Origin of the sequence: Ningiella algicola (genome assembly GCF_028401415.2) — a bacterium.
Taxonomy (GTDB): Bacteria; Pseudomonadota; Gammaproteobacteria; order Enterobacterales; family Alteromonadaceae; genus Glaciecola.
The window spans coordinates 3,177,843-3,293,185 of record NZ_CP171821.2; the positions used below are offsets into that span (position 1 = coordinate 3,177,843).

Genomic DNA, 115,343 nt, shown 5'->3' on the forward strand with positions numbered 1-115,343 from the left:
GCTTGTTAACCGTTCCGCCAATGTGGAATCAGGTGCGTATCAGTGAATGTCGCAGTAGCGATGTACAGGCGGTTGGCTTTGATGCTAAAGGCCGCAAACAATATATCTATCACCCCGATTGGCATAAACAGCGGCAAGCAGAAAAGTTTGAGCGCTTGGCGACCTTTGCAAAATTGCTTCCGAAAATCCGAGGTCAATACGAAAGGGATATTGCCTTAGACAATTGGAGCTTGCAGCATATATGCGCAATTGCCACTTACGTTTTAGATAGCACTGGCATAAGAGTAGGCAATCAAGACTATACAAAACAAAACGAGACTTACGGATTGACCACGCTTCGTCGGCGTCATCTAAAAACGGATAATGATCAGGTGCATCTACAGTTTATTGGTAAGCACAATAAGGAGCGCTCGATTGATATTAATGATGATGCATTATCAGAGCTGATCGAACGTTGTGCTGAGCTACCGGGCTACAGCTTATTTCGATATAAGCAGCAACGTAAATGGCGCGACTTAACGAGTGATGAGTTGAACGAATATATCCAAAGCATATCGAAAAACATTTTTTCCAGTAAGTATTTCAGAACATGGAAAGGTACTCGACTGGCGGTAGAATACGCCCTTGAATGTGATGCAAGCGCAAAAGAGCATATGCGCAAAAAATTCAAGCCGACTTTGGTAAAGGCAGTAGCGTCTGATTTAGGCAATACGCCATCGGTGTGTGAGACTTACTATATTCACCCTGTGGTGCTGGAAACACTTGTCACACTGCATGAGCAAAGAAAAATGTCGAGTTTCTTTTCTGAGGCAAACAAGCAAGTGCAGCAAGCGCAAAAGCACAAAGGTATGGAGCAAACCGAATTGATTGCTATTGGCATCATTGAAGGCCGCCTCTCTGTCAGTACTGCTTCATTAAGCGAGAGCGATGCTGCATAATGCTTGTATGATAATTGCTTTAAAAATCGTGTTTGGTATTTAGCTATACATTATGACCTTAATTCTCGCTATTACGACGGCGCTAGTGTTTGCTTTCACCTTCTTACCATTGCTACCTAGTCAGCATTGGGCGGTAAGAGTATGGGAGTTTCCTCGACTTCAAATATTATTTCTATCGCTATTAAATCTGACTGCACTGTTATATGTTTACGCTGGCGCTGTTGAATTTGTTCTAGCGTCAGTTTCGCTGTTGTGTATTGCGTATCAAGCTTATTGGGTCGTTCCCTTTAGTCAACTTTTCCCTAAAGAAGTAAAAACAGCTTATCGATGTCCAGGATGTAAGAAAATTAGCGTGCTTACTTCAAATGTGCTCATGCCAAATCGCTCTTCCAACAAGTTAATTGATTTAGTACTTGAGCACAGCCCTGATATTCTGGTCACGCTCGAGAGCGATGAATGGTGGGAAAACGCGCTGGAGGAATTACATGACGATTATCCTTACCGCGTGCCGGTTCCAAAGGGTAACCTTTATGGTATGCATGTTTATAGCAAATTGGAATTGCGTGATGTGGAAGTGAGCTATCTGGTTGAAGAAGATGTTCCTTCAGTGAGTTGCAAGGCGATGTTAAATGAAGATTTTGGTGTACATTGCTATTTTGTGCATCCTGCTCCGCCAAGCCCCACAGAAAATGACACGGCTAAACCTCGTGATATAGAATTGCTCAAAATCGCCGAACAAGTAGAGCCTGATAAGTATCCGACTATCGTTACCGGCGATTTGAATGACGTTGCATGGTCACCCACTACGCGCAAATTCAAACAAGTAAGCGGTCTTAAAGACCCGCGAGTAGGCCGAGCATTTCTAAACACCTTTCACGTAAAGTATCCTATTGCCCGCTGGCCGCTCGATCATATTTTTCATTCTCATCATTTTAGCGTCAGTTACATTGGGCGTTTGCCATCCATCGACTCTGATCACTTCCCATTGCTCAGCGAGCTGATTATTGAAGCGGATGATTAAATTGCCAAACCATCGATAAAATGGGTATTGCTACGCGAAGCTAAGACCTGAAGTCCCATCTTCTAAATCACTACACTCACCGGGCAATGGTCCGAGCCAAATATTTCATTATGTATGTGTGCTTGTTGGACCGATTCTTTTAGTGCTTTTGAAGCCAAAAAGTAGTCTATCCGCCAGCCAACATTTCGCTCCCGTGCGCCTGCACGATAGCTCCACCAAGTGTACTTCACTTCCTCCGGATGAAGATGCCTGAATGTGTCTGTAAAGCCGGCGGCCACTAAATTGTCTAAGCCGTCAATTTCGGCCTGGGTATAACCTGCGCTTTTATTGTAATTAGGTTTAGGTCGCGCAAGATCGATATCTCGGTGCGCCACGTTCAAGTCACCGCATATCAACACCGGCTTTTTGCTCTCTAGTGCTTTCACATACTCTAAAAAAGCTGCGTCCCAAGCTTGTCGATAGGGCAGGCGACGCAAATCATTCTGTGAATTTGGGGTATAGACCGTCACTAAATAAAAATCATCGAATTGGGCGCACAAGACGCGGCCTTCTTGGTCGTGCTCTTCAATGCCTATGTCTTTGCTCACTTCGCTGGGTTTCACGCGAGTAATAATGCTCGTACCTGAGTAGCCTTTTTTGACTGCCGAGTTAGTAAATATTTCATAGCCTTTTAACTCGCTTAAAGCTTCAAGCACTTGGTCATCCTGCGCTTTTGTTTCTTGTAAGCACAAGACGTCGCAATCCATAGCAGCAAGCGAGCTTAAAAACTCTTTTTTCATCACCGCGCGAACGCCGTTAACGTTCCATGACACTAGTTTCATTATTATTCTATTCCTACTTATTGAGAGACCGTGATTATTTTCGCACAAATGGTATAGCAAAAGTCAAAAGACCCTAAGATTTAGATTTAAATATTGGGCGCGCTCAGCGTCAGACCTATCTTTTATGGTTTGAGAACGACTATTCTCTAATTGCTTTAACGCCCGAATTTAACGTCGAGTTAATATCGCCGTTTTCTCAGCACCACAAGATGAAACGCTTACGAGCTGCTTATCAAACACGCCCTTATTCAAAAAATGAGACACCTGCATTTTTACCTTTGCGTCGCCGCGCAAGCGATAGTGTTTAAGCGGCACTACGATGCAGTCTTGCATGTTTTCCATGTACGTGCTTTTTACTGACACAACGCCGTCATTTTCGCCGTCTATCAGCGCATTGGTAATAATATTATTGTTTGCATTGCCAGCAATAATTCCCAGCTCGTAATTGGCAGGCCCAAGTTGATTTACAAAGCTATTGGCAGCAGTGCTCAACTGCACAGTCGCCGGGCTTGGGGAGCTAAACGGCAAGTTCATGGTGCTGTCAACGATTTCACTGCCTGAGTTGGGTGGTGCAAGCATTACAACTCGGCCAAGATTTGCGACTTCATATTCTTGTAATAAATGCCTGACTAGTATGCCTCCCATAGAATGCGTAACAAAATGCAAAGCAGAGCTGGTTTGCGTAGCGCTGTGCCGGGGAAATTGTTCAAGTACCGGCGCGACGTATTCGGACACCAGGGTCGGAATGTCATATTCAGTCGATGGGTAGCTGATATTAATCGTAGTGTAGCCTTCACTTTGTAGATGCCGTTCAAGCCCGGCCATCGCTCGCCAATCCCGCCATAAGCCATGCAGCAATACAACGGTGCCTTTGGGTGTCTTTGCTGCGTCAGCAACATCATTTTTAATGTATCGATAATTCAGGTTGTGAGTATTACTTGGCTCGCTCTCGCCTTGCGCCGTGAGCATATTCGGGCTTGCAAAGGTGTCGACTTCAGCGGTCTTTTGACACGCTGATGTGAAAACGAGCAGCAACAACAGACCAAGGGCTTTTGGTAAAGGTGATAATTTCATCTTTCGTTCATACTCCAACGGTGTAAAACAGTGTGAAGTAATGTGGGACCTAAAGTTCCGATTAATAGCCCTTGTGCGGATTAAATATTTGCAACATTTTGTGTCAGCCTACTTGAGCGACTGAGTCAAAGATGAGCTTAAATCGCAGCAGCTAATTCTGCGCCCTGACGGATTGCCCGTTTAGCATCAAGCTCTGCTGCCACATCAGCTCCGCCGATCACATGCACATTCAAGCCTTTCGCCAAAACGCTATTTTCAAGCTCACGCAGTGGCTCTTGTCCGGCACAAATAATAATATGGTCAACATCAAAGGTGTGTGGTTTATCACCAATGAGCACGTGAAGGCCATTATCATCAATCTTTTGATAAGATACGTTATTGATCATTTGCACCTTGTGGTTAGCCAATGATGCGCGATGCACCCAGCCAGATGTTTTCCCCAAACCTTTGCCGACCTTGCTTGCTTTTCGCTGGAGCAAAAATACCTCGCGGGGTGGTGTTTCTAGCGCTTTAGCTTTTAACGCGCCGCCTTGCTTATACGCTTTGTCTACGCCCCAGTGATCCAGCCATTTATCGATATCTGTAGCTAGATGATTTTGCTCCACTAGGTACTCTGAAACGTCAAACCCAATACCACCTGCGCCAATCACCGCGACACGTTTGCCAACGGCCTTATGGTCACGCAGTACGTCGATATAACTGAGCACTTTGGGATGTTCAATGCCCTCGATTTGCGGCGTGCGAGGCTTGATGCCGGTGGCTAAAATGACATCATCAAAACCTTGGTTATAGAGCAAATCGGCGTCGGCTCTGGTGTTTAAATGCACTTCAACGCCAAGAACTTCCATACGGCGTTTGTAGTAACGCAGAGTTTCATAAAACTCCTCTTTGCCCGGTATTTGTTTAGCATAGTTAAACTGGCCACCAATTTCTCCCGACTGCTCAAACACGTGCACTACATGGCCACGCTCAGCAGCGTATGTGGCGAAGGCGAGTCCCGCAGGTCCTGCACCAACGACACCCAGCTTTTTAGGTGCAACAACGGATTTAAAAATAAGCTCTGTCTCGTAGCAAGCCTGCGGATTGACCAAACAGCTTGCACGTTTCTGTTCAAAGGCATGATCGAGGCAGGCTTGGTTGCAGGCTATGCAGGTATTTATTTGGTCAGATTCATTGCGCATGGCTTTAAGCACAAAATCAGGATCGGCTAAAAGCGGTCGCGCCATTGATACCATGTCTGCGTGCCCATCGGCCAACACTTGTTCGGCGATTTCTGGCGTATTGATGCGGTTGGTGGTGATCAGCGGAATTGATACTTCAGACTTCATCCGTTTAGTGATCCAAGTGAAGGCTGCGCGCGGCACCGACGTAACAATAGTAGGCACGCGCGCTTCGTGCCAACCTATACCGGTATTGATCAGGGTTGCTCCCGCTTTTTCAATTTCTTTCGCTAGGTAAACTACCTCATCCCACGGCGCACCCCCTTCGACTAAATCTAGCATAGACAAGCGATAAATGAGGATAAAGTCGTCGCCTACGCGCGCGCGCGTTTGTTTAACAATTTCAACAGCCAGACGTGCACGATTTTCTAAGCTCCCGCCAAACTCATCGTCTCTAAAATTGGTGCGCTCACAAAAAAACTGGTTTATCAGATAGCCTTCTGAACCCATGATTTCAACGCCATCGTAACCCGCCATTTTTGCGTAGTTGGCGCATTCTGCGTAGTCTTTTATGGTACTGTGAATGCCGCTTGCCGATAAAGCTCTTGGCTTAAATGGCGTAATGGGGGATTTTGCATTTGAGGCTGAAACCGCCAAAGGATGATATCCATAGCGGCCTGAATGTAGAATTTGCATGCATATTTTCCCACCCTCACGGTGCACAGCTTCAGTAATCACTTTATGTTTTTTTGCGTGGCGTTTGGAGCTCATGCGCCCGGCAAAGGGCGCTACCCAGCCCGCGATATTAGGCGCAATGCCGCCGGTTACAATCAGCCCAATACCCCCTTTTGCGCGAGCTGCGTAAAAGGCGGCGAGTTTTTCAAAACCGCCTTTTTCTTCTTCTAGCCCTAAATGCATAGAGCCCATAAGCGTTCGGTTTTTTAAAGTAGTGAAGCCTAGGTCGATAGGCTTAAGAAGGTGTGGAAAAGCGGAATCGCTCATAAACAAGACTCGTTTGTTGCGTATAAACTAGTCTATCTTTTACGCAACAAACGAACAAATGGCTTTCATTCGGGCGCTAATCCATCAACCCTAGGAGTTCTGGTAAGGCAAGCGAGATTTGTGGGATAAAGGTCACCAGCATTAACCCTACTAACATGGTGATAAAAAGCGGTAGCAGCGGTTTAATAACCGTCTGAATTTTAATTTTGGCAACCGAGCAGCCAACAAAAAGCACTGAGCCAACAGGAGGCGTGCACAGACCAATACATAAATTAAGTATCATCATAATACCAAAATGCACTGGATCCATGCCTGTCGCCACTACAACCGGTAAAAATATAGGGGTGAAAATAAGCACCGCTGGCGTCATATCCATGAAAATACCCACGCAGAGTAAAATCACATTAATAATTAACAGGATAACGATGGGATTATCGCTTATTGCAAGTAACACCGTGGTAATGGTTTGCGGAATATTTTCAAACGCCATTACCCAACTTAAGCCTATGGAGGTGGCAACTAAGAACAGCACAATACAGGTCGTTTTAATCGTATCCAGCAACAGGGGCTTAATATGACTAAAGGCAACCTCTCTGTAGGCGGCGGCTAGGCATGCCGCATAAAGCACGGCGATGGCAGACGCTTCGGTTGCGGTAAAGAGGCCATTTACAATCCCGCCAATCACTACTACCAGCATGAGTAGGCTTGGGAGTGCAGCTACCAAGGTTCTTGCAACCTCGGAAAAGCTTGCTTTATCACCGCGAGGATATCCACGCTTTTTAGCCATCACGCCGGCGGTAAGCATAAGCAATGCGCCAATCAGCAGTCCCGGTAAATAACCCGCCATGAAAAGGGCTGCAATTGAGACACCGCCGCTAGCAAGGGAGAATACAATCAGGGTGTTACTAGGCGGTATAATTAATCCCGTTGTGGCTGAACTGATATTTACCGCGGCCGAATATGATTTATCGTAACCCTCTTTTTCCATCCGAGGACCCATGGCGCCGCCAATGGCTGATGCTGAGGCAACGGCAGAGCCTGAAATTGCGCCAAACAGCATATTGGCAACAATGTTTACAAAGGCAAGGCCGCCTGGCAAAGCCCCGACCAAGGCTCTTGCAAAATCAATCAAACGCCGGGCAATGCCTCCTGAATTCATTAGTTGTCCGGCAAGAATAAAAAAGGGTATAGCAAGCAAGGTAAAACTATCTAACCCGGTTGCCATTCGCTGCGCCATGGTGGTGAAACTTGCCATTGCTGGCACGCTTACTAAAAGCGTCAGAGTGGCGGCAATGGCGATACTAAAAGCAATGGGTAAACCAATACCCAGTAAAATAACAAAGCTTAAAATCAGAACAAGGACTTCAGTGATCGCCATTTTAGTTGTCTCCTTGTGAATTATCTATCATGTGCGCTTTACGAGCTTGCTCAAGCAATTCTTTTGCTTCTATAAAAGCACATATGCAAAAGCCAAGCATGAATACACCACTAACGGGCAGTGCAATGTAGACATATCCCATCGGCACTTGCAGCACAGTGGAGCTTTGTTCTAGGGTAAGTGTAATATCGACCAGCGAAATTCCGCCCACCAGCATCACTGATAGGGCAAACAAGGCAATGAGCACCACCAACAGCCTTTGCAGCTTAACGGCTTTGTTCAAGCTAAGCTTATCCGATAAGAGATCAATCGCTAAGTGAGCGCGCTGCCCCACCACCCATGCTGCACCTAAAAGCGTTAGCCACATGAGTAAAAAGCGCGCAATTTCATCTGTTGCAGTGCTTGGCGCTTGCAATACGTAGCGACTAAAGACCTGCCACAAAACGACTAAGACCAGCACGACGATAGCAACAATCAACACAGGCTCTAAGAGTCGATTTAAAAAGCGATGAAGTTTTAAAGAATACTCATTCTTCATTAGCTTTCTCCTGAATACGCTGAATATAGCTATATACATCCGGTTCTTTTTGATATTCGTCGAGCAAATTAACGACGGCATCGGCGAAGGGTTTTTTATCTGGATAAATCACTTCTACGCCCGCTTGAATGACCGCTTCAAGCGCTTCTTTTTCCGATGTGGCCCACAGTTTCCTTTGATGTACGGCGGAGGCGTCGGCCGCTTGTTGCAGCCATTGTTGCTGTTGACTAGAGAGGCTGTTCCACAAATGCGTAGAAATCATTAATACGTCGGGCACAGATGTGTGCTCATTCAAAGAATAATATTTCGCTACCTCATAGTGACGCGAAAAGTAAAAACTAGGAGGGTTGTTTTCGGCGCCATCTACCACGCCCTGTTGCAATGCGGTATATAGCTCGCCCCAAGCGATAGGGGTTGGTGAGCCGCCCATCGCATTTACCATCGCCATGGCCGTTACGCTTGGCTGAACGCGGATTTTTAAGCCTTTTAAGTCTTCAGGCGAATGAATTTGTCTGCCGGTAGCGTAGTAGCTGCGGCTTCCTGCATCGTAAAAAGTTAACCCACGCAGCCAAAACTGCTCACTTTCTTTCAGCAAATCTCGGCCTATTTCGCTATCCATCACTCTGTGAGCATGGGCTTTGCTTTCAAAAATATAGGGCAGACTGACCACTTTCACGTTTGGCGCAAAGTTTTCCAGCACCGCCGCAGAGACCTTTGTCATGCCAACGCTGCCAATCTGCAGTAATTCAAGCGTTTGACGTTCGGTGCCTAATTGTTGATTGGGATAGATGGTGATGCTCATGTCGCCACTGGACAAGCGATTGAGTTCATCGGCCATATATTCCATACCCAAATGAACAGGATGCTGTGTGTCCAGGCCATGCCCAAGTTTGATGTTAACCTGTTGGGAAGGGCTATAAGTTGCCATGTCAGAGCAAGCGCTTAGTGTAATAAGCGTACTCAAAAAAAGCATAGACCTTATTCGTTTGATAGGTGATTTCATTAGTGCTTTACCTCACTTAAAAAGTCCGTCAACGCACTTTCGATATTGGGAGATGATGTGAATCGCTCATAGCAGTCTAGCAGCGTTGCTAAAAGTTGAGAATAAAAGGCTGGGTCTTGCTTAAATTCACTGCCGAAAACCGCTTCAAAGTTAATCATTCTTTCGATATAGCTTTGTGTATCTTCTCGATGATGCCGATGCGCTTTAGCGAGGGCTGCTAAATCATCGGCGAAGGGATCTTGAACGGTAATTTCTTGTCCATCAAAGCCAATGCCCGACACGTACTGCATCCACGCCGCGATCACTAAGCAAATACCACGAACTTCTTGCTCATTGATGAGCCGCCAATGCAAAGGGGCAAGTAAGCGCTGCGGGAGCTTTTGGCTTCCATCCATTGCGATTTGATAACAGCGATGATGTAAGTGCTCGTTGCTAAAACGAGTAAGTAATTCATGACAATAGTGTTGTGCATCTATCCCATCGGGCACCTTGACAGTAGGTAGAAGCTCCTCTTGCATAATGTAGCGTATAAAATTCGAGAGTGCAGGTACCTTCATCACATCAGCAACAAAGGTTTTACCTGCCAAGTATCCCAAATACGCAATGCTGGAATGAGCTCCATTAAGCAGCCGAAGCTTCATCGTTTCAAAGGCTTGCACATCCGCCTGAGTTTTCGCAAAGATGGCACCGGCGCTGTCCCACGCGGGGCGTCCTTGAGCAAAATTGTCTTCGATTACCCACTGGCTGAAGGCTTCGGTTGTGACGAGTCCATAATCGCGATAGCCAAGCTCTTCACTAAGCTTGTTGATAAGTGCTTTGGTGGTTGCTGGCACAATTCTGTCTACCATAGTGCAAGGAAAGCAATAGTGATTTTCAATGGTTTGCGCAAGCGCCTCATCGAGCTGTTCAGCGAATCTTATGATGCTGCCTTTTAAGCGAAGCCCATTCTCAGGCAGATTGTCACAGCTTATGATAGTTAGGGGCTTTCGCTTATTTTCGATGCGCTGTTTTAATGCACTCACAATCAAACCAATTGCGCTTTTTGGTGCCGATACATTCGCTAAATCATGCTTGATATCAGCATGTGATAAGTCTAAATGGCCGCTCGCCGGGTCAAGGCAATAGCCTTTTTCGGTGATGGTCAGGCTAACAATCTGGGTCTGGGGTGAAGCAATTTTATTGACCACCGCGCTTGGCGAATCTGGTGCAACTAAGACTTCATCAATGACAGATATAATGTGTGAATGTTTGCCATTTTTATGTTCTGGCGATTGCTCTATCACGGTGTATAGTCCGTCTTGAGGCGCAAGCTGATCGAAAACGGCAGCGCTTCGCATACTCACGCCGATTATGCGCCAGTCGCTACCGGCTAACTCATTGGCGCGCTGTGTATATACCGCTTGATGTGCGCGATGAAAAGCGCCAATGCCAAGATGAACGATATACTGGGTATTTTCGCTTCTAGCAGGTCGAGTGATTACTGATAAGTTGGGCCTTAATTTACGTTCTGAATCATGCTCTAATAAACCATGCTCTAAATATGAAAGACTGAGACGCTCATTCATAGTTTGTATGCTTTTTTGGCGAGCGAGTAGCTTAGCGCAACAGCAAGTTCGAGCGCTTCATCTTCATCCATTCTGTGTTCCACTACCAACTGTGAAAGGAAGTTACAATCCATTCGTCTTGCGACGTCGTGGCGCGCGGGTATGGATAGAAAGGCTCGCGTATCATCATTGAAGCCAACAGTATTGTAAAACCCAGCCGTTTCAGTGACTTGTTGACGGAAACGACGCATTCCCTCCGGGCTGTCGTGGAACCACCAGGCTGGTCCAAGCTTAAGCGCAGGATAATGTCCTGCAAGCGGTGCGAGCTCTCGGCTGTAGGTGGTTTCATCGAGCGTAAACAAAATGATACTCAAATCAGGGTGATTGCCATATTTTGCTAGTAAAGGACGCAAGGCTTCCACGTACTCTGTGCGCATGGGAATGTCGGCACCTTTATCACGTCCAAATTGTTTAAATAAATACGGATTGTGATTTCGGTAGGAGCCAGGATGAATCTGCATGACTAAGCCATCTTCAATACTCATCTTGGCCATTTCAGTTAGCATTTGTGCACGAAATAGTTCCGCATCTTGAACGGTATGCGAGCCGCTGCGGACTTTTTGATACAGCGTTTCACACGCTTGTGCACTTAAATCGGCAGTAGCGGGGCTTGGATGACCATGATCGCTAGATGTTACGCCAGTACTTTTGAAAAAGGCTCGCCTAGCAAACAGAGCTGACAGATAAGTTGAGAAACTATCGCAAGACTCACCGCTTAGTTCAGCGAGTTCATTAATGTTATCGTTAAAACCTTCGAAGTCAGGGTCTACGACAGGATCGGGTCGAAAGGCTGAAATGACCTTACCGTCCCAATCGGACTGTAAAATTTTTCGATGGTGTCGCAAATCATCAAGGGGGGATTCGGTGGTAGAAATGACTTCAATATTGTACTGCTCAAATAGCGCTCGGGGCTTAAATGCATCTTGGCGAAGCTGTTCATTGATATGGTCAAAGTAATGATCTGCAGTCGAACTTTCAAGGCGCTGCTCTAATTTGAATACCTTGGCAAAGACATAGTCGAGCCACATGCGCGAGGGTGTGCCGTGAAACAGATGATAGTTTGAGGCAAAGCGTTTCCAAACCTTGCGAGGGTCTTGTTCGTAAGGGCTGCCGTCAGTTGAGGGTAAGCCAAGATCTTGCATGCTTATGCCTTGGCTATAAAGCATCCGCAAAACGTAGTGATCCGGTAATAAAAGAAGAGAAGTCGCATCATTAAAGTTGTGATTATCAGCAAACCAGCTTGGGTCAGTGTGACCATGAGGGCTTATAATTGGTAAGGATTTCACTTCATTGTAGAGTCGTCGGCATAGCGCTCTACTGCTGGCATCGGCAGGAAATAATCTGTCTTCGTTAAGCACAAGTGCCTTGCCCATTATTATTTATTCCGTAATCTAAAAGGATGTTATACATGACTGAGCAGATTTGTAAAAGATGTTAAAATTGGTCATGCCGCTTGACCATAAGTGTAAACACTGTGCTAGAGTATTGTCAATCACAAAGCATGGGCGCATCATGCACCCATCAAGCCTCTTATAAGGAAAACGCTAGATGAAACTAGCTGCAATTGGCGAATGCATGCTTGAGCTTTCAGGCAAGGTTAGTGGCAATGCGACCAACACGGCTCCCATGAGTATGTCTTTTGGCGGCGATACATTAAATACATTGGTTTACGCCGCTCGCTTAGGTATTGATAGCTATTTTTTTTCTGCGCTAGGTACAGATGCCTACAGTGACTGGCTATTAGCGCGCTGGAAAGATGAAGGGGTGAATACACAATTTGTACATCGTATTGCCAACAAGCTGCCCGGCATGTATGCAATTGAACTTGATGAGCGTGGCGAGCGAAGTTTTTATTATTGGCGAAAAGACAGCGCAGCAAGTGCTTACGTGTCAGAACTGGGTGAACAGCGTTTGTTTTCTCAACTTTTGCAGATGGACGTTATTTATCTTTCGGGCATTAGTTTGGGTATTTTGGATAAGCCGCAGCGAGAGACCTTATTGCAAATCATTGCGAAGCTAAAAGCGGCGGGTAAATGCATTGCCTTTGATGGAAACTATCGGCCAAGAAATTGGTCTTCCAAGGAAGAGGCGCAGACATACATATCTAAAATGCTGAACCTTAGCGATTGGTATTTGCCTACCCTTGATGATGAACAACTGCTGTTTGACTGTGATACCAAAGACGACGTTTGTCGCTTGCATGCGCACCACAAGATATCGACGCTGGTGGTGAAAGATGGTGAAAACGGATGCTATATCTATGAACAATCGTCCAGTCAGCGCGCTGACCCAATTCACGTACCTATTCCAAACAAAGTCACTCCTGTTGATACTACCGCAGCAGGTGATAGCTTTAATGCAGGCTTTATTGCGGCTCTCATGCAACAGCAAAGCGCGCAAGAAGCCGCTTTGTCGGGACACATAGTTGCAGCGAGAGTTATTCAGCATCGTGGCGCAATAATTCCTAGATAGTTGTTCAATTAATGTGACTACTATATAGTGCAATGACCGTTTGTAATTTGCATTAATAGCAAAACTTGGAACACTAGTTCACTACCCATGGCGCTTGTCACTCGCAGTATCATGGCGCTTTTATCTAGCTTGCCTGATATTATTAAATATTGGTCTTTTCAAAATAGAGACTTACGGTCTTCTATTGGCATGGCGTTTTTAATCAGCACGCTCGTATTTACTGGTGCAAGAGCCTTCGCTTATCAAATTGTGCCTGCAAGACAGTTTACCGTCGAAGATGGTTTATCTCAGATATCGGTGCGCAGTATTGCGCAAGACCAATTAGGCTATTTATGGTTGGGTACACAAACTGGGGTTGACCGCTTCGATGGGCAGAAGTTCGTCAATTTTGCCCAGTCATATAATCCAACAAATGGCTTCTCATCGACTTTCATTTTTGACATGAAGATACATCCACAGTCGGGTGACTTGTGGATAGCAAATATGATTGGACTTGACGTGGTGGATGCTAAAAATGGTCAAGTCTCCTCCTATCAACTGAGGGCTGAGCAGCAAGGCGATATTGCCCAAAGCATTTTTTTCGATGTGAATGGTGATGTGTGGGTGGGCAGTTCAAAAGCCCTATATGTAAAACGCGGTGCAAAGGACTTTGTCGCGGTTTCGGGTACACAAGGGTTTGTTCAGGACATTGGTTCAACAGAGGATGGGCATCTAGTTATTGCTACAGATAGTGGCATTTTATTTGTTGATGCGCTCGCTGGCACCATAACTCAGCGTCTGTTGATTGACCGTAACGTCACAAGTGTATTCGTGGATAATGCCAATAAGCTGCGAGTTGGAACCTTTGCGGGCGATTTAATGACCTTTGACATGAGCAACTGGCAACAGTCTGATGAACCAAGGCTATTGGATACACAACAGGTTTCTTCCTCCAGCATCAACGATATTATTCAAACCGAAGATGACGCGATATGGTTAGGCACAAATGAAGGAATATTTATTGTTCCAAACCCTGAACAATCTAATTTGATAAAATACAATCATAATGGGCAGGGTTCTCAGCTGCCTTCTGAGAATTATGTGTATAGCTTGTATGAGACGATAAATGGTGAAATCGTTTATGGCACCTTAGACGATGGCTTTTTTGTTGTTTCTCCCAAAACGGTGCTATTTCGATCTCAGTCTTACGAAGCTGGTAAGTCTGCTAAATCTGTTCACAAAAACAACAACAACCTTTTGTTAGTAACAGATGAAGGCTTGTCTACCTTGAACATGCAACTTGAGCCTCTTCGAACCTATCATGTTCAAAAAGATGGGGTAACAATTGATACTACCAATTCCTTGTTCAATGCATTTGAATCAAAACAGTCGGGCGATGTATGGTTGGGAACCCGCTTTGGATTAGGGAAATTGATTGACGCAGATTACATCGATATTGTCGCGTTTGCCGATACACTGATTTATTCAGTCAGTGAAACCCAAGACGGCTTGATACTATTAGGCACCGCTGGAAAAGGCCTAATTCTGTGGGATCCTCAATCCTCAGAAGTGATACATACTTGGCCGTTTGAAATGGCCACTGGCTTCTACCTTGCTAACGATTATATTTTTGTGAGCACCCTCAGAGGTCTTCATTTGATTGATCCCAAAACCTTGGCGTTTCGGTCATTCTTCAATGAGGCTAACAATTCCGCGAGTTTGAGTTTTGATGTCGTGACATGGGTATCAAAACATTCAAGCAACTCATATTTTGTTGGGACACAAGGAGCAGGTCTGAGCATTTTATATTTGGATGATTGGGATAGTCAGCCACGTTTTGAGCGGCTTTTCGCAGATACGGCGTTTGGACAGGTATCTATTGGCGCAGTAGTGGAAGACGCGAAGCAAAACTACTGGGTAAGCACTGAAGACGGCATTGTGCACATTGACAACACAATGACGAAATTGGATATGTTTGATGCTTACGATGGAGCTAATATAACGGGTTATTATGTGGGCGCGGCGGCTCGTTTAGACGATGGTCGCATTGTGTTTGCTGGAGGAGAGCAACTGACCTACTTTTATCCTGAAGATGTGCAAAAACTGGCGCAGATGCCATCATTAGCCTTCTCTCAAATCGATATTATCAATCGCGAAGAAGTGATATCTAAAGGTCAGAAAGCGATGCCGCTTTCGCTTTTAGCAAGTGAACAAATCAAGCAAGTGTCGCTGGGTGCTGATGACATCATGATCAGGATAGAGCTATCAGCGCTTGAGTTTGCCAGTCCTGAAAAAATTCGTTTTAGCTTTCGTCTCATTGGGTTTGACGAGCGCTGGCAAGACCTGGAAAGAGGGGAGAATGCTCTAGTTTTTACCAACCTAGATCCCGGGAGGTATACATTGCACGTCAGGTCTACAGATCGTTATGGGCAGTGGAACGAAGAATTTAAAGCACTTCAAATCCTTGTCCAAGCGCCATGGTGGCAAACGCCGATTGCTATTTCTGTTTGGCTCGTAGCCTTGCTATTGATTGCCTACGCAAGCTATAAATGGCGAACCTACAAGCTTGTAAAAAATGCCTATCGCTTAGAGCAAACCATCGAATTACGCACCCAAGCACTTGAACAGGCAAACAAAAAGTTAGAGCGACTATCCACTCAAGACCCGCTTACGCTCACCTACAACAGACGTGGGTTCTACCAAGTTGCCGAGCGTAGCTTCGCTGAATTTCAACGCGAACAGCACCTCTTTTCTATCATCATGCTAGACATCGATTTATTTAAATCCCTCAATGATAGCTATGGACATGAAGTAGGAGATAAAGTCTTAGTGGCAATCGCTGAAGACTTGCGTCTGGCTGTGAGGACGCAGGATGTCATCGCTCGATGGGGCGGGGAAGAGTTTTTGGTATTGCTTCCACACACGGATAAAGCCGAGGCGGTGTTAGTGGCCGAGAAGCTAAGAGCAATGATTGATAGTAATTCTTACATCGTTAATAACATCACTATTAACCTCACGATCACCTGCGGTGTAGCATGTGTGGATGAGAAAAAGTCGATTGATGCGACGATCCGTCAAGCTGACACCCTACTGTACCAAGGCAAAGAAAACGGCAGAAATTGCGTGGTCTCTAAGTTAAGTAAATTGCATGACGCTTAACTTTCATTACTTGGTTTGCCAATAGTCGCTAATATCCCGCCATCTACGTATACCACTTGGCCATTCACAAAGTCAGAGCCCGCAGATGCAAGAAACACTGCTGTGCCGCGCAGCTCATCTGGATTGCCCCAGCGTCCGGCAGGCGTGCGATTGATTATAAACTCGTTGAATGGATGGCCATCTACTCTGATAGGAGCTGTGATATCGGTAGCAAAATAGCCCGGTCCAATACCGTTCACTTGAATGCCATCTCTTGCCCATTCGGTCGCCATATTGCGGGTAAGCATTTTTAAACCGCCCTTAGCGGCCGCATATGCACCAACGCCATCTCTGCCTAGTTCACTCATCATTGAACAAATATTAATAATTTTCCCGCTGCCTTGCGCTCGCATGTGTTTAACAACCGCTTGGGCAACCGCGAAGGGTGCGGTTAAATCCGTTTCCACGATGTTTTGGAAGTCACTAATTGCCATGCTTGCAAGCGGTTCGCGCTGAATGATGCCCGCATTGTTTACCAAAATATGAATGCCGTTATGCTCTTTTGCACATTCGTCAATATTTGAGGCGAGCGTTGCATAATCGGTAACATCAAAAATTTTCATGTAAGCATCAATGCCTTGTGCCCGCAATTGTTCGCACACAGGCGCAACCGATGATGCTTTGCGACCATTTAGTATCACTTTTGCACCCGCCTCACCTAAGCCGCTAGCCATAGCAAGGCCAAGACCTTTGTAACCACCCGTTACTAAGGCGGTTTTACCACTTAAATCAAATAATGCTGCTGACATTTCTATCCCTATTTAAAGTTGTCTAAATCAATTGCGTCCATATCATCAAAGGCTTGGTTTTCGCCTGCCATTGCCCAAATGAAGCCATAATTTTTAGTGCCCGCGCCGCTATGAATAGACCAGCTTGGAGATAAGACTGCCTGATGATTTTTCACTACAATATGGCGAGTTTCGTGAGGTTCACCCATAAGGTGCATGACCCTGTCTTGCTCACCTAAGTTAAAGTAAAAATAGACCTCCATTCTCCTATCATGAGTGTGTGCGGGGAATGTGTTCCAAACACTACCTGTATCAAGCAAGGTTAGACCCATAACGAGTTGACAACTGCGCACGCCATTTTCATGGATATACTGATAAATTGTGCGTTTATTGCTTGTTTCTAAGCTACCCAGATGTATCGGGTTGGCGTCGCTTTGCATACTTTTGGTGGTAAGATATTCAGTATGAGCGGGTGTAGATACTAAGTAAAAGAGCGCAGGGGCGCTGGCGTCCACGCTTGAAAACTCCGGATCGGCTTCGCCTCGCCCTACATACAGGCACTCTAGCTTGCTGAGTGCGTATTCGGTGTCACCTACTTTTACATGTCCATCACCCCCAACGTTTATGATCCCTAGTTCACGACGCTGTAAAAATGAGCTTGCTCTTAATGCATCACCTGCTGATATTTTTAGTGAACCTTTAACGGGCATCGCGCCGCCGGTAATAACACGATCGATTTGGGAATAGACCAAGTTAATCTGATCAGCCTGCATTAAGGTTTCGATGAGATATTCGTCGCGCAGGCGAGCGGTATCGTAGTGTTTTGCGTCTTTAGGATTGCTGGAATGTCGTATTTGCATGCGGTAAACCTCAATAGTGAGTTATGTCCTTTACAGACATAAGGGGTCAATGTGCTCTATCGCCATCCATTGGCGGGTATAACTATAGCGAGTCTATTGCTTCTAATGAAGCGCTTTTAAATGAGTCGTCGCATTCATATTCGCGGCCGGCACATTCACATAGACACCTTTAATATTTTGTGTTCTGAACTCGATGATACTGGGCTTGTCACCGGCAATAAACTCTATTGCCGCATAGCCGCTGCCCATTTCTATGGTGCTACTTTTGTAGGGCGTACCATAGTTTTCTAACAGCTTACCTTCATCACCAATATTAAAGAATTTGACGCGTTCTTGGTAACTGAGTACGCGATTATTGTCTTTGTCGAGCGCTTGGGCTTCAATTAAATAGCGATTACCTGCTATGAGTTTTGCGGTAAGTTGAATGTGGTGATATTTACCATGTTTGCCGACTAAGTAGGTAATATCCCGATTGTCTTGTGTCACTGCTTCATTGCCATTAAATCCAATGACCTCAACACGGTTACTGCCATTTTTGAAGGGTACTTTCCAAACTAACCCGCCAGCGGGTATCACACCAGCTTGCTTCGTCTTTTTGCCAAGTGATTCGCCGTCCAAAAATAGCTCTGCGTGCTCAGTGTTGCAATATACCGTGATATCACGCCCTTGTGCCGGACCGTTTCTATGTGTCCAAGTGTCCGATTCGATCCAGCAAAATGGGGTTTTGCTCCAGTAGCTGGCAAAGACATAATAGGCGTCTTTTTTCTTACCTTCTCTGTCTACTAAGCCTTTTTGATTCATATAAGGAAGAGGGTTTTCAGGCCTTAGGGGCGTTCCGAAATCCTTAAACGCCCACTGAGCGTTACCCGCAAAGTCCTCCAGGTTTTCTGAAACATTAAGATGCCAATCAAATAAGTCTACGATATAGCTTTCGTTCCAATCACTGTCTTTCGCAACGCTTCTGACGACTGCTTGATTTACTGCTTCTTCCACTGATACTTGCGCACCCCTGAGACCTTCTGAGCTTACAGGCGATTCGGTATGTCGACCAACATGACTTGAGCCACCGTATTCCATATGTAAAAAAGCCGGATAGTCTTTCATTGCCTTTTTCAAAGCCTCTTCGTATTGGTTATAAGAGCCGCCATACCATCCGGCCCAAATACTGGGTGAAAACGCATCTACGATGTCCCATCCAGGGTAGTATTTGCGAAGGGTGGTTAAGCGATAAGGATCCAGTGCCTTTGTCATGTCGTTTAGCTTGCTTAAATATGGGTTAATGACTTCTTCACGTCCGCCACCCTCAAAGTCTTCTTCCCAGTACATTTCATTTCCAAGTGACCAAAAAATAATGCTGGGGTGATTGTAGTTTTGATTGATCATAGCTTGCAAAGCGTGTTCAGTATTACGTTCCCATTCGTCACCACCTTTACCGCCTCGACACCAAGGAAGTTCGTCCCAAATCAGCAAGCCGAGTTCGTCAGCTGCTTTATAAACTTCTGGGTCTTGTGGATAGTGTCCCAAGCGTACAAAATTGGCCCCCATTTCTTTGATCATCTGCATGTCAATTCGATGCTGCTCGTTAGGTAGGGCTGCCCCATAACCAGCATGCTCTTCATGGCGATGAGTACCACGAATAAGCAAGCGCTCACCGTTTAAGAAAAAACCTTTGTGCGGGCGCATTTCAAACCATCGGTAGCCATAATGGGTGCTATCACGGTGGATATCATCGTCGTTAATACCTACATTAGCATGAAGATGGTAAAGCACGGGAGAATCGGGAGACCACAATTGTGGCGATGCTATCTCTGGTAGGCTTGCTTCTATCACGTTTTGGCCTGATGCCAATGAAATAGTCTGTGTACTTGTAGCGACCACATTATCATTTGTGTCTTTAAGCAAAAGCTCAATGCGAGCATTGTCTAGTTTCATATTTGATATGATGGTCAGTTGCGCGTGCGTGCTCGCTTTTTCAGCGCTGACAGAAGGGGTACTCACAGCAATTCGCTGAATATAAGTCATGGGCACATGTTCTAGCCACACATCGCGAGTGATGCCGCCAAACAGGAAGAAGTCAGATTTTTGAGAGGGGATAAGATTTGGATTGTAGCGATTTGATACGCGCACAGTCAGCACGTTGTTATCGCCGCTATTCACGTACTGCGTAATATCAAATCTGAACCCTAAATATCCGCCAATATGCTCACCTACGAAAACATCATTTACAAACACCTGCGTTTCGTAGTTTGCTCCCTCAAAATACAAGATGGTTCGCCCGTTTGCGTTGATTTCGTCAGGACGAATGCTTCGCTCGTACCAACTGGTGCTTCGACGATAGCCCGGCACGGCATCAACGGTATCCGTAGCGTTCCAGGTGTGCGGTAAATCGACAGCTTGCCATGGTGAAGCGCTCGGCATTGAGCGTAACTCTTCGATGGTGCTTATATTGTCTTCTAGATAGCGCCAAGATGCATTTATATTACGGAGCTGCGTTTTCACGCCCTCGGCACTGTGATGCTCGCCGTAGCTTGAAATGCTAAAGCAACTCAGCCCGACTAGCAGCGCTATAATATTGCACCAATGTTCAAAGCGCCTAAATGGCTTAATAAGTCTGCTCATAATTGTTTCCTGAGGCGAATGAAAGTGGGAAAGATTTTCGGTAATATGGCATTACCAATTTAACGATTTTGCGGTTTAAAGCATTAAATAGCAAGTGTTGTGCTTAACAAAATATCAACATCGTGAAAACATGGAAGCATGAAAGCGAACTCAAATGAAATTCCATCATTATGTTTTATAGAAACAAATAACAATCAAGATATTATAAATCCTTAGTATGTTTGAAAATGCGTTCTCTTATTGTGAATCTCTAATTAAATTGGCTTGACCACTTGACATTATGACCTCAAGTCAAGAAACTATGTAAAAAAGATGTAAACATTTACTTTGCACACGGTAAATGTATCCAGGCACACAAAACGTTTAATCATAAGATCTGGAGAAGATCATGCACACACACCACACACACAACTTGTTTCGCCGTTCTTCACTCGCGATTTTCATCACTAGTGCTTTGCTCGCTACCAACAGCTTTGCGCAGGACGCCGATACTTCGCCCGAGCAGGAAGAAGAAATTGAAGTCATTGAAGTATTAAGCATCGCTGACGCTTACAGAAACGCAATCGCAGAAAAGCGAAATGCAGCGACTATCGTTGATGCATTGTCTTCAGCGGACATGGGCGCACTCCCTGACCTGTCGGTGGCTGAAACCTTAGAGAGAATTACAGGAGTAACCGGAGACCGTTTCAAAGGAAATGCCAGCGAAATCTCCATTCGAGGCCTAGGTCCGTTTTTAGGTTTGTCTACTGTAAATGGTCGGGCGATATCTTCTGGCAGCGGCAACCGTTCTGTGGCATTTAGCCAGTTTCCTTCAGAGCTTGTAAATGGTGTGACCGTGTTCAAGGCGCAAAAAGCAGATTTACTCGAAGGCGGTGTATCAGGCACCATTAACTTAAAAACAATTAAACCTATTGATTATGGTAAAGAGCGATTTCAGGCGGAAATGCGACTCAATTACAATCCCTATCATTCGAAACAAGACGGCGAGGATGGAGTCGGCTATCGGCCTACTATTTCATATACTAATGCGTTCGATTTAGAAGATGGTGGCAAATTTGGTTTTGCCATTGGTTATGCTGGCGCCGATATTTCCTCGCCAGAAGAGAGCTACAACACCAGCTCAACCCTTCGTAACTGTAATTCAGATTTTGGTGCAGACGGCGGCAGCAACTGTAGTTTTAGAGACGCAAACGCCGCAGCTAATGGCGGTGAAGCGGTTGATGGTGATTATTATTTCATTCCGAACGCGTTTTTCTATCGGCAAATGAAGTCTGAAGAAGACCGCGATGCCATGATATTTGCCTTACAATATCAGCCCAATTCTGATCTTGATATCAACATTGACGGACAATGGTCAAGTCGATACTACTTTGAAGACAGACACGACTTGTTGTTTGATGACGGTCGACGTCGTATTGCCAATTGGGAAACAAATGATGAAGGCGCTTTGTTAGCCTATTCCGGCAACTCGCGCATCAGTTCATATGGCGAGTATCGTGTGAGGGATGAAGACTATCGAGGATTAGGTTTAAATGTCGACTGGTCAATAAACGACAGGTTGGGTGCAGAGTTAGATGTTTCATACTCGGGCACTGAGCGCTATCAAACGCGAACATATACGCGTTTTCGCAGCGACCGATTTTACTATGATTGGCAAAATCAGGGCAGTGACAATTTTGGCAATGTGTCGCAGGTTTATTCCGACTTTGACGACCCCAATGGTTCATCGATTGACTGGTTAAGCAACATTCAGGATCTATCATTTTTTGATGCAAACAGTGAAGCAAGAAATTATCGTTTTGATATTGAAGACTCAATTGCAGCCTATCGTGTAGACTTTGATTATTTACTCTACGGTGATCTATTTACCGAAGTGAAGTTTGGTGCCATTCGCTCACTGCGCGCTCATGACAACTTTCAAGAGGAGCGCAGAACGCTTTCGACACCCAGTGCTGAGCGAGACGATAAGCTAGCGGCAGTTGCAGCAAATTGTGGGATGGACTTTGAGCAAAGCGACTACGGGGATGATGCCAATTCACCGGTTAGTCAGTGGGCAACTTACGATACACGCTGTGCCTACGACACCCTAGTAGGAATAAACGATTTGTCGGTTGACCCGCGAGCGCCCTCTGCGGGTGACGTTCGCTTGACTGAAACCCTTACCGCATTTTACGCCATGGTGTTTTTCTCAACTGAAATAGGCGATGTCACCGTTGACGGTAATTTTGGTGTACGCCAAGTCAATACCGACATTGAATCGGTGGGTACCAGAAATTCCTACTCAATACAGACCGACCCAGAAGGCAACGTGATCTTCAACGAGAATTCTGATGCCGAAACGAACATTCTGACCAACGATTTCAGCAACACTCTACCCAGTTTAAATATCAACTTTGGATTGACTGATGACGTACAATTACGCTTTGCTGCATATTCAGCGCTCTCTAGACCAGATATGTGGTATTACGGCTCAGGTCGGCGCATCAATGGCGCTGACTCAAGCGATGAGTTTCAAAGTGTAGAAGAAGCGCTACAAGATAACGTCACCGCACTGGGTAACCCTTTTCTTGAAGCGCTAGAGTCAGACAACTTGGACTTAAGCCTCAATTATTTTATGGGGCAAGATACCTTACTATCTGCCGCCCTATATTATAAATCCTTTAATGCTCGCTTCGACATTCAAAGCGATTTTGAAGATGTCGTGGTTGATGGGCAAACGTTCAATGTTGAAGTTAACGGCCGCCCAACAATTTTAGATGATTCATCTTCCATCAAAGGTATTGAACTGACCGTTCAGCATCGCTTTAGCGAGTTACCGTCTCCGTTCGATGGCTTGGGTGTGGTACTCAACTATAACTATGCCGATTCGGATTTTGAGACTCCTGAAGCAGGCAGTGCAATTAGCGATGACGTGTTGGCAGTTATCCCACCTGCAAACATCGCGGGATTATCGGACACCACATTGAGTAGTCAGTTGTACTGGGAGAATGATGATTTCTCAGCGCGCTTATCGTATAAGTTTCGTTCAGAGTATTTAAAGCCCTTCGGGCCGAACTTGGCGCAAACCAATCGATTTGTTGACGATCAGTCCACGCTAGACTTGGACTTATCATATAACATCACGAAACGCTTAATTACGCGATTTCAGATAATCAATATTACCAATAATCCTTATGTAGAACAGCGCGTGGCTCGCGAGGCGTTTAACCGCATCGAATACTCAGGACCTCGCTTCTTTTTAGGATTAAGATATAGATTATAGCCCTTGCTGAGCGGATGCATTGATCTTATCTTGTGTCCGCTTAGTTAATATTCATAATTTTAGACAGCCTAAATGTCGTCAAGAAGGTATGCCCAGTGATAGAAACCTGGAGATGGTTTGGTCCTAGCGACTCAATAACGCTCAGAAAAATCAAGCAGGCCGGCGCGACCGGGATAGTGACTTCTCTGCACGAAGTCGCTACCGGAGCCGTGTGGGAAAAGCGAGATATTCAAGCTAGAAAAGAAATGATTGAGGCAGAAGGCTTAACCTGGGAAGTGATAGAAAGCATTCCGGTACACAACGATATCAAGACTCGTAGCGGTGACTATCTTCAGTTGATTGAAAATTATAAACTTTCCATAAAAAACGCTGCGCAGTGCGGGGTTTATACGATTTGCTACAATTTTATGCCCGTGGTGGATTGGACGCGCACCAATTTAATGTATCAACTGCCCAATCAGAGTCATGCACTTCGATTTGAAATGACCGATTTTGCGGCTTACGATATTTTTATTCTTAAACGCGATGGCGCCAGAGATTCCTACTCTCCAGCGGTTGTCGCGAAAGCAGAGCTTGCCATCTCGGATATGAGCGACGAGGCGAAGCTTGAACTTGAAAAAAATATTATCGCAGGTTTGCCTGGCGGGGAAGGTTCATACACGCGTGACACTATCCGCGAGGCTATTGAAGAATTTATTGTCCTGGGTACCGAAGGATTCAGAGAAAACTTATTTGCTTTTTTACGCGAGATAATTCCTGTTGCCCAGACGCACGGCGCGAAAATGTGTATCCATCCGGATGATCCCCCCTTTTCCTTATTTGGCTTACCCCGAGTGGTTTCCACCGCTGATGACGCCAGAAAGCTGTTAAACGCAGCACCGAGTCCTGCTAATGGTCTAACTATGTGCGCAGGCTCTTATGGTGCGAGAGGCGATAACGACTTGGTGGAAATGGTGAAAGAATTTGCCGAGCGCGTTTACTTTGTTCATTTAAGAAATGTCACACGCGAAGATGATGGCAGTTTTTATGAATCGGATCATCTGGATGGTGACAACGATATGGTGGGATTGGTGCATGCGCTGTTAAGCGAAGAGCAACGTCGCAAAGCACAAGGACAGTCTTTAAGCTTGTGCGCTATACCGATGCGCCCTGATCATGGACATCTTTTGGAGGATGAGCTTAATCAACCTAATGTAAAGCCTGGTTACGGCTACATGGGACGTCTTAAAGGCCTTGCAGAATTGAGAGGTGTAATGCACGCGGTGTCGAATTTCATGCGACGTTAATCCTATCGTTTTTTAATATTCCAGCGTCTACATTAATTCGTTGGCGCTTTGCGATATTTTCCGAAAGGTTTGTAGTTCCTGCTCCTTGCCATTAGACTTGATGAATGTATTTTTGCCTGTCCTTAGTGACCTTATTGAGTAAAGCCTCCGAATGAAGTCCTTGCAGTTAGAAGTTGTTAAAAACGATCGGCTTTATATGAAAGTCGCTGAACAATTGCGCAAACTCATTGAAAATGAGGTCATCAAGCCTGGAGAGCGTTTTCCATCTGAGCGAGAGCTTGCTGAGCAGTTAGGTGTGAGTCGACCGACGGTTAGGGAGGCGATGATTGCGCTGGAGTTAAGCGGTATTATCGAAATTCGTTCTGGTTCTGGCATTTATGCATCTAAGGCTAAGCCTAACAAAAAACTAGCGCTAGATGACAGTGGTATTGGTCCTTTTGAAATTCTAGAAATCAGACTAATTGTTGAGTCTGAAGCCTGTGCGCTTGCTGCTTCACGCATTACCAACAAAGAACTGGATTTGCTTCGCCAAGCCGTCAAGGATATGGAAGAAGAAGAAAAGCTTGCCGATGCCTCCGAAAAAGCAGATCAAGCCTTTCATGAGATCATTGCGCGCTCTTGCCAGAACAGTGCAATCGAGTCTGTTATTTCATGGTTATGGACTTTGCGCAATGAATCAGTGCTCAGCACAAGCTTCTTAGAACGGATACGAGGTGAAGGCATTCACCCCTCCATTAGCGAGCATCAAGCGATACTAACCGCGCTCGAAAAACGCGATCCAATGGCTGCACGCGAAGCGATGCGACGGCATATTGAGTCTGCAACTGAAAACGCAGCCAAACATTTTCAAAAGTAGCATCACTGGGTTGTTCTTCACTCACTAAAAAGGAAAACCATGGACTTCACCCATGCAAAAGCACCGGCCTCAAAGAAAATTGCCTTAGTGGCGCATGATCACATGAAGCCAATTTTGAGCGAGTGGTGCGAAAAACACAGCGAAAAGCTAAAACTGCAGCATCTATTTGCGACTGGCACCACTGCCTCAAAGCTTTCAAACGACACGGGTTTAGCGGTATCTCCTTTATTAAGCGGCCCCTTGGGTGGCGACCAGCAAATTGGTGCGCGCATTGCGGAGCAAACGCTCGACATGCTGATATTCTTCTGGGATCCGCTGGCGTCAATGCCTCATGATCCCGACGTAAAAGCACTGCTGCGAATTGCCGCGGTGTGGAATATTCCAGTTGCGTGTAATCCAAGCAGTGCGGATTATCTGCTTAGTTCTCCTATGTTAGATCAAGCATACGATTATCGTGTGCCCGATTATAATGCTTATCAAAAATCACGAGTTTGAGTGTTTCGATAAAAGCCGTTTGTATCGGATTTACTCGGGTTATCTAAAACGCGAGATACATTTCGCTTAATACATCACAAAAATAAATGCATTACATATGAAAGCATAATTATTTTTATCCTGTCTCTATCCTTACTATTGTTTCAAGCCAAGGCGCAAATCACGACATTTGCATCAACAAATTTAAGTAAGACAGGGGTAACACATTATGAATTTTCACCTTTTAAGCACCGACGTTTTCACTAACAGCGCAGTAAAAATGGTCACGAGTATCGTCGCAGCGCTCACGCTTTTTGCCATTATTGCCGGACAATCTGCTCACGCAGCCAGTGCCGATTTTGACCGTTCGCTATCGCTTGTTACTCACTTAGAACAAAGCTACATGGATGCCAAGGCACAAATGGACCTTATTGATGAAGGATTTCGTCAGGGCAGGTATTCTGATGAAGAGCTTTTCGTGGCGACTGTGATGTACTTTAATATAGAAACTGCCTTAGTTGAGGCACGCTCTCACTTATTACTTGTCATTGCTAAGGAGCAACAAAATAAGCAAAAGCTAGCCTTTGTAAATCGCTGAGATCCTTAGATGATGTCTTGTCGTGCATGTTGTAAGCGCAAGTTTTTGGGATAAATCGTAGCGCTGATTTGTAGCCCCTGTTGAGTGAAGTCAATGCACTGTGTTACGTCGGATTATTTTACAACCCCAGCATCTTTTTTCAGATTCAATTGCTTTTTTAAAGGAGATTCAAAGACTTAAATTGGGATATGCTTTATGCATTGTCTAATGCACGTACTCGTACACAGATAAAAAGCTGTACCTGAGTACGCTCACTCGCTTTTAGATAATGGGATTAGCACAATGAAAACTAAATTTTTTATGAGGCTTTTTTGAGGGCTGACGCTTCTGGTAAGCGGCGCATCGCAGGCAAGCATTATTCAGTTGGACTTTGAGGGTTTAGATAACCTGGAAACAATTGGAGGTTTTTATAACGGTGGCACTTCAGGAAACGGTAACTCGGGTACAAATTTTGGTATTGAGTTTAATGCCGATACACTGGCAATCATTGATTCCGATGCTGGTGGTACAGGGAACTTCGGCGGAGAACCATCGCCCGATACCGTAATGTTTTTTCTGACAGGCTCAGCATCTATCATGAACGTAGCCGCTGGCTTTGAAACGGGCTTTTCATTTTTTTACAGCGCCATCAATAATTCTGGAAACGTAAGCGTTTATGACGGACTAGATGGAACAGGCACTGAGCTTGCAACTTTGTTCATTCCAACGACACCCTCAGATGGTGGTGATCCGTCAGGTGCATTTAGCCCATTTTTTGATATTGGTGTAGCCTTTGCGGGAACGGCACGATCGGTCGTCTTTTATGGTGTTGCCGATCAAATTGCGTTTGATAACATCACTTTCGGTTCCGACACTCCTATACTTGAAACGCCCACACCCAGCACATTAGCTATCGTTTTATTAGCTGCAACAGGTTTGATAATCGGTCGACGTAAATCAGGCACGAAACTGAAGTAGCAGTGCACAATGAAAGTGCTGCGCTCGGTGTTTTTTTTCATACTGAGCGTAGCGTTTTTTACTACACAAAATGATAAAAAAGAATACTAGCCAAAGTGATTTAGTTCGATTGGCAAGATTCGACGTCTTTGCTCTTGCATACCTTTTGAATAATCTTTTAAAGGTCTTGCAAAAGCAGTCCAAAATACATCATCGCACTTTAAGCACGGCGCATTACCAGTTGAATAACGGTGATTCTCGCCCTAATTCCCATGCTTGCTTTTATTGATCCAATCGTTAACTCAACTATTGCGACTTCCTATAACGCATAGACCTTTGTCGCCACTGGCTTTGCGTATTGCGAATGCTTTCAGCCCTAGATTTCCTACAAAGACCGTAAAATTGGAACAAAATCAGGATTTGAGAGACAAAAACCTGAAAACTTACGTATGAACTAACAATTTACCTTTAAACAAAAATAAAAAAATAAAGACGTTACCATAAACATAATCCACTAATATTTCATTTGACGGACAATATATGCATACAAACATCCTCAAAGCAGGCCTGTCGCTTGCAATCATCGTGAGCCTGATGGCCTGCCAACCGAAGTCTGAGACAGACGAACAATTAGACGCAAGTGATACTACCAAAGAAGAGGCAATTGTAGTGAGCTATCCGGTTACCCCAAAAGGCGATGTGGTTGACACTTATTTTGGTCAACAAGTGTCTGACCCTTATCGTTGGCTAGAGGATGACCGTTCAGCCGAAACCGAAGCTTGGGTTAAGGCACAAAACGAAGTAACACAAGGATACTTAGCTCAAATACCTTATCGCAAAGATATCGAAGCGGTAGTCAAAAATATTATCAACTATGAGCGGGTAACGGCTCCTTTCAAAGAAGGTGATTATACGTACTTTTATAAAAACGATGGATTGCAAAATCAGTCTGTTGTGTATCGTCAAAAAGATGGAGGCGAAGTTGAAGTTTTTATTGATCCCAATACCTTTTCTGAAGACGGGACGGTATCGCTTGCAGGCTTAGAATTTTCTAAAGACGGTAGCCTGGCATCCTACCAGACTTCCACAGGCGGCAGCGACTGGCGCGAGATTTTCGTTATTGACACCAATACGATGGAGCAAATTGGAGAGCCGCTTCAAGATGTGAAATTCTCGGGTATGTCATGGTATAAAAATGAAGGTTTTTATTACGCGAGTTATGACAAACCAGACGGTTCTGAGCTAAGCGAAAAGACAGATCAACACAAGCTTTATTATCATCAAGTGGGCACACCGCAAGGTCAAGACCTGAAGGTGTTTGGTCACGTCGAAGCAGAAAAACATCGTTACGTGGGCTCACAGGTGAGTGATGACGGCCGCTACTTAATGGTATCTGCCGCAGAATCAACCTCTGGCAACAAAGCCTTCCTCAAAGACCTAAGCAAGCCTGAGAGCGAGTGGCTGACGGTAAAAGAAGATGTGGCTGGCGATGTGTATATGCTTACCGCAGAAGGCGATACCTTGTACTTGGTCACCAACTATAATGCACCTAACACGAAAGTGGTGTCGGTATCAGCCAAGGCCCCCAATGTTGAAAATTGGCAAGACGTCATTCCTGAAACGAAAAATGTACTTATAGCGAGCACAGCAGGCGGCTTTATTTTTGCGGAATACATGGTTGACGCTATCTCAAAGGTTTATCAGTACACGCTTGAGGGCGAGCGGGTGCGCAGAATAGAGCTACCTGGTTTAGGTAATGCAGGCAGTTTTGGCGGTAAAAAAGAAGACACCAAAACCTACTATACCTTCACTAACTACACGACACCGTCTACCATATTTGAGTTGGACCTGGCCGGTGGAAATTCAGAACTATTTAACCAACCTGAAATTGATTTTGACGGCAGTCAATACCTGTCTGAGCAGGTATTCTATAACTCGAAAGACGGCACGCGTGTGCCGATGATCATCACCTATCATAAGGATACGGTACTTGATGGTAATAATCCTACATTGCTTTATGCATATGGTGGCTTTAATGTCAGCCTATCGCCACGCTTTAGCTCGACGGTAGCTGCATGGTTGGAACTTGGTGGTATTTATGCGGTTCCTAATATCCGCGGTGGTGGTGAATATGGAAAGGCATGGCACGACGCCGGCACTCAAATGCAAAAGCAAAATGTGTTCGATGATTTTATCGCTGCCGCCGAATATCTCATTGAGAAGAACTACACGAGTAGCGAATACTTAGCGATTCGAGGTGGGTCAAACGGAGGTTTATTGGTGGGTGCAGTCATGACGCAACGCCCAGAATTAGCCAAAGTCGCTCTGCCTGCGGTGGGCGTGCTTGATATGTTGCGCTATCATACCTTTACGGCGGGCGCTGGCTGGGCTTACGATTATGGTACAGCCGACCAAAGCGAAGAAATGTTTCAATACCTTCTGGGTTATTCACCTGTACATAACGTTAAAGAGATGGCATATCCTGCAACAATGGTCACCACCGCTGACCATGACGATCGCGTAGTGCCTGCGCATTCCTTTAAATTTGCGGCAACCTTACAGGCTCATCAGCAGGGCGATAACCCAACCTTAATTCGTATTGAAACGGATGCCGGACATGGAGCAGGCACACCCGTAAGCAAAACCATCGAGCAATTTGCTGATATCTACGGTTTCACGCTATGGAACATGGGTATGCGTGAGCTACCCATGCATGCAAAATGACCCTAAGCAAAAATAATAATACACCTAACGACAACTTAGCTAATGGAGTTCGAATGTCATTAAGAAAGTATCTACCAAAACACTTGAAGCCCTCGTTGCTTGGCTTTGCCTTTGCCATCAGTTTTGCATCGGTGAGCTTGAGCACGGCTCACGCTGCTAGCTTTGAAATAGAACATGTGCCTAAGATTCAACACGCCGGCAATATCGCTGTGTCTCCTGATGGGAAAAACACGGTGTATACATTATCTGTTCCGCGCGATGTCCTCGCGGGTGACGAAGACGGTCGAGCTGATACTCATTTGTATCTGATTCAGGAGGGGCAAGACCCTATCAAGTTCATAAGTGCGCCTGGGGGTGTGGTGGCACCGCAATTTAGCAGTGATAGCAGTACCTTATTTTTTAAGAGCAAGCGGGATGGCGACGATAGCATGTCGCTTTATTCTATTTCCTTAAATGGGGGTGAAGCACGAAAGCACTTTGAGTTCGACACGAACATTGGTGACTATCAAGTTTCCAGCGACAACAACACCGTATATTTTGTTGCTAAGGCAAAAGACGAGTCAGAAGATTTAAAGGAAAAAGGGTTTAAAGCATATGTGTATGAAGAAGACCAACGCTTAGCTTCCTTATGGACCTTCGATTTGCAAAATCCAGACGGCGAGGCTCAAGTTTTGTTCGCTGGTGGACATGTGTCAGATTTTGCCATGTCCAACTCCAATCAAACGCTAGTGGCAGCAGTTGCACCCACTAATTTAGTAGACGATTCTTTGATGCTACGAGATTTAGTGTTTATCAATCCTGAGACGGGCGATGTTAATTCAACCATTGATATCCCGGGAAAGCTGGGCAGTTTTGAGTTTTCTGATGACGGTGATCATGTCGCATTTTTAGCTGGTACGGATATTCACGATACTTCAGCTGGCGTGCTGATGCTGGCGAAAACCAATTCTGACAGCTTTACACAGCTTACCCCCCAAGTTGAACAACATATCATGGATATCGATTGGCTTGATGATGACATTTTGGCAGTTGCTCATCGCGGTGTTGAGAGTGCATTTGTTGTTTATGACACCGATGGTGACGAAAAACGTGTCCTGAATACGCCCGAAGATATTGTTGTGAGAAGTGCCGATATTGGTGATGAGAATATTCGGTTTATTGCCGATAGCCCTAAACACCCCAGAGAGGTGTTTAGCCAACGACGCAATAAAACTGAAAAGTTATCCAATCACAATGCTTGGCTCGAAGAGTTAGACTTAGCTGAGCAGACAACCTTTAGCTATGAAGCGCGAGACGGTGCTCAAATTCAAGGCTTGCTGATTACACCAAACGAACCAGCACCAACAGGCGGTTATCCACTTATCTTAACTGTTCACGGTGGACCAGAAGCCCACTACAGCGACGGCTGGATTACACGTTACTCTGACGGCGGGCAGTTTGCCGCAGCAGACGGATACGCGGTATTTTATCCAAATTATCGTGGTTCCACAGGGCGCGGTGTGGCGTTTGCCAAAGAGCATCAAGACGATTATGCGGGTAAGGAGTTTAACGATTTGGTTGATGGCGTGGACGCGCTGGTTGAAGCCGGCATTGTCAACAAAGACCGCGTTGGAATAACGGGCGGTTCATACGGAGGCTATGCGTCGATGTGGGGCGCAACTGCCCAAAGTGAACACTTTGCAGCAGCAGTTGCCTTTGTGGGTATTTCAAACCAAATCTCGAAATTTGGTACCAGTGATATTCCAAATGAAATGCACCTTGTCCATTCATTGCGCTGGCCGTGGGAAGATAATTGGATGAATCTGCTAGAGCGCTCACCCATTTTCCATGCAGGGAAAAGCACAACGCCCACGCTCATCATGCATGGTGAAGAAGACACCCGCGTGCATCCAAGTCAGTCAATGGAACTTTATCGCTCAATGAAAGTGCGCACAGACACGCCGGTTAGGCTTGTGTTCTATCCGGGAGAAGGGCATGGGAATCGCCATGCGGCTGCCCAGTATGATTATTCATTGCGCTTCATGCGCTGGATGGATACTTATTTGGCACCCGATGCTAAGCGCAATGATCCGATGCCGCCGACTGACCTTGGCCTTGAGGAGATTCTGAATGCCTCGAGCGAAGACGAAGATACACCGAGCGATTAATTGCGGCCTGATATGAGCTGATTAGCATATAAAAGCGAGCTTCGATTTCAGTCTAAGCTCGCTTTTTCACTGTTGAGAATCAATTAGTTAACCTGAATTCAGGTTAGTTAAGCTGCTCGTCCTTCCAGAACTTTGTGCCTTTTACTGTCGCTTGCAAGGCTAATCCACTCTCGGTCATCGTATACACTGACACATCTCCATAATAAGCTTCGCCAGCAATAGCTTTTCCCTTATTACTTGCTTTAGCTGCAGCATCTGCATTGCCCCCAAAGGTCCAGCCATTTTCTATAAACTGCTGCATGGCAGATTGATTGTGAAATACCATGACTATCCGATAATCTTTTGCGCCAAGTCCAAGACCCACGCCCCCCTCTGCCATATTCATGTAGGTCTTTTTACCGCTGCTGTTATCATTCACGACCCCATATCCGGTTCCTGCAGCTAATACGAGTAAATTGACATTTGCATTTGAGAAGGTGGCATATCCGGGCGATGCATTGATTTCGGCGCGCGCAGCTGGCTTTTTCTCGTAAAGCTTGGCAAGGGCATCTTGCTGCATATCCAGAATCACTTGGCGCTTTTCAGTGACCGACCCTGAACCCATGGAGGCACAGGCAGACAAGATGACGACACTGAGCATGACAAAGGCAGATTTAATGCTGATAACTTTCATATAGACTTCCTTGAACAAAAACGAGATGCGTTGGTTTAAATGTAGCACTCAAGTGAATAGCTCGCTATACACTTAGTCCTCTAAGCATGCTGAAGGTTCGCAATAAGCTTGATTAATAGCAATTGAGCGTCTGCACCAGATAAGATCATTGGAATTCGTAACTCCATCACGAAAGAACGCCATTGGGCACAGACTATTAAAATCGGTTATGCTTTAACCAACCTGAATCTCGTTCAAGGAAATAATATGAAAATCAGCGTTTCTTCTGTGTTTGCCACCATCGTTTTACTGACGATGAGCGCCACATCATTCGCGCAACAGTTCAATGTACTGTTGTTTACTAAAACCGCCGGTTGGCATCACAGCTCTATTCACGATGGTGTAAGCGCTATGCGACAACTTGCCCAGCGTCACGACTTCTCCCTCACATGGGAAGAAAACGCAGACCGTGTGATTAATGATGAATATCTCAAGAACTATGATGCGGTTGTCTTTATTAATACCACCGCCGACATCTTTAATGACGAGCAACAAGCCGCGTTTGAACGCTTTATTCAATCAGGTAAAGGCTTTGTGGGAGTGCATGCGGCCTCAGACACCGAGTATGATTGGGAGTGGTATGGCAAACTTGTTGGGCATTATTTTCATATTCATCCGGCTAATCAAACCGCAGTACTCGTTAAGCAAGACAATAGCTTCCCCGGCATGAGCGCATTTAAAGAGCGTCATTTATGGACGGATGAGTTTTACGGTTTTACGCCCGCCAATGTTGAAGGTCTGAACTACTTATTGACCATTGACGAGAGCACCTATGACCCCAGCGCTGATTGGGGTGAGAAGAAGTCTGAGGGCATGGGCGAATTTCATCCTATGGCTTGGTATCATGAGTTTGATGGCGGTCGTTCGTTTTATACTGCATTGGGTCATCTACCAGGTGTTTACCAAGAACCCGTATTCTTAGAACACCTATACGGCGGTATTTATTGGGCTGCAACAGGAAAAGGCATCGAAAAGTAAACAGTGGCGCCGTTCATCGTAAAAGGCTTCAATTTTGAGGCCTTTATCAACACTTACTGGCAAAAGCAGCCCTGCGTGATCAAGCAGTTCATGGTGGATTTTGAAGATCCCATTGATGAGCATGAACTCGCTGGCCTTGCTCAGGAGCCCGAAATTGATTGCCGACTAGTTGCACAAAGTGACGGTCAATGGCTCGTCACGCAAGGTCCAATTGATGACTTTGAGCCCCTTTGCAAGGGAGCTTGGACGCTACTGGTTCAAGGTGTTGATAAATATATCGAGGAGGTGGATGCCTTAGTTGCGCCGGTCTCAAAAATCGGCAATTGGCGCTTAGATGACGTGATGGTAAGTTTTTCTGCGCCTGAGGCAGGCGTAGGGCCGCATATTGATCAATATGATGTCTTTATTGTTCAGGGCAAGGGTAAACGTCGTTGGCAAGTCGGGACGCCCGGTAATTTTACCGATGTCTTACCTCATCCATTGCTCAAACAAATCGAAGGCTTTGAGCCCATAATTGATGAGTGTTTGCAGCCTGGCGATGCCATCTATATTCCGCCAAAACATCCGCATAATGGCACAGCGCTTGAACCTTGTTTGAACTATTCCATTGGCTTCCGCGCGCCAACGAATTTAGAAATGCTGCATGGGATCTTGGATGAAGGAGATACCTTGATCGCTTATCAGCAAAGATATGAAGATCGAGATATTGCCAGCATTAGAGAGCCAGATTTGCCAAGTGAAAGCATTACCAAAACCGAGCTGAGTCGGCTAAAACAAAGCATCGTTGATTTGCTAGATACCGATGCTGCTGAGTATGCGCTTATGCGATATCTTTCTCGTCAATCTTTGCCAGAAACGACTGACCAGAGCAGCGAATGCATAAGCCACCAAGACGCTAGTGACAATTTGTTCGAAAAAAACGGCACACTGCATAGAAACACTGCGGTTAAGCCCATTTATAATACTACACGAGCTACAGCAGGGCTGACTGACAAGCCCTTTACCTTCTTTATTGATGGCAGGCCTTATGCGGTTGACGCCTCACTAACAACACCGGTTCAATCAATGTTGGCAAGCGCACATACAAGCCTACCGTTGGTCTGTGAGCTTGAGGTGAGCCAAAAACATTTACTGTCAAGCCTCGTGGCAGAACTGGTTAATGACGGCTTCTACTTTTTCTCACAAGACACCTTGCTCAGCTCATCTTGATAGGCGAATAAGGCGCTTGCGCCGCCAGTATGCATTAAGACAATATCTTGGTCGTCTACAAAATAATTGTTGCTGAGCAAGCTTTGCAAACCCAATGCAGCTTTTGCCGTATAGACTGGATCGAGCAATATGCCTTGTGTTTGAGCCATCAACTTCAGAGACTGATTAGCGGCCTTATCCGGCACACCATATCCTTGATTTATGAATTGATCGCATACAACAATATCTTCCAAAGAGATATTCGTTTCGCATGAAGGTAGCAGCAGCTGAATTTGGTTAAGAATGTTTTGTATTTTCTTTACCATAACATCACTTGGGTGGATTACCGATATACCCGTGATTTTTATCTGAGAGCCCAATGCGCGCAGGCCAAATATAAGTCCCGCTTGAGTACCGGCGCTGCCAGTCGTCAGGACAATGTGGCTGACATTCGCACCTTGAGCTTCAAACTGAACTAAGAGCTCACTTGCGCACTCAACATATCCCATTGCACCTATGCCATCTGATGCACCTAAAGGAATAGTATAAGCCCGTTTACCCTTCTTTATGAGAGAGCGCTCGAGCGTATTGATTGAGTCATCAAGCGTTTGTCCGCCGCTATGCGCACTATCAAAATAGTGTAATTGAGCGTCTAAAATCTGATTCAGTAAAATATTGCCGTTGCTGTGATAGCTCGTGTCTGGGCTGAAACTTTTGCTTGAAAACGGCTTGGTAAGCACAGCATGACATTCGATACCTAGCTTTGCGCATGCTGCTGCGGTTTGTCTTACATGATTAGACTGGAGCCCGCCGCAGGTGATCACAACATCAGCATTTTGCGCTAGCGCATCTGCAAGGCTGTACTCAAGCTTGCGGGTTTTATTGCCACCCATAGCAAGCCCGGTTAAATCGTCACGCTTTATCCATAGCTTGTTGGCAGCATTAATGCAGTCTGCGAATTGCAGCAAGGGCTCAAGGGGTGTAGGCAATGCTGCCAGTGATACTTTACTGGGTAGTTCGAAATTGCCTATAAAAGAAGTCTTCACACCGGGCTAGTTTTCATTTTCGCCAATTGTGGGTAACGGTGCCTCAAAACTCACATATAAGCTCTCGATTAAAGCCTGCTCCAGCTGTTTTTTAAGTGATGTGAAAAATACCTCTGCGGGCACGTCACGCGGTGCTTCTTTATACACTTTTTCCTCTTCAAATAAGGCCAATCGAGCTTCGAATTCGGGTATTTGTTCGTTTAGGGCTTCGTTTTCCTGTGCGGCGTCCTTAAGCAGAGCAAGCGCTTCACGCTGTGTATTAATGGCTTGCTCAAAGTTTTGATTGGCAGCGAATGTTGCAGCAAGCGTATCGACATAAACATAGCTGTCGGCATAGTCCTCGTCCGCTACAACGCTCTGAGCGAGTTCCAGCGCTGCCGGATAGTCATTAAGACTCGGGTAATCAGTTGTGGCAAGCAGCCAGGCAACATTGTTTGCGTTAATGGGAAAGTCTTCTTGCGTTGAATTTAGCAATAGTTTTTTCGCCGTGTTTGGCTCAGGCTCCCCCAAATAGCCGTTCAAAAATATATGTGCAATTTGTTCTGGTGTCACCCAGTAAGTACTTTGGGAGTAGGCTCTTTCGATTAGCCAACGAACGCTAGAGCGTTGTTCTAACTTGTTCAAACCTAGATAGTAAAGCGAGGCAAGATAGGCACTTGCAGCAGGCTCGTTTATCACTGCCATGTGCGCAATGCCACGCTCGCCAGAGTGTTTTAAATCCTCGTTATCACCTATTTCAAATAGTACAATGTAGCTCAATAATTCAGCATAGCTATCATGATCACTTAGCCAAACTAGCCATTCATAAGCGTTTTGCCAACTTTGAAATTCACCGTCGCGGCTATAGGCCCACGCTATACGAAGCGCCGCATCAATCCAGCCATCCTCTGCTAAGGCCAAGCAGGTTTCAAAATCTTCAGTGGGTTCGGCATTATTTACTTGGTTACACGCAAGTAGATTGTCATCCCATGGGATTTCGACGCTGGCGTTTTGGCGTTCTCTTGCCGCATCGTTTGAGCGCATGATAATAACTATGAGCACCGCGATAACAATCAACCAAATACTGCCAATTATCCATGACTTTTTGTTACTTGCTTTGATAAATAGACCTTCGAAGTGAGTGTTAGCGAATTTCCTTAAAGTATCGTATAGCCGTGCCAGAAGTGCAATAGACCATCTGTGACTAACATTAATATTGTGCATCGCATGGTATGATTTTTCTTTACAGGGGTTTGATTGGCTGTCCGCGATTCCATAACTGCTGTATAGAACATGTTTTATCTATGCTGATGAAGGTGGCGGGTGCGCCGCTTTGTAAGCCTATTTCGTTGTTCGGTAAGCCTAATAAAATAGAGGGTGTGTGACTTGCCATGTACACACTATCGTGTAATGAGACACCACAAAGCTCATGCATATTTTTTACCGCATCAATCATGGTTAAACATGAGCCTGCTAGCGTACCATCTGGTGTGCTGAGCTTGTTTCCAGATCGTATAATATGTGTGTCAAAAAAATCCATTCGCATCTTTTCAGATGCTGCCAACGCCATGGCGTCAGTTACAAGCATCAACTTTTCTCTTGTTTTCGCCAAAAAAGCTGCCTTGCAACAGCTTGGGTCAACGTGATGGCCGTCAACAATGATGCCTGCAAATGAGGCATCACTTGCAAGCGCAGCGCCTACCATCCCAGGCGCTCTAGACTGCATCTGAGACATGGCGTTAAATAAATGGGTAAATCCTATCGCGCCAGCATCAAGCGCTTCGTTGACCTGTTCCAAGGTAGCATTTGAATGCCCCAGAAACACAAGAATACCCAATTCTCTCATTTGCGTAATAAGACTTGCAGGCACCGTTTCTGGCGCAAGCGTCACCATGACTTTCCCTATATCATTGCGCTCAAGTAGCGCGATTTCTCTATCACTTGGCGGACGAATAAATCGCGCCTCATGAACGCCCTTTCTTGCTGCGCTTAACCAAGGCCCTTCGAAGTGAATGCCGAGCACGCCAGCATGTTCCGTGTTTATTGCTTTAGCTACCGCATCGGCTGCTCGTGCCATTTTGTTAAAGTCATCCGTAATTAAGGTTGGTAGCATGCCGACGGTGCCGTATTGTTGGTGAGCAGCAAATATCTGTGTCAGGCATTCAATATCAGGTTTGTCATTAAATAAGGCGTTCCCACCGCCATTGACTTGGATGTCGATAAAACCCGGGATAATAATGTCGTGCGTTTCATCACATTTAGCGTAATCAATCTCTTGAGCATCGGATATGCTTAGTATGTGCTGATCTTGAACACAGATAACTTGGTTTGTTAACCACTGTTCTGGGTGAAAAAGTGTTTTCGCAAAAATTTTCATTGTAACTGCTTTATTTGGCTGTTGTGCTGATGGGTATAATGCAAGTTCTAACTCTGTAGTATGTTGACTTGTTGCTATACTAAGCGCAACATTATTTATCTGAGCTGTTTTGTGCGAGCGTCTGCCTGTAAAGTTCGAGCAAAAGGCATAGCTAAAATATCCCAACAGGTCTCGAATTTGAAGTTTTCTGATTTTACCCGTGTTTGTAGTTTCCTTTTTTTTGCCGTGCTTGGCAGTGCATGTTCGAATGCGCTGGCTTTTACGTCTGGGGCATCCTCAGAGCTAAGCCCGACAAAGTTCAGCAATAGTCAAGACTGTCAGAGCTGTCATCAGGCACAATTCTCTGCTTGGGAAGAATCTCACCACGCAGATGCTATGCGTGTACCCAGTGCCGACACGGTACTAGCGGATTTTGCGCAAAGCAGTGCTACGCATTTCTCACAGGAGGCTATTTTTTATATCGACAATGGTGAGTACTTTGCGACGGTCAAAGACAGCAATAGCGAAAGAACATATAAAGTCGCTTACACCTTTGGCGTGTATCCACTTCAACAATATCTGGTTGCTACTGAAAACGGCAAGTATCAAGTGTTGCCGTTTGCCTGGGATACGCGAGTGAAAGAAGAAGGCGGACAGCGCTGGATGCACTTATACCCGAAAGAGGACATTGCGTTTAACGACCGTCTGCATTGGCAACAACCCCTTCAAAATTGGAATGGCATGTGCGCAGATTGTCACTCCGATGGCTTGGTGCGCGGTTTTGACGATGAAACTAACGTGTTCAATACGCGCTTTGATGAGGTCAACGTCGGCTGCTTGGCTTGTCATGACGATAAACGTGAAATCCACAGTACAGCAAAAAACAAAAACCCAACAGAGACGACCTTGAACAATCAAGGATTCTGGCTTAGAAAACCCGAACAAGCCGTCGCTTCATGGCAGGGTGGGGCGCGTGATACCACTTATGAACAAACTTGCTATGCCTGCCACTCCTTGCGCGCTCCACTTACCGATGGTTTTGATAGCACAAGCGCCTACCTTGACCAATTCACGCCTAATCTCATTACACCCCCTTTATACTATGCTGATGGGCAAATTTTGGAAGAGGTGTATGTGATGGGCTCATTCATGCAGAGCAAAATGGCGCAAAAAGGCGTGACCTGCGTGGACTGTCATGACCCACATAGCTATAAAATAAAGACCCAGGGCAATGGCATGTGTTTACAGTGCCATTCACCTCAAGTGTTTGAAACACCTAAACATCATGGGCATTCAATTAAAACTGCTCAGACTGATCAAGATTTACGAGGCAGTGGAACCCAGTGTGTCGATTGCCATATGCCAAAAACGACCTATATGAATGTAGATGCCAGAGGCGATCATAGTTTTAAAATTCCGCGCCCTGAATTTACCATTTCAGCGGGCGTGCCCAATGCATGCAACCAATGCCATCAAGATGAGTCGCCTCAATGGGCGCTGGCTCAAATAGAATCGTGGCATCCAGATAGAGCAGGCCCAGCAATATCAGAACAAATGTTCTTGAATCTTTTCAACGGCTTGGATTACCAAAATATATTACGCCTTGCCAGCAATCAGGCCTTGCCGCCCATCAAACGAGCAACAGCGATTAGCGTATTGCAATATGTGCAAGCCCTGCCCGCACGAGATATTCTCAGTTTCTTAAACTCAGACGACGCACTCATTAGGATGGCTGCTGCCCAAGTTGCCGAGAGATTGACCGGCGCTGAGCGACAGCACTACCTAGCGCCATTGCTCAGTGACGATATCCGTGCAGTGCGTATTGCCGCGGCGTACGCTTTGTTAGGTGTTGAAGTGCAGGCACAGTGGCAGCAAGCCTTTGAAAATGCGTTTAAAGAATTAACCCTGAGTCACACTTTGTCTGCATGGCGCGGAGAAGGACGCATGCAGCAAGGCATGACGGCGCTTCGCACAGGGCAACGAGACAAAGCTGAGGAGGCTTACAGAGTCGCCTTATTTATTGACCCTTATTTCCCGCCTGCATACATCAATTTGATAGAGCTGTATCGACAAACCGGCCAAACAAAAAAAGCCGAAGAGATCTACCTTAAAGGGCTTAAAAACATTCCCGAGTCGGGCGTGTTGCGCTATTCATATGCTTTGAAGTTTGTGCGCGATAAAGCGCTCGAGAGTGCTTTAGAGCAAATAAATGCGGCGCTTGATGCCGAGCCGCGAAACGCTCAGTTTGCATACTTATACTATTTAATATTGGATAGTATGGGGAAACGTGATCAAGCGAAAGAGGAGTTACGCAACAAATTAGAAAGCTACGATAATAACCAACAGCTTCGTGCTCTAATCAATAATTGGGGAGCGTAGCATCGCAGACTAGGTCGTAGCCGATTGGGCTATGCGATAAAGACATAAAAAAGTGTAAGATTATTCAAGAAACACTTCATTTGCCTTAATCGTTAGTGGATGATAGCCAAGCCTTGCTTGCGCAAAAGCGCGCCTTGCGAAGGCTTTACCTTCTTCAGTCTTCGCTAATTCTCTATACAGCGGTTTCACTAACTTATTGCGACCAATTGACACCAGATAATCGTATAAACGCTCATAAGCTGCTTCGTATTGGTTTCGAACTGCGATCATAAGCCAGCTATGCGCGATTTCGTTATTTTTACTTTGCGTAAGTGCAAAGGTCTCATCCAATGCATTCAGTTGAGAAAGGCTCAGTTCTAGCGGCAAATTATTCAAAAAATAGAGCCATTCGTGAACGGTCCAATTGCTCGTTTCTATGCTGCTAGTCTGTACGTCGTCATTTAGCCATGCACGTCGCGCCTCATCGATAATGGCAAATGCGTCAGAGTCAGGTACTGGCGCCGAGCGCGGTATTCCCGGAGCAAAAATCCATTCTTCAAAACGCGCTCTAGTGAGTAAGTCTGAATAATCCGCAAGGAGTGTTTTGTCGGCATATTCGAGAAAATCGTCAGTGGTGATGCTTTGAAAGGCGAAATCTTGAAAGTATTGAAGCAAAAAGTCATCAAAATTGTCGCGTCCAATCTTATGCTCAATTTCGCGTAAAAACAGAGCACCTTTTTCGTATGGAATATTTGAAAATACATCGTCAGGGTTCCGACCGCGCAAATCAATGGCCATTATTTGGTCTTGTTCATCAAGTGATTCTATATCGGCCTGCAAGTCTTGGTATCCCAAAACAGCTTCCATTTTGTAGCGGTCCGTACCGTAGATCATCTCCATGATGCGATAGGTTAAATAGGTGGTAAATCCCTCGTTTAACCATAAATCCCGCCATGTGGCGTTGCTAATCGTATTTCCTGACCAACTGTGTGCTAGTTCATGCGCAATCAACGATACCAAACTTTTATCGCCCGCAATGACCGTGGGTGTAATAAATGACAAGCGAGGGTTTTCCATGCCGCCAAAGGGAAATGAAGGGGGCAGGATAAGCAAATCGTAACGGTCCCAGCTATATGGCCCGTATTTTTCTTCGGTGGCGATGAGCATACTTTCGGTATCCTCAAATTCTTTAGCGGCCGCTTGCAAAAGCTCAGGCTCTGCGTACACGCCTGTGCGCTCTCCCATAGGCTCAAAAGCCAAGTCGCCAATCGCCAGAGCAATTAAGTAGGATGGAATAGCTTGTGGCATCGTAAATTCATACACACCATCTCGCTCAGTGTCTGGGTTGTTGGCCGCACTCATAACGGCTAATAACTCTTTCGGTGTGCGAATTGTGGCATCAAAAGTAACTCTAACCTGAGGTGAATCTTGCAAGGGAATGAAACTTCGAGCATGCACGGCTTGCGCTTGGGTGAACAAAAATGGATGCCGCTTACCAGCGGTTTGCGCAGGACTTAACCACTGAACGCCAGAGGCTTGAGGCGAAGTTTGATAGCGGATGCTCACATGATTTGCATCAGCGGGCAAGTTTACTATTAGCGGCGTGCCTAACTCGGGATCAGTAACGCCAAGCGAGAATGTGAGTGCCTTTATGTCATCCGCTTCAGATGAACTCGCGTAAGTGACAGAATCAATGTTCAAATCGCGAGTGTCTAAAACTAACTGTGTCGCTGAGGGATTTTTGCGATGAAAGCTCAGCGTTGCCCTTCCAATCAGTTGCTTTCGATCAAAGTTCGCCTCTAGATCCAGCGAAATATGCCTCACCAGCACTTCTTCTGGATTGGAGAATGAGTGATAGTCTTTGCTTAAATCTATGGCGTTCGCTTGCATACCTGCAATATCACTAGTTCCACTAACGGCTGCAGCGCTTTGCGAGTTTATCGTTTCTTTTTGTAATGTTTCGGGCTCCTTTGAGCATCCGCTTAGGGTGAGTAAAGCGATTAAAAAGATGACTGAAAATAAGCGCTTTAAGACTGTCTGATGATAAACGCGCATGCGTGTTCCTTTAATTGTTCTTTGCTTTAGCTCATGTTCATTGTCAACACGAAAGCCTGCATTCTGATCCGCTAATAGTAGGGTATAGTGCTTAGTCGAAGTTTCCAAGCTATACTCAAGTAAAGGTGCTATTTAACCAGCATCGCTAGTAAAGGGTTTAGTGTAAGGAGAAAATTCATGTCCAAATTGTCTCGTCGCCGTTTTCTAAAGTATTCCTCGTCTCTTCTTGCGCTTAATGCCATTGGCGCGTCTTCGTTGAGCTATTCCCAAACTAGAAAAATTGGCGTTGCCCTGGTTGGCCTTGGAAATTATAGCGAGCGAATGCTTGCCCCCGCCTTACTTGACTGCAAGCATTGTGAGCTTCGCGGCATCGTGACCGGCTCGCCTCAAAAAATCCCGAAGTGGCAAGGGAAGTACGGCATTAAAGATAAGAATATCTATTCTTATGAAACGATGCACGAGGCTGCAAATAATCCTGATATCGATGTTATGTATATCGTGACGCCTACCAGCACTCACATGAAATATGCATTGCTTGCTGCGAACGCGGGTAAGCACGTTTGGTGCGAAAAACCCATGGCGATGAACACCAACGAGTGCCAGCAAATCATCGACGCCTGTGATAAAAACAAGGTAAAGCTGACGATAAGTTACCGTATGCAACATGAGCCTAACACCATTCGATTCGGGGCTTACGCGAAATCAGCACCTTTCGGTAAAATTCAATCGGTGTTCACCAGAGCTGGCTATGCTGGAAGAGGTTTCCCAGAAGATAACTGGCGCATGAAAAAGGACATGGGCGGCGGTGCGATGTATGACATGGGTGTGTATCCTTTAAATGGCGCTCGATACCTCACCAAGATGGAGCCTATTGCGATATCAGCCACGCACGAAAAGTCCCATCCTGATATATTCAAGGAAGTGGATGAAACCACCTATTTTACTTTGGAGTTCGCAAATGGACTGACAGCGGATTGCGGCACTAGCGTGGTGAAGTCTTTCAACAAAGCGCGCGTAGAATGTGAAAATGGATGGTACGAGCTTAAACCAATGTCAGAATTTACAGGCGTGACCGGAACAACCAGTGCCGGAGAAGTATTTCCTGCCATCAACAAAAGGCAACCAACGCTTCAAATGGACAATGACGCGCTCGCCATCATCAACGATACCGATGTATTGGTACCGGGTATAGAGGGGATGCGCGATATCCATGTGGTTGAGGGTGCTTTTAACTCAGCAGCTCAAAACGGCAAGCGTATATTATTGTAAAACATCACTTACTTAATTGGGCGAATCTTGCCTAGCGCTCAGTAGGTAGAAATAAATCTACCCGTTCAGCAAACGGCGCAGGAATCTCAACCAATGGTTCTGGACGCGGCATTCGATCCGCCCATTGCCAATACTGCTCTCGGAGGTTCGCCGCAATATCTGGATGTGCGTTTATGTAATTGACGCTTTCGGGCTCGGTTTTAGTCATGTCAAACAGATACTCACGTTCGATACCTGCTTGCATATATTTCCAGTCTCCTACTCGTATAGCGCGCTGGAAGTAAAACCGCCAATGCTGTGGACGTGTGTCAAATCCAGTGGTATCGCCTACGATAAGCGGCATCAAATCCATTCCATCTAGTGAGTTCAAATCCTCTACACCTGCGGCCTTAACCGCAGTATATGCAGCGTCTAATGATGAAACAGGTGTATCAACAACGGTGTTAGCCGGAATTTCCCTTGGCCAATGAACGATGTAAGGAACGCGCAGCGCACCTTCAGTAAGCATGCCCTTTTCGCCCGTAAATGGATCGTTTCTCGAACCATTCCAGGCTTCCCTAGTATTGCTCAAGGGAGCATCGGTCATATCGTCACCCAGCGGAGCACCGTTATCGCTCATAAACACAATGATCGTATTATCCAAAATGTTGTAGTCTTTTAGCTTTTGAACAACTTTTCCCACACCATCGTCGATGGCTGCCATCATCGCAAGTGCATAGCGTCTGCGCTGAGGCATATCAGAAGGAAATCTATCAAGATATTCTTGCGTCGCTTCTAATGGAACGTGCGGAGCATAGTGGGCCACATGCATATAAAAGGGTTGTTTCCAATTGCGGTCGATAAAAGTGAGAGAAGTGTCGGTTACTAAATCTACTCTAAATTGGCTATTAGCGTGACGCTCTAATTCTATGGAACGGCCTTTGTTGTCAATGTTGCGCATATACGCACCCGTATATCCGGCTAACATTTTGTCAAATCCGCGTTGGTGAGGTAAATAATGATTGCGAACGTTTTCGGGCACTTGACCTACTCGATAAGGTTTGATGTCGGGAAAATTATTATCAAACCATTCGCCCGAATTGTTCATCACCTCCAGATGCCATTTTCCGAACATGGCTGTTGTATACCCCTCGCGCTTTAGCTTACTTGCTAGCGTTTCCACGTCTAAGGTCATCGGGATGTGGCGGTTCTCGTCCATTCTAAACTTGCTCTGATGGATGCCTGTCATCATTGCCGCGCGAGAAGGTGAGCATTGAGGCGCAGTGACGTAACCTTGTGTAAACAACGCGCCTTGCTTAGCTAATTCATCAATGTTTGGCGTATGGATGTCGTCAAGCGCTTCATGCACGCCGATATCAGCAAATCCTTGGTCGTCTGTGAAAAACACCACAATATTGGGTTTGCTTAACTCGACAGCGTCCGCTGGAGCAAGCATTCTTACTTTTCGAAAGGTCGATAGTTTAACATCATCGCTCCCATAGACAGAGCTTGCTCTCGCTAAAACCTCCAGACTTTCAAAGTCTTGTGCCTCTTTATTGTCGATTGGCACTCTGAAACGATGCTTGGTATCAAATGTGCCGCAAATGCGTGAAATGGCGTCTTCCGCCACCACGTTTGTCGAAACAGGTTCAGTAATTGGAATTTCTTCACCGGTTTTGCTACGAACACTTATCGTAATATCTACATCATCGTCAATACCCGTTTGGCATGCCCAACCCATTGCAAACAAACGGCCATTTGTTCGGCTCACGCCCTCTAAAAAACCGCGTAATTCGGTCGGAGGATGTTCAGGTAGCACATATTGTCGGCGACCATTGATTGGAAAGGACTCTGAGTCAACCTGTGTCTCTATATAAAGCTTTTGTCCCGAATAAGCAAAAATGTCACGTTGTTTAATTGCAAATCTAAAACGATGATCTGCTTGTGTCAGGCAGCGCGCCCTTACTGCATCTTCTGATTTTCTGTTGGCAATTGCGGTCGCAATGAGTTGCGCACTCTGACGAGATTCTCCTGCATACAAAAAAGCTGTCAGTGCTTTCTCATTGTTCTGCTGACAGACCCATCCTGAAAGCGTTAGAGACGAAGTATTGCCACTAGGGGGTTGGGAGAAGCCTTCGATATTTGAAGCGTGTACCTGTGTAATGATGTTCAACATCATGATAAAAACGAAGGGGGACGTGCGCATTAACCGGCTCCATATTTACGACCGAGCAAGCTAAACTGTCGGACTGCATCCTGTAAAAACTCGCTTAGTTTACCGCGGCTTCGAATTTAAGTAAATCAAACGAAAAAACCTCGCACAATTGTGCGAGGTCTTCTATACAAAGCAAGGTTCATGCAGCGGCTACGAGGTCCCCTTTCGGGTTACCGCCTGAGCATAAGCGAAGTAATTTACTCGGCTTCTAACTCAGCATCCGTTTTGCTTTTTATATCACCCCAGTTGCCGTCAGCAGTTGAGATGAATTCTGGCACGTTGGTCAACCAGCGTTCCTGAACTTGTGCATTAAGATTCAAATATAGTTTATCATCAACAATCTTAAACGCCGTTGGGTCGGTATCAAATTTTCTATCCATAGTGACACCAAAGGCGCAATAACCGCCGTATTGCGGTGCGTATTTTTCAGGATTTTCGCGGAATAAATCTCTATGCTCTTCACTGGCAAACTGATAAATAGCATTTTTATAGGTGGCGGTGAAATTTGCGTTCCCCAGCACAGGCGCGCCATCGGTGAAGTAAGAAACGGTATCATAGCCTTGTATGGCCAAATCGTTTGCATTGGCATTTACGTCGATGTCTGCAGCAAATGTGAATGTGCTGATAGCTAAGGTTGCGCCAAGGGCGGCAGCTTTAAGTACGGTAGTGAAGTTCATAGTTGTTTCCTTTTTAGATTAAAATTTAGTGGTCTATGTATTTTGTTGAAGCTAATTTATATTCAAGTATCTGTGGCGCTTCGTGTTTTCATTGTCAGCTTGGATTTAATGCGTCCTGTTTGCTGAACAACTCATTTAAGTGACACTACATAAGATAGAGGATTGCTTATACAAAATGGATGAACTAGTCTTTAATTCAATACAAATCGTCCAAAACGAGGTGATATGGACGCTTTATCTGAAATTTTGAAACGCTTCAACTTGCATGCAGACGTGTTTTTTAGCGGAAACTTATGCAGTTTAAGCGAGTTCGATGAGCCTGATGGCAAGCGCGGGCACATTCATATCCTAAAGTCTGGCGCGCTTGAGTTAATTGATCATAGCGGTAAAAAGCGCAGCATTGCTCAGCCCTGCGTAATGTTCTTCCCCAGAGGTAAGCAGCATAGAATTGTGCCAGACCCAAACAAAGGAGCTGACTTGGTATGCGCCACCATTGATTATCAAGACGTGAGCGCCCACCCGGTAGCACTTGCATTACCTGATTTCATGAAGTTTCAATTTAGCCGATATCCGGATCTCAAAAAATCGGCAAAATGGATATTTAAGGAAGCCTTCGGCGATGCCGACGGACGTTTGCCCATGATCCATCGCCTATGTGATATCTTCATTATCCAAGTACTTAGAGAGGTGCTTAAAAATGGTGAGATTCAACACGGCATGTTAGCGGGTTTGGCGCATCCGCAATTATCGAATGTGCTTACACATATTCATGCGCAAGCAGATTACCCTTGGAGTCTGGAGACTATGGCTGAGCTAGCGTTTATGTCGCGCTCTAAATTTGCAGACTTGTTCAAAGATACAGTGGGCGAGACGCCAGGTGAGTACCTAACAAACTGGCGGATGAATATTGCGAAAAACGCACTTTTGAAGGGTGATTCGGTATCGATGGTTGCTGAAAAGGTGGGCTATGAAAATGGCTCAGCACTTGCCAGAGCCTTTAGGAAAAAAATTGGTCTATCCCCAAAGGCTTGGCAACAACAGCACCTTAGTGTCTAAAAGGGGCAATCAAACCTAGGGCGTGTTGATCTTTGCTGTATGAATTTTGTACGCTCTGTGTGTTCATCGATCGCGGCACATGCTCGCAGGTGCAGTGTATCTGCATCAAGAGCATGTAACAAAGAGCGGTGGACACACAGAGCGTACCCTTTGTGGCTCCCACAGCAGTGAGCGCTTGTGCACCATTTATACTGCATCATCGCAATTTTATGTAGATGACTACACTTCAATTGCGTTTCTTTGTCTAAATAGCGCACAAACTGCTGCAAAATCATACAGCAAAGATCAACACGCCCTAGTGATTTTAAAGTGCCTTTAATGCCGCTATGCGATCTTCTAATGGCGGATGGCTAGAGAAAATCTTTTGTACTTTGCCTGCGTTTATAGCAAATGCGGCCATTTCATCGGGTAACTTTGCACCGGAGGAGTCGCCTTTTAGGCGCTCCAGAGCCGCAATCATGTTTTGTCTGCCTGCCAGTTTGGCCCCACCTTCGTCAGCGCGAAATTCGCGATAGCGAGAGAACCACATTGTGATTGCGGTCGCTAAAATACCTAAAACGATTTGCGCAATGATAGACACGATATAAAACGCAGGGCCGTGCCCCCGTTCTACTTTAAATACGACTCTGTCTACGACATGCCCAATGACTCGTGATAAAAACACCACAAATGTGTTTACCACACCCTGAATAAGCGTGAGCGTGACCATATCGCCGTTCGCCACATGGCTGACTTCGTGCGCTAATACTGCTTCAATTTCCCCTTTTTGCATAGACTGCAAAAGCCCTGTGCTAACGGCAACAAGCGCATTGTTTTTATTCCAGCCGGTCGCAAACGCATTAGGTGAAGGATGGTCAAAAATACCCACTTCAGGCATCCCTATATTGGCTCTTTCTGCTTGCGACTTAACCGTAGAGAACAACCAAGCCTCTGCATCATTAGCGGGCTCGCTTATAAGCTGCACACCCATGGACCGTTTTGCCATCCACTTTGAAATGAGCAAAGAAATAAAAGAGCCGCCAAAACCAATAACGGCAGAAAAAACTAACAGTGCCTGCAGGTTTAAGTCGACCCCATTTTCGGCAAGAATACCTTCAAGGCCGAATAAACGAAATGTAAGGCTCAATACCACCATAATGGCGATGTTGGTGCCTAAAAACAGTAATATTCTCATTAACTACTCATCTATTATTTCAAAACCTTTGCTACTAGAGACTAGCACACTTAGACCCGCTTGCTTACACCTGACTGGCTTTTAATGCTTGCTCAATGTCGGCGAGAATATCGTCAATATGTTCAATGCCTACCGATATTCGAACCATTTCTTCAGACACACCTGCGCTTTCAAGCTCTTCTGGGCCAAGTTGCCTGTGCGTTGTGCTTGCTGGATGGCAGGCAAGGGATTTTGCGTCACCAATGTTGACTAGACGCAAAATCAGCGCCAGTGCATCAATAAATTTTGAACCAGCATCAATACCCCCTTTAATGCCAAAGCTAATTATGCCAGCCGCTTTACCTTTGCAGATTTTTTGGCAAGTTTCATAATAAGGGCTGCTTTCAAGCGCAGCGTAGTTGACCCATTTGACGGCATCGTGCTTATTGAGATATTCAGCCACTTTCTCAGCATTCTCGCAGTGGCGCTCCATTCTAAGCGCAAGCGTCTCTAAGCCCTGCATAATTTGAAAGGCGCTATTAGGGGAAAGCGCCGCACCTGTATTTCGAAGTGGTACCACCCGACAGCGTCCGATGTAAGCGGCTGGTCCAAGCGCTTCTGTGTACACCACGCCATGATAAGAGGGGTCAGGCGTCGTCATCATTGTAAAGCGCTCAGCATTTGCCGCCCAATCAAATTTACCTGAGTCGACAATCACGCCACCTATGGTAGTACCATGGCCGCCGATGTATTTGGTTAATGAATGGATAACAATATCAGCGCCGTGGTCAAAAGCGCGGCACAGAATTGGAGTGGCTACCGTATTATCAACAATTAACGGCACGCCAGCATCATGCGCAATTTGCGCCCAGCGCTGGATATCAACCACGTTGCCGGCAGGATTACCAATAGACTCACAAAATAGCGCACGGGTGTTTTCGTCAATCAACGAGGCAACTTTGTCGTAATCATCTGATTTTGCGAAGCGGGTTTCAATGCCCTGACGAGGAAAGGTATGGGCAAACAAATTGTAGGTGCCACCGTATAGCTGACTAGTGCTGACAATATTACTTCCTACTTCGGCGATGGCTTCTATTGAATAGCGAATTGCCGCCATGCCCGATGCCACAGCCAGCGCGCCGATGCCGCCTTCCAATTCCGTAATACGCTGCTCTAACACCGCATTTGTGGGATTCATAATCCGACTGTAAATATTCCCAGGTACCGCAAGATTGAATAAATCTGCTCCGTGTTGGGTATCGTCAAAGGTAAAAGAAGTGGTTTGATAAATAGGCGTGGTGGCTGCTTTGGTGGTTGGGTCGCTCTGATAGCCTGCGTGTAGAGCAATAGTTTCCGCTTTCATGACATCTCCGTGTGAAAGGTGAATCGCTGATTTTGAGCACGATACTTTACTAAACAAAGTATTAAGCGCAATCGTCTATTTAAAAATACTAATAAATAGTGATGCTTATCCTATCCTGATGCAGCTGTAGTAATAACGCTAATTGCACAGTCATATCGTCTCGCTTGCCTGACACAAGCTTGTAATTGTACATTTTTTAATCTACTGTGGAGATTAATTGCTTGCATCATTTCAATGATGTCGCACCTCAAAGGATACATCATGAAAAGGAATGATCATGTCAAATCGTAGTTTTTACAGCGCGCTTTGTTCATTGGTATTGATGCTAACGCTAGCGCAATCCCAAGCAAGTTTGATGACCGATACGGATGGTTTTTCGGTGAGTTTAACGACCAGTGGTGATGATACAAATTTCTTTGGGCCGCCTGACTTTACAGACAATTATAATCCTTTTGGTGCTTTTGGAAATACCTTACCCGCACCATTTGGCGACGGCACGGAGATTGAAGTGTCGTTTTTCGATACTTATTTCGAAATCAGACAATTCGCACGGTCGTCTTTTGAGCCTATTGCGGCAGATTGGACTATGCTTTTCTCTAGCATCGAGAATGCGACTCCCATAGTAATGGTTAGCTTTGACGAAATCAGCAATACATTCCCGCATGAATTGGTCTTAGATAGCACTGGCGATAGCATTTCCGTTTTGTTCGCAGGCGGGAGTACGGACACACTGGCGATAGGTGCTGAAGCTTGGTTCGCCCGTGTAAATCTTGAGTTTGATCTTGCAGAAGTACCCGTACCACCCACTTTGTTCATTGCTTTGCTAGCGTCTTTTTACTTGTTTTACCGAGCTAAACAAACACCACTTGCTAAAGACAAACAGTAGCTTGCCCGCGCCTGTATAAATCGCATCATTAACGCAATGTCTCTGTTAGCGCAGTGCTGAGCGCGGCGCGCGTTTCCTGAGGGATAGAAATAGATCTATTGGTATCTCGTTGGACAAAAACATGTGTCAATGAACCTGTCGCGCAGGCCTTTTCTTCATTGTCTTTAAAAATGGCTACACCATAGCGCACAGACGAATTACCTAAATGGTCTACACAAAAACCACCCACTATTTTGTCGGGAAACGAAATGCTGGCGTGATATTCACAATTTGAGGCGACCATTAAGCCAATGTGCTTGCCAGTGTGAATATCCAACTGAGCATGCTCAATCAAAAACTGGTTCACGATTGAATCAAAATAGCTGTAGTACACCACATTGTTTACGTGCCCGTAGATATCGTTGTCCATCCAGCGGGTGGTGATGGGAAAGAAAAATTTGTAGTGCTCTCGCATTTGCTTATTGTTGTTTTGTTCGCTTTTCACTGCCCTTAGTTTCCTGTTTAATACCCTACAATTGTTTTATTCCCAAACTCGTTCAATTATCAGAACGCCGCCTCATAGATGGCCAGCGCATCACTGCGCTTCACGGTTTTTGGGTTGTTAGTTAAGAGGCGAGTTTGCAGCATTGCGTCATCGGCTAAAAGCGGCAAATCTTTTCTGGCTATATTTAAGTCTCTTAGCTTAGTGGGCAGATTAAGTCGCTGAGTTAGAGATTCAGCGTACTCAATCAAGGCATGGCTGCTATCTTGTGCGTTCTGTTGGGGTGACAAATCGTTCACAACAAAAGGTGCTAGCTGTGCATACTGTTTGTATGCTGAGTCATGATTGAACTTTAGCACATGGGGCAATACCAGAGCATTGCTCAGCCCGTGAGGAATATGAAAGTGACCTCCCAGCGGATACGCAAGCGCATGCACTGCCGCTACTGGCGCATTGGCAAAGGCTTGTCCCGCGAGACAGGCGCCAAGCAACATGTTTTGTCTGGCAAGAATATTTTGACCATCAAAGGTAGCGGTTTCGATGTTTTGTGACAATAAGCTCAATGCTTGCCTGGCCAGCATATCAGAATACATGTTCTTCTTGTGAATGCTCGTGTAGGCTTCAATCGCATGCACCATTGCATCAATTCCGGTTGCCGCAGTGACGTGAGCAGGTAGGCTCAAAGTGAGCTGTGCATCTAAAAGCGCAATGTCGGGGATAAGTTTTGAAGACACAATTCCCGCTTTTGTGGTTTCGCCGGTGGTGATCACAGCAATGGGCGTTACTTCTGAGCCGGTGCCTGCTGTTGTTGGTATACAAATGAGAGGCAAGCGTTCACAGTGAATTTGCTCTATGCCGTAGCAACTTGCTAGCTCAATGTTGCTCTGCTCAGCCTTATCACTTGCAAGTACGCTCACCACTTTTGCACAATCCATGGCACTGCCGCCACCAAAACCGATAATGCCATCTGCGTGATGCGATAACGCGCATAGTAGCGCTTGCTCAATAACCTTTTCGGATGGGTCTGCTTGTACGTCACTAAATACGGCAACTGCAGCAATTCCGTTATTTGATTTTGTACATGTACTCGATGATTCTGTCGCGCTCAAAAGCGTGCTCTCTATTGGCTCTAGAAGTCCAGAAGCAAGTATTCCTGGGTCTGTAATAACGCAGGGGCGCTTGATGCCAAGCGACGCACAATGCTTAGCAATGTCAGACATACCGTTTATTTGATTGACTATCTTTTTTGCACTGGCGAATTCAAATGGCCCCATGTTTATCTCACAACTCAATTTCTCTCAATACAGCACTATACGAAATAAAAAGCAGAGGCGAGCACATATGCTCAAATAAAACGTTAAACTGCGCATTACCGAACGGTCAAGCAAACCGGGCAACGAAATAGCGTGTGCAAAGGACAAATTATGTGACTATGCTTGCGTAATTACCCGCGCTATTTGAATTACTTACACGAGACAAAAGCACATCCATGAAGTACGCATATCAACTTTTATCGTTTCTATTATTTTCTAGCTTATTGCTTTTAAATGCGCTCGCCCACGCCACAGATTTAGAGGCACTGTTTGGCACGCCACAAGTTCGCGAGCGACAGGTGTCAGACCTGCCAGAACACAACATTGACTATTGGCTAGACGTTAAACCTGTTGTAGAAAGCCGCTGTGTGGTTTGCCACGCCTGCTATGACTCACCATGTCAGCTCAAAATGACCGCTCCTGAAGGTATTGACAGAGGGGCAAGTAAAGACAAAGTCTATAACGCAAGTAGAATAGAACACGCACAATTATCACGCCTGTTTGAAGATGCTACCACGACAAAACAGTGGCGCGAAAAAGGCTTTTTTCCCGTATTGAACGAGTTTCAGCAAAGCAAAGAAGCCAATCAGCAGGCAAGTTTAATGTACCAACTTCTGCGCCTTAAACAGGAGCATCCTCTACCAGAGAAGGCCATTTTGCCTGATGATTTCACCTTTGGATATGAACGCGAACACCTGTGTGCAGCGCCAGATGAGATGCAGTTATATACCGAAGACAATCCTCTGTGGGGTATGCCTTATGCATTACCCGGTTTGGCAAAAGCGGAGCAAGCGACTCTCAATATTTGGCTAGAACAAGGCGCACGCTATCAAGCACGCGCGCCCTTAGCGGATAATTATCTGAAAACAATCGATAAATGGGAAAGATTCTTAAACGGCTCCTCCCGTAAACAGCAACTGGCAAATCGCTACATTTTTGAACATTTGTTTCTGGCCAATATCTATTTCTCGGAACTTGAGCAGGAAAGTATCAACGGTGGTAGTGCCCCCCAGTATTTTAAAATAGTCCGTTCAAGCACACCTCCAGGCAAGACGGTCGAGATTATCGCCACCCGACGTCCATACGACAAACCCTTTGCCAAGCAGGATTCTCGCCGAGTGTACTATCGTCTTGTGCCCATGCTAGAAACGGTTGTTACGAAAACGCATCTGCCCTACGCGCTCAATCAAAGGCGCCTGTCTCGCTGGCAATCACTATTTTATGAAGTAGATTATGAGGTCAAGTATCTCCCTGCTTATGATGCCAAAGTTGCAGCCAATCCCTTTAGCGCATTCGAGCAAATTCCTATGAGTTCGCGGTATAAATTTATGCTAGATGAGGCGCAATTTATCATCATGAATTTTATTAAAGGGCCAGTATGCAGAGGGCAGGTGGCAGTAAACGTGATACGAGATCACTTTTGGGTGTTTTTTGTGAACCCCGACTTGCCAATCAATTACAAGCTTGCTCAGACCATTGATATAAATGCATCCGCGCTTGAACTACCAAGTGCGCAAGAAGATATCTTCCTTCCGCTTAGTAACTGGATTAAGTATTCAGAAAAGGCCAAAAAGGCAGCGCAGGAAAAAGAACAGTTCATTATCGATAACTTTGTTCAAAAGGGTCAGCAGGGGCCAAAAATTGACCTGAGCCTCATTTGGGATGGTCAGTCTGAGAACGGCCATAACCCCAATGCCGCTTTAACCGTATTTCGCCACTTTGATAACGCTTCCGTTCATAAAGGTATGCTGGGCGATGCTCCACAAACCGCATGGGTAATCGACTATCCCTTACTGGAAAAAATCTACTACTTGCTGGTCGCTGGGTACGACGTATACGGCAATGCTGGCCATCAACTCTTGTCGCGCTTATATATGGATTTTTTGCGAATGGATGGAGAGAACATGTTTTTAGACTTTTTGCCAGAAGATGAGCGACTAAGGCTCTTAAGCACTTGGTATCAAAATGAAGACGAACTCATAAAAGACTATTTATACAATAGTGAGTATTACAAGCAGGTGGGCTCCTCAATTGAATATGAGCGCGCCAACTCAAACGCCAAAGATATTCAAACACAATTTTACGACAAGTTGAGAGCACACTTAAAACCGGTGTTAGCGCAGCAACATACACTTTCTGGCATTCAGGATGAAGTGATACAAGAGCAGCTCACTCGCCTGACAAAAATGGAAGGTGCCGGTGTCGAATTTTTGGCCGAACTCACCTTTATTGAAATTCAGCGCGACGCAAAACCGTCCTTATTTGTATCCTTAATAAAAAACAATGCACATAAAACAGTATCATCGATGTTTTCAGAAGACTCCGAGCTGTGGCCAGAACAATTCAATATTACGGTATTGGAGGGCATCACCGGATCTTACCCTAACGCGCTGATGCAGGTGAATGAGAGTAAGCTCTCGCGCTGGGTTGATTCAGTCCTAAGCGTATCTTCTGGGGAAAGTTACGTGACACTTCTTGATGAATATGGTGTAAGGCGAAGCAACCGTGCGTTTTGGGCTTACAGTGATCGCATGCACGAGTTTATAAACGCATATAATCTCATAGAGGCCGGGTTTGTGGATTACAACCGCTTAGAAAATCGATAGTAGTGCTAGCACCCACTGCTCGGAGCAGATCAGTTTTATGAACTTTTTTTCACCAAAAAAGGTAAATGACTAGGTTATCTAGAATGTTGCGACTTTAGGTAATTGACTAATATGTAAAAATAAATTGTACATTCGCACGATAAACGAGTATAGTCCACGCCAGCTAGAGAGAAGTCTATTCTTTATCCTACATTACGCGGTTTTATTCGTAATACACGTCCTGCAGTACCTAAGTATCAGTCTCTAAATCAAGCTAACACCCGTCGAAATGCAATTTTGCAAATCGGCACTATTAATTAACACATTATCTACAGGATATTATTATGTCTGAAAGAACTAACGGCACCGTAAAATGGTTTAACGAATCTAAAGGCTTCGGCTTTATCGCTCAAGAATCTGGCCCTGACGTGTTTGCACACTTCAGTGCAATCTCTGGCGACGGTTTCAAAACCTTGGCTGAAGGCCAAAAAGTTGAGTTCACTGTTACTGACGGTCAAAAAGGCCCTCAAGCAGAGAACATCGTAGCGCTTTAATTAGCCCTGCGTTCGCGTCATGCGAAACAAATACTGAAAGCGACCCTTAGTGGTCGCTTTTTTTATGGTTTTTTATTGTTTGGAATCATTTTCTCAGTAGTCTTATAAAAAGCTGAATTTGAGGCTAGACTGATTGAATTAACTATTTGGACGCTCACGACTAAGATCATTAGAAGCACACGGGAATGTATATTTTTTGTAAGATGATGCGCGTATTTTTTGCTTGTTTCACATTGGCATTTTTAAGCTTAGGTGCGGCGCCGAAGGTTTTCGCGATTTCTCTGAACACAGACGAAGCGCCTTTCAAATGCCAGGTGACCGTCGCAAGCGCCAGCAACTTTTATCAGCCTCTTATCACGCTTTTGGATTCATCCGAGACTTTGAAACAAGCAGATTTGCGAGTTGTGTCCGGCTCTTCTGGTAGCCTCTACGCGCAAATACTTGCCGGAGCGCCATTTGATGTATTTTTGTCTGCCGATGCTGAACGGCCAGCAGGTTTATTTGAGTCAGGAATGAGCCATGCGCCGCTCACCTACGCTAAGGGTAAACTTGCTATTTGGTCAACACAGTATCGTTTCGCTGGCATGTCATTAGATGAGATTAAAACGACAGTCGATAGCTCATCTGGACGTATTGCGATTGCCAATCCTGAAACTGCGCCTTTTGGACAAGCCGCGTGGCTTTTTATCAAACATACCTTTGATGATGATCAAATAGCTGACGTTCGTAAACGTTTAGTGTTTGGAAACAATGTGGCACAAACCTTCCAGTTTGTGGATACAGGCAATGCACACATAGGCATTATTGCTGAGTCTATGCTCATACAAGCTCAAGTGAAGTTTCCGGATAAGTCAGAAAAATATACCAGTTATTCACTACTCGGTGAGAACAATCTGCATTCCATCTTGCAACAAGCCGTGATTTTGAAGCAAGGTAGGCCTTATTCAGGCAAGCAGGCAAAGCAACGCGAACATTTGCGTTTGTGTAAAGGGCGACTAGCACAGGCGCTCATCGATTTTTTACTCAGCCCTTCCAGTCAGAACAAGCTCGCTCAAATGGGTTATCAATCGGTGTTAGATGAGTAATGACATTTATGGCTAGAAACGACAATGGCTAATACAATAGTGGATAGCAGCGACAATGGATAACCTGGTCGATTCGTTTCACCTGCAGGCGCTACTTCTCACATTGAAGTTAGCTTTACTGACAGTGGTTTTTTTATTCGCGATTGGACTACCTTTGGCTTGGTATTTGTCGCGCTATCAGGGAATGTTCAAAGCTTTCTTTGAAGCACTTATTACGCTTCCACTCGTTTTACCCCCTACGGTACTCGGGTTTTACCTGCTTATCGCCTTTTCCCCCGATACTTGGCTAGGGCAGACCTGGCTGTCGTTAAACGGTACGCAGTTTGTCTTTAGTTTTGCAGGCATTTTGTTTGGTTCAATTATTTATTCAATGCCGTTTGTGGTGCAGCCTTTACTCCAAGCTTTTCATGCGAAAGGGCAAGAGACGATGAATAGCGCTCAAACCTTGGGACTATCAAAATTCGACGCCTTTACACGCGTTCTTTTACCGGCAATCAAGCCCAACCTGATAAGTGCCGCAACCCTTGGTTTTGCGCATACACTGGGAGAGTTTGGCCTAATTTTGATGATTGGTGGGAATATTCCAGGCGAGACGCAAGTCGTATCCATTGCGCTATTTAACGAAGTGGAAAGCTTAAATTATGAGAGTGCACACTCTCTTGCCGCCATGCTGCTAATATTTAGTTTAGTGAGTTTAACCTTGCTATATCGCTTCAACCAACAGGCAAAAAGAAGCTTTGGTATATGACAGATAAGTCAGTCTTTTTAAGTATTGAGCGGGGCGGCGTGCAGTCGGTAGACTGGGATTTGTCTACCTATATTGTGGCAGTAAGCGGTAAGTCGGGTGCTGGAAAAACCACGTTACTTAAGCAAATAGCGGGTATTAGCCTAAATAAAAGCCAATATTCTCCTCCATATGCCGACGTTAGTGTAAATGGCGTTGACCTCAATGGGCACTCTAGCGCCATCAACCCTTGTGTTTATGTGGGGGCAGATACGCCACTTTTTGAGCATATGAGCTTGTATGACAATCTTAAGCAAGTTCATAGAATGTCCAAATGGGCAAGTTCTTCAAGCGCTAAGTCGCAGTTTGAACGTTTTGGCCTTCCATTTCGAGAGCCCTTGCTCTTAGAAGAAATCATCGCGTGGTGCGAATTAGATACCTTCATCCATAAATCGTGTTTAACGCTCTCCTCGGGTGAAAAACAACGAGGACAAATTGCCCGAGCGCTTGCGTCTAACAAGCCTATTTTGCTTTTGGACGAAGCGCTATCCGCCATGGACGCAGCGCTGCGTAAGCGCATGCAGATGCGTCTCAAAAAGCTTCAGCGCAAAAGGGAAAGGGCGATGGTAGTGGTCAGTCATGACGCTCGAGAGCTATTGTTTATGGGAGATTTCTTTGTGTCGGTAGAGAATCAATCCATCCACAAGCAAAGTGAAAACTTTGAATGCGATACCGCGCATTTTGAAACATCAAACAGCCTAGCCAGTATTAAAGTGCAGCATGATTTTGATGATAATATATATGGTTTAAGTGTGTTTTCAGTGGACATTCAGCCCTGCGAACAAAACAAAGAGTCGCAAATAGCGCAAATATTTTGTAAGCGAATACCCCATGCAAAAGATATTGATAAACTCATTATTGATGCTCAATCTGTGGTGCTAGCCCGTGCACAGGAGACTGAACAACAGGCGTTTCAAACCAGCATGCTGAACAAAATTGACGGCGAAGTGGCTGGCATTGCCGAAGTTTTTGCAAACGATCTTGAGACAGAACAAAGCAAGCCACAATTTCGAATCACTCTGACAGTGTTTGGACAATCAATGGATGCCATCATTACTGCAAAATCTATGGATGCCTTATCGCTTAGTGTCGGCGATAAAGTTTATGCCATGTTCAAAGCGCTTTGATGGTTAACGAAAGACCTATTGGCTATTAATAACCGCATTGAGTTTAATGTGCGCTAGCTGAATCTGTGTCTGATAGTTTTGACAGTTAGCTTAAACTCGCTTCATTACAATTAAGGTGGATTTTGCATGTTCCTTTATTTAAGTCTTATTCCAATGTTTTGATTGATCATGGTTATTTTAGAGTAGTTTTGGGAGGCCTGCGCGCGACATGGGAAGCACTCGCGTTCTCATTCCTCACGCCCCGTATCGCTGAACTATATGTGCATGAAATTGACAACTAACTGTCGTTCCGCACCTAGTTTTTGCAATTAAGCTGGCTAATATTTGAGCGTTTGATCGGCTTTTCTTATATTTTCATTGACGTGGATCCCCGATCTTGATCTATTACTCTCTTTTGAGAGAGTCAAAACGCATGTCCTCCATTCCCTATACTAAAACACTTGAACACCATGGCTTAATTGCTGGGTTTTGCAAGGAACTTGATATTGCTGGCATGATTGACGGGTGCCTTGGTCACTCAGAGCATCGTCAAGTGAGTTTCGGGCAGCTATTCGTTGCCATGCTGATTAACGGCTTAGGCTTCACTGGTCGTACTTTGCATATGTATGGCGAATATTTCAAAGACAAACCCTTGGAGCGGATAGCCGGATAGCGTTAGTTTTACTTATACTCGGATCTATTGATGATGTTCAAACATAAATAATTGGCGCTAAGACTGCAAATGACCATGATTAAAGGTTTACCAAATTGCTACTGACTTCCCATAAACGATTACCTACAGATTTGTCATAGGACTGTTTTGCTGACTTTTTTCTTTTGCCTTTTATAAAGTAACTTCCGTTGAGTTCAGTGTTATTTGGCAGACTTAAAATTTCAATTAGTTTACCAACAGCTGCCTCTGGTTTGGGGAAGAAATATTTCAGTAATCCAGTAACGAAAAATGGGGCACCTCCACCTTTTGCTGTCATACGTGTTTGTACGCCACCAGGGTCTGCAGAAATTATTGCGACATTGGTATTTTCGAATTTTTGTGCAAACTTATATGCGGTGAGTACTAAAGCGAGTTTACTTTGGGTGTAGGCACCAAAAAACGGCGACCAACTCTTTTCGCCATGAAGATTATCAAAATCAATTTTGCCATAGCCATGTGCTTCTGAAGCCATATTCAACACACGTGCTTGTTTTGAAGCCTTTAGGTGGTCTGTTAATAAGTTAGTCAACAAAAAGGGAGCAAGGTGATTGATGGCAAAACTTGATTCTATTCCTTCTGAGGTAACTACTCGCTTATCTGTCGGAATAATACCGGCGTTATTTATTAAAAAATCTAAGTGATCAAACCTGTCTTTAAAACGCTCTGCTACATCTTTTACATCAGCCATAAGTGATAAATTACCAATTAACGAGTGAACGTTATTATGGCCAACTTGCTGTTTGATTTCATTTGCGGTTTGCTCAGTCCTTAACTTATCCCGCCCGACAATGACTACTTCTGCTCCAGACTCAGCAAGTTTTATTGCCATAATTTTCCCCATGCCATTTGTAGCGCCAGTCACTAACGCAATTTTGTCTTTAAAGTTTGTATTTATCATTTTTCAATACCTTGTTTTAATTGCAAAACCTCATAATATTGACCAAAGAGGTAGATGCTATAATTTAAATAATGAGTCACTTTATTTCCGCGCTTTCACCAATTGCGAGTACGCCAAACTCTGCGCTGGTAAGCCCCAATTCGCTTAGAGCTTCCTGCAAGCGCTCGGCAGGCTCGGCGGGTGCCTCTGCTGTTAGGGGAAAGGTACCCCAATGCATGCCGATTGAACGTTTGGCCTGAAGATCTTGATGAATCATGACCGCTTCTTTTGGGTTCACATGATAGTCTTGCATAAACCAGCGTGGCGCATAGGCCCCTATTGGAATCAACGCCAAGTCGACTGTACCTAGATGCTCACCAATTGGTTTAAACACTTTAGAGTTGTAGCCCGTGTCACCAGCGAACCAGACCGTAAAGTCAGAAAATGTAATTGCCCAACTTGCCCATAAACTGGCAAAGCGATCACCTAAACCTCTAGCCGTCCAATGCTGTGATGGCAGCGCTTCTATCGTAATGTTTTCATCAATGATGACAGTATCCCACCAATCCATTTCGCTTATATTCTCGTTGAGAACGTTCTTAGATAAAAACCACGATTTAAGCCCAAGAGGCACATAATAGTGTGCGGTATTACCCAATGAGCGAATGGCTTTCTCATCTAAATGGTCATAGTGGTCATGGCTAATAACAACGATATCAATGTCGGGTAAAAGACTGTAATCCAATGGATGTGGGATGTAGCGCTTTGGGCCAGCAAATGAAACAGGGGATGCTCGTTCAGAAAATATGGGGTCGGTCAAAATGGTTTTTCCCTGATATTGGATTAAGAACATAGAATGTCCTAGCCAAGTTACCAGAGGGGAGTCAGGTGGACTTAGGATCTTTTGAAGATTAGGCGTTTGCGTTGAGACAGTGTGAGCTAGTGAGGCATGATTAGCCCAAGGAGCGGCGCCAAAAAAGCGCATCTTCATAAAATCAAAAAATGTTTTATTTTTGTCTTGAAGATGGACATTTTTAAACCGTATTTCACCATTTTCATTGAGACTGTGGTGGGCCTTACTTGGATGATACCAGCTAGGAATGTCTTCAGGTGAACTAGCTGAACATCCTATACTTGCCAAAGTGGCAAAGGCCATCGTAAGCCGGCAAACCAGCCGTACGCAACGTGCCATTCCAATCTCCCTTGCTAGTCTTGAAAATGTAAGTCAGTTAGGCTATCAAAAAATCTATATTATTAACGTATTTAATGCTTGATTGGTTTTTTTACGGATTTTCTTGCTGCTTTACTTCCCAACCACCGCCTAAGGCCTTGTAAATAGCTACTAGGTTTGTGGCGACAGTGGTTTCGCTGCTAGCTAATTGCAAACCCACGCGGATCGAAGCGTTACTGATGGTGATGACCACCTGCTTGATGGTGTATGCGGCACTGGAGCACAAAATAAGAGCCGAGCTAGTTGCCCAAGATAAATACTTCCCTAACATGAAATACAAACCCTATCAAAAACCGACCGCAAGATGGGTGTTTCAGTGTTTTCAGGGGATAACCATCATCTATCTAGCCAATTCACCCCCTATCATCGCTAACCTAGAGCAGCGCAATCAAACCATCATTGATTGCTTGGGTCACGACTACCAGCAGATTTATTCTTAAAATGGGTGCAGAATGTCAGGTCCTATTAGCTAAAATGCCTAAATCATCTTCGCAACCAGCATCGAACCAACCTAATGGCCAGCTGTAACGAAGGGTAGCGGATAGCGTTAGTTTTACTTATACTCCCAGATTTATTGGTTTTGCCTTTTAGTTGGTTAATAAATATACTACAAGGGAATTTGGCACGCTGCATGGGTTTAATTTGGGAAAATATCGACCGGTAACTAGGCTCATTAGAGAAAAAAAGAAAGGCGAAGGAAAAGCTGAAGTTCCCTCCAAGAAACGTTTTAAGCAAATTCTTTGGATGGCATCAGGTGGCAATTTAGGCAAACGCAATGTTGCTATAATTTGGATGCTTTTTGGTTCGGGCATGCGCATCAATGAAGTTGCGAAACTCAAAATTAAAGATTTGCTTAGAGACACAAACGAACTTCGTACCACGTTTATCATTCCTGCTGCTTATACCAAGACAGACAAATCACGAGCTGCATATATCCTTGCAAAACCTCATATAAGAGCGGTCGAGGAATGGATCAGCGAAATGGTCTATCAAAGAGTATGCGTTATTGAAAATGACGAGTTTCGCGGATTAAACCCTGATTGGCCATTATTCGCCGTTACAAAAAAAGGAAATTCATGGCGAACTATGGCATTTCGCGACAAAAAATACACTGATGTCGAGGGGAATGTTTTAACGACTAGAGTGTGCAGCTCCCTGCAAACATTGGTTTCGGAGATTTTTAGAAATAGCGGTTTACTTTGCGGTACTCATGCAGGTCGTCGAGCGCTTGCGACTTGGTTAGATCAGAAAGGGGTGGAGCTTGACACTATTCAACGTATTCTAGGTCATAATGATCCAGAGATGACACTTGAGTACATCGATCCCAATTTTGAACGAATAAGCGAAGCTTTTAATAAGTCCTTTAGAAACATAAATTGATAAACAAGTGAGACCACTAATTAAGACACGATCCCGACGAAATATAAATATTTTGATTTATATGGTTTACTACTTGTAAACTTTATTTTAAATGATATAGTTTACTGGTAGTAAACGGAGTTTAAATGCACGTAATATCAAAACGGCCATTTGCAGATGCTATGAAAAAGTATCCCAATGATGCTGCAGCAATTGAAGCAACATACAACGTGTTGAGTAGAGGTGAGTTTAAGACGCCTGACGCGTTAAAAGCGGTATTTAAAACTCTTGATAACTTTAAGTACAGAGATAAATGGTGGGTAATTGACATTGGCGGTAATAACCTTCGACTTATGGCCTTCATTGAATTCAGGCACAACCGAATGTACGTCAAGCATATTGTTACTCATGCTGAGTACGATGAACTTTGTAAGAAGTATCGTTGATAGGAGCGAAACCAAATGTTAGCCGTTGAACAACTTACAGAACTGATAAGTGAATTGAATGTACGTGTACCTGTGTTGCGTGAGATTACAAACCAGCAAGACCACGACCAAGCTTTAGCGCTGATGGAAGAGTTAATTGAGGATTACGATACCAACTTAGTCGCAATTGAAGCGCTCAGCAATTCTATTGCTCGCTATGAAGCTGATGCGGTGTCATTCTCTGAATTTAATCAACGAGGGTTGGGGGGCGACCCTGCGGTTGCTACGCTTAAAGTTCTGATGGATCAACACAACCTTAATACAACCGATTTTAAAAATGAAATTGGCGGTAAAAGTATGGTATCCCAAGTGCTAAGTGGAGGTAAGCGCTTAACACGCGATCATATTGAACGTTTAGCTATGCGTTTTGGGTTAAGCCCTGCGTTGTTTTTTAAGTAAGGAATAAACTATTGTGTAACAAAAGGACGATTGGTAGGTAAAATGAGTTATTACAGTACTTTAGGAGTAACCCACACAGCTGAAGACTTTGTCATTAAGGCTGCTTATAAGGCACTAATGAGAGCATACCATCCTGATCGTGTTAACGGATATGAAGCCTATGTAAAAGCAATAAACAATGCATATGATGTCCTTTCTGACTCGGTTAAGAGAGCGGAATACGATAGTTCACAGAAAGGTTCAATTGATGAGAGCTATTTTGAAGACACTGAATCGAGTAGGGAGATTGCTAATGATGTAAGTTCAGATTGGCAAGTTGTCATTGAGTACTTTCCAGAATTAGAAGAAGCAAAACAAGAGCTTCGTCAATATTCATCAGCGCTCTCTATTAGTTTCGCACTAAAGATCTTAGAAAGTAAAGATTTCAAAAATCATTTGGAAATTTCGCGAGAATTGAAGAAAGACTTTCTACAAGGTTACTTTGGCACAAATCCACGTATATTATTATTAGCAAAGACACTGCTATTAGCTAAAGTAAGAGCACCGCTGTTGGAACTCAATAAGTTAGTTCAAATAATGGGTGATAGAATTGATGCGGAAAGAGTTATTGCAAAACTTGCCGACAGGTATCCTGAAATTGACCAAATCTACAACTCGGATGAGCTTGACGCACTCATTGAGGACACTCGCACACTAATAAGTCGCGCCAGAAGTAAAAAAGCTGATTTCGATGATCTAAAATTACTCGCAAGTAGATTAGGTGTAATCGCAATTGGAAAAAAAGGGTTTTTTAAGGACAGGTGGCAAGTTACTGACAGGAGTGGTATGAAACTTTTGTTCTCTGACTCAAATGATTTCGAGCTTTATCTTATAAATGTGTTTGAAAGTATAGCGTTTAATTGAGCCTGCATTTTGTAGATATCACCATTTTAGATAATGATTCGCCTTTGGATGCCATTATTAGCGCGACATACCAGCACAATCTTCAAGGCGACGCCTATATGGGGTTTACGCTATTAACAGATGACGAGTTAGACACAATATCATTGGAAAGCAAGTATTTCACGCCGCTCGCTAACGGCGCATACTATGCTTTGAGAGCGCAATATAGTTATACTGATGATGACCGATTAGATGATTCTTGGGCAATTGGCGGGGATTATTACTTTAATAAATTCTCATCGATTGGTGCAGAGGGTAACGACGATTTCATTGCACTTACGGCAGGCCACTTTTTTACTGAACGTTTTAGTGTTCGCGCGGCATATAGCTTTATAAATGAGCGAGAAGTCGATGACACTTGGACAGTTAGCGCTAACCACCAGTTTTAAAGCATAGAGAATAAAGCCTCACAAGTTGGTTTATGGTCAATTGTAGTTACAACATTAGTGAGGTTTCGCTTATCATCTTGCCATTTTATTTCTCGATGGCTTGGCGATAAAAGCAAAGCACTGAGAAATGAAATTCAAGCGCGCCAAAGCAACGCGTTTGCCATTATTTGCGGCGACTCGCAGAAAGGCGCAAAGCAACTAATCCAACAATTATTAACGCAAGCGTTGCAGGGGCAGAAACTGCTTCAACCGCACTTAAGTTGATATTGTCAATGTTCAATGAAGATCCGGTTGCCGTCATTATAAAAATAAGTTCATCGATATTTGCTGAAATAGAAAAAGCAAAGGTAGTTAGCGCAACTAAGCCAATAAAATTTATCTTTTAAAATCTTAGCTTTAACAGCAGTTAACGCATGACTCATACCTTAAATGTACAAAACAATCTAACAGATTTTGCAAAGTAGACTGCGGGTCTTGCGCGAGCAGTCTGGTGTGCAAATACCTAAGCTCTTTTTTTACTGATTTTGAGCTGAGTCGTTTAGGCAAAATAAAAGTTATATTATACAGCCTACATCAAAAATGATACCGTTATGCATCAAAACTAATGGGGTGATATATGAGAACGACAGTTTCAATAGATGATGAGTTGTTTGATAAAGCTATTCAGCTATGCGAACCAGGTATTGATAAGTCAGAAATCATTAGACGAGCAATGAGAACTTTCGTCAGAGTTCAATCGGCGAAGAGATTGGCTGCGTTAGGAGCTAAATCACCGGACATGACCGAGATTCCGCGTCGCGGCAGTGACTAAAATGGTTTTAGTAGATACGTCTGTTTGGGTTGCTCATTTTAGGTACTCAGAAAATTCCTTGATTAGATTATTAAAAGAAGACTCCGTCCTTTGTCACCCACTGATAATAGCTGAGCTTGCGTGTGGAACTCCCCCTTCCCCGAGAGCAAGGACACTCAACGATATGTCTTTGCTTACCACATCAAGAATCGCGAACCAAACTGAGATACTGACAATGATTGAGCAACATCAACTATATGGAAAGGGCTGTGGATATATTGACATTGCTCTTCTTTGCTCTGTGCTAATAACGCCTGATACCAAACTATGGACATTAGACAAACGCCTCGCGCATCTCTCAGATCAATTTAATACAAAATACTCGCCTGACTTTATTTAGTTAAAGCCAAGCGTCAGTATCTTGACCGCCAATAATCGCCATAATTTCGATGGTGCCTTGATTGATTCGATAGTAAATTACATCTGACCGATGCGGGCAGCGTCTATAACCCAGTCGAATGTTATCAACCGGCTGATACAATAAAGGCGACTCTGCAATCTTAATAAAGGCTCCGAAAAAGCTGTTAAAATATTCGTCAGCTAAGCTTTCTCCAAACTCATGATATCCATATTCGTAGATTCTACGTAAATCTTCTTTTGCTTCTTCCGTTAAGCGATATCTGCTCATTTACTTTTTTAGATCCGCTTTAAATTCGGCGAGAATTTCGTTTGGTGACTGAGATACGAAGTTACTTTTTTCTGCTTTCGATAACTTTTGATTGATAAACTCGGCTCGTCTTGCGCGTCTTATTAAATCATTAATCAACTCGCTCTTATTCGCATAGTCACCTTTCTTTTCAACATGAGCGTTAAGCCAGCTGTTATTGCGTTCTGTCAATGTGACACTTTGTCTAGGCATGTTACTCTCCAAGCGCTTCTGGTGCGATATTACATCAGGGGCCTTCCATTGACAACAATTGATGGCTTGAACTGCTAGTTCCAAAAATTACAAAACGAACACTGCTCTAGGCCTTTCTAGTCACTTCAACAAAATATAGGCTTATAGAAACTGCGATTTGCTTGAAAGAGACTGCCTGCATAATGTTTCTTCGATTCTGTGATATTAGCGCACTTGCTAAATCTGAAAAGTGAGGTCAAGTTTGAGCTGAAACAGCGCACTGTTTTAGCATCATTACACTCGGCAATGGTTTTACTACGCGACTTAATCCATCCCTTTGGTCAGAACCAAAATAAGCCCTAGTATCTGAAAGCACAAAGCGATATTGATCAATACATCATTATCCATTTTGGTCAGCTGAGCTTGTTCTAAATACGACTGCTGAATCAAAAATTTCTCATTTATCTGTTCAATAATCCCTTCTTTGTATGCGTCATAGCTTGCTTGGATAGAACTATAGCTGTGTTCAGTTTCTTGTTTCGCACCAAACATTGACAGAGTATCGCTAATGAAGGCTTTGCTTTGTGGATGTTCGCCCTGAGATACCATGAGCAAAACCGCGGTATCTTTTCTGCGTTCTAGCGAGCGGCTGTTTTCCCAAATCTCTTCAATTTGTATACCCACGTTTGCTGCATCTCGCTCCCAATCGCCCACGCGATCATTATTTTTGGCAATAAAGTAATTTGAAATCACAGCAGAGGTGATAGTTAATGCGACACCAAGCATCACCAGTGCCCATTTAGACAAAAATTTCTTCATCCATTTTCTTTTATTCATACTCTTTGACCCTGTCCAATGGCAGCGTCTACTAGACCGGGCTCAAGCGGCTATTCTTTCGTATGATTATTTTGCTAAGCGATACGCTTATTTATATCTGTTCAGTCGTTCCTGCTCTTTCTCATCTGGGGTTACCCAATGCTCGCCCGTTTGTGTGCGTTCCTTTTTCCAAAAGGTCGCTTCGTGCTTGAGATAGTCCATAATATATTGAGCGGCTTCAAAGGCTGACTCTCGATGGCGGCTGCTTACGCCCACAAATACAATTTGCTCATTAATGTCTAAATCTCCAACGCGATGAATCACACGAACTTCTGATAAGAACCAGCGTTCTCTCGCTCTTTTGACAATGGATGCAAGCTGACTTTCTGTCATTTTAGGATAGTGCTCTAATCGTAAACCGGTCACCTGCTCGCTCGACATATGTGGGTTAAAATCGCGCACTAAACCCACAAACATCACCACGGCGCCACTGCTTCGATTATTATCAATGAGCATTTGGTACTCATGCGCAACATGAAAGTCCTTGCGTTGCACACTGATATAATTTTGATGAACCGACTCGTCGCTATTCACAGAATCTAACTCTTTTTAGCGCTCAGCATGGTCACAAAATTACAGGGCTTATTATTCGCATCTAGCTGCGGCTGAATAATTGACCAGCCAGTTTGGCAGGCACTTGTGGAGCCTGGGAGACAAAATATAAGGGTTTGATTGGCGAGTCCGGCAAATACTCGCGATTGGATGGTGGATGTACCAATCTCATCATAGGATATTTGCCTAAACAGCTCACCGAAACCGTCCACCTTTTTGTCGAACAAGGGTGTGATGGCTTCAGGTGTGCTGTCGCGCGACATAAAGCCTGTTCCGCCAGTGCTAATAATCACATGAACAGTGTCATCTGCAATGTACTTGGAAACGATGGCACGTAACTGATAAATATCATCTTTCACAATTTGCTTGTCTGCGATGGTATGGCCTGCGGCATCAACGGCTTTTGCCAAATATAAGCCGCTAGTGTCGTTTGACTCATCACGTGTGTCAGAAACGGTGATGATGGCGATGTTTAACGCTTTCGTCATTAAAATGGTGCTCACATATAGAACAATTAAGATGCTGTATACATTACCTGCTAAACTCAGTCTTATCTAGCGCATCTTACTTAATGCTATAGGCAACAAGGCTACTGGTAATAATGAGTATGACATCTCCCAAGCGGCAAGCGCCCAAAAAGCGAACCTTGTTTAATGAGCTTAAAGTGTTCAAAGACGCCCTGAGCACGCTGCACCCAAGAGTAAAGAAAATCGATCCATCGCTTGTGAGCAGCGGCAAAGACATTATGTTGTTTCCTGGCTTGGGCGTGGACGGCCGATTTTTTAAACCCATGAATCGCTATCTGACTCAGCATGGTCATCGTATTCATGACTGGGGTTTAGGCGTGAATGACGCAGGCCTTAATCGTGAGTTTAGCCAAGATGACATCACAATAAATTGGCATCCCGATGTGAGTATGCGCGCTAAGCCCTTGCATAAAAATGAATTAGGGGTTGCCTACTTATGCTCACGCGCGGTGGATAATGCAAAAGCACTGGCGGACCGTTTAGGCCATCCCATTGCAGTTATTGGCTGGAGCCTTGGTGGATTTATTGCCAGAGAAGTTGCACGCGCCTTGCCGGAACACATTGAGCAAGTGATCACCTTTGGCTCACCGATTGTGGGTGGACCAAAATTTACGGCAGTCGCGTGGCGGTTTGAAATGCTCAATGTCGATGTTGATTGGATAGCAGAAGAGGTCAAAAAGCTCGATGCAACGCCAATAAAGCAATCCATCACCTCTATCTACAGCAAAAACGACGGTATTGTGCACTGGAGCGCGAGTATTGATGAACTCAATCCACAGGTAAAGCACGTCGAGGTGAAAGCCTGTCATCTCGGCATGGGCTTTAGCTTTGAGGTATGGCGAGAGGTGTTAAAGTCGCTAAAAAGCTTATAAATCATCACGCCTTTAATTATCTAAAGTTCGGATTATTTATAATTCACCGAATCATAAACAATCACCTTCTCCCACAAGGCACTGGCTTTATCAACAAATAGCTTGTGCGCAGGCTCATCTTGATAATTTTGTTGTGCCTGGGCTGATTCAAAGGTCACAATCAAGGAATAGGTAAATGAGCCGTCTACAACATCTCTGCTCGCTTCAGGCGGAATACCGATAAAATTGGTTTTAGCAAACTGAGAGTTATCAAGAAAGGTTTGTAGCGATGTTTCAAAGGCACGACGGTCTTCAGGGTTATCAGGATTTTTAAGCCAAAAATAAACGGTATGGGCGAAGTTTGAGTCAAAATTAGTCATAGAATTTTCGCTGTGATTTTGGGCCAAAACGCTAAAAGACATACATATGGAAAAAAGTAAGGAATAACAAATCTTGAGCATTTCATCTCTCTTTTGATTAGCGTGATTATCAATGAAGAGTAGCTAAGCTAAATTCGCTATGCAATAAATTAAAAGCTTGAAAGTCTTATAGCGTGACGCTCTTGCAAAGCATCTTGCATAATAGGCTCGATAATCGTGTTAATACTGCCCTTGCTTGTAACTAAGCGTGACCCGATAAGCCCTCTAAATTTTGCTTGTAAGAGCGCGTCACTTTAAGCTCGTCACCAGAGCTTAAAATAGCGATGTATTCCCCGTTTGAGTTGGGGCTAAGTTTGCTTATTTTACTCACATTCACGATGGCGGAGCGATTGATGCGAGTGAAGTGCTCGCCGCTGAGCTCTTGTTCGAACTGCTTTAAGGTTTTCCTGATGATGTGAGTGCCTTCAAGTGTATGCACGCACATATAATCGCCTGCGGCTTCTATCCATAACAGGCTATTGATAGGTATTCGCAAGTAATCATTGCCGCTTTTCATGGTGATCACATTGTGCAAATCGGCAATGCCGCGATAACGTGAGCTTTCTAAACGTTTGACGAATCCATCTAATGACTCGCCTGTTTTTCTGGAGATTAGTTGGTCGAGCTTGCCTTGTAGGTTTAGTTTGGTCTCAACGTCGATGAGCTGAACCAGATTGTTTAAGCATTGATTGACTCGCGCTTGCGAGAAAGGTTTAAGCAGGTAGTCCGACGCCTGAAATTCAAAAGCATCAAGTGCGTACTCTCGAAAGGCAGTCACAAAAACAATTTTAGGAATATGCGCTTGGCCATCAACTGGCGTATGACTATGCTTGCTTGACTGATGCAAATCAGCGGCAAGTTCGATGCCATTCATAATGGGCATTTCAATATCTAAAAACACCACATCAGGCTTAAGTGTTTCAATCGCATCCAATGCTTGCTGTCCGTCACTGCATTGTTGGGTCACAACAAAGCGGTCATGCTGACAAACGAGACGCAGCAGCCCCTCGCGTGCAAGGGGTTCATCGTCAACAATCAGCGCTGTGATTTTGTCCACTAATGCGTTTCCAATATGGTTATGCCATTAATGATGCTCAATAGGGATTTTGATGAGCACTTTAAGGCCTTGAGGATCGTTATGGCGCATTAAAAACGCGTGTTGCTGGGGATACAAAACGTCCAAACGTTCTTGAATATTGCGTATACCTACACCCCTTTCGTCGTTTTTGTGTTGCTTGTTTTGTTCCAACAACTCTTGAGCATCCGGGCCGTTGTCACATACTTCCAACACTAAGGAGTCAGCTTCAATTCTGGCTCGCACTTTTATTTCACCATTTTTTGCTAGTTTGGCGATTGCGTATTTAATACTGTTTTCAATCAATGGTTGCAAAAGCAAACTTGGAACCATTAACGTTTCTGTTTCTGGCTGAATTTCAAAGTAGACACTGAGCCTATCATCAAAGCGCGTTTTTTCGATTTCTAAATATAACATCAAGGCCTTAAGCTCTTCGTGCAGCGTAATCTTTTTTTCGGGGTCATTGTCTAGAGAAAAACGCAAAAAGGTAGACAGCCTCACCAACATGCCATTGGCTTTTTCTTTTTTATCCATCATGACGAGTGTAGAAATGGCGTTGAGGGTGTTGAATAAAAAATGCGGATTAATCTGGTATCGCAGCATTTTAATCTGCGCATTGTGGGACAGTCGCTGTGCCGCCAAGTGCATCTCTTTTTCGTTCATCAAGCGATAGTAAAAGTTAATGCTGAAGTACAGCGTACTCCATGCTAACACCATTGCCAAACTGTAAATCATACTGTTGAAGTAATCTAAAAAATACAAGTCCTGGTAGTAGGTTTTTGCAAGATCAGCACTTTGACTATACTCGTGCGTCCATGACCAAAGAATAACGTTTTTGCTTGGTGTCCAAGCTGATGCAACAACAAAACACGCTAGTACGACGATGATCAGTAAGCGTTTAGGACCATATTGCCAACAACGCTGATATATATACCTGAGGGGTAGAGTAAGCAAAGCGCCCGCGCAGGCACTAAAAAACAGTGGAATGATGATATAGGCATTTACCCCCATTTTGTTTACCCCCAAAACCAGATTTTCAAGGATAAATAGTACCCAATATCCAGCCCATCCGGCAAAGTGAAGTGCCCAAAATGAGGGCTTTTGAGCGGGGATTACTTTCGGCTTTATATAGTCATTCATTCGCTTATACGGCTTGCTGTGATGCTGAGGGTGTTTGTTCATCCAGCCCTAAGCTCGAAAACAAACGACTTCTATAACTACTGCTTATCCTGACCTCGTCACCATTGTTTAGTTGCAGCATGGTGAAACGACCGAGTTCGCTGGTGAGCGAACTCACGTGGTGAATATTTATCATCGCACTTCGATGCACGCGAATAAAGGACTGCTTATCCAACTGCATCTCAAGATTACTCATCGTCTCTCGATGCAGTATCATTTTATCTGAGCAATGCAGTTCTGCATAATTTGCCGAGCCTTTTATCCAGATAATGTCTTTGGTCTCCACAAAATTCACCTCGCCGATTGATTTGACTGCCAAGATTGACTTGGGTTTTGCCAAAGGGGAGGAAATAAGAGGCTCTATTTTTTTCACTACACAATTAAAACGCTCCGCGCTGAAAGGCTTTAGCAAATAGTCACTGGCGTTTAATTCAAAGGCTTTGACTGCGAATTCGCCATACGCTGTGGAAAATATCCACTTGCTCGATACTAGTTGCCCTAGCTCTTGCGCTAGGCTCAGCCCTGACCCGCCAATAATATTGATGTCGATAAAGCACAAATCAGGCTGATGATGAATGATCAGGCGCTTTGCCTCATCATACTCACCTGCCTCAGCAAGCACAGTCCATTGTATATGCGCTTTTAAAAGCTCTCGAATACGCTCCCTTGCAAGCGGTTCGTCATCTACGATAATGCATCTGAACATGGGCCTTAGTCCTTTGTTAGTTGTCGAAAAAGTGCCTGATCATGCGTTTGGTATAAGCCTATCGGAATGGCTTTATTTAAATAGAATATTTCGACAACTGACGGAATGTTGCGATAAACAATTATTTTGTGATTGTTTATCGAAGAAATAACAATGGTGAAAGTAAGCTCAGCTTATCCAAATCGATAAGCTGAGCTTCTAGCGTCTATTTGTGTGTGCTTCCGGCGCTATTATTTCTTTGAAAGCAAATCGGAGGGTTTAGCATGTTGATTCAAATAACTTACGATACGATTTGACTCATGCAATTCAGCAAAGGTGATTGGGTCCATGCCGTTGCATTTCAGATCCTTAATCAATGTAATCGGCGTGGTACGTAGCGCTTTTATTTTTTGGCGTAAACCCACTTTTTTATCTGCGCGAATGTCTTCGCATACTTTGACAAGGTTTTTGTCATGCTCTGACATATTATTTTGATCTTTAGCATGGCCAGGCAGACTGAGCGCAACGAAAATGCTTATTGCAGAGATAGTGGCTTTTAGTGAAGATGAAGTAATGCAGGTTAAAGTCATAGGTGATTCTCTCAATGTTGATTTGAGCCATGACTATATTCATTCAGCTAAGTGAATTGGGGCCTGTGTGTTTAGATAAGCGTAACAAGGGATGAAATGAATGGCAGCTGCGATTAATGAAAATGTGCCGCGCTGAATAGTCTTAAATATGCTTTGATCTCTAAGGTTTGATTTCTTTGCTTTTTAATTTCTCAACTCTTTCGAGCGCGGCTTGTATCTTATTTTCTATCTCTGGCTTACTGTCTTTATCTGCAGCGCTCAATGCTTCACGCAGGGATTTGATTAGTGTTTGTAAACGTTCAAGCGACTGTTCTTGCTGCTCAGCTTCCTCTGCTTTATCAAACGCAAGTGATTCATGCTGTTTGTCTTCCCTTGCTTTATCTTCATGCGCTTTCGCTTTTGCGATAAATCGTTGACTAGCATCGGTAGGGCGCTGAGCGATATAATTGGGTGACATAATTTCGATATTGCGATTGTGCAGTTCATCCAGCATCGCTTTATGCAGTTTAGACTTTGCACTTAGCAAACTTTTAACATCACTTAGTAGGCCCGATACCCGATAGCTCACGCTGAAATCACCCAGCTCAGTAACATGAGAAAAGGCTTCTGTTAATCCCGAGTTGAGGGCAGCTTGTTTAAGTGCTTTGCCCACATCTGAGTGATGCACATCATAGCCAATCGACACATTTGCCGTAACTAGAGTACCGGAAGAACGAATGACCGAAACCGGATTATTTACCAAGTAGCTGTTGGCAATAGCGATTAAATCTCGCTGCTCGGTTTGAATTTCGGTATCCAGTAAGCCTTTTTCAGATACGCGACCGAAGTATTCATTGCAACGAATGAAATCCCCCGTTCTAAAAGGTTTGTTAAAGCGCAGTACCAAGCCTGCCATTAAATTCGCAACGATGCTGGTAGAAGAAAACGCAATGACACCGGATACCAATACGCCAATGAGCGTCAGCACTTGGTTTCGCGAGCTTTCGCTAACCGGCAGTGACAAACTGATGATGACCAAACCGATAAGCATGGCAATCACCATGACCAGCTGTCGGGGAAGGCGCTGTTCTGCGCTCAACTCAGAGTGTTTGACCAATAAAAACCATCGCATCGCCATGAGTACTGAAACAACCAAAATTGTCGCAATCGTTATGGGTATCCAGTCAAATAAATGATTCATTGCTGATAAATTCGCTTAGTTAAATAAATGGTTTGCATGAAAGCGCACATGCTCTTCAATAAAGCTGGCGATAAAATAATAGCTATGGTCGTAGCCCTCTTGCATTCTGAGCGATAAATTGACACCCGATTTGCTAGCAGCGTCTGTCAACGCTTGGGGGTGAAGTTGCTCAGTAAGAAAGGTGTCGTCAGTGCCTTGGTCAACCATTATTGGTCGTGTAAAGCTGTGTGTGTCATGTTGGCTGAGAAGATAACTCGCGTCGTATTCTTGCCATGTGTGCTGCTCATCACCCAGATACAGCGAAAAGGCTTTTTGTCCCCATGGACAGTTTGAAGGCTTACAAATTGGGGAGAATGCGGACACCGAATCATAAGCGGCGGGATTTTTAAGCGCAATGGTCAGTGCACCATGACCGCCCATTGAATGACCAGATATCGCTTTGCGCGAGCTTACCGGAAAATTCTTTTCAATTAGTTGGGGTAATTCGTTAACTACGTAGTCATACATTCTGTAATGCTTAGCCCAAGGCATTTGCGTCGCGTTTAAATAAAAACCTGCGCCTTTGCCTAAATCATAGGCATCCACATCTGCGACATCATCGCCACGTGGGCTGGTATCGGGCGCTACAATGGCGATGCCAAGCTCGGCTGCAACACGCAAAGCCCCCGCTTTTTGCATAAAGTTTTCATCCGTGCAGGTCAGTCCTGATAACCAATAGAGTACCGGTATTTTTTGGCCTTTAGACGCTTGCGGCGGTAAATAAATCGCAAACCGCATTTGACAGTTCGTTGCGCTCGAATGATGCGAATACTGTTTATGCAGGCCGCCAAAGCAGGCGTTACTGCTCACTTGTGTGATTGACATAAAGCTTCCTATCTATTGATACATGATAGCTATCGACTGACATTAAGGAACTGACATCGAGCGTCAGATATCTAGTAATGAATAACCGAACGAATAGACTCGCCTTTATGCATTAAATCAAAGGCTTCGTTAACATCCTCAAGACCCATGGTGTGAGTAATAAAATCATCTAGCTTAAATTCACCCGCTAAGTAGCGCTCTACATAATCGGGCAATTCACTGCGTCCTTTGACGCCGCCAAAAGCGGTACCGCGCCATACTCGACCGGTCACTAATTGAAAGGGCCGCGTCGATATTTCTTGTCCGGCACCCGCTACACCAATGATAACCGACTCGCCCCAGCCTTTGTGACAACACTCCAAAGCACTTCGCATCACATCTACGTTCCCTATGCATTCAAATGAAAAGTCCACGCCGCCGTCAGTCAGTTCGACGATGACCTCTTGAATCGCCTTGTCGTAGTTTTTGGGATTAATGCAGTCGGTGGCACCCAACTGTGTAGCTAAATCAAATTTACGCTCATTAATGTCAATGGCAATAATGCGCGAGGCTTTTGCCATTTGTGCACCGATAATGGCAGAGAGGCCTATACCGCCTAAGCCAAAAATAGCCACCGTATCGCCTTTTTGTACTTTGGCCGTATTCATCACTGCGCCCATGCCGGTGGTGACGCCACAGCCAAGCAAGCAGACTTCTTCGAGCGGCGCGCTTGGATTAACCTTTGCTAATGAAATTTCGGGTAAAACGGTATATTCAGAAAAAGTAGATGTGCCCATGTAGTGATAAATGGTTTCGCCATTAATGGAAAAGCGCGACGTGCCATCAGGCATCAGACCCTTACCTTGGGTTTCTCTAATTTTTTGACAAAGGTTGGTTTTACCGCTGGTGCAAAACTTACATTCACCGCACTCGGGTGTATATAAAGGTATAACGTGATCGCCTACCTGAACGGAGCTTACGCCTTCTCCAACTGACTCGACAATGCCGCCGCCTTCATGCCCTAAAATGCTCGGGAATACACCCTCAGGGTCTGCGCCCGACAGCGTGTAAGCATCAGTATGGCATACGCCGGTAGCAACAAGCTTGACCCGCACTTCACCTGCTTTAGGTGGGGCAACATTCACGGTTTCTATTTTAAGAGGCTGGTCGGGTCCCCATGCAACAGCTGCTTTACACTGGATAGTAACTGGCGTTTCATAAGCACTGGTCAAGGTGTTTTGGGCGTTAGAAGATTCAGATGTCATAGGTATGGGCAATCAAGCTAAGAAGACAGGCTTATAGTGTTGATGATAAGCGCTTTGTTTTCAACGTTGATTTTACCCAAACCTCAAATATGCCTCTAATTTGACATTGGGATGATGTTAACGACGAATGACCTTATCCATCAGGCTTTCATCATCAAAATCAAACTCAACTTCTTTTTCGACAATGATATTCCCTTCAATCACTGAGCTTGCGTCTACCGAAAGCTTCGGCGGATTTTGGCGCCAACTGTTATTGTTCGGCTTACCAGAAAAAACAACATCGCCTCTTACTACGCTACCATTGCGTAAATCGATATCACCGTTCACGGTTGAAACATTGGTCGCAACGTCAACTTGTTTGAGCACGATATCTCCATTGACCGTTTCAACCGAGCCGCCAACATTACCACCTGCATCGATAGTAATTTCGCCATTGACAGATTCAATTGAGCCCGTCGAGCGAAAGTCTTCTCCGATGCGAATGCGCCCATTAACTAAGTCCACATTGCGCACGCTAACATTATTGCCAATGTCGATTCTGCCATTTACATTACTCACTTCACTTGCGCTGACGCCATCTTCAACTTTCACAGAACCGTTCACCGACGAGATATCACCAACGGATTTACCTTCTCCCACCTTGATGCTTTTATTGGTTGATGAGTAAGTTCTTTTGCCGCTTTCATCCTCTGACACGCCACTGTCCCAGGTTTCTGAGTCAAAGGAATAGCCGCCTTCTAAATCATTCGCACCAACGTGAATAATGCACCCGCTGACCATAATTGATGAGCTGATCGCGGCAATAAACCCAAGTACCGGTAGTTTTAAGTAGTTTTTCATAAGCTTTCCTTTGAACGTGCGTGATAAATCGTGTAATTAATCCACTAAACAAAGCACTCGGCATGCCAAAAATAAATTATCTCTAAATCAATAACTTATTTTTTATTACTGTAATCGGAGGCACTTCGATTGGCAAAAATGACCATATTTAAGTGTATTAAACTAGTCAGTCGCAATACACATTCAAAAGGTTTATTGGTGAGTTTACAGCAGTTGATAAATACTTGACTAAAATACTAGGTTAAATACTTGACCATTCTAGTAGGTTATGAAAGGATCTGCGCCTCAAAACAATTAGGGAGTGCGGATGAAACTTACATCCAAAGGTCGCTATGCAGTTACGGCGATGCTTGATTTAACCTTACATGCTGAAAGTGGCCCGGTTTCTCTATCTGACATTTCTGCGCGTCAGGACATCTCGCTGTCTTATTTAGAACAGCTTTTTGCACGCTTGCGCAAAGCCGATTTGGTCTGCAGTGTGCGCGGCCCCGGTGGCGGTTATCAGCTTAAAAGAAATGCTCAGGATATTTCTATTGGTGCGGTTATTCATGCCGTCAACGAAACAGTGGATGCGACTCGATGCAAAGGTCAGGCAGATTGCCAAGGCGGGGAGCGATGCTTAACCCATAGCTTATGGCAAGATTTGAGCGACCGCGTAAATGATTTTTTAAGCGGTATTTCGCTACAGGATTTGATGCGCGAAAAAGACGTTAAGGATGTTTCTGGTCGCCAGAACAATCGCCGTAGTAATCAAGATATCGATATAAGTTTACAGATGTAATGCAATGTAAAGAGGGCGAAATCACGTTTATACACGTAAGCCTTCGTACAATTGAAAAGTAGCGAATATGCGCACAGCGACAAACTTAAGCTGAGCAGCGAACGAATAAATTTAGTAAACAGGTGAGTTCAAACATGAGTGAACAGATTGAACAGGCGTTAGAGCGTAAATACGAAGCCGGTTTCTATTCTGAAATTGAATCAGAAACATTTGAAGCAGGCTTGGATGAGTCAGTTATCCGCCGTATCTCGCAAATGAAAGGTGAGCCTGAATGGATGCTGGCATGGCGTTTAAAAGCCTATGAAACCTGGCTTAAAATGGAGGAGCCGGAATGGGCACATGTGGATTATCCCAAAATTGACTACCAAGCAATTTCATACTATTCCGCACCTAAAAGTATGGCGGATAAGCCTCAGTCTTTAGATGAAGTTGACCCTGAATTATTGCGCACCTATGAAAAGCTCGGCATTCCTTTACATGAACAAGAGATGCTGGCAGGCGTCGCGGTGGATGCTGTCTTCGATTCAGTGTCGGTGGTAACTACCTTTAGAGAAAAACTCGAAGAAGCTGGCGTTATATTCTGCCCCATTTCTGAAGCGGTTCATAAATATCCCGAGCTGGTAAAAAAATACATTGGTTCCGTTGTGCCTCGCGCGGATAATTATTTTGCAGCGCTTAACAGCGCAGTATTTACCGACGGCTCGTTTGTTTATATTCCAAAAGGCGTACGTTGCCCAATGGAGCTTTCGACCTATTTCCGTATTAACGAAATGAATACCGGTCAGTTCGAACGAACCCTTATTGTAGCAGAGGAAGGTAGCCATGTGAGCTACCTTGAGGGTTGCACTGCGCCTCAACGCGACGAAAATCAGCTTCACGCAGCAGTTGTTGAGCTGGTGGCCTTAGATAACGCAACGATCAAATACTCCACCGTACAAAATTGGTATCCGGGCGATGAAAACGGAGTGGGTGGTATTTATAACTTTGTCACAAAACGCGGTATTTGCCACACCAACGCAAAAATTTCATGGACACAAGTAGAGACAGGTTCCGCCGTTACGTGGAAATATCCAAGCTGTGTCCTTAAAGGTGATAACAGCGTAGGGGAATTTTACTCGGTTGCACTGACTCGTGGACGTCAGCAGGCCGATACCGGCACCAAAATGATTCATTTGGGTAAAAACACTCGCTCTACTATCATCTCTAAGGGTATTTCGGCGGGCAATAGCAACAACGCCTATCGCGGCCTTGTAAAAATGGGGCCAAAAGCAGACGGCGCGCGCAACTTCACTGAGTGCGATTCATTACTCATTGGCGACACCTGCGGCGCGCACACCTTCCCATATATTGAAAGCAGAAACCCAAGCGCAATTGTTGAGCATGAAGCTACTACCTCTAAAGTCAGCGATGAGCAGCTGTTTTTGTGTCAACAGCGCGGGCTGGATCCAGAAAAAGCGGTATCAATGATTGTGAATGGATTCTGTAAAGAAGTATTCAAAGAGCTGCCGATGGAGTTTGCCGTCGAAGCAGGTAAGTTACTTGAGATAAGCCTAGAAGGGTCAGTGGGGTAGTCATGTTAAAAATTAATAATCTGCACGCAAGTGTTGAAGATAAAACCATATTAAAAGGCTTAAACCTAGAAATAAAGCCAGGTGAAGTGCATGCCATCATGGGCCCTAATGGCGCGGGCAAAAGTACCCTTGGATATGTCTTGTCAGGCCGTGATGGCTATGAGGTCAAAGAAGGCGCGGTGTCGCTCAACGATCACGACTTGTTTGAAATGGAAATAGAAGAGCGTGCAAGCAATGGGTTGTTCTTAGCCTTTCAGTATCCGGTTGAAATTCCGGGCGTGAGCAATATGGAGTTTATGAAAGAGTCGGTTAACGCAGTGCGTGAACAGCGAGGAGAGGAGCCACTCTCTGCGGCTGAGTTTTTGAAAATGGCAAAAGAAGCATGTAAGCAAGTTCAGCTTCCGCTCGACTTTTTAAAGCGTGGTGTTAACGAAGGTTTTTCAGGTGGTGAGAAAAAGCGTAACGAAATTATGCAGATGATTTTGTTAAAGCCTAGCCTTTGTATTTTAGACGAATCTGATTCTGGCCTCGATATTGATGCGCTCCAAGTGGTCGCAAATGGTGTCAACAGCCAGCGTGACGATAAGCGCAGTTTTATTGTGATCACCCACTATCAGCGTTTACTCGACTACATCAAGCCCGATTTTGTGCACATTCTTGCCAACGGCGAAATCGTTAAAAGCGGTGACGCCTCACTTGCACTTAAAGTTGAAAAAGAAGGCTATGCATTTTTAGGCAAAGAGTTCGAAGGAGTTGAGGCATGAGTCAATGGCTAAACAAGGTTATTGATGATGCAGCACAGGTGCAAGACTATCTTGCGCCAATGCGTCAACAAGCCCTTGATACCTTGCGCTCACAAGGCTGGCCATCGGGGCGCAATGAGGCGTGGCGCTTTACGCTGCTAAGTTCGCTCAAAGAACGCAATGCTAAGCATTTGGTCAATAATAGCAATGTGAGTACTCACTCTGCTCCAGCAATAGACGGACTCTCGCTCATTGACATTGTGTTTGTTGATGGTCACTTGGTCACAGACCTTAAGGCCTTAAGCTTGCCCACCGGCCTGCATATTCATTCCTTATCGAATGCCCCAGCGGACACGCAAACTCAGATCGCAACACTGTTCGGTCATGTTAAGCCACAGCGTCATCTCTTTGGTTTGGTAAACGATGCCCTTTGTCAGCAAGGCGTATATATTGAGGTGGAAGCGGGCGCACATATTGATATCCCTGTGCGGCTGGTCAATTTAGCCACTCAAGATACTGACGGGCACACGCGTGCTCTGGTCAATATGGGCAAAAACAGCAAATGCGCTGTGATTGAATACGGCAGCGGCAGCGAGCAAAGTTTTACCACCGCATTCGCAGAATACCTGATTGGAGAGTCAGCCTCCCTTGAGCATTACCGCTTTGCGTTTTTTACTCAAGATGCCAAGCAAGTCGGCGGTAGCCACTTCAGTTTACAAAATTCAGCACGATTGAATTCGACTTTGGTGGGCTATGGAAGCGAGCTTTCGCGGGTGGATGTGGATATTATCCATGCTGGCGAGCACGCTAAAGCAAAAATGAACGCGATTTATTTGCTCGCTGAAGGTGAGTTGTTTGACCTACACTCGACTATTGAACACGCCATGCCTAATGGCACCACCCAAGAGAATGCCAGAGGCATCGTGGGTGACAAAGCCAGAGCCGTGTTTAATGGACGCATTCACATTCACCGTGATGCACAAAAAACCCTGGCCGAACTAAACAATCGTAATTTGTTGCTTTCGCGAAGAGCCATGATCAACACCAAGCCCGAGCTTGAAATATACGCCGACGATGTGCAATGCGCCCACGGTGCCACGGTGGCTGAAATTGAAGAGCAGGCGCTTTATTATCTATTAAGTCGCGGTATCAAGCGTTCTAAGGCGCTTGTAATGCTTAATTTTGGCTTTATTCAAGAGTTAGTAAATGCAATTCCAAACGAAGCTATCCGAGACTGGTTATTGCCCAAATTAAGTGAGCGATTTGAAAGCATGGAGGTTAAATGAGCCTTGATGTAGCTGCGCTTCGTGCGCAGTTTCCTGTGTTAAATCGCACTATAGACGGCAAGCCTTTGGTGTATCTCGATAATGCTGCAACGACTCAAAAGCCGCAAGCGGTCATTGATGCCATCGTCGACTTTTATACGCAGTGTAATGCAAACGTGCATCGCGGTGCACATCATTTATCCGACGAAGCGACTCGCCGCTATGAAAAAGCGCGTGACACTGTTGCTGCATTTATAGGTGCGCCTCACAGAGAAGAAGTGATATGGACCAGTGGCACAACCGAAGCCATAAACCTTGTTGCAAATGGTGCAGGACAATTGTTAAAAGCTGGTGATGAAGTGATTGTGACGGAAATGGAGCATCACGCAAATCTCGTTACTTGGCAGCAAGCGTGTAAAAGAAGCGGTGCTAGTTTAAAAGTATGCCCGATGTTTGAATCGGGCGAGCTAGATAGAGACGCGTTTGATGCTTTGTTGAGTGACAATACGCGTTTAGTTGCCTTTCCTCACGTATCCAATGCTCTGGGTACGGTCAATCCGATTAAACTGCTCACCGCAAAAGCCAAAGAAAAAGACGCTTTAGTGCTGATTGATGGCGCGCAAGGTATCGCCCATGGTGGCGTGGATGTTGATGATATTGGCTGTGATTTTTATGCCTTCTCAGGCCATAAAATTTTTGCACCGACGGGTGTAGGCGTACTGTGGGGCAAAAAGTCGGTTTTAGAAACATGGCCAGTGTGGCAAACCGGCGGCGAAATGATCCAAGATGTGGATTACGATCATGCCACGTGGGGCGCACTGCCGAACAGGCTTGAAGCGGGTACCCCCAACATTGCTGGTGTGATTGGCTTAGGAGCGGCGGTACAATGGCTTTCTCAACAAGACATACCCGCCTTGCAGGCGCACGAGAAAGCCTTGCTTGAGTATGCAAACGAGCAAGCAGCAACCATGGAAGGCATGAAAATTGTCGGCACCGCAAAAGACAAAATAGGCGTGATGAGCTTTTTACTCAATGGCGCACACCCTGCCGATATCGGTTTTATACTAGACAAACAAGGCGTGGCTATTCGCACCGGCGACAATTGTGCACAACCGCTTATGAAGCGTTTAGGCATTCCTGGTACAGCAAGAGCGTCATTTTCAATATATAATACCCACGAAGAGATAGACCAGCTTTTTGCTGCGCTTAAAAAAGCCAAGATGATGTTGGCTTAGGAGACATGATGAGTGTAGAAACGTTTGTTCCCAATACCCAAGTAATTTCGATGACCGACAGCGCTATCCGTCATTTTGAAAATAAACTTCAATCTAAGCCGGATAGCATTATTCGCTTTTCAACAAAGATGAGCGGCTGCACAGGTTATGCTTACGTGCTTGATTTCGCCGATGCACCTCAAGACGGCGACGAAGTGATTGAGTTCAGCGATAATCTAACCGTTGCCATAGCATCAGATGCGGTGGCTTTGATTCGAGACACCGAAATTGACTACGTAAAAGAAGGCGTGAATGGCATTATTCAGTACAACAACCCCAATGTAGTCAACGAGTGCGGCTGCGGTGAAAGTTTCAACGTAGGCTAGCGCCAAAACATAATAAAGGGTAATCAAAAGCAGTATGCAACAAAAAATGGTCGTCACCGAGCGTGACTGTAAAGCGCGATTGGTCCCTGCCGGCAACCCAGCAACCATTCCCAAAGGCGAATTCGTCAACATCACGCAAGACTTAGGCGGAAACTACACCGTAACTTGGCGTGGAAATATGTATCGAATTGACGGCACTGATGCTGAGGCAATCGGTCGCAAATCTTTGAATTTGTCTTTCGAAACACCCGCCGACGGTAACATAGACGAAAAGCAAGTTTGGGAAGCGCTTGAAAGCGTGTTTGACCCTGAGATCCCAATTAACCTTGTTTCTCTAGGCTTAATTTATGATGTAACCATTGACCAAAACGCAAAGTGCGTGAATATCAACATGACGCTAACGGCGCCTGGTTGCGGCATGGGACCGGTGCTGGTAGGTGATGTTGAATACAGAGTGAACATGGTGCCCTTTGTGGATGAGGTGAAAGTCGAGCTAGTGTTTGACCCACCTTGGTCTCGTGAAATGATGAGCGAAGAAGCTCAGCTCGAAGCGGGACTGTTTTTTTAAGCGCGCTATAATGACTTAGATACGCAAAAGTGACGCGAACAAAGAAGCACTTTCTAGCCCTTGCCTGACAAAGGCGATACCCAGTTAAGAATAAACAGGAACCAGCATGCAGTTACCCACAAGTGAAGAGATTATTGATGATTTGGCGTTTTTCGACGATTGGGAACAGCGTTATCAATACATCATCGACTTGGGAAAGCACGTGCCGGGTTTGCCTGAAGATGCGCGCACGCCCGATAAATTAGTTAAGGGTTGCCAAAGTAGTGTATGGCTTCAAGCCCAGCAAATCGAAGGTAAGTTTCAATTTGAAGTAGATAGCGATGCCGTGATTGTGCAAGGACTGCTAGCGCTTGTTCTTGCGGCCTATAACAACCAGTCACCTCAAGACATTCTGCAGTTTGATATTGATGGCTACTTTGCCGAGCTTGACTTAGAGCGTCATATTACCCCCACTCGAGGCAACGGCTTGCGCGCCATTGTGGGTAAAATTCGTGAAATGGCGCAAAAAGCGGCATAATCAACAGTCTTGGCCATCTGTTGGGTGTAAGGCCCAATTCATAAAAAGGAAAGCTCGTGCAAGCTACAGATGCAGCGCTCATGCTCATTCAGACTGCCCTAGCACCCGTGTTTTTAATTGTGGGTATAGGCACGCTTTTGAATGTCATCACCGCAAGACTGTCTCGTATTGTTGATCGAGTACGCTGGTTTGAATCACCCGAAAAAAACTGCGTTGCCTTAGCCCGTCAGCACGAGCTAAAAGCACTTTCTAGGCGCATGCGCTGGGCAAATACGGCGGTTAACCTACTCACAGGTGCTGCGGTTATTGTGTGCATCAATATATTTTTGATCATGGTTGAAGGCTATTTTAGCCTTGGACTGGATGCATGGATATTAGGATCGTTTGCCAGCTCGGTGGTTTTACTGTCTTTTGGTATGCTAAGTTTTTTTGCAGAAGTGAGCGTGGCCACCGCTTCTTTAAAAGTGACGAAGTCATACATATCCGAAACAGCCGACGATGACAAACGCTAAACCCCCCGTACATATCGATGAAAGTGACTACGAACTAAGCGCTATACGCTCCGCGGGCAGTGGCGGACAAAACGTCAATAAAGTGTCTACCGCCATTCATTTACGCTTCGACATTCACCAAAGTCACTTAGACGATAAATATAAGGCCCGACTGCTTGCGCTGAAGGATTCGCGCATTAGTAAAGAGGGCATACTAATTATCAAGGCGCAAAGTTACCGCACTCAAGAGCTAAATAAAGAAGATGCGATCAAGCGTTTGAAGGACATTATACGCTCAGTAATGGTTGAACCAAAAAAACGTAAGCCCACGCGGCCAAGCCTCAATGCAAAAAAGAAGCGTGTGGATAGCAAAAAACGCGTTGGCACCAAAAAAATCTTACGGGGCAAAATCGATTATTAAGACATGAGAAAGTCAGAAAAGAAGCTAGAAAAACGGCTTATAAAAGCGCTTACACAAGTGTGTGAACAAGCCAAATTTGACCTCACAGGTTTTCAGTGGCTGACGCATCGAGCTGATTTTTCACGTTTTCCTCAAAGCTTAATGGTGCATTGTATTTTTGATACAAAAGCGTCTATGACAACGGGGAATGCGGATACTGACCTGCAACACTATTTTGCTCAAGCAATTGAATCTAATATGGTGCAAGTTGGCATCGAATTTACTGGCAGTGAGCGGGATCATGCTATGATTAATCGCGTGATACTAGACAACGAAGAAGACTGCCAAGCGCAGCACAGCGGAAACTGGAATAAGAGGATTCACCATGCGCATTAAACAACTCGTTAATGCTAATGAGACGAAAAGAGATTTTCTCGCCAGAGATTGTCAACCAGAATTTTTCAAAAATAGATTTTATTTCAATAATACTAGTCATCCAGTCTTATGAATAATAACACAGTTTTTCTTCCTTATGCGTTTACTCCTCTCCTTGTAAACGAGCAATGTGGCGAGTCATACAATCGTTTTGTTGCAAATGTGATTCTGCCCACACTTTGTCAAGCCCCAAGTTACCTATGGTGCCGCTAGATTCCCACAAAACTATCGCTATCGTTGCATCGTAAATTTTCTTTGCCACTGGCGGTTTTTCAGTGAAGCTGATTGGTTCCAAGTATATTTTCTCTCGTTCCAAATCAAGTGACGTCTCAAGTGCGAGCGCATTCGTTGCTATATTCTCTAACTCTTTGTCAGAAAACAAAACACTTGGCGCCAGAGCACCTTGCAACGCTTCGCTTCCTTCAGCTATAGATATGAGTGCAGTTAGACCACTGGGGTCAAGCTGACTAAGGCCAAACTCAGTATAAACAAGCGCTTGATTAATCCTTTGCTTGATATAGTCGTTTATAGTCTTTTCGTATTGAAATTCTAACTCTGCTTCTGCTAACACTATTGATAATAGCGTGGGTATACTTTCTGCGGTCTTCCCCCGTATCAAAAGTTGTTCGGCGTACTTACGCTTGGCATCAATATCTACCCCGTCATCTTTTTTAAGGATTGCAGTCATAGCGAACGTATCCCCTTCTTCAGCCAATTCTTCCAACCGTTCAGCACTTATAGTAAGATATGGCTCAATAAGATGAGCGTTACCAGCTGACTCAACGCTGTATTCGAGAAAAGGATTGGCGCCGTAAGTATCAATCTCTTTTGCTTCGACGATCAGTGAACCGCGCTGGAGATCCCATTCATTTCTTGCTTGGATAAATCTAAAAAGCTCCGATTCTTTAAGATCATTGAATGCGATACACCAAGAGTCCTCTAAATTGCTTTTTGTGTTGCGGGAAACTAATTGTGGTTTATTTTGCTCTTCAACCCCAAGCTGCCCCTTTCGCGCATAATTCGTGTCATTTTCGCTTTCGACAATAGTTGTTTCATGCGATTGCGTGTCGGTCTTTGGCGTGAGCTGTTCCGTATTTAGGTGTGGGCTGTCATAAAAACTTGTAGAGAACCTTATGAAGGCCATCACAGTTAAAAAGCACAATCCAGCTAACGCTGCAAATAAAAGAACTGTTTTTTTGTTCATAATTTGTCCTTTGTCAACTAACCACAAGACCTAATATCGCCAGCGTGAGAGGAATCGCACGCTTCAAAGCTAGCGTCTCGATCCGCCTGATGCGAGGTAACGCAACGTTCGTACAAATCAGTACTAAAATCTTCTCCAAAGATAGTAATGTCTGGCATCATTGGATTGCAATTTTCTCGCAACCCTCTGGCATAAGTATTTGCAGCTCTTGTACGGCATTGATGCTTGGCAACGTTAGCGTTTAACTGGCACAGTCTTCTCGCATCATCTTCATCTTCATCTTCATCTTCATCTTCATCGCCTGGGTCTGGGTCAGATGGAGGATTAGGGGGGCCTACTGGACCTCCCGGAGAACCGCCGCCACCGCTACCGCCACCTCCACCACCGCATCCACCAATGCATGGGTTGATTACAGGGTCGGGCCTTTCGCCAACAACTTCTATGCATTCAGTTTCACTAGGGCAGTCGCCTCCTGAAACGTCGGCTACTGCGTCAGGTGCGTTTTTGTCTGTTGCAAATGCAGTTACAGGGGAAACTATCAGGGCTAGTAGAAAAATAAGAAGAGTGGGAGATATGGCGCTTTTGAAGAAGCTTAAGTTAAGCGGCGCTAATTTATGTTCTTGACGGTTAACTAATTGCTTGTTGCTTGTTGCTTGTTGCTTGTTGCTTGTTGCTTGTTGCTTGTTGCTTGTTGCTTGTTGCTTCATTTTTTAAGATCCTTTTAAAATTTCACAAATATAATTTAGCCTTTTGTTACAACTGTCAAGATATTTTTTCTATTATTGAGAAACATATTCGCGTAATAACCTGTTTCCTCAATTACTATTTTACATTATGTCTTCACTCAAAAGCGTCCATGACATTGGTTATAGCGGATACTGACCTTCAACACTCTTTTGCTCATGCAATAGAATGTATTAAGGCGCAAGGTGGCATTGAGCTAACGCGTTTGCAAACGCGACTATGCTATGATTAATCGCATGATACTAGACAACGAAGAAGACTGCCAAGCGCAGCACAGCGGAAACTGGAATAAGAGGATTCACCATGCGCATTAAACAACTCGGCCATCCTATTTTGCGTGAGCAATCTCAAGCGATTAGCGAACAAGACATCAGCAGCAAGCGCGTTCAAGATACATTGAGCTTCATGAAAGAAACCTTAGACGGCATCAAAGCGATTTCTGATGAAAACGGCAATGCGCTCTCTGCCCCCCAGGTCGGTCAGGCAATTCGCATGGTGCTGCTGCGCTTAGATGGCGACTTTGTGCCTATGATTAACCCAGAGCTTATCGAAACGAGCGAGACGCTGTTCGAATTTGAAGAAGAGTGTTTTAGCTTTTATAACTTGCGAGGCCTGACTCAGCGCCATGCTCAAGTGAAGGTTAAGTACTTAGACGAGGAAGGCACTGAGCATAAAATTAGCTTATCAGGTGAGGAAGCAGGGCTCATTCAGCATGAAATAGATCATCTAAACGGTGTTTTCTTTACCGACCGCGTAGAAGATAAGCAGAGCTTGCGCTCGATAGATTACATTTTTAAAGATAAGCCGAGTCGTTTGAAAGTGGTCAAGGATATGGCGGAGTATATGGCACAATAGCTAAAGACATACTTGTAATAGTATTAGGGATTGAAATTCTCACTCATTTATAATGCTGCGCGAAATGCACTTTTAAATCATCAGCATTCATACAAAATACGCCTTAGAGCTCGCCTTAATAAGGTAGCTTTCTTAGCGGGAGTCTTAAACACACGCTTCAATTACTTCCAAGGAATTCTAGAATATTATCTCTTGACAATTCGGAAACATACTATAACTTTGCTTATGCAACTAAATAAGGATATTTAAATAATATGAAAAATGCGTCAACAACCAACAACCAACAACCATCAAGCACCTACCACTAACCGTCTAGATGCACTTAAGACTGCTGTAAGCGCGGGCGTATTGAGCATACTGCTTTTAATGAGTGTCGTTTCATCAAATGTATACGCTAATGAACGAGTAACGCCTGATTTTGCTGCCGAAACTAACTCAGGAGATTGCCCCGCTGACACAGAGTGTATAGAAGTTCCCGGTTATAGACCAGACCCTTCATTCAATCCATGTATTGGTGGATGCGGAGGTGGCGGCGGTGGTAGCGGTGGCGGTGGCTCCCCTGGAGGTCCAGTTGGTCCACCACTTCCTCCCGCTCCTGAGCCAGAAGACCCTGACCCAGAAGAAGAGCGAAGAGATTGTGTTAATGCTGCAAATGCACAGAACTCGTTGTGTCGCTCAGGTTTTGCGAATTCGCATGCACGACAGGTTTCACAAATCTGTAGTCTTATGCCCCCAGATATTACAATATTTGGAATCACTATTGAGGGTGGTAGGCAACAATGTATCGATACAAGCCTCGCAAACAGAGACGCGGGATACGAAAGTTGCGCTGCAAATCGCGACCTAGCAATAACTCGCTGCCCGTGAATGAATGGTAGAGGAGTAATAATCTAATGTACAGATTCAAAATATTAAGTGTGATTCTTGGCTTATCCGTTATCGGCGTAATCTTGCTTATCGGGATGGATAGTGCGAGCGACAAAAATGTTATCAATCCAGATACCTACAATGAATCAGGAGAGCGCGAACTTAAAAGTATTGTTGCGAAGCAAATTCAAAAAAACGCCGCTAATGATAGTCAACCTAAAAATAGTGATCAAAGTTCATCACTGTTTGTGAATCCTGAGAATCAAGATGGTCGAGTCGAAGACGAGTGGTGTTTTGCAGTTACTGAGCTCGCTGATGACCAAATCGTGAGATACTTAGAGCTGAAGAGTGAATGGGATGTGCAACGCGGGGATATTTCTATGACGAACCCTTTTGTTGATGCAGTCAATTCTGGGACGAGCTCAATTCCCGCCATTGCCTTTTTGACATCAAACGGAAATAACGAGCACCTTCTGGCTCCATATAGAGAAATGTCTCTTAGAGAGTTAAGGGCGTCCGCTAATAGTAATGACCGATACGCGCTGTTGGCGATCGTAGACAACCCGAGTATAAACCCGACAGAAAAGGTTGAAGCTGCTAGAAAGCTCTTGCATTTTGGCGATACCGCAAGCAGTTTGAGAACCCTCACGACGATGGAACTTCTATATGCGAGTTTTGATTATGAGGAAAAAGGTGCGATGACGATGGATATTCAAGAAAAAATTCTTAACGCATTAACATATATTCACTACGGACTTTCTAGGAAGGACACCTCCGCATTGCTTGCGTACTTGCAGCTTGTTCGAGATAATCCCATTTTCAACAAAGAGCTTGCTCCTAACGTTGTATTGAGTGAAAACGCTCTTTCTAAAATTGATCAAAATGTGAAACAGCTTGTTGCGGCTATCGATGAATCTAATATACGAAATAATATGATGCCAATTTCTGATATTGAAATTCCGAAAGTCGCACAGCATTCATTCGAGGCTTCAATAGTGGTATTGTTCAATGAATATGCCGATGTCTTCGAAAAAAACCAAGTAGCAGGCATTTGGATGAGTTCATATATTAATGAAAACAGCTGCATTGAGAGACAGTACTTTGAGTATGCGTCGAATTGATCCTGCGACCATCACGCCGAGTGCAATTTTTACTGAAGAATGTATGAATGGCGATTGATAAATGAAGTTAAGGTTAAAATCCGAAGCAAATAACTGGTTTAGGTTCATACACCTAGCCAGTTATCTCTGAAGCCTTCCTTGTAAAAGAGCTAATCTTAATCAACTCGAAGCTGGATGATTACGGCGTATGTTTTCATAACATGCCGCGTAACGAATTCTCAATCACTAATATCGACGAAGGCACTGATCGGCTTGAAGTTAAGTGAGATTCACACTGCGAAAAGTGCACCATCACAGAGTAAGCGATCAAAATAGACCGTTCTTCAATTATTAAGTACAGCCTCTAAAATCTCGTCATTAATAAACACAGGATAAACGATCAATGACTTGTAGTGGTCAACAAAATCCGTACACCGATTTAGCTAGTTTCTCAGCTTTCGTTGGCGGCAGCCCATCGTTAAATTGATGCGGTCGTTCCCAGTTGTAATAGTTCATTAGGTAGTAACCTACATCTCGTTTTGCTTCATTCGCTGATTGATATCCGATAGACGGCATCCATTCAGATTTTAAGCTTCTAATTACTCTCTCCATCGGCGTTTGTCAAGACAGTTACCGCGTCGGCTCATGCTTTGTGTCATGCGATAACGCCACAGGCGCTGTCTGAACTTACGCGCTCCATATTGTGAGCCTTGGTCACTATGGAACAGCACATGTTGTGGCTTACCACGTTGCTCGTAAGCCATATCTAGCGCTCTTGATGCCAGCTCAGCATCAGGTCTCTTTGATAGACTCCAACCAATTACTCTGCGTGCATACAAGTCAATGACAACAGCAGCATAATGCCAAGCGCCACCCGTCCACAAATAGGTAATGTCACCGCACCAAGCTTGGTTAGGCTGCTCCGGTACAAACTGCCGATCTAATAAATTCGGAATGTCTGGTCGCTCAACCTTCACCTGTTTGTAAGCATGTTTTCCGGGCTGCTTGCTTGTCAGGCCTTGTTCTTTCATCAAGGCGCCAACCTTAAAACGGCCCATTTCAAGTCCCTCATCTCGTAGCATCGCTACGATCGTTCGAGTGCCTGCGGACTGATGGCTTTTATCAAATAAGCGCTTTACTCTTGCTCGTAAAATCCGGCGCTTGGCATCAATGAGGCGGCGTCGCTTTTTACGCTCCTAGTAGCTTGTCACACCCAAACCTAACGCTGAGCACACGAGCTCTGTCGATTTATGCTCCCTTAATCGATCTACTAGCGCGTGGAGTTCAGATCGTCTGACATCAAAAGACTAGTCCGTCACGGACGGTAGCCTAATGAGATGCTCCGCCAAAGTCTAAAAAGGTGTACATTTAACATTCACTATTTTAATTAGGGTAATTATCATGGCTAACATCAAGGTTTTAGGTATCGATTTAGGCAAATCAAACTTCCACGTTATCGGTCATAACGAGACAGGGCGAACAATATACAAAAAAGTGCTCACTAAAAAAGCACTTATATCATATCTCAGCAAATTACCGGCTTGCGTTGTGGCCATGGAGAGTTGCCCTGGCTCTCAATGGCTTGTGAGAAAGGTTGGGTCTTTTGGCCATGATACTCGACTGTTGCCACCGCAATACGTAAAGGCTTACGTTAAGACTAATAAGAACGACTTTATTGATGCAGATGCTATAGCAGAAGCGGCAATTCGGCCAAATATGCGATTCGTGCCCATCAAATCTGTTGAACAGCAAAGTGCACTAGTTACTCATAAATTACGAGATAGCTTTGTTAAACAACGAACAGCTTGTATGACGCAAATTCGTGCCTTTTTATTAGAGTTTGGTATTAATCATGGAAAAGGCCATCCAGCAATAAGACGTGTTCCAGAATTACTGGCAAATTCTGAAATTGAACTGCCTCCAGAGCTACGTAAATCAATTCACCATTTATATGAGCATTATCAATATCTCAATGAACAAATCAAATCACTTGAGAAGCGCATTGACGCTTACATCTCTCAAGATGAAAATTCCCAAAGACTGTTAACCATCCCTGGTATCGGCATACATACTGCGAGCAGTATGGTCGCTGAGGTTGGCAATGCAAGTAGGTTTACCAATGGGCGAGAAATGGCAGCGTGGCTTGGCTTAACCCCTCGACAGCATTCAACGGGTGGCAAACAAAAGCTGCTTGGAATAAGCAAACGAGGAAATAAGCAGTTGCGCTGTTTGTTAGTGCATTGTGCTCGTTCAATTCTGCGATTCAAACACAAGTACAGTGATACTGCATTTGGTGGCTGGATTACACTCATGCAACAGAACAAGACGTTTAATGTAGCAACCGTAGCTTTAGCCAATAAACTCGCTCGGATTACTTGGGCAATTTTACGCAAGAACGAAAATTATATATTGGCATAACTATCCCCTTCATAGGGAAGCGATAAGATGACTAAGCGGTCGACCGTCACTTCTAAAGCCTGACTAAAAAAGTATGCTCTAGAAGCTCATTGGCCTTTTAAGGCTAGAAGTGCGCGGATCTTCACCAAGGACAGAGCTAGCAACATTAAAAAGCTCACAAACAGTCCGAATACATTTGTGCTGACCCAAATAGTCAAATAACAAAAGAATCCTTTGACAGATGGCGGCGGACCATACACTTTTTAAGTATCGACTTTTCTCGCTCTAACCGATTAACTTTGGCTTCTAACTCCTGAATACGCTGCTGCTCGGCGGTTAAAGCCTTCGATTTAAGCGTAATACCTATACGCTCTGATTCAAGTTGTTTTACCCAAATCCGAAAGGTGTTTTCATGCACCTCTAACGCTCGACTGGCCTCGGTATATGGGTAATCTTGATCTAAGACTAAGCAAGCCGCATCGTTTTTAAATTCCGGGCTGAATGACCGGCGCTTTCTCTTTTCCGTTGGAAGCCTCTTCTGTAAGTGTAATGCTACCACTTAAAAAGGTGTACGGGTTTATTCTGCCACTACAAGGTTCGGAATAAGCGCTCAAGATTACTTTATCCGCATGCACAAACCTAAACAGTAAAACGAACATTCAAGTTAATCAACAAAACTAATTTCATAACTTAAGCTTCAACTACTATTTTAACACTTATTTCGAGAACGATTCAGATACAAAACACGGAATAGGCTCGTATGGGCAGAGTAATTAGAACAAACACGCTAAAAAACTTTATTGTAAACATTATGTTACTACTTTGACTCAGTAATATTATTAATGCTTCTGTATAAAATATTGACACGAATTGTATTTGTATGAATTATATACTAACAACTTAAATAAGGACATTTTAAAATAATGAAACATATTCAAGAAACCCTCCAAATTGATCCCATCTTTTACTCTAACGTAATTTCCAAAATATCAGCAGGAATACTATTGAGTATTCTTCTGCTAATGGTCAGCGGCTCCTTTAGCTCACATGCTAGTGAATTGAGTACAACCGACTACATTGCAGATACAAGCGCAGAAGACTGCCCAGCTGATGTAGAGTGTATAGAGGCACCTGGCGTTAGACCTGACCCCTCATTCAATCCTTGTATTGGTGGATGCGGCGGTGGAGGTGGCGGTAGCGGTGGTGGTGGTACTAACCCTGGTGGCGGTGTTGGTGCTCCTCCTCCAATAAGCCCGGCAGAGCAATGCATTGTTAACGTGGAAAGAAACCACGCAAGTGTGATAAGTCAGATAAGTCAAACGCGAACCATCGCTTTATTTGCATGTAGTGTTTCTGGGTTAACTGCAGGTGCACTTGCCGCGATGTTTACTGGTGGGGTGGGAGCTGTGCCAGCGGGCGTGCTAGTCGGAGGCGCATGTGTTGCATTTGTCGAGCAAGCCGCAGCTCAAGCTGTTGAAAGAGCCGATATCAAAAAAGCTGAAGATGCAGCGAAGTGCGATTAACGTCAATGATTCAGGAGAATTTGATGGTTAGCGAGCAAGCACAAAAAAAATTCGATGATTTCATACCCAGTATTTCAATGGCCATCTACGCGCGAATTTTTAATAAAAAGTCATCACCTAACACATTATGCTTGGGGCGAATAGTAGATGTTGGGGTTTTATATACGATTTTTTATCTGATTATTCTTGGTGGTGAATCCCCACTCGATTACGAAAATACGATTTCAATCTTATATCTATCGATGGGCGTAGCGTTCGTTAGTTTGGTACTGGTTCTATTCGATAAATTCGGCGATGCAAATGATTCAAAGTCTAGGTCAAAGTTTTTTTACACGATGCTGATTTTGACTTTAACGAGTGCAGTATTCGTTTTTTATTTGGTGAGTCAACTGAACACCTATGCGACGACTGATCATAATGAATCCAATGCCAATCAAGTCGAGAGTTCCTACAACGATACCCCAGATCTAACTAATGCCGAACGTGATAGACTACAGCATGATGCCTCTCTTGATGGGGTTGATTCTTCTAGAGTTGGCGACTACATGCAATTGCCGACATCTGAAAAGGCTAATGACACTGAAATCTCGATAAAGGATTTAGACGACGACTCTAGGGAATATGTTGAAATGATAGGTTCTATGTTCTCGACCGAAAAATTGGAAGATTATGATTCGTTTCTACGCAGCTATGATACGCTTTCACTGCAAACCCCGGAAATGGCTGACTTATTTCTTGCGCGCGCAATTACAGGAGATGCTCCACTGAGCGTGTTCAACGAAATGCTAAACAGAGGGGCTAAATTTACAGGCGAGCATGTTTCTTTAGTTGTGACTACCAAGTCCTTAGAGGATATTAAACTTCTTCAGAATCTGGGTATGGATATAACTTTGGAAAGCAGCTCTGGAACTAATGCTCTGGTAGATGCATTGTTAAACACAGAACGAGCAGAGTTATTCGATTATTTCTTGAGTCAGGGGCTTGCAGCGTTTTATGAATCAGATAAATTAATGCTGCAAGTCATTGAGCGTTCACAAGAATTATCTCTGGGGAACAGCTATATCGAGAAATTACAAGATAATGGTGTTTCTATCCCCGAGGGATATAAGAATCTGAGCGACGAGCCTTGATACGTTCGTTTGTGTAGTTTTATCAATATTATGACTTTAACCAAGAGAGGATCGTTAGTTAACTTATGCTTAACACTTAATTATTTTAGTCATTCATTTATCGAGGGTTACCTATATTTGGTTGACCGAGAGCCATGCAAGTATAGGTAATGTTAAAGCTATATACTATCCTCTGTAACAACTGATTTTAAGGCTTGTTTCGCGTGTTTCAAATTAAGGTTTTACAGAGAGTATTGAAGTAAATTCGCTCCTAACAAACGAGTGATCTAGACCTTGATACTGAAAGCTGGATTATGGGATAAGAAAATCCTAACCTCAACATGTTACTTGTTCAAGCTATGTGTTGTTTTAGAACTTTAAGTACCATAGGCAGAACTCATTGGACTGAATCACTGCATGCAACGCCTGGGGCAATGCCGCTTTCGGGGCAGCCGGTGGCCTTGACAATAGATAAGGTATTTTACTCACGCAACGATATTATTGAGTCTAACGAGTGAGCCAACGCTATGCTAATTTTTAGATGAGGATTTTATCTAAATGCCGTTGCGCTTTCATCTCAAGAGTGACCAATTCCCCTTTGTAAAATACGCTGTTTATAATCCACGGAATCGGCATCCGATGGCCGTCGCTTTTGTTTTTAAGATGATGGATGGTAAGCGGCACATTTTTACTTTCTGCATATTCTCTAAGCAGCTGATTGGTATAAAAGTCGGTGAAGGGGCAGGTGTTTGAGTAATACGCAGTGATCCCTTTGTCGTCGGGGCATCGGCCTTGTTTTGCACTCGCCAATATGGCTGGGAAGTTTGCCTTAGCGTTTGTTTTTAAACCCCATAGCTTAAAAAATGGCGGCGCTTCATCTATTACCTCGAAACCTTGCAGCTTTAAAAATTTTGAATCACTCATAAAAGGACGTTTTTTATCGCTCGAAATGGCCACGATCCCATCCATATTTTGAGCGTCTGCCATGCATTGTTGCAACAAACGTTTGCCGTTGCCCTTTCCTTTAAACTGACCCGACACCCAAAAGCAATTAATCACCATAAAGTTGCTTCCTGTCAAGGGAAGCCAAGAATGTTCAATAGGCACATACTCAATAAACACTTTGCCCCGCACATCCATTTTCTGGAATTTATATCCATTTTTAAACTGGCTTTTCAGCCAAGCTTTTTTCTTTGTATAGCCATCCAAACATTTCTTATCACTGATAGCACAGCATATATGTTGTTCTTCAATGTTTATGTTGTTTAAGTCTACAATTTCCATATGTTTTTGCTCACTTTATATTTATCTGATGCTGTGCGCCAAATGGCTCAACATGCACAACTACATCTTTTACATTGAATTGATCAGCCATCAGCGACTCAATGGCGTCTGCGATATCATGTGACTGAATCAAAGATAAGTCTGCGTGGACAGTGACCAGAATGTCTGCAAAATGCTCTTTTCCGTGGCTTCTGGTGCGCAGTCTTGTTACGCCAATTACGCCATCTATACCTTCAATTTCTTGGGATATGTCTTGGGCGTCTACGGTGCTTTGGTCCACCAGAATAGGAATGGCTTTTCGAAACAGGCGATATGCCAAGTAAAACAGCATAAATGACATCAGTACGGCAAACACGGCATCCACCCAGTACCATCCGCGTGCAGCCAACTGCCAACCGACAATCACCGTGATACTGGTTAGCACATCACTTACTGTATGGCTCACATCAGCGTGTAAAATATCAGAATCGAGCTGAATAGCCCAATGCCGCTCCCAAAACGCAAGCGCTACATTAATGCCCAGTGCGCTTATAAGGAACACAAGCCCCCAGCCACTTTGTTCAACTGGCTGTCCAAAACGCTCAAGCGCGCTTAACATAATTTCAAAGGCAACAATGACCAGTAAGGAGGCCAGTACAAAAACGGCTAGCTGTTCGTATTTTTGATGACCATAGGTATGCTCTTCATCTGCTGGCTGTTCAGCAATATTCATTGCAAACCAAGCAATCACATTGTTAAACACATCGGTAGCCGAATGGATTGCGTCAGCAACAATAACGCTGGATTGTGTACTTAAACCAATAATGAGCTTACACAGTGCAACGCAAAGGTTAACTGCGCCCTCAACCAGCAATACTTTACGCACATGCATTTAATAATTGCTCCTACGGTGTGACGAATTCCTCTTGAAATATACTGGGCTTAAACTGTTATGACTCGTTTATGCCACGAATACACGCGCGCAGTAAACATTCAAACGGGTTTAAAGACCAAAACCTTGACGCGGGTCAAGTTCGCTCTAACTAAGCCTTGTTAGTTTTAGCACGGATATAAAGAAGCGTTAGTGTAAAGCGTTTACTTGCAATGCATTACCAACAACAGAGGTGAGGAATGAGCCAGTACAAAAAAATCATAGTCGCAATTGATATTAATGCAGATTACCAAAAGGTGATTAAAAAGGCCTTGGGGATTTGCGAGTCACCAAAAGATTTAACCTTGGTTTACGTGCCGCTACCTACCGTTTACATTCAGCCCTACCTCTACGGAGCAGAGTATAACGTTGACGACGTAGATAGGCTGCAACGAGCAAAAGACAGCTTGGGTGATATTGCTAAAGAGTTCGATTTAAGCGAAGAGCAAACCATTTTAAAAACCGGATATGCTGGCGATGAAATCAAGCAAATCGCTGATGAAAATCATGCCGACCTTATCGTGATAGGCACCCATGGAAGAAGTGGCATTAAATTGCTTTTAGGGTCAACGGCCACATCGGTGATACACGGCGTGAATCAGGATGTATTGGCAGTGCGTATGCATGACGATTGAGTCAGCTCTCAGCTTGCCACCTTGCATAGTAGGTGGAACTTCATTACAAGGTATCTGCGTTTAATCAGAGGTTAAAATATGATCACAACATCCATTTTCCCTGGCCGTTACGTGCAAGGAGACGAGGCATTGGGCGTGCTTGCAGAAGAAGTCGCCCATCATGGCAACAAAGCTTTAGTTTTGGCCGACAAATTTATCATGGAGCACCAGCGCAGCGCTATAGAGTCAGCGCTTAGCGATATGAATGATGCGCTATTGGAGCCATTTTCTGGCGAATGCTGCGACGACGAAATTCAGCGTTTGGTGGCACGTTTTTCTGCTAGGCAATGTAACGTTGTGATTGGTGTTGGCGGGGGTAAAACATTGGATACGGCTAAAATGGTCGCCTTTGAACACAAATGCCCGGTGGTACTTGTGCCAACTATAGCATCTACTGATGCGCCGTGCAGCGCACTGTCAGTTATTTATAACAACGATGGCAGCTTTTGCCGATATCAAATTCTTGAGCACAACCCGAATGTGGTGCTTGTGGATACCCGTATGATCACCCAAGCACCCGCGCGCTTTTTGGTAGCTGGCATGGGCGATGCATTTGCGACTTGGTTTGAGGCGGAAGACTGCCGAATTAAACGTGGCGCTAACATGACTGGGCGCGTTGGTCCCATGAGCGCATATGCACTCGCACATCTGTGCCATGAGACGCTCTTGGAGTTTGGCGCACATGCAAAGCTTGCCTGTGAAAACCAAGTAGTCATCCCTGCTCTTGAACATATTGTTGAAGCAAACACGCTCTTGAGCGGACTCGGATTTGAAAGCGGAGGCTTAGCTGCGGCGCATGCTATCCATAACGGTCTAACTGTTAATCCCAATACTCACGCGTTTTACCACGGTGAAAAAGTGGCTATTGGCCTACAGGCCATGATGTTTTTAACCGACCGACCCAGCGCGATGATTGATACCGTATTTGATTTTTGCGAGCAAATTGCACTGCCGGTTTGCCTTGCTGATATCGGCATACATGCGCTTAGTGAGACTGAGCTTATGGCAATAGCAGAAGCCGCATGTGCACAAGGCGAGACCATTCATAATGAGCCTTATGAAGTGACTGCAAGGCGAGTGATGGATTGCATTAAAATGGCAGATGCAGAAGGAACAAGAAGAAAGCGTTTACAATAATTACCGTAAACGCTGCATTCATTAAGCTTTCTTAAACAGGATTCAGGTTAACTAATACGGCCCATATTGATTATAGCGAGTGTAGGTGTAAGGAACGACTTCATATTCGGGCTGTAAAAACGCAACCACATTCACCAGTTCGTCAACGGTCATTACGTGATTATAATTTGGCATAATCGAGTTACCATCAGCATCCGTTGTATAGTCCTTATGCCCCCTTGAGATGCGATGCGAAGGATTTATGATGCTGGTGACCAACTCTGCATAAGTCGTAATTTTCATTGACCTTCCGCCTAAAGGAACACGCGTTGTGATCTCACTTTGAGTGGCGGCAACCTCCGCCTCCATGCTGTCTAGCGAATGGCATCCAAAACAATTATGTTCAATCAAGACATGTTTTCCCTTTTCGGGGTCGCCTTCTGGCAAGCTAAAGCCTCTTGGGGAGTCAGCGCCCATATTGCATCCACTTAAAAAAGCGATTAACGCGCCACATAACAGGGGAGTCTTAAATTTCATGGTAAGTCCTTAGTGTTTGTATTTTCAAAGAGCTTGAATCACGCGCGCTTATGGTAGACGTTTTTACATATGTATATTCGGTCGCGGCGAGTAAGCCTATTGCTAACACTACGCGCTCTTATGTGGTCTAAGTTGACGTATATCAAATTATTTACAGATAAGTTTCGTTACATACTTTGCCAGCAAAAAAGTATTGCAAATTTACCAGCGTAGTCTCAGTCACTTTTTCCAGCGACTCTTGAGTAAAAAAGCCTTGATGACTGGTAATGAGCACGTTTTCAAAAGTAGCCAAACGATCGTAAGTATCATAGGGAATAGACTCACAACCATCAGAATCTTCCAAAATTTCTGATTCCATTTCATAGATATCGACACCTAAATAGCCAATTTTTTTGCTTTTTAAACCGGCAATTAATGCTTGAGTATTAAAAAGTCCGCCGCGAGAGGTATTAATCAGCATCACGTTGGGCTTCATAAGGCCAATGGCGTTGTGGTCAATCATATGCTCGGAGTCTGGCGTGAGTGGGCAGTGCAGGCTAATAATGTCTGACTCTTTATACAGGGTGTCTAGGTCAACGTAGGCATTCCCAGCCTCGTCAACTTGGTTATCTGGCGCAATGTCATAGCAAAGCACTCGGCTACCAAAACCGTTTAAAATACGAATAAAGGCTTTGCCGATTTCGCCAGTGCCAATGACTCCAACGGTTCTGTTTTTTAGATTGAAGCCCAGTAGACCCTCTAGCTCGTAGTGGTTGTCTATGGCTCTGGAGTAGGAACGCAGTAGTTTACGATCGAGTGCTAAAATAAGGGTAATCGCATGCTCGGCAACGGCAGTATGGGAGTAGTAGGGTACTCTAGATACACTGATATCGAGGGTTTTTGCATAAGCAATATCCACATTCGAAAATCCACGACAGCGCAAGGCGATATGGCTAACTTCATATTGCTTTAAGGCGTCAAGCACCTGCTTGTCGATAAGATCATCCACAAACACCGATACGGCATCAAAAGGCTTTGCTAGCGCGACAGTTTCAGGGCAAAGTTTGCATTCTAAAAATTCTAGCTCAAAGCCAAAATGATGGTTTTGCGCTGCAAAAAAATCCTTGTCATAGGGTTTACAGCTAAACACGCCCACTTTCATGAATGACTCCGTTCAAATAAATGAAGGTTAATTGAGTCGTTAAGTGTGCACGTTTACCAAAGACTGAACTTGATCCCTATCAAGTATTTGCTGCATCCAACACCATGCGCACCAGCTGCGCTAATGAGCCGGCCTGCATCTTTTCCATCACATGAGCGCGATGTATTTCAATAGTGCGCTCACTTAAATGGAGTTCACTGGCAATGGTTTTGTTGGCCTTTCCGTCAATCACGCGGTTAAGTATTTGCTTCTCGCGTTCGGTCAAAGAATTCATTTTATTGGTAGTATCTTTCACTCGTTGGTGACGCTCATCGTCGCGAATGCTGCGGGTAATGGCTGCTTGCACAGCCGTGATTAAAGTCTGTTCACGAAGCGGTTTTTCTATAAAATCAAACGCGCCGTTTTTCATAGCCTCAACCGCCAGTGAAACGTCGCCGTGACCGGTAATAAATATGATGGGTAAGGGGCAACCTAATTCATTTAACTTTTTCTGACAATCCATACCGCTCATAATTGGCATGCGAATATCCAATACAATGCAGCCAGTATGTAAGTTAAAATCAGGCGTTTGGTAGGCCTCAAGAAAGGCTGCTCCAGAGTGGTAACCTATTGCATTAATTTCGACGCTATCAAACAACAAACTTAATGAGTCAAGCACTGCATCATCATCGTCAATGATATGAACTATTGGCAATTCAGGTGATTGTGAATAGTTATTGCTCATTGTTTGATGCATCCTTTTTTACAGTCGGCAAGGTAAAATAAAAGGTACTGCCACCTTCACTATTTGCATGAAAGCCTATGGTTCCACCATATGATTCGACAATGGTCTTACTGACCGGAAGCCCCATGCCCATTCCAGTATCTTTTGTTGTAATAAAGGGCTCAAAAATGTCACCTCTGATTGTTTCGTCAATACCTGAACCGTCGTCGACAATTTCTACGCATAACTCTCCGTCTTTGCGAATATGCGTTTGTATACAAAGCTTTGAACCATGATTTTCCATGGCGTCTAAACCATTCCTAATCAGGTTTAGTAAGACTTGCTCCAATTGAACATGATCCGCAAAAACATAAGGAGATGAGATCTTGGCGAGCTTAAGTAAAATTTGATGTTTCATGATGCGGGTGTCTAAGGTGGCTAATTCAACGGTGTCGGCAATCAACTGATGAAAGTTAACTCTTTCTCGTTTACCCCCGCTTCGCTTTACAAAACTTCTGAGCTGATTGTTCATAAATAATGCGCGAGTCACTTGGTCTTCAATTTTTACTTGTGCCGCCGCAACCTTTGTTAAAGAAGCGTTAGGATGATCTGATTGTTCTAAGGACATCAAAAAATTTTGGCTGGCTTTTGCGTATGTAGATATCGCAGTTAAAGGCTGATTCATTTCGTGAGCGACGCCAGCAATGAGTTCTCCCATGGTGTTTAAACGCGCTATATGAGCAAGCTTTTCACGCAGTTTTTGTGCCTCGCGCCGAAAACTTTCTTGCTTTGTAAGGTCTTGAACGCTAGCGATAAATTGCTTGCGAGCTGCATGCTTGACTTCACCAATACTCAAATAAATAGGAAAGTTCTCTTGTTTTGCGTTCAGCCCAACCGTTTGACGGCCTTTCCCAACAATCTGGGTGATGCCCGTTTTTAAGTAATGTCGAATAAAGTTGTCGTGTGATTTCATATGAGATGAAGGCATCAACATCCCGACGCTTTTTCCCACTATATCGGCTTGCTTGTAGCCAAACATAATTTCCGCAGCGGCATTGAACAACTCTATCGTACCGTTTTCGTCCGTTACAATGATGCCGTCAACAGCGGCATCTAATACCGCAAGCCAATATTTACCAGCATCATCAAGTGTCAATTCCATTGAATTAACTCCAAGTGTTAAGCCTTTACAACCTTAAATGCTGAAAGCGAAGCATATTAAATTACAAGACGCTTCTTGACGCTTGTCAACGGCTTTGAAGAAGAAGCATTTTAAGTATGCGCTTACATTACGCGCGTTTCAAGGAAGCACTGTTAAGCCTACCAATGTGGATATACAAACTGCAGATTGTGCTTGACTATTCACTGTTGTGGGCTATGTACTAAGGAGTTACTCTTTAAAATCTCAACTATACAATCAGGTCTTCCTATACATGAGTGTCAGGCACTGATCTGCAACGCCCTTAACTCAGCTACAATGGCAATCCACCTTAGGAGAGAAAATCGATGAGTTCTGAACTAATACTGTCGGGTGTCAATGCACTGATTCGCCTCTCTGGCGCTACCAATCAAGCGTTGAAGGATGCAGCTGTTGGTGCCGACATTTTATTCCCTGCACTGGATCAACTCCCCGACAACCCTAGCGTATTTATCAATGACTTTTTTAGCCGCAGTGAAAACGTCACTTTCGTACAAGGTGCATCGGCTAAGTATGCGGCGTATTGGATTGATGACGAGCAGCGTTTTGGTGCTAAGTCAGATCCGCAATCGCAAGATGCGCTGCTGCTGGCTATCACTGAGATTGAGTCAGTCCGGCCGGATAAAACTAAGCCGGCCAATCGCACTGCCGGAGCGATCATGGTTAAGCAATGGGTCAATGGCCAGAAGCCCTTGAGTCCAATCGCACGGATTGTTATGGCAGCTGCCGATATTGCGCTTGAATATGTAGGTAACAACGCCGGCATCGTCGGCGGTGGCAATGGGGCCAAGTTAATCTCGGCTTATGCCGCCAGTTTGGCATTGCGTTTACCAGATGATGGCAATTTGTCAGTTAAAGATGATGTATTTCAGTCCTTAAGTGGTATATTGCTGCGCGCAGGATTTGATACCGCTGCAAAACATCCAGAGTGGATAGTGTCCGAAGCGCATTTTCAATCTCTGATTCAATCCACTGTTGAACCCTTAGTGGAAACCTTCCCACTAGATAGCGATGTTGGCAAAATCGAATTAAAAACGTTGACCGACACCCTGCTAGGGCCAGCCGCCTCTGCCATGTTACAAACTATGGCTAACAATCAAGAAGCGTTTTTAGGTAGTAAGTTCAGTACTGACAAAGCCTTTGGTGCATTAACTCAGTCATTGTTCAATACCGCCTCTGAAATAGGCTTAGAGCAGCAATTCACAAAAGAAGGTTTAATTAGTACTTACCAAGCATTGCTGTCAATTATCGCCGAAAAGCCAAACCTGTTTATTAAAAATAATGGCGAAGCAGACAGTGAATTGATCCACGCCTTACTCGGTGATCTTGCCAATACACTTAAAGATACCCCCTTTCCTTACGATCGCAGCGTCGGCATTGAGTTGGCGAGGACTGCTTTACATACCATCGGAGCGAATGCCCATCGCTTTGCCAGACAGACAAAGCCTTGGCAGAATACGGCGACCCAATTGGTCACTTTATTGGTCAACACTATGGCCGATGTTGTGGGTACTAATACCAGTATGAAAGTCCTCTTTAGTGACCAGCAATGGCTTGAATATGGTCGGCTGGTTCTGACCAATATAGCCAAGTCGCCTGATATGGTTCTTAGCTCATCTAACACTGTTAAATCAGGGCTAGTTGTTGCTATCGCCAATGCAATGGCAGCTGATGATACTCTATTGCTCGATGCTGAAGATTGGCTGGATATTGTCGATGTTGCCTCTGCTGAGGCCGCCGCAAATCCCATGCGCTTATTTAAGCTCAATCCGAATGATCCTGACGATGTGCTCGCGGGTGAACTCATTATTTTATTGCTCAATGTCGCTAAGGACGCGGTAAGCAAGCAAGGGGCGAACAATGTTGTATTTGGTCAAACATTGACAGAGGCAATCGCAACCTTTCTGTCGGCTACCTCGGGCAACGTAAGTGCAATTAAAAACAACGTTGAACAATTGAAAAAAACCTTACTGCAGTTAAACTCATTCTTTGCTGAACATCCGCTACAATATGGCAACAAAGAGTGGTTACACCTATTTAGCGTGATCTTGGCAGAAGTATTATTAGGCAAAGATATTCCCGATGTTACCGAAGAGCTAGTCGTTAACTTTATCCAAGGAGCAAGATCATGAAAAAGCTGCAAATACTATTGCTTGTCACGGTCAGTATTATGATGTCGGGGTGTGAATCATTATCCCTGCATCAGGCTAACGCTGCGCTTACCAACTATTATCTCGCCTTACAAAGCGCTGCGCAGCAAAGTGACTTCATCACTGCACAAACCAGTAAAGATGCTTTAGCTGATTTAGCAAGACAAGCTTCTGAGCAGGCAGAAAAAGCCAGCGACACAGCGCTTAAGATTGCTTTGCACAGAGCTGCAGCAACGGCAGCGTGGAAAGCTGACATGCCTAATGCGCAACAGTTTGCCAGTGCTGGAAACAGTGTTTGCAATAGTCAATTTGCTGCTGCACCGTCACATTGCGGGATGCTTGCGTTAATTCCTAATATGATTGAGATAGATAGAATTACAGCACAAGCAAACGCACTAATTTCGGCAGTGCAAAACGGTGAAATTAGTGCGAATGACAACAATGCTGATGCATTGCGCATAAAGCTACAGGACTATTTTGATAATTATAAAAGCCGAGCAAATACCGTGGTATCTGATTATTCGCAAGTCAAACAAAATCAAAACACAGAGCAAATTTTAGCAGGATTCGATACGCAAACTGAGGTACTGTTTTGCAAGCATTTACCCAGTGTCAACGACGCTATACTAAAAATGGAAGGACCCAATCGGAGCAATATTTGCGATATTTATGCGGTGAAAACGTCTGCCCAAAATGCCGGAATGAGCGGTGGCTGTTTATCTGAATCCCTTGATAAACCGAGTTGGTGCAATTAAAAAAAATGAACCAGGCGATAAGCCTGGTTCTGTTTGCCATATCTTGTTTTACTATTTTAACCAAGCATCAACAGTTTCACGCAGCTTGTCCCAATCGGTATATTCATGGTCTTCATCAAGGTTTCGTTCTGGCTCTCGTTTAGCGATGATGCGGCGCATGATAAAACGAGTGAAAATGTCATATTGAGAGGGTGAGTAAGCCCCTGCCACTTGTATCGTGCTGTTAGGCTGCCACGCTGTTGCTTCGCTTAAGTCATCAACTATTTTGTCGAGCTCGCGCCAGTCGTCAGCATCATGCCCCGCTGCGACCAAGGAAACCGATACAAACAGGCTAGGCAAGGTATTAAGCAATTTGGTATGAGCCGCAATAAAATCAGTGAGCACACGCTGATATTGCCCCACGTGCACAGACGCTGCAAGCACAACCCTGTCATACTGCGACACATCGATATCAGTATTATTTTTGAGTTCAAGCATCTCGACACCATGACCTTGACGCGCTATATGCGACATAATAAATCGTGCTACTTTTCGAGTTTGCCCTTGAGAAGAGCAGTAGCCTATTAATACTTGCAACTTGTCCTCCTTGCTTCGCCAGCTAAAACCTTGCGTTTTATTTATTCTAAGTGCAGGTTATTTAATTTGCGATATAAAGTAATGATAGGAGTGTATAAAAGCATCGCGTATTTTTTTCGCTTCTTTTAAGGCTTCGTCCAGCCTTTCCTCGCTCTCTCCTTTCCATTCTTCGACTTTGTCAGTAAGCGGTTTCGCTTGCTCTTTCAGGGAAGCAATTTGCTTTTCAATTTCTGCTTTTCCATCAGCTTGGGCTTCAGCAGCTTTCGCCTCTAGTTCACTGAGCTTTTCGTTTACTTCATCAATGGTCTGTTTGAGTTTTTCAACATATTCGTCGCGCTTAGTCATTAGTTTTTCCTGATCATGAGTGAATTTATTGTCTTTCCATGCTCATGCTAGCGTTTGTTACACAGCTTAATTTTGACGTACATCAATTGCACAATAGATTTTTATTGGTCATTCACCACGAACACGTTGACATTAAGTCCTTTCGCCAAGCGCTAAAATACCATCGAGAAGAGCCTTAATCTCATCTGACTTTAGACCTACGTAGTTTCCGCAATAATTTACGCATCACTGCGAATATGAGCGGGTAATTTCTGGCTATATGATGATTATAGAAACCCAATAAACGTCTGTAGTAGAGCATTCAGGTTCGATGCTTAAGACGGTGTTAATCAACAACTTAAGTGGTGTCCAAATGGAAAATGTATTGCCTCTACGCCCCAACAAAATCGAAAGAGTAAGCGCTTATCAAAGTGAAGATAGTATTGCGACTCGCTCGAATACTCGTAACTCTCATCGCATCTATCAGCGCAAGCAAGTGCTGTATTGTGCAGGTGATGTATTTAAAGCGGTATATCAGTTGCGTTCGGGCTCTGCAAAAGCTTCTGTATGCACCGTCAATGGGGATGAACATATTACTGACTTCTTCTATCCGGGGGATATTGTAGGCGTGGATGGTTTTGACAGTTTTGTGCACTCCCAGCAGCTTACTTTTCTCGAGACTAGCAGTGTGGTGTGCTACACGGAAAGGGAAATCGACAGTTTATTGGCCAAGTCAGAGGCTTTTCGAAGTAGTTTGCTGCGCGCTATGAGTCATAGTTTAGTGCGCGATCAACAGATGTTATTAAGCCTAACTAATTGCTGCAGTGTGCAGCGAGTTGCTCAGTTTATCTTGAGTTTATCGAAGCGGTTTAGCGAACGCCGATGTTCGAGTGTGGAGTTTAGTTTGAGCATGACGCGCACCGATATTGCCAGCTATATTGGCATGGCTATTGAGACCCTAAGTCGGGTGCTGACTGCCTTTCAGCAAGCGAATATTTTAAGCATTAAACATCGTAAAGTCGTCATCAATGACCTTGATGCACTCAGGGCAAAAGCGAAGGTGGATTTGTTTCTTTAATCAGCATTGATAGAAATTCTGCAATGTTTGATCTTTATCAAAATAGGACACCTTGGATTTGATTAAATCCAGATGTTTCCATGCTCGCGTTAATGCATTGGAATACAAGTGAGTAAATCTTTTTATCAGTGAATAACAGGAGAGTAGCGATGTCTGAACTTCAATCTTCAAAACATAGCGAAAAAAAGCATAATCACAACTTTCTGCAGTTGGAAACAGGCTGGGATCAGTTTGACAATATGCTCCATAACTTTTCTAAACGCTGGCCGTTTCAGCATCTGGAGCGAGCAAGCATGGCACCCGAAGGCATGATGCTAAATCCGCGTGTAGACATTAAAGAGGGCAAAAAGTCTTACGATATTTCAGCTGAATTACCGGGTCTTGACACCAAAGATGTAAGTTTAGAGGTGAAAGAAGGTGTATTGACTTTAACAGGTGAGAAGAAAACCGAAACGAGCAAAGATGGCGAGAAAGACTATCACGTCATGGAACGAAGCTATGGTTTCTTTAAACGCAGTTTTGCTTTGCCCAACGGCGTAGATCAAGAAAAGATCAGCGCAGAATTTAAAAAAGGTGTGCTGCATGTATCTATTCCAAAAACCGAACATGCCATCAAAGACCAGCACAAAATAAATATTAAAGGTTAGCACTGGGTTTTAAGGTTTAAATGAGGAAATGAGTATGAAAAATTACAAGCGCATTCTAGTTGCGATAGATATTTACTCAGAGTACGACCGTGTGCTGCAAAGAGCGCTAAGTTCGGCGGCAAAGCCAAGCGATTGTAGTCTTGTATTTGTGACTTTGCCGCCGGTGTATTTTCAGCCCTATATTACTGGCGTCGGCGGCGATTTTGTCGTTGACATTGAAAGACAATCTCGCACTCGTTTGGGTGAAATTGCAAAGCAACACAAAATCCCTGAGGAAAATGTGTATGTTCCCACCGGTCGCACTGCAGATGAGATTCAGTCACTGGCAGATGATATTGGCGCGGATCTGATTGTGATTGGCACCCATGGCCGTTCGGGACTAAAGCTGCTGTTAGGTGCTACCGCCAACGAGTTGTTGCACGGCGTCAAACAAGATGTATTGGCGGTGCGCATTGATGGTGCAAGTTAACCGAAATCAAGTCAGCATGTGGCAATTTTAGTCACCTATACCCACTTACTAACTGTTATTTAATAGAGGCGATATAATGATTGCTATGCATGAATCACAAACCGATCAACTGTTGAGCAGTACGCTCGTGTTGATTTTAGCGGGCGGGCAGGGTAGCCGCCTTCATGAGCTTACAAAAACGCGCGCCAAGCCATGCATGGAATTTGCCGCTAACTATCGCTTAATCGATTTTCCACTGTCGAACTGCATTAATTCGGGGCTTAAAAAGGTCGGCATTGTGACTCAGTATAAAGCACAAACGCTGTTGAATCATTTAGTCGGTCAAAGCTGTAAGTTCAATCATCATTGTGGTGAGTTTTTAGAGTTATTGCCGGCCTCCCAACAAGAGTCAAAAAACTGGTATCAGGGAACCGCCGATGCGCTGCATCAAAATATCGCGTTCATTGAGTCAGTTAAACCACAGCGCGTGTTGGTATTGTCGGGGGATCATATCTACAAAATGGATTATCGCCTGCTACTGAGTGAGCACGCGAATAGCCGGGCAGATATGACGGTCTCATGCATCGAATCGTCCATTGAAGATGCGCGCGGTAAGCTTGGGGTCATGCAGGTTGATGGCAAAATGCAAATCACTGCATTTGAAGAAAAGCCCGAACATCCTAGCCCCTTAGCAGATAAACCAGGGCATGTGCTCGCTTCAATGGGCAATTATGTGTTTGAAACTGATTTCTTGCTTCAAGTATTACGCGAAGATGCAGCCAATCACGACTCGACCCACGATTTTGGCAAAGATGTCATCCCCTCGCTCATTAAGCGCTCAAAGGTAAACGGATTTCGTTTTCGCGATAGCAACAACACCATTCCGTATTGGAAAGACGTAGGTACCTTGGATAATTACTATGGTGCCAATATGGATATGCTCAAAGCCAGCGCGCCTCTAGATGTAAACGATCCACTATGGCCAATATCAAGCGCGCCAAGCAGCTTACCACCTACGCGTTGTTACACCTTGGCGAATGCTTCGGCTGCGTTGAGTGATTCTTTGCTCGGGCACGGTTGCGAATTACACGCATGCGAGATATCCGGCAGTGTGGTGTGTGAGAAAGTCCATATTGAGAAAGATGTGAGCATTAAAGACGCTGTTATTTTACCTAATGTGCGAATAGGAAAAGGGGCAAAAGTGTTTAATGCGATTGTCGATGCCGCGTGCGATATTCCTCCGGGCGTGACGATAGGATTTAACGCCAGGGTAGACAGGCAAAATGGTTTTCGAGTAACGGAAAAAGGCGTTACTCTCGTTTCCCAAGAGGCGCTCGATAAGCTAAGGCAACGTGCGCTGAGTCGAAGCAAGCGCGCGGCATTCACAGAGCTTGCGCACTCGCACGCCACCCAACAGGTCAAAATTGTGAATTCTACGCAGCATGAGCCTGAGCGCTACGCCCTGTAAAATATGCCTTCAGTTGGTTTTGTTTGCCAGCAATGCTAGGGTAAGTTTGAACATCGATTAGAGTAGCAGATGGTGTTATGCCCTCAAAGTATAAAGTAGTTTTGCTAAAATCCTTTTCCGCACGCCCGCACTCATGCATTCACTAAAATTGGCGAGTGAAAGCCATCTGGTTTTACGACTAACAAGTCAATCTCTAGGCGTTTGAATATGTTTTCGGCAGTGCTGCCTAGAAAGCCCGTTCGATAAGTAGTGCCAATCACTATGGTCGAGGCGCCCAGTTCACTGGCGAGTTTTGGCAGTGCCTCAATGGCCTTGCCATTCACAAAATGACGATGTTCCAAATGCGGCACTATTTCTTCGCAGCCTTGAGTAAACTTCTCATAATGCTGTTCTTTCAGTGCATGGATAATATCTTGATTGGCAACGGTTTTGGTAAATTCTGGAAATACGTCGGTAAGCAGATTAGTTTGCCTGATGCCCTGAATAAACATCTCCCAATAGCTAGGGTCAAAGCAATGACAGGCATGTAAGGGTGCGTCCAGAGCAGTTGAAAGCGCAAGTGCGCTGTTTAACACATTATTGTCCAAATGACTTTGTTCATTCAGTTTTTGCCCTGGGTCTACCGCGGCTAACACCGCTCGGCCTTTACTTTGAGTGTGATTTTGTGCTGACTCCCTTGCAAATAAAATGGGGCATGGACAAGACTTAAGAATCTGCGCTTCATTAACGCCATGTACCCATTGTTCAAAGGCTGAGGCTAAGCGTGAGCTTTTAATCACAAGATCGGGTTTGTAGTCATCAATGGCTCTTACTGCACTGATATATCCAGTGTCTTGCCATATGACTTGAGTGGTAAAGTGCACGTTGTCTGTAGCAGAATAACACGCTAGCTCTTCTAATTTTTGAGTGTGGTAATCAATTAACGAACGCTTTACTAAGTCTATATGGTCAAGATCTAACATAAACGTTGATTCAATATTCGCGTCATAAACGTTCATGAACAACAGGATTTCTGTGTTTGCTGGGTGTTTGAGTTGTAGCGCTCGGTAAAGCGCCTGATGCTCAGTGTCGTTTTGTTCAATGATCACAAAAATCTTCTTAAAGGCCTTCATGCTGTCTCCAGAATGTTGCGCATATCGTGTCGTATTGTGACTGCTCAGCTATTTTGTGCGCTTGATATAAGGTGTGTATAAAATATGAGTCTTATAAGGTTTCACGCTGTTTCACCTTTGCTCCATCTACCGTTTGGTCGTTAGGATGCAAAATAAATGATTCATCTTGCTCTAGTCCGGATAAAAGCTCTGCATGGAAATTGTTTCGCTGCCCCAATTCTACAATGCGTTTTTCAACCTCGCCATCGACAACGGCGTATATGGCCCAGTCTTGATTTTCACGGAAAAGCGCACTAATCGGTAGTGTGAGAACATCCTTAATTTCATTTAGTACAATGGTGACGTCTACTTGATACCCGTGGCCAAGTCGTGCGTGCTGTTCATAATCACTGGTAAAATCGATAATAACGTTAACGCGCTGCTCTTCAATGCCAAGTGCAGATATCTTTTTAAATCCGATGGGTTCTACATGACTGACTACGCCTTCTAAATCGCTTTGACCGCCCCAATTGGAGATGATTGCGCGCTGGCCTATTTCAACGTTAACGGCATCAAAAGAAAGTAACTCTACTACAATTTCAAGCTGACGAGGATTGCCAATTTCAACTAAGGGTGTGCCCGCCTGAACCACGCCTTCACTTTTATTTAGGATAGTAAGCACCTTGCCATCGACTGGTGACGTAATATTGATACAGTCGCACTCAGGTACAGGGGCTTGGTCTGCTGCCGGTGACATCAGTTGTGCTTTAGCTCGCTCGTGCTCAAACACCCGCATTTGCAGCGCAGCCTGAGCGGTAGCAAGCTCAGCGCGCGTGGTTTTATAAACGCGTTCTGCGGTATCAAGCTCTCGTTGAGAAACACTGTTATTGACGCGCAGTTCGCGCATTCGATTAAGTTCTGTTAAGGCAAACTCTAATTCAGCTTCGACTTGCTCAACTTGCGCCTGAGCCAGTGTTTGTGACGATGCTGTCGCTTCAACATCAGCCTTGGCTTGCGCTTCGGTGCGCGGGTCTAAGAAAGCCGGGTCAATCGGTTCGATAATGGCGACAACGGTATCTGAGAGCGTCACTTCATCGCCCACCTCTGACTCAATTCTGCGCAAGTTACCGGTAACTGGTGCAGAGAGTACATACGTGTCGTGAATACGGGTTCTACCTTCTTCTGTGACGCTTATCACTAAGTCATTCTTGCTCACCTGCTGAATGTCTGTCAGCACAGTCGTGGGGCGAAACGAATATCCGATTGCTAGTAAAAGCACCAATGCAATTGCCAACCACAACACGATGCGTGAGTGTCTTTTATTCATCATTATTCCCTCGTTTTCAGTACTTTTATTAAGTCAAGCGTGTCCACGCGTCTGCGCACGATAGCCGCGGAAATTCCTGCCGCAACAATTACCAAAGTTGCGGCGATGCCGTATGTAGATAATTCAATGACCAGCGGTACGCGAAACATTTCGGTATCAAAGGCGCTAGCCATAGACAGCACCAATATCCATCCGCACAAACAGCCCAAAGGCAGACCAAATAAGACCATAAACATGACTTCACCCAGCAGCACGTAAGAAATTTCGCCTCGAGTAAAGCCTAAAACACGCAAAGTCGCTAACTCTCTGGCACGCTCTGATAATGCGACGCGTGTACTGTTATACACCACACCAAAGGTGAGTATGCAGGCTAAAAATACGAACATGAGAATGAGCACAAGTAGATGCTCAACGATGATCTGATCAAAAGAGTCTGCAGCGGCTTGGCGCAGCATTACTGCAGTGATTTTTGGGGTTTCTTTAAGTTTGTTGAAGGTTTCATCTTGCTTTGCTCCATCAACCAAAATATTCGCGTATTCAAAGCTTGGCGATTCGCCCATATATCGGTTTAGCATACCGATTTCAAGGTATGTTGGTGTGCCAATGTAAGTTTCAAATACGCCTGCGACTGGCAAACTGAAAGTCTTCCGTTTTCCCTCAAGCACTTCTACCCAAACCTCGTCGCCTACATCTACCTTGAGCTTTTGGGCGAGGCGAGTGGCCATCATCAAACCATTGCTTGGCAGGGGCACGACTTTCTCTTGCGAGGCGTCGTAAACAGGCTGTAAGGTGCTGTCTTTTTCGATACCCGAAATTGCCCCTCGATGGGTAATGCCGCCAGCGCTAATATCAGCAGAAATAATCCGCATAGGCTCGGCGCGAATAACACCAGGCAAGTTTTCAAAGTCGTGAATCGCGCGCATGCT

The 115,343-nt window shown here is 44.6% G+C and carries 108 protein-coding genes and 3 pseudogenes (2 of these 111 cut by a window edge); 58 read left to right on the plus strand and 53 right to left on the minus strand.

Features of this window, described 5'->3' with window-relative positions:
* Together PN836_RS13790 and PN836_RS13795 are read left to right on the plus strand one after the other, a co-directional pair.
* A protein-coding gene (locus PN836_RS13790) for a DNA topoisomerase IB (protein ID WP_395339209.1) crosses the window boundary here: on the plus strand, nt 1–938 show its 3' portion. 13 nt of this gene lie to the left of the window's left edge; the window shows 938 of its 951 coding nt (coding positions 14–951); its start codon lies off the left edge, out of view; the stop codon is at nt 936–938.
* Between the two features lie 52 nt (nt 939–990).
* Complete coding sequence (locus PN836_RS13795; RefSeq protein WP_395339211.1) at nt 991–1,959, plus strand: endonuclease/exonuclease/phosphatase family protein; 969 nt, start codon at nt 991–993, stop codon at nt 1,957–1,959.
* 62 nt (nt 1,960–2,021) lie between these two features.
* Here the strand turns inward: PN836_RS13795 and PN836_RS13800 are convergent, their stop codons facing one another.
* From PN836_RS13800 to uxaC, 8 genes are all read right to left on the minus strand, one after another.
* Nucleotides 2,022–2,780 (minus strand): exodeoxyribonuclease III, encoded by a 759-nt coding sequence (locus PN836_RS13800; RefSeq protein ID WP_395339213.1) that lies wholly within the window; start codon nt 2,778–2,780, stop codon nt 2,022–2,024.
* Nucleotides 2,781–2,948: 168 nt separating this feature from the next.
* Nucleotides 2,949–3,854, minus strand: a complete 906-nt coding sequence (locus PN836_RS13805) for an esterase/lipase family protein (RefSeq protein WP_395339215.1) — start codon at nt 3,852–3,854, stop codon at nt 2,949–2,951.
* A 137-nt stretch (nt 3,855–3,991) separates the two neighbouring features.
* On the minus strand, nt 3,992–6,016 hold the full coding sequence (locus PN836_RS13810; RefSeq protein ID WP_395339217.1) for an FAD-dependent oxidoreductase: 2,025 nt from the start codon (nt 6,014–6,016) through the stop codon (nt 3,992–3,994).
* Between the two features lie 76 nt (nt 6,017–6,092).
* Complete coding sequence (locus PN836_RS13815; protein ID WP_395339219.1) at nt 6,093–7,394, minus strand: TRAP transporter large permease; 1,302 nt, start codon at nt 7,392–7,394, stop codon at nt 6,093–6,095.
* A 1-nt stretch (nt 7,395) separates the two neighbouring features.
* Complete coding sequence (locus PN836_RS13820) at nt 7,396–7,932, minus strand: TRAP transporter small permease (RefSeq protein WP_395339221.1); 537 nt, start codon at nt 7,930–7,932, stop codon at nt 7,396–7,398.
* Nucleotides 7,922–8,935 carry a TRAP transporter substrate-binding protein gene (locus tag PN836_RS13825; protein WP_415926375.1) on the minus strand — a complete coding sequence of 338 codons (1,014 nt, stop codon included), beginning with the start codon at nt 8,933–8,935 and terminating at the stop codon, nt 7,922–7,924. Before PN836_RS13825 ends, PN836_RS13820 begins: the two co-directional genes overlap by 11 nt.
* Nucleotides 8,935–10,500: a mannitol dehydrogenase family protein gene (locus PN836_RS13830; RefSeq protein ID WP_395339225.1), complete on the minus strand. Its 1,566-nt coding sequence runs from the start codon at nt 10,498–10,500 to the stop codon at nt 8,935–8,937. The genes PN836_RS13825 and PN836_RS13830 overlap by 1 nt, the downstream gene beginning before the upstream one ends.
* Nucleotides 10,497–11,912 carry a glucuronate isomerase gene (uxaC, locus tag PN836_RS13835; RefSeq protein ID WP_395339227.1) on the minus strand — a complete coding sequence of 472 codons (1,416 nt, stop codon included), beginning with the start codon at nt 11,910–11,912 and terminating at the stop codon, nt 10,497–10,499. The genes PN836_RS13830 and uxaC overlap by 4 nt, the downstream gene beginning before the upstream one ends.
* A gap of 175 nt (nt 11,913–12,087) precedes the next feature.
* On the opposite strand from uxaC, the gene PN836_RS13840 reads away from it, so the two are divergent.
* Entirely contained in the window at nt 12,088–13,011 is a 924-nt protein-coding gene (locus PN836_RS13840; RefSeq protein WP_395339229.1) for a sugar kinase, read from the plus strand.
* Nucleotides 13,012–13,122: 111 nt separating this feature from the next.
* Entirely contained in the window at nt 13,123–16,149 is a 3,027-nt protein-coding gene (locus PN836_RS13845; protein WP_395339231.1) for a diguanylate cyclase, read from the plus strand.
* Here PN836_RS13845 and PN836_RS13850 read toward each other — a convergent pair.
* The 3 genes from PN836_RS13850 to PN836_RS13860 all read right to left on the minus strand — a co-directional run bounded on the left by PN836_RS13850 (nt 16,146) and on the right by PN836_RS13860 (nt 20,395).
* A complete protein-coding gene (locus PN836_RS13850) occupies nt 16,146–16,937 on the minus strand; it encodes a gluconate 5-dehydrogenase (RefSeq protein WP_395339233.1) in 792 nt (263 codons plus the stop codon). The two genes, PN836_RS13845 and PN836_RS13850, sit on opposite strands and share 4 nt — an antisense overlap.
* Before the next feature lie 8 nt (nt 16,938–16,945).
* Complete coding sequence (gene kduI, locus PN836_RS13855; protein WP_395339234.1) at nt 16,946–17,776, minus strand: 5-dehydro-4-deoxy-D-glucuronate isomerase; 831 nt, start codon at nt 17,774–17,776, stop codon at nt 16,946–16,948.
* A gap of 102 nt (nt 17,777–17,878) precedes the next feature.
* A complete protein-coding gene (locus PN836_RS13860; protein ID WP_395339236.1) occupies nt 17,879–20,395 on the minus strand; it encodes a glycoside hydrolase family 2 protein in 2,517 nt (838 codons plus the stop codon).
* A gap of 388 nt (nt 20,396–20,783) precedes the next feature.
* Here PN836_RS13860 and PN836_RS13865 point away from each other — a divergent pair, with 388 nt between their 5' ends.
* The 8 genes from PN836_RS13865 to PN836_RS13900 all read left to right on the plus strand — a co-directional run bounded on the left by PN836_RS13865 (nt 20,784) and on the right by PN836_RS13900 (nt 32,678).
* Complete coding sequence (locus PN836_RS13865; RefSeq protein ID WP_395339238.1) at nt 20,784–23,657, plus strand: TonB-dependent receptor; 2,874 nt, start codon at nt 20,784–20,786, stop codon at nt 23,655–23,657.
* A gap of 95 nt (nt 23,658–23,752) precedes the next feature.
* The gene (uxuA, locus tag PN836_RS13870; protein ID WP_395339240.1) at nt 23,753–24,943 is read left to right on the plus strand and encodes a mannonate dehydratase; all 1,191 of its coding nucleotides are present in this window, start codon (nt 23,753–23,755) and stop codon (nt 24,941–24,943) included.
* A 151-nt stretch (nt 24,944–25,094) separates the two neighbouring features.
* On the plus strand, nt 25,095–25,799 hold the full coding sequence (locus tag PN836_RS13875; RefSeq protein ID WP_395339242.1) for a FadR/GntR family transcriptional regulator: 705 nt from the start codon (nt 25,095–25,097) through the stop codon (nt 25,797–25,799).
* Between the two features lie 39 nt (nt 25,800–25,838).
* Nucleotides 25,839–26,294, plus strand: a complete 456-nt coding sequence (locus PN836_RS13880) for a methylglyoxal synthase (RefSeq protein WP_395339244.1) — start codon at nt 25,839–25,841, stop codon at nt 26,292–26,294.
* 208 nt (nt 26,295–26,502) lie between these two features.
* The gene (locus PN836_RS13885) at nt 26,503–26,871 is read left to right on the plus strand and encodes a hypothetical protein (RefSeq protein WP_395339245.1); all 369 of its coding nucleotides are present in this window, start codon (nt 26,503–26,505) and stop codon (nt 26,869–26,871) included.
* Nucleotides 26,872–27,234: 363 nt separating this feature from the next.
* The gene (locus PN836_RS13890) at nt 27,235–27,828 is read left to right on the plus strand and encodes a PEP-CTERM sorting domain-containing protein (protein ID WP_395339247.1); all 594 of its coding nucleotides are present in this window, start codon (nt 27,235–27,237) and stop codon (nt 27,826–27,828) included.
* 519 nt (nt 27,829–28,347) lie between these two features.
* Nucleotides 28,348–30,531 (plus strand): prolyl oligopeptidase family serine peptidase, encoded by a 2,184-nt coding sequence (locus tag PN836_RS13895; protein ID WP_395339248.1) that lies wholly within the window; start codon nt 28,348–28,350, stop codon nt 30,529–30,531.
* 53 nt (nt 30,532–30,584) lie between these two features.
* A complete protein-coding gene (locus PN836_RS13900; RefSeq protein ID WP_395339250.1) occupies nt 30,585–32,678 on the plus strand; it encodes a S9 family peptidase in 2,094 nt (697 codons plus the stop codon).
* Nucleotides 32,679–32,781: 103 nt separating this feature from the next.
* Here PN836_RS13900 and PN836_RS13905 read toward each other — a convergent pair whose 3' ends face one another.
* Nucleotides 32,782–33,351 (minus strand): YSC84-related protein, encoded by a 570-nt coding sequence (locus PN836_RS13905; RefSeq protein WP_395339252.1) that lies wholly within the window; start codon nt 33,349–33,351, stop codon nt 32,782–32,784.
* 246 nt (nt 33,352–33,597) lie between these two features.
* On the opposite strand from PN836_RS13905, the gene PN836_RS13910 reads away from it, so the two are divergent.
* Both PN836_RS13910 and PN836_RS13915 read left to right on the plus strand, forming a co-directional pair.
* Nucleotides 33,598–34,368 (plus strand): ThuA domain-containing protein, encoded by a 771-nt coding sequence (locus PN836_RS13910; RefSeq protein WP_395339253.1) that lies wholly within the window; start codon nt 33,598–33,600, stop codon nt 34,366–34,368.
* Between the two features lie 3 nt (nt 34,369–34,371).
* Nucleotides 34,372–35,577, plus strand: coding sequence for a cupin domain-containing protein (locus PN836_RS13915; RefSeq protein WP_395339255.1), 1,206 nt, complete (start codon nt 34,372–34,374; stop codon nt 35,575–35,577).
* On the opposite strand, the gene PN836_RS13920 is transcribed toward PN836_RS13915, so the two are convergent.
* Genes PN836_RS13920 through nagA form a run of 3 tightly spaced genes read right to left on the minus strand, consistent with a single transcriptional unit; the run spans nt 35,538 to nt 38,958 of the window.
* Nucleotides 35,538–36,602, minus strand: a complete 1,065-nt coding sequence (locus PN836_RS13920) for a D-cysteine desulfhydrase family protein (RefSeq protein WP_395339257.1) — start codon at nt 36,600–36,602, stop codon at nt 35,538–35,540. The genes PN836_RS13915 and PN836_RS13920 overlap by 40 nt on opposite strands.
* 6 nt (nt 36,603–36,608) lie before the next feature.
* Nucleotides 36,609–37,805: a hypothetical protein gene (locus PN836_RS13925; RefSeq protein ID WP_395339259.1), complete on the minus strand. Its 1,197-nt coding sequence runs from the start codon at nt 37,803–37,805 to the stop codon at nt 36,609–36,611.
* Nucleotides 37,806–37,824: 19 nt separating this feature from the next.
* Nucleotides 37,825–38,958 carry an N-acetylglucosamine-6-phosphate deacetylase gene (gene nagA, locus PN836_RS13930; protein WP_395339260.1) on the minus strand — a complete coding sequence of 378 codons (1,134 nt, stop codon included), beginning with the start codon at nt 38,956–38,958 and terminating at the stop codon, nt 37,825–37,827.
* A gap of 177 nt (nt 38,959–39,135) precedes the next feature.
* Between nagA and PN836_RS13935 the strand changes: the two genes are divergently transcribed.
* Nucleotides 39,136–41,316, plus strand: coding sequence for an ammonia-forming cytochrome c nitrite reductase subunit c552 (locus PN836_RS13935; RefSeq protein WP_395339262.1), 2,181 nt, complete (start codon nt 39,136–39,138; stop codon nt 41,314–41,316).
* A 60-nt stretch (nt 41,317–41,376) separates the two neighbouring features.
* Here PN836_RS13935 and PN836_RS13940 read toward each other — a convergent pair whose 3' ends face one another.
* The gene (locus PN836_RS13940; RefSeq protein ID WP_395339264.1) at nt 41,377–43,350 is read right to left on the minus strand and encodes a M1 family metallopeptidase; all 1,974 of its coding nucleotides are present in this window, start codon (nt 43,348–43,350) and stop codon (nt 41,377–41,379) included.
* Between the two features lie 177 nt (nt 43,351–43,527).
* Between PN836_RS13940 and PN836_RS13945 the strand changes: the two genes are divergently transcribed.
* The gene (locus PN836_RS13945) at nt 43,528–44,619 is read left to right on the plus strand and encodes a Gfo/Idh/MocA family protein (protein WP_395339266.1); all 1,092 of its coding nucleotides are present in this window, start codon (nt 43,528–43,530) and stop codon (nt 44,617–44,619) included.
* A 31-nt stretch (nt 44,620–44,650) separates the two neighbouring features.
* Here PN836_RS13945 and PN836_RS13950 read toward each other — a convergent pair whose 3' ends face one another.
* A complete protein-coding gene (locus tag PN836_RS13950; RefSeq protein ID WP_395339268.1) occupies nt 44,651–46,804 on the minus strand; it encodes a sulfatase in 2,154 nt (717 codons plus the stop codon).
* Between the two features lie 206 nt (nt 46,805–47,010).
* Nucleotides 47,011–47,490, minus strand: a complete 480-nt coding sequence (locus PN836_RS13955) for a YHS domain-containing (seleno)protein (protein WP_395339270.1) — start codon at nt 47,488–47,490, stop codon at nt 47,011–47,013.
* Between the two features lie 225 nt (nt 47,491–47,715).
* Between PN836_RS13955 and PN836_RS13960 the strand changes: the two genes are divergently transcribed.
* The gene (locus PN836_RS13960) at nt 47,716–48,546 is read left to right on the plus strand and encodes an AraC family transcriptional regulator (protein ID WP_395339272.1); all 831 of its coding nucleotides are present in this window, start codon (nt 47,716–47,718) and stop codon (nt 48,544–48,546) included.
* A gap of 304 nt (nt 48,547–48,850) precedes the next feature.
* On the opposite strand, the gene htpX is transcribed toward PN836_RS13960, so the two are convergent.
* Nucleotides 48,851–49,720 carry a protease HtpX gene (gene htpX, locus PN836_RS13965; RefSeq protein ID WP_395339274.1) on the minus strand — a complete coding sequence of 290 codons (870 nt, stop codon included), beginning with the start codon at nt 49,718–49,720 and terminating at the stop codon, nt 48,851–48,853.
* Nucleotides 49,721–49,784: 64 nt separating this feature from the next.
* Nucleotides 49,785–51,062, minus strand: a complete 1,278-nt coding sequence (locus tag PN836_RS13970) for an O-acetylhomoserine aminocarboxypropyltransferase/cysteine synthase family protein (protein ID WP_395339276.1) — start codon at nt 51,060–51,062, stop codon at nt 49,785–49,787.
* A gap of 277 nt (nt 51,063–51,339) precedes the next feature.
* On the opposite strand from PN836_RS13970, the gene PN836_RS13975 reads away from it, so the two are divergent.
* Complete coding sequence (locus PN836_RS13975) at nt 51,340–51,948, plus strand: hypothetical protein (protein WP_395339278.1); 609 nt, start codon at nt 51,340–51,342, stop codon at nt 51,946–51,948.
* Between the two features lie 28 nt (nt 51,949–51,976).
* On the opposite strand, the gene PN836_RS13980 is transcribed toward PN836_RS13975, so the two are convergent.
* Together PN836_RS13980 and PN836_RS13985 are read right to left on the minus strand one after the other, a co-directional pair.
* Nucleotides 51,977–52,432, minus strand: a complete 456-nt coding sequence (locus tag PN836_RS13980; protein WP_395339280.1) for an acyl-CoA thioesterase — start codon at nt 52,430–52,432, stop codon at nt 51,977–51,979.
* 59 nt (nt 52,433–52,491) lie between these two features.
* Nucleotides 52,492–53,703, minus strand: a complete 1,212-nt coding sequence (locus tag PN836_RS13985; RefSeq protein WP_395339282.1) for an iron-containing alcohol dehydrogenase — start codon at nt 53,701–53,703, stop codon at nt 52,492–52,494.
* A 215-nt stretch (nt 53,704–53,918) separates the two neighbouring features.
* On the opposite strand from PN836_RS13985, the gene PN836_RS13990 reads away from it, so the two are divergent.
* From PN836_RS13990 to PN836_RS14015, 6 genes are all read left to right on the plus strand, one after another.
* The gene (locus PN836_RS13990) at nt 53,919–56,348 is read left to right on the plus strand and encodes a fatty acid cis/trans isomerase (RefSeq protein WP_395339283.1); all 2,430 of its coding nucleotides are present in this window, start codon (nt 53,919–53,921) and stop codon (nt 56,346–56,348) included.
* 323 nt (nt 56,349–56,671) lie between these two features.
* Complete coding sequence (locus PN836_RS13995; RefSeq protein ID WP_395339285.1) at nt 56,672–56,881, plus strand: cold-shock protein; 210 nt, start codon at nt 56,672–56,674, stop codon at nt 56,879–56,881.
* Between the two features lie 185 nt (nt 56,882–57,066).
* Nucleotides 57,067–57,966, plus strand: coding sequence for a molybdate ABC transporter substrate-binding protein (modA, locus tag PN836_RS14000; protein ID WP_395339287.1), 900 nt, complete (start codon nt 57,067–57,069; stop codon nt 57,964–57,966).
* Nucleotides 57,967–58,021: 55 nt separating this feature from the next.
* Complete coding sequence (modB, locus tag PN836_RS14005) at nt 58,022–58,714, plus strand: molybdate ABC transporter permease subunit (protein WP_395339290.1); 693 nt, start codon at nt 58,022–58,024, stop codon at nt 58,712–58,714.
* Nucleotides 58,711–59,877 carry an ATP-binding cassette domain-containing protein gene (locus PN836_RS14010; protein WP_395339292.1) on the plus strand — a complete coding sequence of 389 codons (1,167 nt, stop codon included), beginning with the start codon at nt 58,711–58,713 and terminating at the stop codon, nt 59,875–59,877. The genes modB and PN836_RS14010 overlap by 4 nt, the downstream gene beginning before the upstream one ends.
* Before the next feature lie 412 nt (nt 59,878–60,289).
* The gene (locus PN836_RS14015; protein ID WP_395339294.1) at nt 60,290–60,529 is read left to right on the plus strand and encodes a DUF4277 domain-containing protein; all 240 of its coding nucleotides are present in this window, start codon (nt 60,290–60,292) and stop codon (nt 60,527–60,529) included.
* A gap of 79 nt (nt 60,530–60,608) precedes the next feature.
* Here PN836_RS14015 and PN836_RS14020 read toward each other — a convergent pair whose 3' ends face one another.
* Nucleotides 60,609–61,466, minus strand: a complete 858-nt coding sequence (locus tag PN836_RS14020; protein WP_395339296.1) for an SDR family NAD(P)-dependent oxidoreductase — start codon at nt 61,464–61,466, stop codon at nt 60,609–60,611.
* Between the two features lie 76 nt (nt 61,467–61,542).
* On the minus strand, nt 61,543–62,637 hold the full coding sequence (locus PN836_RS14025; RefSeq protein WP_395339298.1) for an MBL fold metallo-hydrolase: 1,095 nt from the start codon (nt 62,635–62,637) through the stop codon (nt 61,543–61,545).
* Nucleotides 62,638–62,828: 191 nt separating this feature from the next.
* Here PN836_RS14025 and PN836_RS14030 point away from each other — a divergent pair.
* The 8 genes and pseudogenes from PN836_RS14030 to PN836_RS14065 form a co-directional block, all read left to right on the plus strand.
* Nucleotides 62,829–63,116, plus strand: a pseudogene (locus tag PN836_RS14030) (IS1634 family transposase); the annotation flags it as partial.
* A gap of 202 nt (nt 63,117–63,318) precedes the next feature.
* Nucleotides 63,319–64,056, plus strand: a complete 738-nt coding sequence (locus PN836_RS14035; RefSeq protein ID WP_395339300.1) for a tyrosine-type recombinase/integrase — start codon at nt 63,319–63,321, stop codon at nt 64,054–64,056.
* 125 nt (nt 64,057–64,181) lie between these two features.
* Nucleotides 64,182–64,481 carry a type II toxin-antitoxin system HigB family toxin gene (locus PN836_RS14040; RefSeq protein ID WP_395339302.1) on the plus strand — a complete coding sequence of 100 codons (300 nt, stop codon included), beginning with the start codon at nt 64,182–64,184 and terminating at the stop codon, nt 64,479–64,481.
* Between the two features lie 15 nt (nt 64,482–64,496).
* Nucleotides 64,497–64,919, plus strand: a complete 423-nt coding sequence (locus tag PN836_RS14045) for a helix-turn-helix domain-containing protein (RefSeq protein WP_395339304.1) — start codon at nt 64,497–64,499, stop codon at nt 64,917–64,919.
* 42 nt (nt 64,920–64,961) lie between these two features.
* Entirely contained in the window at nt 64,962–65,822 is an 861-nt protein-coding gene (locus PN836_RS14050; protein ID WP_395339306.1) for a J domain-containing protein, read from the plus strand.
* Nucleotides 65,819–66,250 (plus strand): putative porin, encoded by a 432-nt coding sequence (locus PN836_RS14055; RefSeq protein WP_395339307.1) that lies wholly within the window; start codon nt 65,819–65,821, stop codon nt 66,248–66,250. Before PN836_RS14050 ends, PN836_RS14055 begins: the two co-directional genes overlap by 4 nt.
* Before the next feature lie 616 nt (nt 66,251–66,866).
* Nucleotides 66,867–67,061, plus strand: a complete 195-nt coding sequence (locus tag PN836_RS14060; RefSeq protein WP_395339309.1) for a type II toxin-antitoxin system VapB family antitoxin — start codon at nt 66,867–66,869, stop codon at nt 67,059–67,061.
* A 163-nt stretch (nt 67,062–67,224) separates the two neighbouring features.
* A complete protein-coding gene (locus PN836_RS14065) occupies nt 67,225–67,440 on the plus strand; it encodes a hypothetical protein (protein WP_395339310.1) in 216 nt (71 codons plus the stop codon).
* On the opposite strand, the gene PN836_RS14070 is transcribed toward PN836_RS14065, so the two are convergent.
* From PN836_RS14070 to moaB, 5 genes are all read right to left on the minus strand, one after another.
* Nucleotides 67,441–67,728 (minus strand): type II toxin-antitoxin system RelE/ParE family toxin, encoded by a 288-nt coding sequence (locus PN836_RS14070; RefSeq protein ID WP_395339312.1) that lies wholly within the window; start codon nt 67,726–67,728, stop codon nt 67,441–67,443.
* Nucleotides 67,729–67,959, minus strand: coding sequence for a ribbon-helix-helix domain-containing protein (locus PN836_RS14075; protein ID WP_395339314.1), 231 nt, complete (start codon nt 67,957–67,959; stop codon nt 67,729–67,731). It lies immediately after the preceding gene.
* Nucleotides 67,960–68,262: 303 nt separating this feature from the next.
* Nucleotides 68,263–68,775 carry a hypothetical protein gene (locus tag PN836_RS14080; protein ID WP_395339316.1) on the minus strand — a complete coding sequence of 171 codons (513 nt, stop codon included), beginning with the start codon at nt 68,773–68,775 and terminating at the stop codon, nt 68,263–68,265.
* Between the two features lie 87 nt (nt 68,776–68,862).
* The gene (locus PN836_RS14085) at nt 68,863–69,270 is read right to left on the minus strand and encodes a molybdenum cofactor biosynthesis protein MoaE (RefSeq protein ID WP_415926405.1); all 408 of its coding nucleotides are present in this window, start codon (nt 69,268–69,270) and stop codon (nt 68,863–68,865) included.
* 83 nt (nt 69,271–69,353) lie between these two features.
* Nucleotides 69,354–69,854, minus strand: coding sequence for a molybdenum cofactor biosynthesis protein B (gene moaB, locus PN836_RS14090; RefSeq protein WP_395339320.1), 501 nt, complete (start codon nt 69,852–69,854; stop codon nt 69,354–69,356).
* A gap of 113 nt (nt 69,855–69,967) precedes the next feature.
* Between moaB and PN836_RS14095 the strand changes: the two genes are divergently transcribed.
* Nucleotides 69,968–70,765, plus strand: a complete 798-nt coding sequence (locus tag PN836_RS14095; RefSeq protein ID WP_395339322.1) for an esterase/lipase family protein — start codon at nt 69,968–69,970, stop codon at nt 70,763–70,765.
* 32 nt (nt 70,766–70,797) lie between these two features.
* Here the strand turns inward: PN836_RS14095 and PN836_RS14100 are convergent, their stop codons facing one another.
* From PN836_RS14100 to PN836_RS14140, 9 genes are all read right to left on the minus strand, one after another.
* The gene (locus PN836_RS14100) at nt 70,798–71,124 is read right to left on the minus strand and encodes a Dabb family protein (RefSeq protein ID WP_395339324.1); all 327 of its coding nucleotides are present in this window, start codon (nt 71,122–71,124) and stop codon (nt 70,798–70,800) included.
* A 241-nt stretch (nt 71,125–71,365) separates the two neighbouring features.
* Nucleotides 71,366–72,220 (minus strand): LytR/AlgR family response regulator transcription factor, encoded by an 855-nt coding sequence (locus PN836_RS14105; protein ID WP_395339326.1) that lies wholly within the window; start codon nt 72,218–72,220, stop codon nt 71,366–71,368.
* A 27-nt stretch (nt 72,221–72,247) separates the two neighbouring features.
* Entirely contained in the window at nt 72,248–73,378 is a 1,131-nt protein-coding gene (locus PN836_RS14110; RefSeq protein ID WP_395339329.1) for a sensor histidine kinase, read from the minus strand.
* Between the two features lie 4 nt (nt 73,379–73,382).
* The gene (locus PN836_RS14115; protein ID WP_395339331.1) at nt 73,383–74,123 is read right to left on the minus strand and encodes a LytR/AlgR family response regulator transcription factor; all 741 of its coding nucleotides are present in this window, start codon (nt 74,121–74,123) and stop codon (nt 73,383–73,385) included.
* Nucleotides 74,124–74,353: 230 nt separating this feature from the next.
* Nucleotides 74,354–74,692, minus strand: coding sequence for a DUF3718 domain-containing protein (locus PN836_RS14120; protein WP_395339332.1), 339 nt, complete (start codon nt 74,690–74,692; stop codon nt 74,354–74,356).
* A gap of 160 nt (nt 74,693–74,852) precedes the next feature.
* The gene (locus PN836_RS14125; RefSeq protein WP_395339334.1) at nt 74,853–75,872 is read right to left on the minus strand and encodes a mechanosensitive ion channel family protein; all 1,020 of its coding nucleotides are present in this window, start codon (nt 75,870–75,872) and stop codon (nt 74,853–74,855) included.
* Nucleotides 75,873–75,887: 15 nt separating this feature from the next.
* On the minus strand, nt 75,888–76,736 hold the full coding sequence (gene fghA / locus PN836_RS14130; RefSeq protein WP_395339336.1) for an S-formylglutathione hydrolase: 849 nt from the start codon (nt 76,734–76,736) through the stop codon (nt 75,888–75,890).
* A 71-nt stretch (nt 76,737–76,807) separates the two neighbouring features.
* Nucleotides 76,808–77,980 carry an S-(hydroxymethyl)glutathione dehydrogenase/class III alcohol dehydrogenase gene (locus tag PN836_RS14135; protein WP_395339338.1) on the minus strand — a complete coding sequence of 391 codons (1,173 nt, stop codon included), beginning with the start codon at nt 77,978–77,980 and terminating at the stop codon, nt 76,808–76,810.
* Nucleotides 77,981–78,097: 117 nt separating this feature from the next.
* Nucleotides 78,098–78,820, minus strand: a complete 723-nt coding sequence (locus PN836_RS14140; protein WP_395339339.1) for a hypothetical protein — start codon at nt 78,818–78,820, stop codon at nt 78,098–78,100.
* Between the two features lie 307 nt (nt 78,821–79,127).
* On the opposite strand from PN836_RS14140, the gene iscR reads away from it, so the two are divergent.
* The 11 genes from iscR to PN836_RS14195 all read left to right on the plus strand — a co-directional run bounded on the left by iscR (nt 79,128) and on the right by PN836_RS14195 (nt 87,152).
* Nucleotides 79,128–79,601, plus strand: coding sequence for a Fe-S cluster assembly transcriptional regulator IscR (gene iscR / locus PN836_RS14145; RefSeq protein WP_395339341.1), 474 nt, complete (start codon nt 79,128–79,130; stop codon nt 79,599–79,601).
* Nucleotides 79,602–79,735: 134 nt separating this feature from the next.
* Complete coding sequence (gene sufB / locus PN836_RS14150; RefSeq protein ID WP_395339343.1) at nt 79,736–81,172, plus strand: Fe-S cluster assembly protein SufB; 1,437 nt, start codon at nt 79,736–79,738, stop codon at nt 81,170–81,172.
* A gap of 2 nt (nt 81,173–81,174) precedes the next feature.
* The gene (sufC, locus tag PN836_RS14155; RefSeq protein WP_395339344.1) at nt 81,175–81,936 is read left to right on the plus strand and encodes a Fe-S cluster assembly ATPase SufC; all 762 of its coding nucleotides are present in this window, start codon (nt 81,175–81,177) and stop codon (nt 81,934–81,936) included.
* A complete protein-coding gene (gene sufD, locus PN836_RS14160; protein WP_395339346.1) occupies nt 81,933–83,201 on the plus strand; it encodes a Fe-S cluster assembly protein SufD in 1,269 nt (422 codons plus the stop codon). Before sufC ends, sufD begins: the two co-directional genes overlap by 4 nt.
* The gene (locus PN836_RS14165; RefSeq protein ID WP_395339348.1) at nt 83,198–84,415 is read left to right on the plus strand and encodes an aminotransferase class V-fold PLP-dependent enzyme; all 1,218 of its coding nucleotides are present in this window, start codon (nt 83,198–83,200) and stop codon (nt 84,413–84,415) included. Before sufD ends, PN836_RS14165 begins: the two co-directional genes overlap by 4 nt.
* An 8-nt stretch (nt 84,416–84,423) precedes the next feature.
* On the plus strand, nt 84,424–84,780 hold the full coding sequence (locus PN836_RS14170) for a HesB/IscA family protein (protein ID WP_395339350.1): 357 nt from the start codon (nt 84,424–84,426) through the stop codon (nt 84,778–84,780).
* Between the two features lie 34 nt (nt 84,781–84,814).
* Nucleotides 84,815–85,348, plus strand: coding sequence for a putative Fe-S cluster assembly protein SufT (sufT, locus tag PN836_RS14175; protein WP_395339352.1), 534 nt, complete (start codon nt 84,815–84,817; stop codon nt 85,346–85,348).
* A 106-nt stretch (nt 85,349–85,454) separates the two neighbouring features.
* Nucleotides 85,455–85,865 carry a SufE family protein gene (locus PN836_RS14180; RefSeq protein WP_395339354.1) on the plus strand — a complete coding sequence of 137 codons (411 nt, stop codon included), beginning with the start codon at nt 85,455–85,457 and terminating at the stop codon, nt 85,863–85,865.
* Nucleotides 85,866–85,921: 56 nt separating this feature from the next.
* On the plus strand, nt 85,922–86,377 hold the full coding sequence (locus tag PN836_RS14185) for a DUF2721 domain-containing protein (RefSeq protein ID WP_395339356.1): 456 nt from the start codon (nt 85,922–85,924) through the stop codon (nt 86,375–86,377).
* Nucleotides 86,364–86,777 carry an alternative ribosome rescue aminoacyl-tRNA hydrolase ArfB gene (gene arfB, locus PN836_RS14190; protein ID WP_395339358.1) on the plus strand — a complete coding sequence of 138 codons (414 nt, stop codon included), beginning with the start codon at nt 86,364–86,366 and terminating at the stop codon, nt 86,775–86,777. Before PN836_RS14185 ends, arfB begins: the two co-directional genes overlap by 14 nt.
* Nucleotides 86,778–86,780: 3 nt before the next feature.
* Nucleotides 86,781–87,152: a Fis family transcriptional regulator gene (locus PN836_RS14195; protein ID WP_395339360.1), complete on the plus strand. Its 372-nt coding sequence runs from the start codon at nt 86,781–86,783 to the stop codon at nt 87,150–87,152.
* A gap of 142 nt (nt 87,153–87,294) precedes the next feature.
* Here the strand turns inward: PN836_RS14195 and PN836_RS14200 are convergent, their stop codons facing one another.
* Together PN836_RS14200 and PN836_RS14205 are read right to left on the minus strand one after the other, a co-directional pair.
* The gene (locus tag PN836_RS14200) at nt 87,295–88,422 is read right to left on the minus strand and encodes a hypothetical protein (RefSeq protein ID WP_395339362.1); all 1,128 of its coding nucleotides are present in this window, start codon (nt 88,420–88,422) and stop codon (nt 87,295–87,297) included.
* On the minus strand, nt 88,413–89,102 hold the full coding sequence (locus tag PN836_RS14205; protein WP_395339364.1) for a hypothetical protein: 690 nt from the start codon (nt 89,100–89,102) through the stop codon (nt 88,413–88,415). The genes PN836_RS14200 and PN836_RS14205 overlap by 10 nt, the downstream gene beginning before the upstream one ends.
* Nucleotides 89,103–89,442: 340 nt before the next feature.
* Here PN836_RS14205 and PN836_RS14210 point away from each other — a divergent pair, with 340 nt between their 5' ends.
* From PN836_RS14210 to PN836_RS14220, 3 genes are all read left to right on the plus strand, one after another.
* Complete coding sequence (locus PN836_RS14210; protein WP_395339365.1) at nt 89,443–89,994, plus strand: peptide deformylase; 552 nt, start codon at nt 89,443–89,445, stop codon at nt 89,992–89,994.
* A gap of 261 nt (nt 89,995–90,255) precedes the next feature.
* On the plus strand, nt 90,256–90,861 hold the full coding sequence (locus PN836_RS14215; protein ID WP_395339367.1) for a hypothetical protein: 606 nt from the start codon (nt 90,256–90,258) through the stop codon (nt 90,859–90,861).
* A gap of 26 nt (nt 90,862–90,887) precedes the next feature.
* Nucleotides 90,888–91,982, plus strand: coding sequence for a hypothetical protein (locus PN836_RS14220; protein WP_395339369.1), 1,095 nt, complete (start codon nt 90,888–90,890; stop codon nt 91,980–91,982).
* A gap of 396 nt (nt 91,983–92,378) precedes the next feature.
* Here PN836_RS14220 and PN836_RS14225 read toward each other — a convergent pair.
* Nucleotides 92,379–93,268: pseudogene (locus PN836_RS14225) on the minus strand (IS3 family transposase); the annotation flags it as partial.
* A 94-nt stretch (nt 93,269–93,362) separates the two neighbouring features.
* Here PN836_RS14225 and PN836_RS14230 point away from each other — a divergent pair.
* Nucleotides 93,363–94,379, plus strand: a complete 1,017-nt coding sequence (locus PN836_RS14230; RefSeq protein ID WP_395339371.1) for an IS110 family transposase — start codon at nt 93,363–93,365, stop codon at nt 94,377–94,379.
* Nucleotides 94,380–94,617: 238 nt separating this feature from the next.
* On the opposite strand, the pseudogene PN836_RS14235 reads toward PN836_RS14230, so the two are convergent.
* Nucleotides 94,618–94,917: pseudogene (locus tag PN836_RS14235) on the minus strand (transposase); the annotation flags it as partial.
* Nucleotides 94,918–95,281: 364 nt separating this feature from the next.
* Here PN836_RS14235 and PN836_RS14240 point away from each other — a divergent pair.
* Both PN836_RS14240 and PN836_RS14245 read left to right on the plus strand, forming a co-directional pair.
* Nucleotides 95,282–95,881, plus strand: coding sequence for a hypothetical protein (locus PN836_RS14240; protein ID WP_395339373.1), 600 nt, complete (start codon nt 95,282–95,284; stop codon nt 95,879–95,881).
* A gap of 23 nt (nt 95,882–95,904) precedes the next feature.
* Nucleotides 95,905–97,011, plus strand: a complete 1,107-nt coding sequence (locus tag PN836_RS14245; protein WP_395339375.1) for a hypothetical protein — start codon at nt 95,905–95,907, stop codon at nt 97,009–97,011.
* 516 nt (nt 97,012–97,527) lie between these two features.
* On the opposite strand, the gene PN836_RS14250 is transcribed toward PN836_RS14245, so the two are convergent.
* Together PN836_RS14250 and PN836_RS14255 are read right to left on the minus strand one after the other, a co-directional pair.
* Nucleotides 97,528–98,274, minus strand: a complete 747-nt coding sequence (locus PN836_RS14250; RefSeq protein ID WP_395339377.1) for a YoaP domain-containing protein — start codon at nt 98,272–98,274, stop codon at nt 97,528–97,530.
* Nucleotides 98,275–98,284: 10 nt separating this feature from the next.
* The gene (locus PN836_RS14255; protein WP_395339379.1) at nt 98,285–99,145 is read right to left on the minus strand and encodes a cation diffusion facilitator family transporter; all 861 of its coding nucleotides are present in this window, start codon (nt 99,143–99,145) and stop codon (nt 98,285–98,287) included.
* A 239-nt stretch (nt 99,146–99,384) separates the two neighbouring features.
* On the opposite strand from PN836_RS14255, the gene PN836_RS14260 reads away from it, so the two are divergent.
* Both PN836_RS14260 and PN836_RS14265 read left to right on the plus strand, forming a co-directional pair.
* Nucleotides 99,385–99,819: a universal stress protein gene (locus PN836_RS14260; RefSeq protein WP_395339381.1), complete on the plus strand. Its 435-nt coding sequence runs from the start codon at nt 99,385–99,387 to the stop codon at nt 99,817–99,819.
* A 78-nt stretch (nt 99,820–99,897) separates the two neighbouring features.
* Complete coding sequence (locus PN836_RS14265; RefSeq protein WP_395339383.1) at nt 99,898–100,995, plus strand: glycerol dehydrogenase; 1,098 nt, start codon at nt 99,898–99,900, stop codon at nt 100,993–100,995.
* A 51-nt stretch (nt 100,996–101,046) separates the two neighbouring features.
* Here the strand turns inward: PN836_RS14265 and PN836_RS14270 are convergent, their stop codons facing one another.
* The 4 genes from PN836_RS14270 to PN836_RS14285 form a co-directional block, all read right to left on the minus strand.
* Nucleotides 101,047–101,511 (minus strand): c-type cytochrome, encoded by a 465-nt coding sequence (locus PN836_RS14270; RefSeq protein WP_395339385.1) that lies wholly within the window; start codon nt 101,509–101,511, stop codon nt 101,047–101,049.
* 151 nt (nt 101,512–101,662) lie between these two features.
* Nucleotides 101,663–102,652, minus strand: a complete 990-nt coding sequence (locus tag PN836_RS14275) for a 2-hydroxyacid dehydrogenase (protein ID WP_395339387.1) — start codon at nt 102,650–102,652, stop codon at nt 101,663–101,665.
* A gap of 79 nt (nt 102,653–102,731) precedes the next feature.
* A complete protein-coding gene (locus tag PN836_RS14280; protein ID WP_395339388.1) occupies nt 102,732–103,376 on the minus strand; it encodes a response regulator transcription factor in 645 nt (214 codons plus the stop codon).
* Entirely contained in the window at nt 103,366–104,517 is a 1,152-nt protein-coding gene (locus PN836_RS14285) for a two-component system sensor histidine kinase NtrB (protein WP_395339390.1), read from the minus strand. Before PN836_RS14285 ends, PN836_RS14280 begins: the two co-directional genes overlap by 11 nt.
* A 344-nt stretch (nt 104,518–104,861) precedes the next feature.
* Between PN836_RS14285 and PN836_RS14290 the strand changes: the two genes are divergently transcribed.
* Nucleotides 104,862–106,685, plus strand: coding sequence for a hypothetical protein (locus PN836_RS14290; RefSeq protein WP_395339392.1), 1,824 nt, complete (start codon nt 104,862–104,864; stop codon nt 106,683–106,685).
* On the plus strand, nt 106,682–107,458 hold the full coding sequence (locus tag PN836_RS14295) for a hypothetical protein (RefSeq protein WP_395339394.1): 777 nt from the start codon (nt 106,682–106,684) through the stop codon (nt 107,456–107,458). The genes PN836_RS14290 and PN836_RS14295 overlap by 4 nt, the downstream gene beginning before the upstream one ends.
* 51 nt (nt 107,459–107,509) lie before the next feature.
* Here the strand turns inward: PN836_RS14295 and PN836_RS14300 are convergent, their stop codons facing one another.
* Together PN836_RS14300 and PN836_RS14305 are read right to left on the minus strand one after the other, a co-directional pair.
* Nucleotides 107,510–108,034 carry a flavodoxin domain-containing protein gene (locus PN836_RS14300; protein WP_395339396.1) on the minus strand — a complete coding sequence of 175 codons (525 nt, stop codon included), beginning with the start codon at nt 108,032–108,034 and terminating at the stop codon, nt 107,510–107,512.
* Between the two features lie 57 nt (nt 108,035–108,091).
* The gene (locus PN836_RS14305; RefSeq protein WP_395339398.1) at nt 108,092–108,379 is read right to left on the minus strand and encodes a hypothetical protein; all 288 of its coding nucleotides are present in this window, start codon (nt 108,377–108,379) and stop codon (nt 108,092–108,094) included.
* Nucleotides 108,380–108,731: 352 nt separating this feature from the next.
* On the opposite strand from PN836_RS14305, the gene PN836_RS14310 reads away from it, so the two are divergent.
* From PN836_RS14310 to glgC, 4 genes are all read left to right on the plus strand, one after another.
* Complete coding sequence (locus tag PN836_RS14310) at nt 108,732–109,436, plus strand: helix-turn-helix domain-containing protein (RefSeq protein WP_395339400.1); 705 nt, start codon at nt 108,732–108,734, stop codon at nt 109,434–109,436.
* Between the two features lie 149 nt (nt 109,437–109,585).
* Nucleotides 109,586–110,083 (plus strand): Hsp20/alpha crystallin family protein, encoded by a 498-nt coding sequence (locus tag PN836_RS14315; RefSeq protein ID WP_395339402.1) that lies wholly within the window; start codon nt 109,586–109,588, stop codon nt 110,081–110,083.
* 34 nt (nt 110,084–110,117) lie between these two features.
* Nucleotides 110,118–110,552 (plus strand): universal stress protein, encoded by a 435-nt coding sequence (locus PN836_RS14320; RefSeq protein WP_395339404.1) that lies wholly within the window; start codon nt 110,118–110,120, stop codon nt 110,550–110,552.
* Nucleotides 110,553–110,628: 76 nt separating this feature from the next.
* A complete protein-coding gene (gene glgC, locus PN836_RS14325) occupies nt 110,629–111,999 on the plus strand; it encodes a glucose-1-phosphate adenylyltransferase (protein ID WP_395339406.1) in 1,371 nt (456 codons plus the stop codon).
* A gap of 131 nt (nt 112,000–112,130) precedes the next feature.
* Here glgC and PN836_RS14330 read toward each other — a convergent pair whose 3' ends face one another.
* From PN836_RS14330 to PN836_RS14340, 3 genes are all read right to left on the minus strand, one after another.
* Nucleotides 112,131–113,111, minus strand: coding sequence for a universal stress protein (locus PN836_RS14330; protein WP_395339408.1), 981 nt, complete (start codon nt 113,109–113,111; stop codon nt 112,131–112,133).
* Nucleotides 113,112–113,202: 91 nt separating this feature from the next.
* Entirely contained in the window at nt 113,203–114,420 is a 1,218-nt protein-coding gene (locus PN836_RS14335) for an efflux RND transporter periplasmic adaptor subunit (protein WP_395339410.1), read from the minus strand.
* A protein-coding gene (locus PN836_RS14340) for an ABC transporter permease (RefSeq protein WP_395339412.1) crosses the window boundary here: on the minus strand, nt 114,420–115,343 show its end. The gene runs 1,452 nt beyond the window's last position; 924 of the gene's 2,376 nt are visible here — the last part of the coding sequence; the start codon falls outside the window, past its right edge; the stop codon is at nt 114,420–114,422. Before PN836_RS14340 ends, PN836_RS14335 begins: the two co-directional genes overlap by 1 nt.

Bases quoted from the DNA above. Each gene is read 5' to 3' on its own strand.
- glgC (WP_395339406.1), top strand. From the start codon at position 110,629: ATGATTGCTATGCATGAATCACAAACCGATCAACTGTTGAGCAGTACG.
- PN836_RS14125 (WP_395339334.1), bottom strand. From the start codon at position 75,872: ATGAATCATTTATTTGACTGGATACCCATAACGATTGCGACAATTTTG.
- PN836_RS14245 (WP_395339375.1), top strand. From the start codon at position 95,905: ATGGTTAGCGAGCAAGCACAAAAAAAATTCGATGATTTCATACCCAGT.
- PN836_RS13820 (WP_395339221.1), bottom strand. From the start codon at position 7,932: ATGAAGAATGAGTATTCTTTAAAACTTCATCGCTTTTTAAATCGACTC.
- PN836_RS14285 (WP_395339390.1), bottom strand. From the start codon at position 104,517: ATGGAATTGACACTTGATGATGCTGGTAAATATTGGCTTGCGGTATTA.
- sufT (WP_395339352.1), top strand. From the start codon at position 84,815: ATGCAACAAAAAATGGTCGTCACCGAGCGTGACTGTAAAGCGCGATTG.
- sufD (WP_395339346.1), top strand. From the start codon at position 81,933: ATGAGTCAATGGCTAAACAAGGTTATTGATGATGCAGCACAGGTGCAA.
- PN836_RS13960 (WP_395339272.1), top strand. From the start codon at position 47,716: ATGGACGCTTTATCTGAAATTTTGAAACGCTTCAACTTGCATGCAGAC.
- PN836_RS13830 (WP_395339225.1), bottom strand. From the start codon at position 10,500: ATGAATGAGCGTCTCAGTCTTTCATATTTAGAGCATGGTTTATTAGAG.
- PN836_RS14280 (WP_395339388.1), bottom strand. From the start codon at position 103,376: ATGAGCAATAACTATTCACAATCACCTGAATTGCCAATAGTTCATATC.
- arfB (WP_395339358.1), top strand. From the start codon at position 86,364: ATGACAAACGCTAAACCCCCCGTACATATCGATGAAAGTGACTACGAA.
- PN836_RS13880 (WP_395339244.1), top strand. From the start codon at position 25,839: ATGGACTTCACCCATGCAAAAGCACCGGCCTCAAAGAAAATTGCCTTA.
- PN836_RS14290 (WP_395339392.1), top strand. From the start codon at position 104,862: ATGAGTTCTGAACTAATACTGTCGGGTGTCAATGCACTGATTCGCCTC.
- PN836_RS13975 (WP_395339278.1), top strand. From the start codon at position 51,340: ATGTCAAATCGTAGTTTTTACAGCGCGCTTTGTTCATTGGTATTGATG.
- PN836_RS13985 (WP_395339282.1), bottom strand. From the start codon at position 53,703: ATGGGGCCATTTGAATTCGCCAGTGCAAAAAAGATAGTCAATCAAATA.
- nagA (WP_395339260.1), bottom strand. From the start codon at position 38,958: ATGAAAATTTTTGCGAAAACACTTTTTCACCCAGAACAGTGGTTAACA.
- PN836_RS13805 (WP_395339215.1), bottom strand. From the start codon at position 3,854: ATGAAATTATCACCTTTACCAAAAGCCCTTGGTCTGTTGTTGCTGCTC.
- PN836_RS14045 (WP_395339304.1), top strand. From the start codon at position 64,497: ATGTTAGCCGTTGAACAACTTACAGAACTGATAAGTGAATTGAATGTA.
- PN836_RS13950 (WP_395339268.1), bottom strand. From the start codon at position 46,804: ATGCGCACGTCCCCCTTCGTTTTTATCATGATGTTGAACATCATTACA.
- PN836_RS14270 (WP_395339385.1), bottom strand. From the start codon at position 101,511: ATGAAATTTAAGACTCCCCTGTTATGTGGCGCGTTAATCGCTTTTTTA.
- PN836_RS14135 (WP_395339338.1), bottom strand. From the start codon at position 77,980: ATGACATCTGAATCTTCTAACGCCCAAAACACCTTGACCAGTGCTTAT.
- PN836_RS14215 (WP_395339367.1), top strand. From the start codon at position 90,256: ATGCGTCAACAACCAACAACCAACAACCATCAAGCACCTACCACTAAC.
- PN836_RS14330 (WP_395339408.1), bottom strand. From the start codon at position 113,111: ATGAAGGCCTTTAAGAAGATTTTTGTGATCATTGAACAAAACGACACT.
- PN836_RS14020 (WP_395339296.1), bottom strand. From the start codon at position 61,466: ATGATAAATACAAACTTTAAAGACAAAATTGCGTTAGTGACTGGCGCT.
- PN836_RS13925 (WP_395339259.1), bottom strand. From the start codon at position 37,805: ATGCACAATATTAATGTTAGTCACAGATGGTCTATTGCACTTCTGGCA.
- PN836_RS13955 (WP_395339270.1), bottom strand. From the start codon at position 47,490: ATGAACTTCACTACCGTACTTAAAGCTGCCGCCCTTGGCGCAACCTTA.
- PN836_RS13885 (WP_395339245.1), top strand. From the start codon at position 26,503: ATGAATTTTCACCTTTTAAGCACCGACGTTTTCACTAACAGCGCAGTA.
- PN836_RS13795 (WP_395339211.1), top strand. From the start codon at position 991: ATGACCTTAATTCTCGCTATTACGACGGCGCTAGTGTTTGCTTTCACC.
- PN836_RS13860 (WP_395339236.1), bottom strand. From the start codon at position 20,395: ATGAGCAGACTTATTAAGCCATTTAGGCGCTTTGAACATTGGTGCAAT.
- moaB (WP_395339320.1), bottom strand. From the start codon at position 69,854: ATGACGAAAGCGTTAAACATCGCCATCATCACCGTTTCTGACACACGT.
- fghA (WP_395339336.1), bottom strand. From the start codon at position 76,736: ATGTCAATCACACAAGTGAGCAGTAACGCCTGCTTTGGCGGCCTGCAT.
- PN836_RS13905 (WP_395339252.1), bottom strand. From the start codon at position 33,351: ATGAAAGTTATCAGCATTAAATCTGCCTTTGTCATGCTCAGTGTCGTC.
- PN836_RS14315 (WP_395339402.1), top strand. From the start codon at position 109,586: ATGTCTGAACTTCAATCTTCAAAACATAGCGAAAAAAAGCATAATCAC.
- PN836_RS14180 (WP_395339354.1), top strand. From the start codon at position 85,455: ATGCAGTTACCCACAAGTGAAGAGATTATTGATGATTTGGCGTTTTTC.
- PN836_RS13865 (WP_395339238.1), top strand. From the start codon at position 20,784: ATGCACACACACCACACACACAACTTGTTTCGCCGTTCTTCACTCGCG.
- PN836_RS14255 (WP_395339379.1), bottom strand. From the start codon at position 99,145: ATGCATGTGCGTAAAGTATTGCTGGTTGAGGGCGCAGTTAACCTTTGC.
- uxaC (WP_395339227.1), bottom strand. From the start codon at position 11,912: ATGGGCAAGGCACTTGTGCTTAACGAAGACAGATTATTTCCTGCCGAT.
- PN836_RS13840 (WP_395339229.1), top strand. From the start codon at position 12,088: ATGAAACTAGCTGCAATTGGCGAATGCATGCTTGAGCTTTCAGGCAAG.
- PN836_RS14260 (WP_395339381.1), top strand. From the start codon at position 99,385: ATGAGCCAGTACAAAAAAATCATAGTCGCAATTGATATTAATGCAGAT.
- PN836_RS13995 (WP_395339285.1), top strand. From the start codon at position 56,672: ATGTCTGAAAGAACTAACGGCACCGTAAAATGGTTTAACGAATCTAAA.
- PN836_RS13825 (WP_415926375.1), bottom strand. From the start codon at position 8,935: ATGAAATCACCTATCAAACGAATAAGGTCTATGCTTTTTTTGAGTACG.
- PN836_RS13990 (WP_395339283.1), top strand. From the start codon at position 53,919: ATGAAGTACGCATATCAACTTTTATCGTTTCTATTATTTTCTAGCTTA.
- PN836_RS14240 (WP_395339373.1), top strand. From the start codon at position 95,282: ATGAAACATATTCAAGAAACCCTCCAAATTGATCCCATCTTTTACTCT.
- PN836_RS14065 (WP_395339310.1), top strand. From the start codon at position 67,225: ATGTCTTTGCTTACCACATCAAGAATCGCGAACCAAACTGAGATACTG.
- PN836_RS14230 (WP_395339371.1), top strand. From the start codon at position 93,363: ATGGCTAACATCAAGGTTTTAGGTATCGATTTAGGCAAATCAAACTTC.
- PN836_RS14205 (WP_395339364.1), bottom strand. From the start codon at position 89,102: ATGAAGCAACAAGCAACAAGCAACAAGCAACAAGCAACAAGCAACAAG.
- iscR (WP_395339341.1), top strand. From the start codon at position 79,128: ATGAAACTTACATCCAAAGGTCGCTATGCAGTTACGGCGATGCTTGAT.
- PN836_RS13810 (WP_395339217.1), bottom strand. From the start codon at position 6,016: ATGAGCGATTCCGCTTTTCCACACCTTCTTAAGCCTATCGACCTAGGC.
- PN836_RS14050 (WP_395339306.1), top strand. From the start codon at position 64,962: ATGAGTTATTACAGTACTTTAGGAGTAACCCACACAGCTGAAGACTTT.
- PN836_RS14320 (WP_395339404.1), top strand. From the start codon at position 110,118: ATGAAAAATTACAAGCGCATTCTAGTTGCGATAGATATTTACTCAGAG.
- modB (WP_395339290.1), top strand. From the start codon at position 58,022: ATGGATAACCTGGTCGATTCGTTTCACCTGCAGGCGCTACTTCTCACA.
- PN836_RS14265 (WP_395339383.1), top strand. From the start codon at position 99,898: ATGATCACAACATCCATTTTCCCTGGCCGTTACGTGCAAGGAGACGAG.
- PN836_RS14080 (WP_395339316.1), bottom strand. From the start codon at position 68,775: ATGAATAAAAGAAAATGGATGAAGAAATTTTTGTCTAAATGGGCACTG.
- PN836_RS14100 (WP_395339324.1), bottom strand. From the start codon at position 71,124: ATGACTAATTTTGACTCAAACTTCGCCCATACCGTTTATTTTTGGCTT.
- htpX (WP_395339274.1), bottom strand. From the start codon at position 49,720: ATGAGAATATTACTGTTTTTAGGCACCAACATCGCCATTATGGTGGTA.
- PN836_RS14250 (WP_395339377.1), bottom strand. From the start codon at position 98,274: ATGGAAATTGTAGACTTAAACAACATAAACATTGAAGAACAACATATA.
- PN836_RS14295 (WP_395339394.1), top strand. From the start codon at position 106,682: ATGAAAAAGCTGCAAATACTATTGCTTGTCACGGTCAGTATTATGATG.
- PN836_RS14115 (WP_395339331.1), bottom strand. From the start codon at position 74,123: ATGTTCAGATGCATTATCGTAGATGACGAACCGCTTGCAAGGGAGCGT.
- PN836_RS13945 (WP_395339266.1), top strand. From the start codon at position 43,528: ATGTCCAAATTGTCTCGTCGCCGTTTTCTAAAGTATTCCTCGTCTCTT.
- PN836_RS14210 (WP_395339365.1), top strand. From the start codon at position 89,443: ATGCGCATTAAACAACTCGGCCATCCTATTTTGCGTGAGCAATCTCAA.
- PN836_RS14075 (WP_395339314.1), bottom strand. From the start codon at position 67,959: ATGCCTAGACAAAGTGTCACATTGACAGAACGCAATAACAGCTGGCTT.
- PN836_RS14040 (WP_395339302.1), top strand. From the start codon at position 64,182: ATGCACGTAATATCAAAACGGCCATTTGCAGATGCTATGAAAAAGTAT.
- PN836_RS14140 (WP_395339339.1), bottom strand. From the start codon at position 78,820: ATGAAAAACTACTTAAAACTACCGGTACTTGGGTTTATTGCCGCGATC.
- PN836_RS14335 (WP_395339410.1), bottom strand. From the start codon at position 114,420: ATGATGAATAAAAGACACTCACGCATCGTGTTGTGGTTGGCAATTGCA.
- PN836_RS14220 (WP_395339369.1), top strand. From the start codon at position 90,888: ATGTACAGATTCAAAATATTAAGTGTGATTCTTGGCTTATCCGTTATC.
- PN836_RS14275 (WP_395339387.1), bottom strand. From the start codon at position 102,652: ATGAAAGTGGGCGTGTTTAGCTGTAAACCCTATGACAAGGATTTTTTT.
- modA (WP_395339287.1), top strand. From the start codon at position 57,067: ATGTATATTTTTTGTAAGATGATGCGCGTATTTTTTGCTTGTTTCACA.
- PN836_RS13845 (WP_395339231.1), top strand. From the start codon at position 13,123: ATGGCGCTTTTATCTAGCTTGCCTGATATTATTAAATATTGGTCTTTT.
- PN836_RS13850 (WP_395339233.1), bottom strand. From the start codon at position 16,937: ATGTCAGCAGCATTATTTGATTTAAGTGGTAAAACCGCCTTAGTAACG.
- PN836_RS14195 (WP_395339360.1), top strand. From the start codon at position 86,781: ATGAGAAAGTCAGAAAAGAAGCTAGAAAAACGGCTTATAAAAGCGCTT.
- PN836_RS13815 (WP_395339219.1), bottom strand. From the start codon at position 7,394: ATGGCGATCACTGAAGTCCTTGTTCTGATTTTAAGCTTTGTTATTTTA.
- PN836_RS13940 (WP_395339264.1), bottom strand. From the start codon at position 43,350: ATGCGCGTTTATCATCAGACAGTCTTAAAGCGCTTATTTTCAGTCATC.
- PN836_RS14305 (WP_395339398.1), bottom strand. From the start codon at position 108,379: ATGACTAAGCGCGACGAATATGTTGAAAAACTCAAACAGACCATTGAT.
- PN836_RS14095 (WP_395339322.1), top strand. From the start codon at position 69,968: ATGAGTATGACATCTCCCAAGCGGCAAGCGCCCAAAAAGCGAACCTTG.
- kduI (WP_395339234.1), bottom strand. From the start codon at position 17,776: ATGCAAATACGACATTCCAGCAATCCTAAAGACGCAAAACACTACGAT.
- PN836_RS14120 (WP_395339332.1), bottom strand. From the start codon at position 74,692: ATGACTTTAACCTGCATTACTTCATCTTCACTAAAAGCCACTATCTCT.
- sufB (WP_395339343.1), top strand. From the start codon at position 79,736: ATGAGTGAACAGATTGAACAGGCGTTAGAGCGTAAATACGAAGCCGGT.
- PN836_RS14015 (WP_395339294.1), top strand. From the start codon at position 60,290: ATGTCCTCCATTCCCTATACTAAAACACTTGAACACCATGGCTTAATT.
- PN836_RS13875 (WP_395339242.1), top strand. From the start codon at position 25,095: ATGAAGTCCTTGCAGTTAGAAGTTGTTAAAAACGATCGGCTTTATATG.
- PN836_RS13970 (WP_395339276.1), bottom strand. From the start codon at position 51,062: ATGAAAGCGGAAACTATTGCTCTACACGCAGGCTATCAGAGCGACCCA.
- PN836_RS14165 (WP_395339348.1), top strand. From the start codon at position 83,198: ATGAGCCTTGATGTAGCTGCGCTTCGTGCGCAGTTTCCTGTGTTAAAT.
- PN836_RS13910 (WP_395339253.1), top strand. From the start codon at position 33,598: ATGAAAATCAGCGTTTCTTCTGTGTTTGCCACCATCGTTTTACTGACG.
- PN836_RS14085 (WP_415926405.1), bottom strand. From the start codon at position 69,270: ATGCTCATTGATAATAATCGAAGCAGTGGCGCCGTGGTGATGTTTGTG.
- PN836_RS13895 (WP_395339248.1), top strand. From the start codon at position 28,348: ATGCATACAAACATCCTCAAAGCAGGCCTGTCGCTTGCAATCATCGTG.
- PN836_RS14060 (WP_395339309.1), top strand. From the start codon at position 66,867: ATGAGAACGACAGTTTCAATAGATGATGAGTTGTTTGATAAAGCTATT.
- PN836_RS13900 (WP_395339250.1), top strand. From the start codon at position 30,585: ATGTCATTAAGAAAGTATCTACCAAAACACTTGAAGCCCTCGTTGCTT.
- sufC (WP_395339344.1), top strand. From the start codon at position 81,175: ATGTTAAAAATTAATAATCTGCACGCAAGTGTTGAAGATAAAACCATA.
- PN836_RS14310 (WP_395339400.1), top strand. From the start codon at position 108,732: ATGGAAAATGTATTGCCTCTACGCCCCAACAAAATCGAAAGAGTAAGC.
- PN836_RS14110 (WP_395339329.1), bottom strand. From the start codon at position 73,378: ATGAATGACTATATAAAGCCGAAAGTAATCCCCGCTCAAAAGCCCTCA.
- PN836_RS14025 (WP_395339298.1), bottom strand. From the start codon at position 62,637: ATGGCACGTTGCGTACGGCTGGTTTGCCGGCTTACGATGGCCTTTGCC.
- PN836_RS13800 (WP_395339213.1), bottom strand. From the start codon at position 2,780: ATGAAACTAGTGTCATGGAACGTTAACGGCGTTCGCGCGGTGATGAAA.
- PN836_RS14070 (WP_395339312.1), bottom strand. From the start codon at position 67,728: ATGAGCAGATATCGCTTAACGGAAGAAGCAAAAGAAGATTTACGTAGA.
- PN836_RS14010 (WP_395339292.1), top strand. From the start codon at position 58,711: ATGACAGATAAGTCAGTCTTTTTAAGTATTGAGCGGGGCGGCGTGCAG.
- PN836_RS14170 (WP_395339350.1), top strand. From the start codon at position 84,424: ATGAGTGTAGAAACGTTTGTTCCCAATACCCAAGTAATTTCGATGACC.